This window comes from Clostridium lacusfryxellense (assembly GCF_018861735.1).
In the GTDB taxonomy this organism is placed as follows: domain Bacteria; phylum Bacillota; class Clostridia; order Clostridiales; family Clostridiaceae; genus Clostridium_AD; species Clostridium_AD lacusfryxellense.
On record NZ_JAHLEB010000013.1, the window covers coordinates 1 to 101,045 of the forward strand.

A 101,045-nucleotide genomic window follows, 5' to 3' on the forward strand; every position below is an offset into this window, starting at 1 on the left:
GATTATTATAACCACGTTAAATTCGTAAACTAATGAAACGCCTTATACCGAACGGTACGTAGGGTGTTGTGAAAGGGGCGAAACATTTTAATTGTTAGCCTCTATTCGATTTTTTATTAGTACAATAATATTAAAAGTATGGAAATAATATAAATATAAACTTTAAAGGAGATTAAATGATGAAAGAGAAATTAGCTATTTTTGATATAGATTTCACATTAACAAAACGAGAGACTTTAGTAGAATTCTATTTTTACATGTTAAAAAAGAATCCGAAATTCATAAAATATCTTCCTAAAAGTATATTCTCTACTATATTGTACATTTTGAAGATTAAAGATGCTTCAGAGGCGAAAATAACTTTTATAAGATTTATTGATGGTATTGAGGAAAGTGAAATGAGAAAAATAGTAAAAGAATTCTATGAAAAACGGTTAAGTAAAATATTATATAAAGATGCTATTGATACTGTGCGGAAAATGAAATCACTAGGATATAAAATTTATTTGATATCTGCATCTGCTGAATTTTATTTAAATGAGTTTTATAATATAAAGGAAGTTGATAAAGTAATAGGAACACGATTTATTAAGATGGATGGACTACATAGAAATGAAATTTTGGGTGAGAATTGTAAAGGTGATGAAAAGGTAAGAAGACTAAAAGAGGTCTTAAAGAAAGAAAAGATAGAAGTTGATTTTGAGAACTCGTATATGTATTCAGATTCTCTATCAGACTTGCCACTTTTCAACTTAGTTGGGCACCCTTATTTGATTAATTTTAAGAAAACACATGATAAAATTGAAATTTTAAAATGGAAATAAATTATAAAAAATATTAGGGAGGATTAATATGGACACATGTATAAGTCGTTTTTTTTTATTTGGGAATGAAATGAAGAAAAAAGAAAAATTTGCAAAATACAATAATGTTAATGGTAAATCACTATATGAAGTTATAAGGATAAGTGATGGAATCCCTATTTTTCTTATGGAACACTTAGAACGTCTTGAGAATTCTGCTAAAATTATGAAATACCAAATTAGTATTACTAGAGATGAAATTATAGATGGAATTCTTAAATTAATAAAAGAAAATGAGGCGTTAAACGAGAATTTGAAGCTAGTTATAAATTATATCCCAAGAGAAAATACTGACGATAATACTAAGGTGGAAGAAAAGTTTCTAGCGTATTTTGTACCACATTCATATCCGTTAAAACAGCAGTATGAAGAGGGCGTAAAGACTATTACTTATCATGCAGAACGAAGTAACCCAAATGCTAAAGTTATTAATAATTCGTTTAGAGAAAAAGTAAATGAACAAATAAAAAATAAAGGCGTTTATGAAGCCATTTTAGTGGACGATGAAGGATTTATAACTGAGGGTAGTAAATCAAATATATTTATGGTTAAGGGATCTACTATAATAACATCAAAAGTTATAAATGTATTACCAGGCATAACAAGGCAATTTATAATAAAAACTTGTCGAAAGTTGAATATAGAGGTTAAGGAAGAAGATATACTAGAAAGAGACCTAAAATTGTTAGATGGTTTGTTTATTTCAGGTACGTCGCCTAATGTTTTACCTATCAATAGTGTAAATGAATTATCATTTAGTTCGTCGCAAAATTCAACTATAAAATTAATAATGAAGGGGTTTAATGTTGAACTAAACGAAAATAAACAGAAATTTGTAAAGTATATTGAAAATGATACGATAAATAAATAATACTATAATATATAAAATTTCTAAGTTTAATTGATAAGCATACGAACGTCCTAAATTTATTCTAAAAATAATGTAAAAAATGGGGGAATCATGGTATAATTTTTTACAGAAGGGGGTGGTGTTCGTGACAGGTAAGATGTTCACCAAAAAATTTGAAGGGGCTAATGTTTTAGAATGTATACGAAGTGCAAGTACTAGTCTAGGTATTCCCGCTGAGGATATTAAATATTTAATATTAGAGGAAAAAAAGGGGCTGTTTAAGAAACATGCTGTAATTTCAGTTGATGTTATAGAAGATTTAAATGATAAAAATAGTGATATAGAACTTCAAATGGAAATTTTAAACGAATCAAATGGAACTATAGAGGTAAGAGATGGCAAAATTATAATAGTAGATCCTAAGGAAGGTGGAAAGCCTGCAATAATTTCAACTCCTGGTAATATTACACTAAGTATTGACGGAGAAAAAGTTAGTTCAAGCGCCGCTGTATTTGAGAAAAGTGTTATTGAAATTTCTTTAAGTGAAGATGAAGCTAAGAGGGAAATGGATTTAAGGACGAGCCCTGATAAGATGGAAGCTTATATTAGCATCACATATACACCTAAGGTTATTTATAAGCTTAAAGATACTTTAACTACAAATTCAATTTTATTAGCGGTTGATGAAAAAGAAAAAATTATGCCTCCCAAATTTACGGAATTAGAAATTAAGAACGAGCTACTAAAGCATAATATTAAGTATGGTATTCTGCAAATGAATATTATGAAATGTGCTAAGACTTATGATGTTCCAGAGACACTTATAGCAAAGGGAAAAAGAAATAAAGACTCAATAGATGACATTATGGATATAAAATATGAGACTCAAACTGATAAAAATCATAGTGATTATGAAGATGAACAAGCTATTGACTATAAGGCAATAGGTACCGTTGATGGAGTTGAAGAAGGTCAAGTCTTAGCTATTCTTCATCCTGGGGAAAATGGAGAAGATGGAATAGATATTGCAGGCAGTAAAATAGTGACTAAAGTTGCGAAAAGGATACTTTTATGTGTAGGAGAAGGATGCAGGTTAGAGGATAAATTTAAGGTTATTGCTACTAGTGAAGGTAGACCTTCATCAAAGGGAAGCACTTTTTTCGTCTATAAAACACACAAAATAGAGGGAGATGTGGAACTAAAGACAGGCAATATTCAATTTGTAGGAGATATAGTTGTAAACGGTAGTGTACGTGAAGGTATGAAAGTAGAAGCAGGTAATTCTATTTTAATTTCTAAAAATGTAGCAGAAGCAGAAATAATTGCTAGTGGAGATATTATTATTAAGGGTAATGTAATTAAGTCAAACATTTCAGCAGGAAAAGAAGATGTAGTGACATTAGAATATTTAGAAGATCTAAATAGTCTAAAAAACGATATCTCAAAACTAATAGCATCTATAAGTCAATTAAAGGAATTGAATGTTATAGGTAATTCTACTAGTGATGGAGAACTTGTTAAAATTCTACTTGAAACTAAATATAAGAAAATTCCGATTAGCTCGACTAAAGTTGCTAAAAGAATATTGCTCGAGGGTGATTCTCAGGATGAATTATTATTTATAATTAAAAATAAAATACTTAATGTTGGAACGCTTAATATCGATAGATATGAGGAATTAGATGATGTGACTACACTTATAGATAATAAAATATCAACTCTTGATAGGAATTTAACTCTTCCGGTGGATGTAGTTCTAGATTACTGCCAAGACTCAGTAGTTAAAAGTTCAGGTAATATTATATTTACGGGTAAAGGTGAGTATGTATCGCATTTGGTTGCAAGCGATAGTATAATATTTCAAAAACCGCAAAGTCTAGCACGTGGTGGAATTATAAAAGCTGTTAAAGAAATAAAATGCAAAATAGTAGGCGGACATGGAGGAGTATCAACAAAACTTATTGTAGAAAACGATGGCCAAATATGGGCAGAAGTTGCTTACCAAAATACTAGATTTATAGTAGGTGAGAAAGAATATATCCTAGATGTACCGAGTAAAAATGTTCATGTTTACTTAGATGATGCCAGAGAATTAGTTGTTGAAAAATTACAGTTGTAGGGGGATTCAAATGAAGGATCAAGTAATTAAGATATTGATTTTTAGCATAAACAATGAGTTTTATGCTACAAATATTATTGAAGTAGAAAGAATATTAGAGTATGAAAAGTCAACTAAAATCCCGGATTCTCCAGAATTTGTTGAAGGTGTTATAAATTATGAAGATAAGATATTACCAGTTATAACGCTGTCAAAAAGATTTAATTTACCTTCTACAGATGTGCAAAAAGAATCTAAGATAATAGTTACTAAACAAAATGATAGTAAAATAGGGATAATAGTTGATTTTGTCTCAGAAGTTAAGGATGTTCTAGCCCAGGATATAGAGAATTCTCCGGAAATAGTTGGGGGAATATCTAAAAGATACATAAAAGGACTTATTAAATTTGATGGCAAAATAATTATATACTTAAATATGTCAACAATATTGACGGAAGATGAAAAAATACAAATATTATAAGGTGTAATTATGGAATATAAAGAAATAAAAGTAGGGATTTCAGACTTAAATGTATCATTCTCTCCAGATAAATTAATAACTGTGGGACTTGGATCTTGCGTGGGAATTGCAATTTATGACTTAGCTATTGGAGTTGGAGGACTTGCACATATAATGCTTCCAGATAGTAGTCAATTTACTAAAGTAAATAATGAAATGAAATTTGCAGATTTAGCTATACCTATATTAGTAGCAAATATGATGAAAAAAGGTGCGAGATTAAGAAATATGAAGGCTAAAATAGCAGGTGGAGCTTCCATGTTTAACTTTTCAGATAAAAGTATAGTTATGGATATAGGAAACCGAAATAGCATAGCTGTAAAAAACGCTTTGAAAATCTTAGCAATTCCTATAATATCAGAAGATATTGGTGGTAATAAAGGAAGAACGTTAATATTTGATATTACTAGTGCGATGTTATCCATTAGAACTGTAGGAATGGGAACTGTAGACATATAAATTTTCGAACAGCTAAGGGTGTGATATATATTGATTACAAAAATTAAAGTACTTGTAGTAGATGATTCAGCATTGATGAGAAAGATTATTTCAGACATGATAAATGCCGATGCAGAAATGGAAGTCATAGATACCGCAAGAAACGGTGAAGAGTTATTATTAAAAATAGCACGAATGACACCTGATGTAATAACTTTAGATATTGAAATGCCTAAAATGAATGGGATACAGACGTTAAAGGAATTGAAAAGACTCAAAAGAAATATACCAGTTATTATGCTTAGTAGTGTTTCTAAATTAGGTACTGAATCAACTATGGATTGTCTTGAATGTGGAGCTTTTGATTTTATAGCAAAACCATCTGGGGCAATATCACTTGACATAGACACTGTTAAGGATGAATTGGTTCAAAAAATAAAAATAGCTTTTATGAAAAGCGAAGTCAAAACTACTATAATACCTCAGAAAAGATTTACACCTAGTAGAGAAATAGCGAATAGGTCTACCTCTAGGGTGTTAATAGCATCAGAACACAATGTAGAGGCTGTTGTCATTGGCGCATCTACTGGAGGCCCTAAGGCGTTATATGAGGTGATAACGGCACTTCCTAGCGATATAGGAGTTCCAGTTCTAGTAGTGCAACACATGCCAGTAGGATTTACAAAAGCTTTTGCGGACAGGCTTAATTTAAATAGTAAGATAAAGGTTACAGAAGCTCAAGATGGAGAAAAAATCCAAAAAAATGTGGTTTATATAGCACCTGGTGGATATCATATGGAAGTTGGAAAAGACAAGAGGATAAAACTTAACACCGAGCCTACAATTTGGGGAGTTAGACCCGCAGTGGACAAGCTATTTATATCTGCCACTAAAGTTTATGGATCAAAACTATTAAGTGTTATACTTACAGGTATGGGGCGGGATGGTGCACAAGGTACCTCGGATATTAAAGACAATGGAGGAACCACTATATCAGAACACCAATCTACTTGCATCATATATGGAATGCCAAAGGCTGCTTTTGAAACAGGTAAGGTAGATGAGGTTGTACCACTTGGGAATGTTGCCCAAGAGATTATTAAACTTGTAATGGGGAGATGAGCATAGCTAATGGATTTAATATATTTTGAGCAATGGGTCCTAAAAGAATATAATATAGATTTGTCTGCTTACAAATCTAATCAATTGCATAGACGTATTTTAAGTTTAATGTCGAGAGTCGAGGTTAATTCTGTAGAGGAATATATAAAATTGCTCAAAAAGGATCCTTCTCAAAAACAGAAATTTCTAGATTTTATTACAATAAACGTAACAGAGTTTTTCAGGAATCCAGAAATATTTGATGAACTTACAAAAAAAATTATATCAGAACTTCCCTATAATTCAGGTCTTAAAATTTGGAGCGCAGCATGTTCCATTGGAGCAGAACCTTATTCTTTAGCTATGATTATGGATAATTTAAATTCAAGGGCAAATCATAAAATTGTAGCTACAGATATAGATAGCACAATACTACAAAAAGCAAAAAATGGTGAGTATGTTTATTCGGAAGTTAAAAATGTACCGAAAAATTTTTTGGATAAATATTTTGTGGTTAAGGGCGATAAATACTCTATTAGTCCAGGAATTAAAAAAATGGTTGAGTTCAAGAAACATGATCTTATTTTAGATAATTTTGAGGGAAATTTTGATTTAGTAGTATGTAGAAATGTAGTTATTTATTTCAATGCAGATATTAAGGAGAAGATATATAAAAAAATTGGTGAGTCATTAAAAAAAGGTGGATTATTTTTTGTTGGTGCCACTGAGAGTATATATAATTATAAAGAATATGGATTTGAAAAAGCATCTACGTTTATTTATAAAAAAATATAAGTCAAATAACAACTAATGTGGAGGGGGATAAAATGGATACATCACAGTATATGTCAATGTTTTTGGAAGAATCTATGGAAAATTTGCAGACATTAAACGAGTCTCTTCTTGAGCTTGAACAGAGACCAGAAGATATAGATAAGTTAAATGAAATATTTAGGGTAGCACATACTATAAAAGGAATGGCTGCAACAATGGGATTTAGTCAAATGGCTGAATTAACTCATAAAATGGAAGATGTTTTATCAAAATTTAGAGAGGGCAAACTTAAAGTAACAGAAAAAGTGGTAACCGTATTATTTAGATGTCTAGATACTTTAGAAAAAATGGTGAATAATATTTCAGAAGGTATTTCAGAGGAATTATCAATTGAAGGTATAATAAATGACCTACATTCAATGGCAGACGGAAATGAAACACCTGAAATTACTCCTAAAGAAAATGAAATTATAAACGATAATGATCAGATTACTAATAGTGCAATTGATCTTAATGAATATGATGTTAATGTAGTTAAACAAGCAAAAGAAAAAATGTTTAATGCATTTGAAATAAAAATTCTAATAAGTGAAAATACATTGCTAAAAGCAGCTAGAGCATTCCTTATCTTCAAGAGTTTAGAAGATTATGGGGAAATAATAAAATCTATTCCTTCAGCAGAAGATTTAGAAAATGAGAACTTCGACTTTGAAATAAACTTAATTTACATTACTAGTAAAGATAAAGCAGAAGTAATTGATATCCTATTGAATATATCTGAAGTTGAAAAAGTAATGGTGGAAAATGTTTTGGTTAAAAATAATGAAGAACTTGCAACAGATAAATTAGGTGACTTTAAAGCAATAGAAAATTCGAGAGCGCCACAAATAGAAACAGTGAAAAATGAGACTTCGAATGAGAAAAACGGTCTTGATAAAAAAGAAGTTGCTGTTCATAAAAAAGCTCATCAATCAGTTCGAGTTGAACTTGATAGATTAGATAAATTTATGAATATGGTATCAGAACTTGTAATTCATAGAACTAGGCTTGAACAAATAAGTAGTAATCATAAACTAACTGATTTAAATGAAACATTAGAACAAGTAGCTAGGGCGACTTCGGAGTTACAAGAACTTGTAATGAAAATTAGGATGTTGCCACTAGAAGTTGTATTTAATAGATTCCCAAGGATGATAAGAGATTTATCAAAGGAATTAGACAAAGAAATGGAACTAGTAATCCAAGGACAGGAGACTGAAATTGATAGAACTGTTATTGATGAAATAGGTGAGCCACTACTTCATTTACTTAGAAATGCAGCCGATCATGGCGTAGAGTCAAGAAGTGAGCGGATTTCTAAAGGTAAAAGCCCTGTTGGAATAATTAAACTTGTTGCTTATGCTGAAGGTACTAAAGCAATAATAAAGGTAATAGATGATGGTGCTGGGTTAAATGTTGAAAGAATTAAGGCAAAAGCAAATAAAGTTGGTATAAACACCGAAGGAATGACAGATGCAGATATAAAGAATTTGATATTTGCTCAAGGATTTAGTACAAATGAGAAAGTAACAGATATATCTGGTCGTGGAGTTGGCATGGATGTTGTTAAAACTAAAATTGCTGCCCTTGGTGGAACAGTAGATGCTATAAGTGAAATTGACAAAGGTACTTCATTTATTATAAGATTACCATTGACACTTCAAATTATTCAAGCGTTACTTGTAAAAATAGGTGATGAAACTATGGCTATTTCTCTTGGATATATTGATCGAGTTATAGATTACAAAGAAGAGTTAATTAAAAAAACCAATAATAAAGAAGTTATTGTGTATAATGAGAGTGTTATTCCATTAGTTAGAGTAAATGAAAAAATGGAAATAGAAACTAGTGACAATACTAAAAAATACATTGTCATTGTAAAAGTTGGAGAAAAAACAGTTGGATTGTTAGTGGATACTCTTTTAGGACAACAAGAAATTGTAATAAAACCACTCGGTAAAACATTGCATGGATTAAAGGAATATATTGGAGCAACAATTTTAGGGGATGGCTTAGTTACATTGATATTAGATGTTGCGGCTTTAGTGTAGGGAGGTTATAATATGGATTATTGTGAACTTAGTTCTATTCAGTTAGATGTTCTTCAAGAAGTTGGCAATATAGGTGCTGGAAATGCAGCTACTGCATTATCAGAGCTATTAAATGAAAAAGTAGATATGACTGTGCCAGCTGTAAATATTGTTCCTTTTGATGATATCTTTTCTGAAACGGGAGTTGAGAAAGTAGTAGTTAGTGTTATAGTACGAGTTTTAGGTGATATACCAGGAAATATTTTATTTACTATAGAAAAAAGTGCTGCTTTAAGTATTATTTCAAAGCTTTTAGGAGCGCAGCAACTTGAGATAACAGAGCTTGGAAGCTCGGCAATTTGTGAAATTGGCAATATTATTGCAGGTTCTTTCATGAACGCAATAGCAAAACTTACAAATTTGATAGTTAAGGCTTCAGTGCCAGCTGTGGCTGTAGACATGATGGCAGCTATTCTATCAACAACATATATTGAATCAGGTCAATTTGATGAGTATGTACTTGATTTAGAAACACAATTTTTGCAAAAAAATACAAAGATGAACGGGCATTTCTACTATATACCAATGCCTGGATCACTTGAGAAAATATTTAATTCATTAGGTGTAAATTAATTGGAGGTAATATAAAATGGCTAGAGTATTAATTGTTGATGACGCGGCATTTATGAGAATGATGATAAAAGATATATTAGAGAAAAATGGGTATGATGTTGTAGGTGAAGCAAGCAATGGGCTAAAGGGTGTTGAGTTATATAAATCAGAAAAACCAGACATTGTTACAATGGATATCACCATGCCTGAAATGGACGGTATTGAAGCGGTTAAAGCAATCAAAGCTTTTGATCCTGCTGCAAAAGTAATTATGTGTAGTGCTATGGGACAACAAACAATGGTTATGGATGCAATAAGAGCTGGTGCAAAAGATTTTATTGTTAAACCATTCCAAGCAGATAGAGTACTTGAAGCAATAAAAAAAGTTTTAGGTTAGGGGGAGAATGTTATGCAAGTAGTTGTATTTAAAGTTAATGATGAGCAGTTTGCAGTAGAAGCATCAAAAGTTCAAAGCATTAATGATATGATGGAAATAACAAAGGTACCTAAATCTGCTGTATACATAAAAGGTTTAATTAATCTAAGGGGTAATATAATTTCTCTTTTAGACATAAATCTTCTTTTAGAAATTGAGCAGGGAACTCTAACACAAGAAAATATTATTATATTAAATTTAGCAGAAGAATCTGTGGGAGTAACTGTAGATCAAGTAGATGAAGTATTAGAAATTGAAGAAGATTTAGTTGAAAAGGTTGAAACTGATAAAAAAAGAGGGTATATTAAAGGTGTTATAAATTTTAAAGATAGAATAGTTACGTTAATTGATATTGAAAAACTTATTAAAAAATAAGTTTTTCAATAATGTAAAAATGTAATAAATAATATAAAACTAGTGAAGAATACTGCATACAGAGAGATGAGGTTAGAATATGGCAGAAGTATTATCGCAAAGTGATATAGATTCACTATTATCTGCCCTATCATCTGGGGAAATAGAAGCAGATCAAATCCCAAATGAAGAGGAAAAGCATAGAATTAAATTATATGATTTCAAAAGCCCTCAAAAGTTTTCAAAAGATCATCTGAGAGCACTTGAGCTCATTCATGATAATTATGCAAGGTTAATGGCAAGTTATCTATCAGCTCAGCTAAGAAATAATGTGAAAGTTAAGGTTGAAAGTACTCAGCAAATAACTTATGACGAATTTATTCATTCGATTCCTAATTCAACTGTTTTAACTATATTTAAAATGCCACCTTTAAGTGGATCTATATTGTTTGAGTTAAATCCTCAGTTTGCTTCTCAGATAATTGATATCCTACTAGGTGGAAATGGTGGTAGACCGTATAAGTTCAAAGAATTTTCTGATATAGATAAAAATATATTAAGAAATGTTAATACGGGACTAATAGCTAATCTTAAAACTGCATGGCAAGATGTTTTAAGCGTTGAGCCTGAAATTTTAGCAATAGAGACTAATCCTGCACTAAATCAAACTTTAGCTCCGAATGAGCCAGTTGCGTTAATTACTTTTTCAGTAGAAATGAATAATAGTAGTAGTTTTATAAATGTTTGTATACCTTATTTAAGTATTGAAAAAATAATTGATAAACTTGTTGTTCAATATTGGTTTAGAGAAAATGATGATGAAAATGTAAATGATTCTAGAAGTAAATTAAAAGAACGATTAAATATAGTGAGCGTTCCAATAACAGGAGTTCTAGGGGGTACAAATATCACAGTAGATGAATTTCTACAATTAACCGAGGGTGATGTAATAACACTTGATAATTCAAGTGACAGCCAAGTTAAAGTGTTTGTGGAGAATCGTCTATGTTATACTGGAAAGCCTGGTATTATAGGTAAAAATAGGGGGATTCAGATATTAGATATAATAGATAAGGATGTGGAAAATTATGAGTAACGGCTTTCTTTCACAAGAAGAAATCGACGCTCTCTTAAACGGGGACGCTGTAGACTCTGCTGAAGATCAAAGTCTAAACGATACAAACGTGGCTAATGATGTAATAGCTGCTAAAGATATAAGCTCAGGGACTGTTGGATCATTTGAACTTACTGATAGTGAAAAGGATTTGCTTGGAGAAATAGGAAATATTTCTATGGGTTCTGCATCAACTGCTCTTTCAACTATTGTTGGTCAACCAGTTAATATTGCAACACCAGTAGTTTCAGTGACTACCCTTGGGGAATTAAGAGCTAATTTTCAGGTTCCCAATATTGCTTTAGATGTTAAGTTTACAAGTGGTATTACAGGTGGAAACTTGCTCGTAATAAAAACTACTGATGCCGCAGTTATAGCTAGTTTAATGATGGGTGGGGATGGTAACGTACAAGGTAAACCGGAACTTTCCGAAATTGAAATTAGTGCAGTATCAGAAGCTATGAATCAGATGATTGGATCTGCTGCAACATCTATGGCAACAATGTTTTCAAGAGAAGTGAACATTGCTCCTCCACAATCAATGATATGGGATGAAACAACAAAGCCTCTGAGTGAAAGTATTGACGAGAATGAACAAGTTGTACAGGTAGCTTTTAAATTGACTATAGGAGATTTAATAGATAGTGATATAATGCAGGTACTCCCTATAGAAACTGCGCAAAAAATAGTTTCAATTATGATGGGAACAGAAGAGATAGTTGATACTCCTAAAGTTCCAAGGGATCAAAACAAAACACCTGTTGCAAAACCGGTACTCAAAGAGTCAGAACCTCAATATGAACCAGTAAGCGAAATTGAGCCTGAGCAAGAGGAGTATTACGCAAAACCAATTGAAAGAGAAGAACCACAAGTAGAAGTTCGCAAAGCAGCATTTAAACCTCTAGTAAAAGAACCAGTTTATAGCGCTCCTAGGAATATTGATTTAATATTAGATGTACCACTTGAAATTTCAGTAGTACTTGGAAAAACTAAAAAGAATATTAGGGATATATTAAATTTTGGAACTGGATCTTTAATTGAACTTGATAAGCTAGCAGAAGAGCCAGTAGATATATTAGTAAATGGTAAAAAGGTAGCATATGGAGAAGTTGTAGTTGTAGATGAGAATTTTGGAGTTAGAATAACTAGCATAATTAGTGGAGAAGAAAGAGTTAAAGCAATAGCAAGGTAAAAAGTATATATTACTATTAATGCATTCACTTCGCTAAGAACTACTAATTTTATTTTTAATTAATCTGCTAAAAAATATAAACTCGCTACACTCAAACATATATTTTTCTTAACGCATATCAATTAAAAATAAAACAAGAAGTTCTAAAGCTTGTTTCAATGCATTATACGTAATATATACTTTTGCGCTAGACAATAAATGAGGGAATAAAGAAAATTTATTCCTTTTTTGTATATCCACTAAACTTTCAAGAAATGTATACGATAATAGAAGTAGATGAAATAAAATACAGGCTTAAAAAAAGCTAGGGGTGAATGAAAATGAAAATAGAATCAATAAAACATGATGTTATTAATACTTATAAAAAGACTACACCTAAAACAGAGGTAAAAGCGAGTGTTATAAAAAAAGATACAATTGAGTTATCTGCTGAAGGGAAAAATCTAAGTGCATTATCATTAGAGGGCAAATCAGTAAATTCTAATGAAAAAATAGAAGCTATTAAAAATAGCATAAAAAATGGAACTTACAATGTAGATTCAAAACTAACAGCTAAAAAAATCTTTGATACTATGAAGGGAAGAGATATTTAGTTATGGTGCAGAAACTAAATAAAGTTATGGTGCAGGAAACAGAGGCCGTGAGGAATCTTTTACTAGAACTTGAAGAGCAACATAGATGCATAATTGTAAATGATATTTTTGGAATGGAAGCTTGCGTAAACAAAATTAAAGAAGCTAATAAAAATATAGCTTTTATGGAAGTTGAGAGGCGTGGACTTACTAAAAACAAAGCGATGGGTATTATAATTGAAGAAGCTCACAACTTGGAGCTTGAAAAAAATTATAACATAATTAAGATGTTGTTAGAAGAAGTTATACTCCAAAAGGATACGAATGAGTTACTTATAAGACAAGGACTTAGTTTTACAAATAAAATGCTAAATGTGTTAAATCCATCAAGGGAAACAAAAACTTATAATGCATATGGTAAAGTAAAAAATAGTATGAGGTGATGAAATGTCAGGATTATTTTCAACTTTTAATGTAGCAACAAGAGGAATGACTGCTCAGCAAAAGGCAATAGATGTAACAAGTCATAATATTGCTAATGCTAATACAGAAGGATATACAAGGCAGAGGGCTACAATGGAGACTACAAGGCCAGCTAACGAGACTACGGGGGCAGGTCAATTAGGTACAGGAGTACAGGTTTCTACAGTGTCAAGAATTAGAGATACCTATTTGGATTATAGAGTAAGAGCAGAAAGTGGGACTATGGGACTATACGAGGGACGTGAGAAATTTCTAACAGAACTTGAAGGCATTTTCAATGAACTTGATGGCACTGGCATATCAACATTAACTGATAAGGTATTTAAGTCGTGGGGTGACCTTTCATTAAGTCCAGAGGTGTCAAATACTAGAACTGTAGTGGCTCAACAATCTAAAGCACTTACAGACCAATTAAATAACACCTATAATCAATTAACTAAATTAAAAGAAAATTGTCAAGGATCTATTAAACAAGATATAATAGACATAAACAAAATGCTTGATCAAATAAATGAACTAAATCAAGAGGTTATAAGTGTAAAAGTTGGTGGAAATGAACCCAATGATTTAATGGATAAAAGAGATTTACTTGTTGATTCACTAAGCTCAAAATTTGGCATCACTATAGATAAGAAAACATTAGCGGGAGAAGATCTTAAAGCAACTGATTCTGGAGATGTGGTTAATCCGTACCTTGTAAAGTCAAGCCCTAATGCTGAAGTTAGAAGATTCTCATATGTAAGTAGCATTGATAAGAAAGCAGATGGCACCTATGATGTTAATTATTACAAAAATGGGGATACAACAACAGATGCAAATAAAGTCACTATGAATATGACGCTTACAAGCGAACAATATACAAGTTTAGATGAAGGTAGAGTGCTTTGGGCAGATACTGATGGTTATGCTATAGCTGCTGATGGAACTAGAATAGCTGGGACTGACTCAACTGGATCAATAGGTACTACAGCAGCAACTATGTCAACTATTGAACTTTTTCAGCCGAAAACAGGAGAGCTACAAGGTTTTATGTCTGTACAGGCAGATATAGATGTATATATTGAAAAATTAAATAATGTAGCTAAGGGAATTGCTTTTTCTGTAAATGCAGTACATAGTGGTGAAACTGATCCAAATCTTGATTTACTTAAATTCTTCGTTAACAGTGATGTTAATGGTAAAGAAGAAGAAATAACAGCTGGTAATATTTCTATAAATGAGAAGATTATGGATGATGTTATGCTAATTAACGTTGGGAAAAATAGTACATCAGGTGAAACGGATGGAAGCCGTGCACTAGCTATTTCACAACTTAAAAATGTTAAATTAGAGATTCAAGGAATAGTTGATGGAACCACTAGGTCATCATTTTTGGCAGGGAAATATAACGCTGATACTATGGCAATTAGTTCATCTTCCAATGGAGCGACTATTGGTGGATTTTTTACAGACATAGTAAGTACCTTAGCAATTCAGACACAAGTGGCTAAAAAAAATGTAACAAACTATTCAGCGCTTCTAGCAAACCTAGAGGAGTCAAGAACTTCAGTTTCGGGTGTATCGTTAGATGAAGAAATGGCAAATTTGATCCAGTTTCAACATGCTTATCAAGCTAATGCAAAAATTATTTCAACAGTTGATGAACTTCTAGACTTAGTTATTAATGGCTTAAAGAAATAGAGCTTTTACGAAATAAAGGTTGCAAGGAATAAATAAGGGGTGAAGATATGAGAGTAACCAACAAAATGCTTTCAAATAACTTTTTGAGAGATATGAATACAAATTTAAATAATTTAAGTGCGTTACAAAATCAAATGGCTTCAGCTAAACAAATAAACAAAGCATCGGACGATCCTGTCAAAGCTGCTAAGATAATGCAATTGAACTCAGATATCGGTGCAAATGAGCAATATAACACTAATATTAAAAATACAACAAACTGGCTTGATGTAACAGATTCAACACTCGATAAAGTTGGAGGTGTCATTACAAGAATTAATGAACTTTTAGTAGCTTCAGGTGGTGCAGGTTACGGTGCGGATGAGAAGTCAGCTGTAAAAGATGAAATAAATCAAAGAGTAGAGGAACTAGCAGGATTACTCAATACAAGTTTTGATGGTAAGTATATATTTGGTGGTACGAGTGGTACTAGTAAACCTGTGGGGACTAGTGTGATAGATGGCAATACACAGTTAACTAATAATACAAAAGCAGGAGTGGTTGCTAAAAATATAAGTGGAACAATGACCTATAGTGGTAATACGGTAAAAGCAGGGGATTCGTTAAAGATGTCTCTAAATGGAGTATCGATGACGGTAGTTTTAAGCTCTGACATTACATCAGGATCAACTAGCATGGAAGATGCAAAATCTACGCTTGAAACAGATATTAATGCTGCAATAGCAACTGCTAACACAACAGCTGGCAAAACAACTGGTCAGGTTGGCTTTATTAAGGATGCTACAGTTACTGCAACTGCTGATGGAAGATTTGAAATAAGTAGCCAATCAGGAACTATAACATTTTTTAATGATGATATCAAAACTACGGCTAAGGATTTAGGCATAAGTGCTGGATTAAAAGACAAGCTAATGGTAGAAGTATCTCAGGGTGTAACTATGGATTACAATGTTACAGCATCTCAGGTTATAAACTATGGAGTTGGTGGTAACAATATTATGGATTTAATGGCAAACATAACAAAACATCTTAGTTCAGACAAAGCGGCTGATATTAGTGCTTTGAATGGTGCAGATTTAACAGGTGTTCAGACTGTTATGACAAATCTATTAAAGCTACGTTCAGAAGTTGGGGCTAAGCAAAATAGAATGGAAAGTGCAGAATCCAGAAATACAGATCAAAATTTAAATATGACAGAAATTTTAACTTCTACTCAAGATATAGATATTACAGAAAAATCAATGGAGTATGCTACTATGCAAACAATATATTTAGCGTCACTTCAAACAAGTGCCAAGGTGCTTCAACCTACATTACTTGACTACCTACGCTAGAATGAAAAATTTTGGCTGATAGAAAAAATGTAGAAATCATTTTTAATTAAAGGAGTTGAGTTTTAATATGGAGATAGTTACTAAACACCATGGAGTAAGAGCTTATAGTGATAAAGATGTGATAGAGTTCAAAAAAGGGTTACCAGGTTTTAAAAACTTGAAAAAATTTATACTGTTTCCTTTGGAAAGTAACGAAGTTTTCAGTATATTACATTCAATTGAAGATGTTGAAATTGGTTTAGTTTTGGTATCACCCTACGAGGTAAAACCTGATTATGAATTTAAAATACCAGATGCTAATGTTATGGAACTTGAAATATCTAGCCCAGCAGAAGTATTGGTATTAACTACAGTGACTTTGAGTTCAGATATACAGAATATGACTACTAATTTAAAAGCTCCAATAATTTTTAATATAAATGAAAAATCTGGTGAACAATTAATATTAGATAATGATAAATACAAAATAAAGGAACCTCTATTTAATAGGAGGACGAATTAATGCTAGTAATAAGTAGAAAAAAAGGTGAATCGCTCTTAATTGGTGATGACGTTGAGATAACTATAATTAAGGTCGAAAATGGTTCTGTAAAAATTGCTATAAATGCACCGAAAGAAATTGGAATATTGAGGAAAGAACTTTATGTAGAAGTAACAGATGAAAACCAAAGAGCAGTGATTTTTGATGTATCAGCTTTAGAAAAATTAAAGAAATAAATTGGGGGTGGGAATAATGGAGATTGGCGGTAATAATAGTAAATCTACAGATTTTAATAAGTTCTTTAAAACTCCTGAGAATGTTAAGATTTCTAGGCCTGATGAAAGTAATAATTCACTAAGTGAAAAAGAAAATAATGAAATAGAGATCAAAAATGCAGTCAGTAAAATAAATAAGGTGTTAGAGGGTGAAGGTACTCATTTGCAATATGAAAAACATGCAGTACTTAATCAAATGATTATAACAGTAATTAATAATAATACAAATCAAGTAATAAGAGAGATACCATCAAAAAAAATACTAGATATGGTAGCTAAGATGTGTGAGATGGCTGGTATTTTAGTGAATAAAAAAGCTTAAGTACTTATAGTAAAAGGAGTAACCCTTTAGAATAAGGATAGGAGGGCTATTATGGAATTTAAATTAAATAAAATCGATGTTGAATTAAGACAGCGGGTTAAGGATACAACGAAATCTGGTATAGTTCATAGGAAAGAGTCAATAACTGTAAATAAAGATAGAAATCCTAACGATAACTCAAGTTCTTATGAGGACTATAAGTATAAAATCTCAAAATATAAGAAAAAACACAAGATAGCTGTAGGAGCATATAGAAATACTGAATATGAAGTAGAAGTTTTTAAAGAGGCTTTAGATAAAGAACAAAAAATCATTGGGAATTTTATAGATACTAAGAAGTAGGGGTGAAACAATATGGCAATGAACGCACATGGAAATGCATTCAATACGTATAAAAGCAATAGTATTAATTTCGCATCAAAGGATCAATTGCTTATGATGTTAGTTGAGGGCGCAACAAAATTTTCTAAAATAGGAAGACAGGCCATTATAGATAAAGATGTTCAAAAAGCACATGAAAATCTTGTAAAAACTCAAAATATCTTTTTCGAATTGATGACTACCTTAGATGTATCAAAAGGTGGGGAGTGGGCAGAAAGCTTAATGAAGGTTTATGAGTTTATAACACGTAGATTAATGGATGCTAACATAAAGAAAAGTGAAGAAATAATGAATGAAATAATTCCATTAATTGAAGATATTCGAGATACTTGGAGCGAGGCTTACAAAAGATCTAAAGGAAGCAAGTAGGACTAAAAATTGTTAAGCTTAATTAATTTTCCAAAGAAAATTTAAAGGGGTGATTTTATGACAAGTATTTATCCGAGTAGTGGTACAAGTACTACTGCTTCTTCAAGTGCTAATTTATTAAGAATATCTGGTATGGCATCTGGCATTGATACTGATGCAGTAGTTAAGTCTATGGTTTCAAATTATCAAGCTAAGATAGATAAGGCAAACCAAGCAAAAGAGACAATGCAGTGGAAGCAAGAAGCGTATAGAGATATTATTAAAGGCGTAAAAGGATTACAGGATTATTTTGATCCACTTTCAAGTAAATATATGCTTTCTGGAAGTTCGTTCAATACTAATGCAGTAACTAATTCTAATAGTTCTATCGTTACAGGCACTTCTAATTCAAGTTCAATGCCGGGAACTTATACTGTAAATGTACAAAAGTTAGCAGAACAAGCTAAGATTGAAGGTAAGACACAAAATTCAATGATAAAGGTAACAAATCCAGCAGGCTGGACTGGTAAAACGCTGGAATTTAATCTTGATATTGATGGTTCTGGTACAGGGGTGGCAACATCTGTTCCCATAAGTGGAATTACGGGAAGCACCACAGCTGACTTAGTAGCCAGTATTAATAGTAAAATTTCGGCATCAGCTTTAAGTGGTAAAATGAGTGCTTCCTATGTAAGTGATGGAACTGGTGATTATATTAAGTTTACAAAATCAGATTCTACTGCTGATATTACATTGAAGGAATATGCAGTTGGTGGCACTACAGTTTCAGGAATAACAAGTGATTTATTAATTAATAATGGAATATCATCATCATCCAAGTTATCTGATTTAGGGATTTCAAAGCCAGTTAGCTTTAATTTATCATATGATGCAGACACAAATACTAATCCTATAGTTATAGAGGCAACAAGCGATTCAACTATAAAGGATCTAATGGACAAGGTAAATAGTGCTACTAAAGGGTCGGTTACTATGAGCATAGATGGAACAACTGGAAAAATATCATTTCAATCAAAAAACTATGGTTCTACTTCTAGTATTAATATTACTAATAGAACGGCGACAACAGCTACACCTCCAGTTGATACAGATAACGTAATAACAATATTTGGTCTAGCTCAAAACGGAACAGGTAAAGATGCTCTTGTAGATATAACAGCACCAGGACAAACTACTCAGACCACAACTACTCAAGATTCCAATAAGTTTACAATAAATGGAGTTGCTTACAATCTTGTTAGTAAAGGTAGTTCTAGTTTTACAGTTACCAGTAATTCGGATACTGTTGTTAGTAATGTGAAAAAATTTATTGAGGATTATAATGCTTTAATATCAACAATCAACACAAAATTGACAGAAAAAAAAGATAGTAATTACACACCTTTAACAGATGCTCAGAAAACAAGTATGAGTGAAGATCAAATCAAAACATGGGAGTCTAAAGCAAAAGTTGGACTACTTAAAAAAGATGATTATTTAAGTAGTTTATTAACCCAATTGCGTGGAACACTTTATTCACCTGTATACAGTAGTTACGATAGTGCAAATACTAGTACAGGAAAAGTAGCATTGAATTTTGGTTCTTATGGTACTGGAGCTATAGGGATAGAGACATCAACAGATACTACAGATGGTGGAAAGCTAGTGATTAAGGATGAAGCAAAATTAAAGAGTGCTATTGAAAATAACATGGATGACTTTAAGAAATTACTTATTGGGTCTTCTAGTAGTAGTTTAACTACCAATCAGGCTTATATAGGTTCAAAGAAATATAAGGAAGATGGTATATTTTCAAGAATGGATAGTATCATGAGAAGTTATGTTGCATCGCCTGGACTAGGCAAAGATGGTACATATACATTGAGTGGATATATGAATATATTCGTAAATAAGCAATATGATTTCAGTAGTTCAGGAACTTCTGGTAAAAATACACTACCAGATCAAGTGTATAATAAGACATTAAGTGTCAGCAAATTTCAAACACAACTAAATGCTGCTTCAACTAGGTATTATGCTAAATTTACAGCATTAGAAAAAGCAATGAATGCTTTAAATTCACAACAGAGCACAATTAGTTCTATGCTTGGAACAAGCTCATCATAGATGTAATTGGTGATTTGTAGTATTTTATGCCAATTACCAATTGTAAATTTTTATTTAAAATAAAGTAGGTGATAAAGTGAACTTAGAAGAAAATGTTATAAAATATAAAGATATCACTTTGACTATTATTGAAACAGTGAACATAGAGGAATATGAAAGACTAGATGAAAGCTTTATGAAAAGGCAGTTGGTTTTGGATGATATAAGTAAAATTGGCTATTCAAAAGAAGAATTTAAAAAATTATACATGCAATATGGAATAGAAAATTTACAAAATGAATTAACTTCTAAAATGAAGGATAAAGAACAGAACTTATTGGAGAAGATAAAGGATAATAAAAAAAGACAAGCAGCAGTGGTAGGATATAATAAATTGCCTACTAAAGCAGTCTTTCTAAGTAAAGAAATTTAATATATAATTAAATGTAAAACTTTATACTAAAAAGTATAAAGTTTTTGTTTATTGTGGCGATATATATATTAGAACAAAGATAAAACTAATATACTAAGTTATATAGATTGATAGTGTTATGCCAAGGATAAGTAAAAAATAATCTTTTAAAATATATATTAAAAAGAGTATAAAGTTATTAGGTATAGAAGCGATATATATAGTAGGAACAAAAATAGAAATTAATATTTCTAAGTTATCTAAACGATAGAGTGATAAAAAGTACAAGCAAAAATATTCTTTTAAAATATATTTTGAAAAGGGTATAAAGTTATTGGATATAGTAGCGATATATATATTAGTAACATTAATAAAATAAAATGATTTAGTATTTGAGGTTAGAAGGTTGCCTAACTGCTGAAAATCAACTTGATGTTTACAATGATCTGAAAGCATTGATATCGCAAGATGATGAAAGTAAGCAAGAAACAACATGATGACAAATTAAAAGTAACAGTTCAACAAATTAGTTAGTATAGCTCGCAACGAGCTTAACTATAAATAACCAATAGAGGACAAGGATGTCCTACTAAAATTTCAAGGAGGAATATTATTATGATAATCAATCACAACTTAGGTGGAATGAACGCTACAAGGAACATGGGTATAAACGCAAGTAATGCTTCAAAATCAATGGAAAAACTTTCATCAGGTCTTAGAATTAACAAGGCTGGAGATGATGCAGCAGGTCTTGCTATATCAGAAAAAATGAGAGGACAAATCAGAGGATTAGACCAAGCTTCAGCTAATGCTCAAGATGGTATTTCAATGATTGGAACTGGAGAAGGTGCATTAAATGAAACTACTGCAATTCTTCAAAGAATGAGAGAGCTTGCAGTTCAAGGTTCTAATGACACTAATACAACTGAGGATAGAACACAAATACAAAAGGAAATGAATCAGTTGACTTCAGAAACAAGCAGAATTGGTAACACTACTCAGTTTAATACTCAGAATTTGCTTGATGGTTCAGCAGGAGTTAAAACAGCAGCGGGAACTAATGCAGGTACAGCAGCGGCACAAGTAACTACTGGTGGATTAACTTTTGATTTTAGTGCTTCATCAGCATTAAATGGATATACAATTAAAACTGGTGTTGTAGCAGCATCTACTGTAACATCAGCAACAATAGATACAACTAATAAAGTTATTACTCTTAATGGTGACTTTTCTGGTACACCTAATGTAACTACTGCAAATGCTGCAACTGCTATTAATGGGGCACTAACTGGAGCATCAATTGCAGCAACTGTTACTGTTGGTGGTGCAGCTGTAACTACAGCAACTAATATATCTTCAGCAGTTTTATCAGGTGGAATAAATTCGACACCTCGCGCAGCATCATCAGCATTTACATTCCAAATTGGTGCAAATCAAAGTCAAACATTTACAGCTAGCTTTACAGATATGCGTTCTTCTGCTTTAGGATTGGCAGGAACAGCAGGTGGAGCAGCAACAGGTACAAGCAATGATGTTGTAGGAGCTAAATATGTTGCTACTGGAACAGCTAATGATTTATCAGATGTTTCAACAACTGGTGAACATGCTCTTGATTTATCTTCTTCAGCAAGTTCTTCAGCAGCAATTAAGGTTCTTGATCAAGCAACAGCAACAGTATCAGGAGAAAGGGCAAAACTTGGTGCTTATTCAAACAGATTAGACCACACAATAGCTAACTTAGGAACATCATCCGAAAATTTGACATCAGCTGAATCAAGAATTAGAGACGTAGATATGGCTAAAGAAATGTCTACATTCTCAAAGAACAACATTCTTAATCAGGCTGCACAAGCAATGCTTGTTCAAGCTAATCAACAACCACAACAAGTTCTTGCATTATTAAGATAATTTTTAAAATACTGAAGACTGAGATAGCTGTCAGTCTTCAGATCTTGATTTTAACTAACAGTCAATTATCTTAAAGAGCTTAACTATAGAGGACAAGGATGTCTTACTGAAAATTCAAGGAGGAATTTATTATGATAATTAATCACAACTTAGGTGGAATGAACGCTACAAGGAACATGGGTATAAATGCAAGTAATGCTTCAAAATCAATGGAAAAACTTTCATCAGGTCTTAGAATTAACAAGGCTGGAGACGATGCAGCAGGTCTTGCTATATCAGAGAAGATGAGAGGACAAATAAGAGGATTAGACCAAGCTTCAGCTAATGCTCAAGATGGTATTTCAATGATTGGAACTGGTGAAGGTGCATTAAATGAAACTACTTCAATTTTACAAAGAATGAGAGAACTTGCAGTTCAAGGTGCAAATGATACTAATACAACTGAGGATAGAACACAAATACAAAAGGAAATGAATCAGTTGACTTCAGAAACTAGCAGAATAGGTAATACTACTCAGTTTAATACTCAAAATTTGCTTGATGGTACAGCAGGAGTTAAAACAGGACCAACAGCAGGTTCAGCTGGTGTATATACACTAACAAATGCTGCACTAGCGGCTGGTGATGTTACGATTGATGGTACGACGCTTACACTTGTAGGTGGTACTACAGCGGCTTGCATTACTGATTTATCAACAAAAATTGCAGGAAATGCTGCTTTAAATTCTAAATATAGTGTAAGTGGAGCAACAGGAACTGCACTTACATTAACTCAAAAAACTGGCCAATTTTCAGCAACATTGCCAACTGCTACAGGAATAACTTCTGCTCAAACTACTGCTGGAGTAGACAAAACAGCTGCATCATCAGCATTTACATTCCAAATTGGTGCAAATCAAAGCCAAACATTTACTGCTAGCTTTACTGATATGCGTTCTTCTGCTTTAGGGTTAGCAGGAGCGGCAGGAACAGCTACATCAGTCTATGGAGCTACTTATGTAGCTACTGGAACAGCTAATGATTTATCAGATGTTTCAACAGCTGGTGAACATGCTCTTGATTTATCAACTTCTGCAAGTTCTTCAGCAGCAATTAAGGTACTTGATAATGCAACAGCTACAGTATCAGGAGAAAGAGCAAAACTTGGTGCTTATTCAAACAGATTAGACCATACAATAGCTAACTTAGGAACATCAGCTGAAAATTTAACATCAGCTGAATCAAGAATTAGAGACGTAGATATGGCAAAAGAAATGTCTACATTCTCAAAGAACAACATTCTTAATCAGGCTGCACAAGCAATGCTTGTTCAAGCTAATCAACAACCACAACAAGTTCTTGCATTATTAAGATAATTTTCAAAATACTGAAGACTGAGATATATGTCAGTCTTTAGTTCTTATTTTAACCAACAGTCAATTATCTCAAAGAGATTAACTATAGAGGACAAGGATGTCTTACTAAAAATTCAAGGAGGAATTTATTATGATAATTAATCACAACTTAGGTGGAATGAACGCTACAAGAAACATGGGTATAAACGCAAGTAATGCATCAAAATCAATGGAAAAACTTTCATCAGGTCTTAGAATCAACAAGGCTGGAGACGATGCAGCAGGTCTTGCTATATCAGAGAAGATGAGAGGACAAATTAGAGGATTAGACCAAGCTTCAGCTAATGCTCAAGATGGTATTTCAATGATTGGAACTGGTGAAGGTGCATTGAATGAAACTACTTCAATTTTACAAAGAATGAGAGAACTTGCAGTTCAAGGTGCAAATGATACTAATACAACTGAGGATAGAACACAAATACAAAAAGAAATGAATCAGTTGACTTCAGAAACAAGTAGAATTGGTAATACTACTCAGTTTAATACTCAAAATTTGCTTGATGGTACAGCAGGAGTTAAAACAGGAGCGACAACTGGTTCAGCAGGTACATTTACAGTCTCAGGAATAACTACAGCTGATGTTGTTATTGATGGAAAGACTTTAACTTATGATGCTGCTGGTGATGGCACAAATGGTAAATTTTCAACTGCGGCTACGTTAGCAACGTTAATTACTAATACTGCTGAATTAGCTTCAAAATATACTGCAACTGGTGCTACTACTATATTAACACTAACACAGACTGCAGGACACTTTTCAGCTACTCTACCAACTGCTACAGGTGCAGGTACAGTTGCTGCAACTACAGCTGGAGTAGATAAGACAGCAGCATCATCAGCATTTACATTCCAAATTGGTGCTAATAAAGGTCAACAGTTTACTGCTAGCTTTACCGATATGCGTTCTTCTGCTTTGGGTTTAGCAGGAGCAGCAGGATCAGCTACTTCAGTCTACGGAGCTAAATATGTAGCTACTGGAACAGCTAATGATTTATCAGATGTTTCAACAACTGGTGAACATGCTCTTGATTTATCTACTTCAGCAAGTTCTTCAGCAGCAATAAAGGTTCTTGATAATGCAACAGCTACAGTATCAGGAGAAAGAGCAAAACTTGGTGCTTATTCAAACAGATTAGACCATACAATAGCTAATCTAGGAACATCAAGCGAAAACTTGACATCAGCTGAATCAAGAATTAGAGACGTAGATATGGCTAAAGAAATGTCTACATTCTCAAAGAACAACATTCTTAATCAGGCTGCTCAAGCAATGCTTGTTCAAGCTAATCAACAACCACAACAAGTTCTTGCATTATTAAGATAATTGAAGAATTTGTAATAACATTAAGAAGTCAGGGTGAAAACTCTGGCTTTTTTTATACTAAGATATAATAGGAGGTAAGGATATGGACATAGCACCTTTATCAATTGTAGTGAATCAGTCCAATATTCAACATCATGTGGAGACAGAACTAATAAAGAAAGATATGGATACAGACAAAGAAAATGATAAGAAAACAACAGATAAGATGAATAGATTTGCAATAGACACTAATCTAGGACAGAATTTAGACGTGGTTGCAGGTGTGCAGAAGGATAAGAATGATGCAGCAAATAAACAGCTACAACAGGAACTCAAGTGGGCAAAGGACAAACAGCAGATGCTTAACGTTAAAGAAGTAAAGCTGCTACAAATGAGAGAGATAGCAGAACAAGGTAAACAGCTTAATAGTCTTAATCCAAAAGAACAAAATAGATTGAATGATAGGCTAGACACTTTAGCGAAACAAGTTAGTTCAATAGATAGTGAAAGTAGAAGAACAAAAAGTGGAAGAAAATTGGAGTGAGCATCAGTAGCTATATAATTAGCTGCTGGTGCTCATTTTGATATAGAGGTTATTCCTATTTTGTAGAGTAATTGACTAGGCTATAAGTTACAATTAGAAAAACTAAAGTCCTAAAGACTTCTTAATAGTTTCAGAGGCAACATCTATAAATATATCTCTTAATCCATCAGCGGTATAAGATGCAGTCTTACTTAAAAGCTTTTTAAATCTAACTATTGCTACTTGAGTTTTAGGAGTAGGTGATTCAACAATGAGTTCAGGAAGTGTTTTACAAAATAGTAGTTTTTCGTCTGAATTCAAATTTTCATCTTCATTTATTAATATCTTTGCTGATTCTAGTGCAGTTTCAGTCCAAGGATATGGATTTCCACAATTGTAACAATAAGCAGGTGAAGTAGATTCTGTTGATTGAAGATTCCAAACACCTTCAACCTGATAATTTCCATGAATAGTAGCATTACAATTTGTGCAATTAACTATAGTTTTGGAACCACATTTGTCACAAAAATCTTGGCGACGCGCAACATTCTTATCAAAGCTATTGGTTACAACATGACCGTTTAGACAAATTTGAGCGGTATGATAAAATCCCATATCAAGCATCCCCTTTTAACAAAAGATTACCATAAAATCAAAATGTGTACAAGTAGAGACCAATAAATTCTTTAGGATTAGCAGGCACAGATGCAACTGGTACTAATGGTGATGTTTCTGGAGCTAAATACGTAGCTCTTGGAGCGGGTAATACTTTATCAGATACTACAAATACTACTGAAACTGCTCTTGACTTATCTACTTCAGCAAGTTCTTCAGCAGCAATTAAGGTTCTTGACCAAGCTACAGCTTCAGTTTCAGGAGAAAGAGAAAACTTGGTGCTTATTCAAACAGATTAGACCACACAATAGCTAATTTGGGAACATCAAGCGAAAACTTGACATCAGCTGAATCAAGAATTAGAGACGTAGATATGGCTAAAGAAATGTCTACATTCTCAAAGAACAACATTCTTAATCAGGCTGCTCAAGCAATGCTTGTTCAAGTTAATCAACAACCACAACAAGTTCTTGCATTATTAAGATAATTGAAGAATTTGTAATAGTAACATTAAGGAATCAGGGTGAAAACTCTGGCTTTTTTCTATACTAAGAGATATGGAGGTAATCATATGGATATAGAACCATTATCAATGGTAATTAGTCAACCGCATATTCAAAGGCGTGATGATATATCAGTAACTAAGGCGACATCAACTGATACAGCGAAAGAAAACGATAAGCAAATTGTAGAAAAAATACACAATGTTGCAATAGACACTAATATCGGACAGAATTTAGATGTTGTTGAAGGTGTACAGAAGGATAAGAATGAAACAGCAAATAAATAGTTACAACAGGAACTTAAGTGGGCAAAGAACAAACAAAAGATGCTTAACGTCAAAGAAATAAAGTTATTACAAATGAGAGAGATAGCAGAACAAGGTAAGCAACTTACTAGCCTTGACCAAAAGGAATTAAATAGATTAAATGATAGGCTAGACAAGTTAGCAGCACAGGTTAGCGCAATAGATAGTAATAACAAAAGAACAAAAGAACAAAAGATGAAAAAAAATGGGATGAGCATTAGTGGCTATTGAATTAGCTGCTGGTGCTCATTTTGCTATAGTATAAGTAATGATTAATTAAGTGTTAAGTGGATTTATTGTAGTGTGATGAGTTACGTTTAAAAATATTATGGATTTATCCAAAATAATATACTTTGTAAAGATACATTATAACTTCTCATTTTTTATTAGCAATTTTTTTTGTAAAAGCTAATAAAAATGTTGAATTATGGTATACTTAACAGGGAAATTATTAATTAAATAGAAAGAATTTCATATTAACCATAAATTATAAATTTTGGAGTGATAATGTATGATTATAAACACAAATTTGGCTGCAATGAATGCCAATAGGCATATGAATATAAATAACACAAAAGGTCGAAAATCAATGGAACAATTATCTTCAGGTAAACGAATAAATAAAGCAGCTGATGATTCAGCTGGACTTTCTATTTCTGAAAAGATGAAAGGACAGATTAGGGGGCTTCAACAGGCGTCTTTAAATACTGAACAGGGTATCGATCTCATTAAGACATCTGATGGAGCAATGGGTGAAATCCATTCTACATTACAAAGAATGAGAGAATTAAGTGTACAAGCATCAAGTGAAACAATTACTAATGAAGATAGAAAATCAATACAGGTGGAAATAAGTGAGCTATCTAAACAAGTGGACTCTGTTTCCAAAACCACTGAATTTAATACTATAAGAACTATAGATGGATCTTTACGAAATATACCTCCTACTACTGCCTTAGAGGCAGGGAAGTCAGTATCTTCACCTATCTCAATACATGATGATACTTCAGCAAATGTTATGAGTAGTAGTGTAGTAGATTTTGATAATGGAATAGAAATTCATAGTGGAAAGCAGGCAATAACGGATTTGACATTAAATTCACCCTTTAATATTATTAGTCCAAATAATAAACTAAACCTTACATATGTGGATGAAAATAATATAACATACACTAAAGATTTAAATTTAGACAACACTAGCACTGGTACAATTGAAGAATTAGTGGGTTCAGTTCAGAATGCAATAAATAATGATACTGATTTAAAGGATAAAATAAGTGTTACATTTAGCACAAACCCTGATAAAATTTCATTAATTAGTTCAAGCCTTGAGCCGAATTCAAAAGTTGGAATATTTATAAATAGTTCTTCAGCTGCAAATGAGATAGCTGGAACAACTTCTACTATGAGCGGAATGTTAATGAATCCAATATCAATTAGTGCGGGATCATCATTAAAATTAGTATATACAGATTCAAACGGAATTACAGATTCACAGACTTTATCTTTAGATTTGTACGATTCAGAATCAACAGCTTCACACCCTATAGATTTGGCTATTATGATACAGTGTAAGATAAATTCACCGATTGATACTAAGGTATCTGTTAGTATTGATAGTAATGGAATGCTAAAATTAGAGAGTGAAGATAAGGGGTATTTCTCTCAAGTTAATATAATTCAAGATGCTATTAATCCTTGGGATGTGTACACAACTATATTTAAAAGTAAAAACGTACAAAACGGATCACTTAATATAAATACCAAATTAGGAGTTACAAGGAATGATCAGTTGAAATTTACTTTTAACGATAAGACAGTAGCTGCTTCCACAAAATTTGATGATGACAATGGGTTCACTGTGTCAGATCCTCAATGGAGCCAAAAAACTTTTCTGATAAATATTACAGATCAAATTTATACTACAGCAAGTGATTTCTGTAATCAAATTAATAACGCAATATCTGTGGCAGGATATGCTGATAAGGTAAATGCTAATTATGATCATGGCTATTATCCTTTAAGTAATAATAGACAAATAGGCTTTACAACCGTAAATGAAGGAGAAAATGCTACTTTAAAATTGCAGGATGTTAACAGTGCAAAGGGTAGCAATATGTTTAGTATTGTGAAATTAAATTCTGCTACTTCAAAGGGACAAGATAAGACGGATACTTTTGCAATTGAAGTTAATGCAAGGTATACTGAGAAAGAAGTAGATGATGTGGATTTAAGTGTAGATGACATACAAAAGCTCTTAAATAATAAAACAGTTTATACATCTAATGGGTACATTATTCAAGATCCGTTAAATCCTTATGATTTTATTCAATATACTAAAGTTCAAGGAACAGGTGAGACAAAACAAATAACTTTACAAACAGAAAATTATACGAAAGATGAATTTGTAAAGATACTTCAAGATGCAATAAATGATAGCACTGACCAATTAGGAAATGATGTTATAGTGACGGTTGATGGCAAAACAGGTGGTTTAAATATTGGTACTCCACAGCAAGACGGATCAAAAAGTTCTGTTAGATTTGTAGTTCCAGCTAATGCCAGCAATCCTGGTAATCAATCACCAATTAACACAAGTATGGATGAATTACTTAATAATTTTTTGTCCGCTACAGGATTTGATTATAATAGGCACGTGGGTAAAGATGGTACAGGAAAAATGGATATTCAAGTAGGAGCTAATAGTAATCAAAATATTCTCATTAAAATTGGAAGCATAAGAGCTGGGGCATTAAGAATTAAATATTTAGATGTTACTACATCACAAAAGGCCTCCGATGCTATCACTATTCTTGATGAAGCAATTAATAAAGTATCTAGTGAAAGAACTAGTATTGGTGCATTTCAGAACTCATTTGAACATGTGGTTAGTAATCTACAAAATACTTCTACTAACTTAACGGCCGCTCAATCAAGAATTGAAGATGTAGACATGGCAGAAGCAATGTCCACATTTTCAAAGAACAATATCCTTACGCAAGCAGCTCAAGCTATGCAGGTTCAAGCTAACCAACAGCCACAACAAGTTCTTGCATTATTAAAATAATTTAATAATGCAGAATGGATTAGGAGTCAGGGTGAAAACTTTGATTCCTTTTTTATACAAATAGATAGTTAGGTACATATTTTGACGTAGCCAATATGACTTGTATTTTCTATGGAAATGAGGGAATTATTAGCTTCACCCATATAGTCAAAAATATTTTATAAATTGATATAAAGTTATCAGCTTTTTAAACGAAGTAGTAAGAGAAGACTAAAGTAAATATACCAAATACATAGAAATAAATAACTTTAATGGAGTTGATTTTATGAGAATAAATAAGAACATTGCATCATTAAATATATATAAAGAATATAGTAAAAATCTAAGTAAGCAAAGTGTATCACTTGCAAGAATATCTTCGGGAATTAAAGTAAATAGTTCTAAGGATAATCCTAATCAAATTGCTCAAAGTGAGAGATTTAGGATGCAGGTAAGAGGACTTCAAATGGCTGCGAGAAATACCCAAGATGGGGTTAGTATGCTTCAAACTGCAGAAGGTGGACTTGAAGGAGTTACAAATAGTCTTCAAAGAGTTAGAGAGTTATTAGTGCAAGCGGGAGGAACTACAACTGATTCAGACAAACAAGATATTCAAATAGAAATGAACCAAATGATAGACGGAGCAGATGACATGGCTAAGAATACTGAATTTAATGGAGTTAAGCTTTTAAATGGTGGGAGTCCATCTACTTTAGAAATGGTTTCAGGTGCGAATGTAGGAGAAAAAATAGACATACCTAGATTTGATTTAACAAAAGCAGGATTAGGCTTAGACAAGATAGATGTTAATGATATAGGTAAGTCTCTAGAACTTGTAGACAAGGCACTCGGTGATGTTGTAAGTGCAAGAAGTAAATTTGGAGCATTAGAGAATAGATTTGAAAGTAGCTATAATTCTACAATGGAGATATCAGAAAAAACAGAATCTGCCGAAAGTAGTATTAGAGACACTGATATTGCAGAAGAAATGATGGAGTTCTCCAAGTATAATATTCTTATAGAAGCTGGAAATGCTATGATGGCTCAATCAAATAAATTACCACAAGATGCACTAAGAATATTAGAAAATGTTAGAAGTAGATAAAGAACTCAATATTATGAGTTCTTTTTATTTTTTTGTTTAGTATGAAATATACATAACATATAGTTTACCTTTAATTTCCACCTAATAAAATAATTAAAATATAGACATATTACAACAATAATGTATAATATAATTATAGAATGTAAACAATAAATGAACATTTTATAAACAACTGCGTGCAAACATAATATGTAAAATAAGCACTTTAACAGTCAATTATAGCTCTTTAAATTAAAAAGTTAATTTGGTTAATAAAATTTTTAAAAAAAACAATACTAAAATAAACAAGTAGTATATAATAATATAAGCACGGTGGAATATATTAGCTTGAAAAACAAATTTAGCTATATTAAGGAAAATAATATATATAAAAGAAGGAATTTATCATTTTATGTCTAACTAATAGGTAAGGGGATGAGACCGTGAATATAATTGGAAATTCTACAGAGAACGATACATATAACTTATTAAGAAAGAGTATGGATGCATCCGCACTTAGGGGCAAAGTTATTGCCAATAATGTTGCAAACATTAATACAGAGAATTATAAAAAACTTTATGTTACATTTGAGGAAACATTAAATGGTAGCATGGGATCAAATACGTTGAAGACCGATAATATTAAGCATATCCAAACAGGAAGTGCCAATGGAGATATTGAAGTACAAAGAGACGAGAGCACCAGCATGAGACAAGATGGTAATAACGTGGATATTGACCTAGAAATGACTAATCAAGCAGCGAATACATTAATGTTTAATGCTCTGGTTCAGCAGGCTAGCAGCAAGCTTTCACTTACTAGCTATGTTATAGGAGGAGGGAAATAGTATAAATGAATGATGCATTTATGGGAATGAGAATAAGTTCTAGTGGACTAACAGCAGAAAGACTAAGGATGGATACAATAGCTTCTAATGTAGCAAATGCACAAACTACAAGGGGAGAAGATGGACAACCATACATAAGAAAGATAGCAGTATTTCAAGAAAATCTGCAAAATGAATTAGATAAATCTAGTGGTACGTACAAGACTAGTTTTAAAGGAGTTAAGTCTGTTGGTGTTGTTAATGATGAATCGCCTTTAAGGCGAGTTTATGACCCATCACATGCAGATGCAGATGCAGATGGATACGTAATGATGCCTAACGTAAATATCATGAATGAAATGGCAGATATGATTGCATCTACAAGAGCATATGAGGCAAATGTAAATTCTATAAATGCTCAGAAAAGTATGTTTTCTAAAGCGTTAGAAATAGGTAAATAGGAGGTCGTTTTATGAATATTAATGCTAATATCAGTAGCAATAATGTAAACAGTGCAACAACACTTAATGATATTAAAACAAATGCTACAGCTGGTGAGGACGCTAGTATTAGTTTCTTAGATACACTAAAAGAAAAATTAGATGAAGTTAATGTTAAACAAATAGATGCTGATAATCTTACTCAAAAGTTTATAAAGGGCGATGAAGAAGATGTACATAAGGTTATGCTATCTACATCAGAAGCTAAACTGTCTTTAGAAATGGCAGTGCAAATCAGAAATAAACTTGTAGATGCCTATGATGCATTTAATAGGATGCAGATATAGGAAGGGAGTAAGATATGGGAAAGCTACTTGAAATGAGAAATAAATTCTCGCAAGGATGGAGTAATTTAAGTAAGAACAAAAAAATATCTTATACTATACTTGCGGCTGTAATCATAATAGCTCTGGGCTCTTTCTTAGTAGCGACATCGCAAACTAAATATGATGTTTTATTTTCAAATATGACAGAAGAAGATTCAGGAGCTATTTTAACGAAGCTAGATGAAAAAAAAGTTACATATAAGGTGACAGGTACCTCCATATTAGTACCTAAAGAACAAATTGATAGCCTTAGAATGCAACTTATGTCTGAGGTTACTATGACGAATGGTAGTCAAGGGTTTGAGCTTTTTGATACAGGTAAAATGGCACCTACTGATACAGAAACTAAAATTATGTACCAAAGGGCACTAGCAGGAGAAATTGAAAGAGCTATTAAGTCTTTTCCAGAAATTGAAGGAGCCAAGGTTAACTTGGTTTTACCTGAAAATACTGCATTTGTTCGCGAAATTGATCCGGCCAGTGCTTCAGTTGTTATAAAACTTAAATCAGGTACTAAACTTGATGCTGCACAAGTTAAAGCAATAGTTGCACTTTTGACAGGCGCTGTTGAAAACCTACCAAAGGAAAATGTAAGCATTGTGTCTGATAAATTCGCCCTTTTAACTGAGGGTCTATATGATGAAGAGGACAAAACTGCAACTAAATCTACAGGTGATCAACAAGAGCTAAAAGCGCAAATTGAAAAGGCGTTAGAAGAAAAGATAATGAAAGTCCTTGAACCTATATATAAGGATGGAGTGAAGGTTTCTGTTAATTCAGAGCTTGATTTTGATGCGATTACAAGAAATAGTATCACCTATGATAAAACAAAGGGTGTAATTGTAAGTTCAAATGATAAAGAGTCTTGGAACGGCGGAACCAGTACTGGGTTATCAACTAGCCCTGTAGATGCAGCTTCACAAAATACTTCACCTACAGATACTAAAGATGGGGTTATAGTCAGTAAAGAAGGAACTAAAAATTATGAAAATTCAAAAACAGAGGAAAACTTGGTACAAGCACCTGGAGCAATTAAGAAAATTACAACTTCAGTTGTACTTGATGGTAATTTAGATCAGGCTACAAGGGCTTCTGTAAATAATTTAGTTGCGCAAGCTACAGGATATTCTGGAGACAGAGGAGACACTATAAGTATAGAAGGCTTAAATTTTGATGCAACAAGTAAAAAAGCTGCAGAGCAAGCTTTACTTGATATAGAAAATGCCGATACAGCAGCTGCAAAGAAATTGTTATACACTCGAATTGCATATGGAGTGGGAGCTATTATGTTGTTTATTATAGTAATAGTTGTACTTCGTAGGTCTAGTAAGAAGGCTGATGATGTTCCAATGGGAATTGATAGAGTGATAGGAGATAATATTATTCCAAAGGTTGATGAGCCATATGAGCCTATCGAATTTGGTGGTAAGTCTAAAAAAACTCAAATGGAAGATGACGTTAAAAAATATGCTTCAGAGAAACCGGAACAGGTTGCTGACATAATTAAGTCTTGGCTGACAGAAGATGAGAGGGGATAAATAAGTGGCTAAAGGTGAAAAACTTACAGGGATTCAGAAGGCAGCTATATTATTTATAACTTTAGGGCCGGACGCTTCATCAGGTATAATAAAGAAATTGCCAGAAAAAGATATTCAAAAGGTGATTTATGAGATTGCAAATATAACTTCAGTTAAATCTGATCAAAAACAGTATATTTTAGATGAATTTATGGAGATGAACAAAGCAAAGGATTTTCTTTTGGAAGGTGGATTTGAATATGCTAAGAATCTCCTTTCAAAGGCACTTGGTACGCAAAGGGCAAAGGATATATTGGACAAGGTAATGGAAGAAACTCAGATGTACAGACCTTTTGCTATTATAAGGAAGGCAGACGCAACTCAGCTTTTGAATGTTATTATTAATGAACATCCACAAACAATTGCACTTATTATGTGTTATATGCAACCAGAGAAGGCTGCTCAGATAATGGCAGCATTGCCTCTAGATTTACAAAGTGAGGTATCTTTTAGGATTGCAACTATGAGTAATATTTCGCCTATGGTTATTAAAGAAATTGAAAATGTTTTAAATGGAAAGTTATCTTCCGTTATTAGAACGGATACTACCGTAGTTGGTGGTATTGAGACCTTAGTGGATATTTTAAATCAAGTAGATAGAACTACAGAAAAGAATATTACAGAAGGCCTTGAAAGAGAAGATGGAGAACTTGCTGAAAAAATTAAAAATTGTATGTTTGTATTTGAGGATATTATTACATTGGATGATGTATCAATACAAAGATTGTTAAGAGAATTAGATGCTAAAGATTTATCTCTTGCATTAAAGGGATGTTCAGAAGAAGTTACAAATATTATATTTAAAAATCAATCTAAGAGAGCTGCAGTATCACTAAAAGAAGATATGGAATTCTTAGGACCAGTTAGACTTATGGATGTAGAGAAAGCACAACAAAAAATTGTTGGCATTTTAAGAAGACTAGATGAAGCCGGCGAGATTGTACTCTCGAGGGGTGGTGAGGATTCTATTGTCCTTTAATGTTATAAAAAATTCAAGAGTAACAACTCAAGGTGATAGTGAAATAAACACCCAGTCAAGTGAGACTTTTGTCACTCAAAACAGGGATGATAAACAGAAAAGCGAAATATATGACATGGAAAGTTATCAAAACATTGCTAATAATATATTAGAGAATGCACGGCGAGAAAGTCAAGATATCATTTCCAAAGCTTATGCTGAAGCAGTGGAGACGAAAGCACAAGCATATCAAGAGGGAATGGAGCAAGGTCATGAGAAAGCTTATAACGAAGCTATTAGTGGGGCGATGCAAGAAGCAAACAAAGTGAGAGCGGAGGCTGATTCCATATTAGCTAAAGCAAAAGTCGAATATGATGATTACTTAAAAGAGAAGGAAAAACATATAAAAGAACTAATTGTAAATATAGCACAAAGTATATTAAAGAAAGAAGTAAAACAAGAAGATGCTTTAAATGAAATGATTTTTAATACTCTTAAAATGGAAAGAAATATAAAACTATATATTATAAAAATTAACAGTTCACATTTTGAAATGGTAAAGAGTCAAGTTGAAAATTTTAAAAGTAAACTTGCTTTTCAAGGTGATATTTTTGTAATTCAGGATGAGTTTTTAGATGATGGAACTGCCGTTGTTGAAAAAGAGACAGGTAAAAGTATTATAAGTATAGACTATGGCATAGAAAAAATAATAGAATTTTTATGTGAAGAGCAAATTTAAATATAGAAAGGGTGATAATCATTATGATAGCTCTAAATTTTGAGTATTTAATGAACAAAATCCCTGAAATTAATTACACTTACTCCGAAGGCGTAGTAAAGAATGTTATAGGTCTTACTATTGAAGTTCAAGGGATAACAGCTTTTGTTGGTGAAGTGTGTAATATCTATAATAAATTAAATGAAGAAATTCCTTGTGAAGTTGTTGGATTTCGAGATAAGGATGTAATATTAATGCCCCTTGGTGAACTTGTGGGTATATCAGCTGGATGTAGAGTGGTACCTACTGGTAGCCCACTTAACGTTAAGTGTTCTGATGAATTGTTTGGAAAAGTCTTGGATGGGCTTGGAAATCCATTAAATGGTTCCGAAATTACAAGTTATACAACATATTCATTAAATGCATCACCACCGGATCCTTTAAAGAGACGTAGAATAACTGAGATTTTGCCTACTGGAATTAGGGCAATTGATGGTTTTTTAACTTGTGGAGAAGGACAAAGAGTCGGTATATTTGCAGGTAGTGGCGTAGGTAAGAGTACAACACTAGGGATGCTTGCAAGGGGAGCAAAAGCTGATGTAAATGTTATTGCACTTATTGGAGAAAGAGGACGTGAGGTTAGGGATTTTCTTGAAAAAGATTTAGGTGAAGAGGGTATGAAAAAATCAATTATTGTATGTGCAACTTCAGATAAATCAGCCCTAGTAAGATTAAAAGGGGCATTTACAGCGACTGCCATTGCAGAATATTTTAGGGATCAAGGGAAAAAAGTTATTTTAATGATGGATTCAGTTACAAGGTTTGCAATGGCGCAAAGGGAAATAGGACTTGCAATAGGCGAGCCTCCAGCTAGTAAAGGGTATACTCCGTCGGTGTTTGCAATGTTGCCTAAATTAATGGAAAGAAGTGGAATGTCAGATAAGGGATCTATTACAGCTTTTTATACAGTACTTGTAGATGGTGACGATTTCAATGAACCAATAGCTGATGCTGTAAGGGGAATACTTGATGGTCATATTGTTTTATCTAGAGCCCTAGCTGGTAAAAATCATTTTCCTGCTATTGATGTTTTAAATAGTATTAGTAGGTTAATGTCTGAAATTACTACTGTAGATCATAAAAAAGCTGCTTCTACAGCAAGAGATCTTATGGCAACCTATAAAGACTCTGAAGATTTAATAAATATAGGGGCCTATGTAAAGGGAAGTAATAAAAAAATAGATAATGCAATTAAGTATAATGACAACATAGAGGCTTATTTAAAGCAAGGAATGAACGAGAATACAGATATAAAGGTTAGTTTAGATGTTCTGAAAAATATGTTTGATTAGTTTTTTTTGGAAGGGGGAATTTTATTGGCTGATGTATACAAGTTTAGTTTACAAAAACTTCTTGATATTAGAAAAGATTTTGAGGATAAAAGCAAACTTAAATTTAAAGAAGCGCAAAGAGAGAAAGATATGGTAGAAAAAGAGATAAATGATTTAAAAGAAAAGTATAAAAGTCATAAAAATATAGATTCTTTTGAATCAGTTATTAATCAAAAAATAACACAAAATTATTTAAATGCTTTAAATTTCGCAATTGATAAAAATACAATAGTCTTTGAGGATAAAGAAAAGATATTAGAGAAAAGAAGAGAAGAATTAAAAAAATGCCAGGTTGAAAAAAAGACTGTTGAGATTTTAAAAGAGAATCAGAAAATTGCTTTTTTAAAAGAACAAAATCTAGTAGAACAAAAGAGCAATGATGAGTTTGCGCTTTTTGCTTTTATTAGAAATAATCATCGGCAAAGGAGGTGAAATAAGTGAATGTAAATAGCAATATAATTACAAATCCTAAATCTAATTATAAAAGTCCTGGATTATCAAAAGATTATAGCAAAAAAGAAGAATTTAAAACAACTTTAGATGGTCAACAATATCGATCTACAAACAAAAATGCCAGCTCAAAATACAGTGAAAACCAAAAATCAGATAAAAAAAATAATGAAAACAAGAGCGATAATGTTTCTAATATCAAAGTTAAAGATCTTGCCGCAAAGGAAACAGACAACTCAACCAATAATAAAGAAGTAGGTGGAGTTGAATTAAAACAAAACACTGAAAAATTGTCAAAAGAGTTGGTAGGCGAAGATAAGACCTCAGATGATGCTGAAGAGATACAGCAGATGTTACAATCATTAATTTTTATGCTTCAAAATATTCCTGAAACTACGGATGTTGTTAAAGGTGAAAATGAACTTAATTCTACTAATTTAGAATCTTTAATTAATCTAAAACCATCAATTAAACTAGAACCTTCAATAGACGGGAATAAATTAGTCTCAAAGGAAAATAACACTCTAGAAAACAAGATCAGTGAAATAGTAAATTTGATGAAAACTCTAAAAGAAAGTAATGAATTATCACCTGAGATAAAAGATATGTTGAAAAGCAAGCTTAATCAAGTAATATCACTTGCAGAAAACTCAAAAGCAAGTAACGTTGTTTCGGATCAAATACTTAGTGTCATGAAAAAACTAACTAGTGAAGTTAATGATGGTAATGGAGAGTTAGGTATATTAAAAAATCTTAGGTTTCAAAATATTTCAGTTAATAGTGAGGAAAAATCAATCAAAGATAATCTATTAACAGAGTTAAGTTCTCAGAACACAAAGATAATTTCTGAAATTTCTCCAAATAAGCAAATGCCTAGTTCAGCTGATACTAGTGGAAATAATAAAAATTCAGGTAATAGCTCCTTTGAAGAAAAGTTTCTTAAAAGTTTAATGGGTGAGGATAAGGATGAAACAAAAATATCAAAAGCAGTAAATTTTATGAATCAATTTGAGTCTGTAAAAACTTCAGAAACGCCAAAAATTGTTGCTTCAAACAATTTAGTCATTGATAAAAATAATTTTGAAGTTGATGTGATTAAAAATATAAAATTCATGGAAATTAATAATATTAAAAATCTAACAGTAAAAATGAATCCTAAGGAACTTGGAGAAGTAACAATTAGGCTTACTATGGAAAGCGGAATTATGAAAGCAAGTATATCTGCTCAAAATAAGGAAACCTTTAATTTGTTAAACCTAAACATTCAAGATATTAGTGATAGATTGAAAAACATGGATATTAAAATTCAAAGCTTAGACATAAATATTTATCAGGATTCAACCTTTTTTAGTAAAGACTCTAGTAATAGAAATAACAATGAAAACCAAAACAACACCGCAAGTACAAATGTGGATTTAGATGAAGAAGATATTTCTATAACAAGCGATAACGTTATAGAAGAAAATCAGGTAAATGAATTCGTTTAATTATATTAAAATATAAGAATGCTTAAGGGGTGATTGAAATGACAACTGATGCGACAACAGGACTAACAAATTCTGAAATAGCAAGTTTAGCAAGGGCTACAAGCAGAGGTACTAAAATTGTGAAAAAAGGTCAAGAAATGGATCAAAATTCATTTTTAAAAATACTTTCTGCAGAACTTACCAACCAAGATCCTACTAATGCTAAGGATGGTACAGAATTTGTAGCTCAAATGGCTCAATTTGCGTCTCTAGAGCAAATGACCAATATAAATAGCTCTATATCTTTTTCAACCTCAACTTCGCTGGTTGGTAAAGTGGTAGCTTTTAGCAGTTATGATTCAAATGGAGTGCAATACGGGGGCACTGTTAAGGCAGTTTTCCAGGAATCCGGTGCAACCTATATGGCAGTAAAACTCTCAGATGGTTCAGTAAAAGATTTTCCAGCTGACACTTTAACAGATGTTATAGATGTGCCAGATAACACATTAGAGTATTTAAATGGTAATATGGTGTTTTCTGCGGCTATTAGTTTAATTGGTAAGCAAGTTAAGACTGTAACTTTAGACGATGGTGTAGCATATTCAGGAACGGTTAAAAGTGTATTTAAAGATACTACAGGAATTAAATTAACAATAGCTTATGATAAAGATGGTGTAGAAACAACTAAAGACATAAACTATGAGGATATTTCAAAGGCAGAATAATAAAAGTATTTAATTAAGATAGTAAGGTGAGGTTCAATATGTCGTATAGAGTGATAAATGGTAAACTTTACTCAAATGTAGACTTTACTGAGTATTCAGCAGAGGGACTTAAAAGTAAAAATGTTAAGGCAAATGAAGATAAAAACATCTTTAGTAAAATTTTAGATAAGCAGATAAAAAATGAAGAATCTTTCACTATATCTTCCCATGCAGCTCAAAGACTTAATAGTAGAAATATTGATTTTAATGATGATGATTTGAAGAAGATTAATGAAGGGATAAACATGGCTAACAAAAAAGGTGTAAAACAATCCTTAATAATGTATAAGGATATGGCACTAATTACTAGTATAAAAAACAGGACCGTAATTACGGCTTTAGACAAAAATGAAAGTCAAGGGAAAATAATAACCAATATAGATAGTGTAGTTATGATATAGGCCGGACCTTTTAGGAAGCTTAACTTTGTGGAATGATAGAAGCAAAGGGATAAAATATAATTACAAATAAATTTTGGAATACGATTCTATTAAAATACAAAAACAAAACGGGGGTAATATTATGTTAAGATCATTATACTCAGGAATAAGTGGAATGAAGGTTAATCAGGTTAAATTGGACGTTATTGCAAATAATATAGCAAATGTTGGGACTACAGCTTTCAAAAGCTCAAGAGTTAGATTTCAGGATATGGTAAGTCAAAGTATGTCTCAAGCCTTAGCTCCCGGAACTAATCAGGGTGGAGTTAACCCAAAACAAGTAGGACTTGGAGTACAAGTTGCGGGAATAGATACTATGGTAGGGCAAGGAATGATGCAACCAACTTCTAGAAATCTTGATGTGGCTATGGATGGTGAAGGTTACTTGATGCTTGGTAAAGGGCAAACACCTAAAGGAACTGCAGTTGTAGGAATTATAGATGCAGCGGCACCTACAACCACTACAACTGGTGCAACTGCTTCAGGGGTTGCATTAAATACTGACAGTACAGTTGGTGCAACTAATGGACTAAACTTATCTTATACAAGAGATGGTGCTTTAACATTGGATAATGAAGGTAATTTATTGAATTCTGACGGATTAAGGATATTAGGATATTCAGTTACTGATGGCACAAGTGTAAGTTTAGATTATGATATTAATGGAAAATCAGTTTCAAAATATGTTAACGCAGATGACAAAGGTATCAAGACATCTCCTAATTTACTTCCACTTGTTATTCCAGACACTATTTATGTTCCTGGTACCCCTGCAATAGCAGCTGTTGCTGCAAATGGTACTACACCTGCTGTTGTTGGTGTTGCTGCAACTCTTGGTACTACTGCAAGAATTACAACATTTTCAATAGAAAAAGACGGAACAATAAAAGCTGTTTTAGATAGTGGTAAAGTGGCAGTTCTTGGACAAATTGCTATGGTATCCTTTAAGAATCCTGCAGGGCTTGAGAAAGTAGGGGGAAATGTGGTTACTAATACCTCCAATTCTGGTGAGCCAGTAATAAGATCAGGGGTTGGAACTACAACAAACAATAATAGCGCAGGCTATGGCGACATGCTTCAAGGAATGCTTGAAATGTCAAATGTTGATTTAGCTGAACAGTTTACAGATATGATAGTATCACAAAGGGCTTTCCAAGCATCAGGTAAAGCAATTACTACAGGAGATGAGATATTACAAGAAATAATAGGTCTTAAAAGATAGTATAATTTAGCTAATTAAAATTAATTTGTAGTAAGTCTCAAATGCTTTTAGTATTTGGGACTTACCAAATTTTTTATAACTTATTCTTATTAATATTTAATAATTAATACTACATAAAATATCATAGGAGGTCCCATGATAAAACTTACGGGTTTCAATAAAAAAGAATTTATTTTAAATGCTGAAATTATAGAAAAAATTGAAATAATGCCAGAGACATTAATAACGTTAATAAACGGCAAGAAATACATAGTTATTGAGAGTACAGATGAAGTAATTGAAAAAGTTGTTAAATATAAAAAGAGGATATTCTCTGGGGAGTTTTAGGAGGCAATAGGATGAAAAAACATGATATATCGACCACTATTGGGCTTATAGCGGGGACTGGCTTAACCTTTTGGGGAATGGCTGCTGGTGGAACTAATTTAATAATATTTTTTGACCCGGCGTCAATAGCAATTACAGTTGGGGGATCGTTTGCGGCGTTACTTATAGCATACCCTGTTTCAGCAATGAAGAAAGTAATGACGCTTATTATACAATCTTTTAAAGAAAGTACATCATCAAATACAGAGATTATTGATAGTTTTACAAACTTGTCTAAAAAAGCAAGAAGAGAAGGTCTTTTATCTCTTGAAGATGAAATGTCTACTCTCACTAATGAATTTCTGAAAAAAGGACTACAAATGGTGGTGGATGGGCTAGAACCCGAAACTATAAAAGATATTATGGAACTGGAAATAGGTGAGATGGAAAGAAGGCATACTGATGGAGCTAATATGTTAAAAGCATGGGCAGCTTATGCACCAGCTTTTGGTATGATAGGAACCCTAGTAGGACTTATTCAGATGCTCGCCAATTTAAGTGATTCATCGGCCCTTGCTTCTGGTATGGGAAAAGCTTTAATAACTACATTTTATGGTGCGTTACTTGCAAACATAATTTTAGTTCCTATGGCGCAGAATTTAAATTATAAATCGAGCATTGAAGTAAATAATCGAGAGATGATGCTTGAGGGAATACTTGCAATTCAATCTGGAGTAAATCCGAGAATTGTTGAAGAAAAATTAATGTCTTACCTAGCACCAAACGAGAGAATTAAATTTGTTGCAGATCATGCTAAAGAGGCTGAGGTGACAGAAAATGTCTAGAAAAAAAAGTGGCGGCGAAGAGATGCGAACAGATGGCTGGATGGCTACATTTGCTGATACAATGACACTGCTTCTTACTTTCTTCGTTTTATTGTATTCATTTTCTACAGTTGATGCAGCAAAATTTAAACAAATAGCATCATCACTTCAATCAGTATTGACTGGTGAAAGTGGGAAAAGTGTATTAGATTCTACAGTGAAAAGTGGAGAGGTTCCAGTGGTGGGGGAATCCGTGCCATCTACAACGCCCTCAACAACTAATAGTACTGAAGACATGTATAAAAAAGTTCAAGCCTTCGTAAAGGATAAAAAACTAGATAATACTGTAGTAATAAAATCCGATAAACGAGGAGTTATAATCCAGCTTAGGGAAAATATTATATTTGAAAGTGGGAAAGCAAACATTATAGATAAAAGTAAACCGGTTTTAAATTCAATATATACTTTAATATCTGCATTTCCTAATGATATTGTAATAGAAGGCCATACAGACAATATACCAATTAGCAATTATGAGTACAAAAACAATTGGCAATTATCTTCTGCTAGAGCACTTACAGTACTTGAATATTTTGTAGGAGGAAAGGCTCAAGCTAAGCAGGAACGATTTACATCAGTTGCATATGGTCAATACAAACCAATAGTCGCTAATAATAGCGATGCGAATAGGGCTTTAAATAGAAGAGTAAATATTTTAATTGTCGCAAGCGACGAGGAGGCGAATACAAAGTGAGTGAGAAAGTAAAAAAAGGTGGAAATAGTTTCAAAATAATAATTATAGTATTACTAGTATTGATTATAGTTGGCGGGGGTGCGTTTGCAGGTTTTTATTTCCTTGGCAATAAAAATGAAGTGGCTACTACAACAAAACCAAAAGTTGTGCAAACTAATGAGGTAACTTATTCTTTAGATGAATGTACACTTAATTTAACAAATGAAGATGGATTTTTATATCTTAAGGTTTTAGTTTTCATTGGTTACGAAGATAATGCAGATTTAGCTGCTGAACTCGAAACAAAAAAACCAATAATAAGAGATACCGTTATAGCATCTCTTAGAGCGAAAAAAGATACGGATTTTACTACAAAAGGTGTCGAGCTTATAAAAACTGAGCTTATTGCAAGAATAAATCCACTCTTATCAAAAGGGAAAATTTCTCACGTATATATTAATGATATAGTGATAAGCAGGTGATAAAATGATAGATGGTCAATTTTGGTTATTAATTATAAAGATTATAATATTCTTACCATTCATATTATTTATTTTATATTTATCATTAAAATATGGTGGAAATAAACTTCTAAAATTACAAGATGGAAGATATATGAAAATATTGGACAGAGTAGCACTATCTAAGGAAAATAGCATAATAGTTGTAAAAATTGGTCAAAAGGCATATGCTATGTCATCAAGTTCAAAAGAGGTTAACATTTTGTTTGAAGTGCCAAAGGATGAAATTATTAATATTGAAAGCACTAAAGAGCTACCTCAATATGAAGACATGAAGGAATTATTTAAAAAACATATTTTGAAAAAGAAAACAAATCTTGAAAAAGAAACAAATGAGGAAGTTAAATATGAAATTAAAAAATAAAAATTTGTTTATTTTTGCTCTTGCTCTGGGGATAATCTGTGTAACTACTATAGGCATTGTAAATGCAACTACATTGCCGATACCAAATATAAATATTTCAGTTGATAATGCAAACTCACCTAAAGAGTATGTTGATAATATTAAGTTATTAATGCTGCTTACTGTACTTACACTGTTACCATCAATAATTATAATGTCTACTAGTTTTGTAAGAATAATTATAGTATTATCATTATTCAAAAGTGCAATTGGCGTTCAACAGGCAATACCTAAAGAAGTTATAATTGGATTAGCACTATTTTTAACATTTTTCACTATGGCGCCAACTTTTACAAAAGTAAATACTGAGGCTTTAACTCCCTATTTAAATAATAAAATAACCCAATCTGTTGCCATTGAAAAGGGGTCCAAGCCCATGAGAGATTTCATGTTAAGGCAGACCAGATCAAAAGATTTAAAACTTTTTTTAGAAGTTGGGAAACTAGAAGATAAAGTTACTAATGTGGTTGATGCTAATGGGAAAGAAATTCTTACAAATGGGAAACCGAAACCCACTTACGACAAAGTCCCACTATACGCAGTGGTTCCAGCTTTTATTATAAGTGAACTTAGGAGAGCTTTTGAAATGGGCTTTTTACTGTTTATCCCTTTTATTATAATAGATATTGTTACGGGAAGTATTCTTATGGCTATGGGAATGATGATGTTACCACCAGTTATGATTTCGCTCCCATTTAAATTATTGTTATTCATTATGGTTGATGGTTGGAATTTACTAGTAAAATCATTAATTATGAGTTTTAGTTGAGGTGAATTAAATGACAGAGGATATTGTTTTATCTGTGGTAAAAGATGCTATTGCAACTGCAATATTAGTATCTGCTCCTATTTTAGTTGTGGCTACTTTAGTAGGATTAATAATAAGTATATTTCAAGCTACCACTCAAATCCAAGAGCAAACATTAACATTTGTTCCAAAATTACTTGCTGTTGCACTAATTGGATTATTAATGGGCAGTTGGATGCTTCACTTAATGATTTCTTTTACAACAAGAATTTTTGAACTTATTGCTAATATGGGAGGCTAGGTGGAAACTATTGACGAATACTGCTTATTATTTAGGATTTATACTTGTAATGTTAAGAATATCATCATTTTTTATGAGTATTCCAATTTTCTTTCCTAAGTCTGCACCTGCGCTTGTAAAGGTTGGATTTTGTGCAGTTTTTACATTTTTGATAATGCCAGGAGTTAATTATGAAAATGTAAATCTAATAAGTACTAATGGTACACTCATAATATTTTGTATATCGGAAGTTGTAACAGGGTTACTTCTCGGATACATAACTAAATTTTGCTTTTTCTCAGCACAAATGGCTGGTCAGTTTATGGATTTCCAGGTTGGATTTTCTATGATGAGTATGTTTGACCCTATATCAAATGAGAATGTTACTTTACTTGGAACGTTACTTTATAGGATAAGCATGGTAATGTTTTTTGTTGTAGATGGTCATCATATGTTAATTAGAGCGATAATTGATTCTTTTAATGTTGTTGAAATTGGAAAGTTTATATTAGCGCAGGGAACAGCTATGATGATGGTAAAAATATTTATAGAGTTTTTCACACTGGGACTCAAAATAGCAATACCAATTATTTTAATAATTATTATAACAGATTTAAGTATGGGACTTGTATCAAGAACAGTGCCAGCGCTAAATGTTATGATTTTAGGTATGCCAATTAAAATACTTGTAGGCCTGAGCTGTTTTGCCCTAGTACTACCTGCAATGATTAATTTGATAGTAAATTCATTTTATACCATTCCTGATATAATTAAAGCTTTTTATAGGGTAATACCAATGCTTGTTTTTATTTCAGCGGATAGTGGAGAAAAAACTGAAGAGGCTACTCCAAAAAAGAAAAGTGAATCAAAGAAAAAAGGTCAAGTAGCAAAGTCTAAGGAATTATCTTCAACATTTACGCTTCTAACAGTAACACTTTTAATGATTACTTTAGGTGGTTATACTTTTTCTAACATAAAAGATACATTAAGTCTTTTTTTAAGCAATTATTTATCATTTACTCTTACTGAATTTACTTTTAAAACTGTGTTACTTGTATCACTTATGAAATTCGGACTTATAATTTTACCAATTGTAGTTCCTATTATGATTATGGGAATAGTTGCAAGCTTAATACAATCTGGTTTTATATTAACAGGAGAACCACTTAAACCTGATTTTAAAAAGTTAAATCCAGTAAGTGGTTTTAAGAAGATTTTTTCTATGAGATCAGTTGTGGATCTAATTAAAAATTTAGCCATAGTATCAACTATAGGTTATGTATCTTATACTTTTGTTAAAGATAATTATTTAGATATAATGAGATATGGAAGTCTTAAAATTGAGGCGATTTTAGGGGTATTCGGAAGTTTAGTTGTAGATATATTTTTTAAGATTAGCCTCATTATGCTTATAATATCTATAATTGATTTTACTTATCAGAAATATAAGCATAATAAAGAATTAAAAATGAGTGTTCAAGAAATCAAAGAAGAATATAAGCAACAAGAAGGAGACCCACAAATTAAATCGAAAATAAGGCAAAAGCAAAGAGAGATGGCATCTAATAGAATGATGCAAGATGTTCCTGATGCTACAGTAGTTATTACAAATCCTACTCATTTAGCTATTGCTATAAAATATGAGCAAGGTGGAGAAGGTGCACCTATAGTTGTTGCCATTGGTGCGGATAATGTGGCTATAAAAATAAAAGAGATTGCAAGCGAAAATGATATACCGATTATTGAAAACAAACCTTTAGCTAGGCTCATATACAATGAATTAGAGGTAGGCTCAGAAATCCCAACGGATATGTATCAAGCAGTAGCTGAGATATTGGCATTGGTGTATAAACTCAAGAAAAAAATGTAAAGGATGATATTTGTGGCTGAAAAATCAAGATACAACATTAAAAATAATTTAGATGTGTTAGTAGCATTTGGTGTAATAGCGATAGTTTTAATGATTATTATCCCACTACCACCAGCGCTTCTTGATGTGATAATTGCAATTAATATTACATTAGCAGTAATAATATTACTACTAACAATGTTTACAACAGAAGTTTTGCAGTTTTCAGTTTTCCCAACGCTACTTCTTATTACAACACTTTTAAGACTAGCGTTAAATATTTCATCTACTAGGCTTGTACTTACAGAGGCTTATGCGGGTGAAATAATCGAGGCCTTTGGTTCATTTGTTGTTGGCGGTAATTATGTAGTTGGAGTAATTATCTTCTTAATAATAATCATTATACAATTTGTTGTAATTACAGCTGGAGCAGGTAGAGTTTCTGAAGTTTCGGCTAGGTTTACTCTAGATGCTATGCCTGGTAAACAGATGTCGATCGATGCAGATCTAAACGCAGGTGTAATAACTGAAGAACAGGCAAGAGAGAGAAGGACAAAATTGCAAGATGAAGCTAGTTTTTATGGAGCTATGGATGGAGCTTCTAAATTCGTAAAGGGTGATGCTATTGCCGGGATAATTATTACAATGATAAATATTTTTGGCGGTATAATTATAGGCGTAGTTATGCTTGGAATGCCAATTGCAACGGCTGCAACAACTTATGTAAGGCTTACAGTAGGTGATGGCCTTGTAGGTCAGATACCAGCCCTTTTAATATCAACTGCTTCCGGTATATTGGTTACTAGATCAGGTAGCAATGTAAATTTAGGAAGTCAAATAACTTCTCAGCTTACTGCATTCCCAAAAGTTATTGCATTAGGCTCAGTTACATTATTGGTTTTGGCTGCAATTCCAGGAATGCCTCATGTTGTTTTCATATTGCTCTCAATTGGAATGGCAACAAGTGCGTATTTCTTAAACAAAGATGAAAAAGATCAAAAAATTATAAAAATAGAGAATGATGAACAAGAAAATTATGAAACTGAAAATAGAGAACCGGAAAATGTAATGAGTTTGATATCTGTAGAGCCTATGGAAATAGAAATAGGTTATGGATTAATACCCCTAGCAGATGAGGCCACAGGAGGAGATTTATTACAAAGAATAGCTTCAGTTAGGAGACAATGCGCACTGGAGATGGGGATTGTTGTCCAACCCATTAGAATTAAAGATAATTTGCAACTAAAAACAAACGAATATGTGGTTAAAATTCGTGGCACCGTTATAATTAAAGGAGATTTAATGCCTAGTATGTTACTCTGCATTGACCCAGGGTCTGAAGATATCACAATTCAAGGAATTAACACTATTGAACCAACATTTGGATTGCCAGCAGTATGGATAAATAACGATCAGAGAGAAGATGCTGAAATCAAAGGATTAACAGTTGTAGATCCAACGACAGTAATGGTCACTCATTTAACTGAAACTATCAAAAGTCATGCCTTCGAACTGTTAGGTAGACAAGAAACTAAGTTATTAATAGATTCAGTAAAAGAAAAATATAATACAGTGGTTGAAGAACTAATACCAGACCTTATGACAATTGGAGAGGTGCAAAAAGTACTCCAGAGTCTCCTCAAAGAGAAGGTAGCTATAAAGGACATGGTAACTATTCTAGAGTCCTTAGCAGACAATGCTAGAATAACTAAGGATATAGAAGTACTAACAGAATATGTTCGTTTCTCTCTAGGAAGAAGTATCTGTAATGGTCTAGTTGATGATAATGGAAGCATTACTATTATAACGCTGGCACCTGAAGTTGAGAACATTATCTCAAGTAATATTCAAAAATCTATACAAGGATCTTTCCCAGCAGTAGATCCAGAGACTACAGGGAAAATTCTAAATTCTATTAAGAATAATATCAACACAATTTATTTTCACAATAATCAACCAGTTATACTGGTATCTCCAAAAATAAGACCAGCATTTAGAAGGTTGATTGAAATGGTATTCCCAAATGTTTGTGTGCTTTCACTTAATGAGATACCAAATGAAGTTGATATTAAAACTGAAGGAGTTGTGACGCTACAATGATTATAAAACGATATGTTGTGAGTAGCATGAATGAAGCCATGACAAGAATTAGATATGAATTAGGCACAGATGCTGTAATAATAAGTCAAAGAAAAATCCGTAAGCCTGGAATAAAAGGATTCTTTAGCGCAAAACGTATAGAAGTTACCGCTGCTGTAGAAAATCAAATAAATGAGTTAGATTCAAATGTTGTAAATAATGAAATAGCAAGTAATGTAGAAAGTAGTAAGACATTACTTGCTAAAACATTAAGTAATGAAGGATTTAACAGTAATGTTCTTAGTAGTTTAGAAGCAATTAAAAAAGTTGTGGAACAGGAAAATGCAGGTAAAAACTCTTCAAAAGAGGTTCAAACGCCAATCAAAGTAGTAAATAAGGATATAAAGCTCGTACCTGAAAAAAGCATAGATAAAGATGACGATTACTCAAAGAATTTAATGAGTGAAATGATGAAAATGAAAACTATGATAAGTGAACTCTCCCTTGGGAGGGAGCTCTCCCTTGGGAGAGAACTATCCCTCGGGAGGGAGACCTCACATGTAGGTGAGGTCTCCAAGGGTAGTAAAAGTGAGATAGAAAAAATATTAGAAGAAAATGATGTAGATAAAGAAATAATTCGAAATATAATAGTTAAAATTAAGGAAATTGAATTTCAAGATAGTGAAGCTAAGGATAATGAGGTTAAGGATAATAAAAATCACAGCAGCGATTATGAAAAATTGAAAATTGTCTTAAAGGAAATGATTCATGTTACTAGTCCTAAATTGGAGGGCAAAATAGTGCTAGTGGGGCCAACAGGGGTTGGAAAAACGACGACTATAGCAAAACTTGCAGGCCTTCTAGCTTTAATTCAGAAAAGAAAAGTAGGACTTATAACAGTAGATACATACAGAATTGGTGCAGTAGAGCAGCTTAAAACATATGCAGACATTATGAACATACCTTTTCAAGTAGTATATAATGTTAGCGATATGGACAAGGCTATTGAGAGCATGAGCGAATGTGAAGTTATATTAATTGATACTACTGGACGAAGTAGTAAAAATAGAATGCAAATTTCTGAATTAAGAACTTTTGTAGAAAAGGTTGACACGAAAAATATTAATTTAGTATTAAGTGCTACTACCAAAAACAAAGACATTAAATATATTATTGAAGGATATCAAATTTTAAACTATAATAGTATAATAGTAACTAAATTAGACGAAACTTCCACTTATGGTTCCATACTGAACATATTAGAAACTGCAAAGGTTCCGCTGAGTTTTGTATCAACTGGCCAGAATGTACCTGATGATATTAAGGAGTTATCCACTGACAAAATTGTTAGGCTTATATTAGGAGAGGATACAGTATGCTAGACCAAGCTCAAAGACTTAGACAAATGGCAGGGGAAAATAGTGATAATGATGCACAAAATAAGCCAAGAATTATAACTGTTACTTCGGGTAAAGGTGGAGTAGGTAAAAGCAATATAGTGGTTAATTTATCTATAGCGTTGCAGAAAATGGGTAAGAAAGTTATGATTTTCGATGCGGATATAGGTATGGGAAATGATGATATTTTAATGGGATGTTCATCTAAATATAACGTGTTCGATGTTATATTTAATAATAAGGAAATTGAAGAAGTTGTTTTAACAGGGCCTTTTGGCGTAAAACTCCTTCCAGGAGGGTCTGCACTTACAAAAGTTGAGGATTTGACAGAAGTTCAAAGAAATTTATTTTTGGACAAGCTTACAGCACTAACTGGACTTGATTACATAATAATGGATACCGGGGCTGGCGTTAACAAAAGTGTTTTAGGGTTTATTGCTTGTTGTGATGATTTAGTAATTGTAACAACACCCGAACCTACATCGCTCACGGATGCATATAGTTTACTAAAAGCTGTTAAACATTTTAACATTAAAAATTCTGCTAAAGTTATAGTCAATAGATCCTTAGACAATAATGAAGCTAATATTACATTTAAGAAATTTAATAATGCTGTTGTTAAATTTTTGAATATGGAATTATATTATTTAGGCAAAATAGGTGAAGATAGAAAATTATCTTATGCAGTAAGAGCTCAGCAACCTGTAATTGTTAGTTATCCCGGTTCTGAGGCAGCTCATGATATAAATAAAATAGCAAGTGAAATTAACGGAATAAAAAGTAAACCAAGTGGTATAGGACTCGAGGGATTGTTTAAAAAAATGTTCAGCATTTTTTCATAAGGGGTGTGGGTAATGGCGAAGGTAGATTTTAAAATAAATAAAAAGCTGGAAATATTAGTAGAAGAAAGATATTTTAATAGCAATATTCAAGATATTACAGAGGAATATATAGCAATTAGTATTCCAAGTAGTGCAGGTGAATATGTGCCACTAGCAAAGGGGTCTATGATAGATGTACTCTATTATGAAGAAGAAAATCTTTTTAAGTTTAAAGCCTTTGTTATAGGACGAAAATTTGAAAATATACCAATTTTACTTATATCACACCCAAAGGAAATTCAAAAGATTCAAAGAAGAAAATATGTTAGGGTACCAATAATAAGCACTGCAAAATACATAAATGTTAAAAATCAACCAAGAACTACACCTAGCTCAATTAATCCAAGTGAATACAAAAAAGCTATTCTAATTGATTTGAGTGGCGGTGGAATGAGAATTAAGGTACATGATGACATAAAGCCCAATGACTATCTTCTAGTATCATTAACTATTAATGAGGAAGAAATACCTATAGTTGGTCAAGCAATGCGAATTATAAAAGACGATGATGGCAGATTTATTTGTGGACTTAGTTTAAACTTTTTAGATAACTTGACTCGTGAAAAAATTATTAAATACATATTTCAACTTATGAGAGAACAAATGAAAAAAATTTAGGGAGGCGTTCATATGTCAATGACAACGGCAGCTAATGTACGCGAACAAATCGTAAAAACACATATACCACTAGTTAAATACATTGCATCCAGAGTAATAATAGGGAAAACTAAATACGTAGAATATGAAGATTTAATAAGTTATGGAATGCTTGGACTTATGGATGCGTTAGGTAAATTCGATGATACTAAGGGTATGAAATTTTCAAGTTATGCATCTATAAGAATAAAAGGTGCTATGATTGACGAGCTTAGGCGAAATAGCCCAATTTCTAAAGGCGCTATGGATAAGCTTAATAGATATAATGAAGCTATTGAGAGGTTACAAAAACGACTCTATAGAGAACCAACGAACCATGAAATAGCAAAGGAACTAGAAGTAACAATTAATGATGTAGCTGATATTGAGAGTAACATCAATTATATATCAGTAGTATCACTTGAGGATTTAATTTTTTCAGATGATGATGACATGCCGCTTAGTGGCACAATTAAAGATAACAATAGCTTAAGTCCTGAAAGAGCATTAGAGGAAAAAGAACAAGTTGAATATTTAACGTTGGGCCTGGAAAAACTCAAAGAAAAAGATAAATTAGTTTTAAATTTATATTATTATGAAGGTCTCACATTAAAAGAGATAGGAAATGTTTTGAGTGTATCTGAATCGCGAGTTTGTCAATTACATAGCAGATCCATTATAAATTTAAGAAAAGCATTAGTAAACCTTAAATATGATATAGCGTAGAATCTTTGAATACAGATAATTTAATTTATAAAATTTGGAGTGGATTATATGACAGGAATGTTAATTTTCATTGGATTAATTCTTGTAATACTAAATGTATTATCTATAAAAAAGGGGAATAAGTCCTTTAATGGAGTACTAGGGAATGCTATAGGAAATGTCCAAGATAACGACATTATAGTAGGGGAACTTAGACGGGAATTTTCTGAGAGTATATTGGAGCTTCAAAGTGAAATAATGGATATGAGAGAAATCATGGAGAAAAACAATATATATGTAAAGAATAGTAGTGAAAGACCGATATATAGGGATAATACAAAAACTAATATAGAGGTACCTGAACTAGAAGTTGATGATGAAGATGATAATGTGAAAATTTATGAGAAGATTAAAGACAAAAATAATAATGGTAGTAAGGTTGATGAAATAAAAAGACTATTTGGTGAAGGGTTAGCCTTAGAAGAAGTAGCAGAAATAATGCATCTAGGTAAGGGGGAAGTACTATTAATAAAGGATTTATATATAAGATAAAAAAATTAATAGACTTTTTAAGTGATAGAAAACTTCTAATCGGGATAGGAATAGGACTTATTATGGCTTCAATCTTATTAACTGGCGTTAAGATAAATTATGAAATGAGTAAAGGTAAAATAGAAATTAAAGCTAGAGGATACGGAATGCGATACCCAGATGATATTCCAATAATTACGAATAAGGATGTGAAAAAATGATTAGAGGTCTTTATACAGCAGTTACAGGACTCATAACCGGAGAAGCAAAACAAAGCACAGTAACTAATAATATAGCAAATGCTAATACAATTGGTTTTAAAAGTGATGACCTTGCTATTAAAAAATTTGACGATGTATTAATACAAAATTTTGATAAAATTGTAAACGGTCAAAATACTAAGACTACTATTGGATCGCTTAGTATGGGAAGCAAAATAGATGAACTAAACACAAATTTTGCCCAAGGAGTTTTTCAAGTAACAGATAAACCTACTGATTTTGCAATAGAGGGAAGTGGATTTTTTACAGTACAAAGGGATGATGGGATTACTACTAAGAACTACTATACTAGAAGTGGTGATTTTCATGTTGATGGAAGTGGATATTTAGTTACGGATAATGGAGATAAGGTTTTAGGGAACAATAAAGATACAAATGCTCTAGAACCAATATTAGTAGGTGACGGTAAACTTCAAGTGGCAAGTGACGGAAATATCTCAATTAATGGTGAAAACTTATATAAGTTCAATACTGTAGACTTTGCAGATTATAACACACTTCAAAAAGTTGGAGATAATTTGTTCCAGGGGACAAATCCTATTCAAAATACTAATGTTACTGTTAAACAAAATACTTTAGAAAAATCTAATGTTAATGTTACTAGCGAAATGGTAAATATGATGTCAATTATGAGAAATTTCGAATCGAATCAGAAAATTGTACAATCTATTGATGAAACACTAGGTAAAGCTGTAAATGAAGTAGGAACAGTAAGGTAAATAACTTGAATTAGGAGGTGATATGTGATGTTAAGACTTATATGGAATAGCAAAAGTTCAATGGCAGCTCAACAGGAAAAATTAGATGCTATATCAAATAATATTGCAAATGTTAATACCAACGGATATAAAAAACTTAATGCAAATTTTAAAGATCTAGTTTATGAGTCACTTGATAGAAAAGGATACCCAGTAACAAAAGATCAAAATGGAAAAGCAATACTTCAAAATGGTACTGGAACTCGAATTGGAGAATGGACTCGCGACTCTGCGCAAGGTTCGCTTACTCAGACAACAAACCCAACTGATTTAGCAATAGATGGTAGTGGTTATTTTGAAGTTACGTTGCCAGATAATAGCAAAGCCTATACTAGAGCAGGTAATTTTCTTGCGGACTCAGGTGGAAATATAGTTGATCAAGATGGTAATAGATTAAGTATAATTGATGCTCAGGGTAATGATATTAATGTAGTCAATGGTCCTTATAAATTTACAGTGAGTAACTTCAAGGTCGATGAAGATGGCAAGGTATCTATAAAAGAAGGAAATGTACAAACACAAGTTGGAGAAGTAAAAGTTTCAGATTTTGTTGGAGATGATTCAATGATGTCTGTAGGTGATAGCTTATTTGTCCCAAAACCTGGGCAGAATGTTGTACAAAGCACTGACTACAATGTTATGCAAGGCTACCAAGAACTATCTAATGTCGATATAGCAACAGAAATGACCGATATGCTAATTACTCAAAGGGCATTTCAGCTTAGTTCTACTACTCTAAAGACTGCAGATGAAATGTGGCAAATGGCTAATAACTTACGTAAATAATTTCGTTATTTTTAGAAAATGATGATAGACATGCTTTTTATAGTATGTCTTTTTTGTGGTTTATAAATAATAAATGGAAAACAGTTTTAATTCTAGGACAACCCTCATATATTATTAGTAAAGTATATAATAATATGATTTAGGAGGATAAAAATGGGGATAGGATATTTAGTTGGATGTTTATTTAGTATATTACTGTGGAGGTTTGATAGACAAGGATTCTTTAATTTTATTAATAGGAAATTTATGAAAAAAGTCAATAATATATATTTGCTACAATTTATATATATATGTATATTAACTTTTATATTTATTGGTCTTACATATATAAACAATAACCAAGTGTACAATGGCATTACAGCTTTTCTGGTAATAGACATAAGTAATACAGAGAGAAATAATTTAAATAAGACTGAAAAGAAACATTTTTATGACACAATATCCACCATATCTAGAGCACTCATTTGCGGATTTATAGCGCCTTTATTTTTCATTATAATATTAGGAAACGGCCCAGCTATTATATTTACTATAATTTATAATTTAACGCTTGAGGGTGATTTAAACATTATAGGTAGGATTACATCTATTGCGACCATAATTCCATCATTAATTGCGGAAATGTTCTTATACACAATTTATGTTTTCAGGAACAAAAATTTCAAGATAAATTTTAAAGGGGATTTTGCCCGCAATGTTTGGAAATTACCTCTTTTAAATGTTGATATTTTGGCAGCATATATAGAATCTGTTAATTTCTACTTTCATTATAATGGTAAAAACAAACATTATTTAAAAAGTTATGGTGACTATAGTGGAAAAATCGATGATATATGCATTAGGGACTATTTAAGCATAAGTTATTTTATCTGTTTCATAGTTTTTATTGTATTTGTAACGCTTGAATTTCTATAAAATAAGAATTGTTATATAGTAAATAGATTTCGGAAAACAATGAGGAGAACTTTTTTTATAGTTTAGAGTTGATGTTGATTTTTCGGGGATTATTGAGATTTATCATTTGTTTATATATAATCCATACTAGATACATCTAAGCGTAAATATGATATAGTATGGATTTCTCCGGGAGTGGAACCAAATTAGAAGAGCAGAAACATTGAAATTCCATTTAAAATTCTTCTTTTGCAAATATAAAATTCTCGTGAGCCTGACTGGAAGGAAGGCTAGCGAACCGGCGCATGCCGAATGTGAGTGCTAGAGAATTTTATATTGGCGAAAGATTAGAATTTCTTAATGGAATTTCACGTTTCAAACTCTTCTAATTTGGTTCCACGCAGGAGGAATTTGTAGATCACATCATCTTATTTTTACTTTAATTTACTTAGCGCAGCCGTAATAGGAGGTATAATTTGTTTCTTCCTTGAAACTATACCAGGGACATATACACCGTCATCAGTTAGTGTAACATCAAAGGCTTTTGAAATAACATCTTTATGTTCACCAGCAGCTATTAATACTGAGCCACCATTTAAAATATCAGTCAGCATTAATAAAATTATATCAAAACCGCCTTCTTTGGCCTTTTTCTCCATTAACTCTATCATGTCACCTTTAAGAGGTTCAAAACCTTCGATATACATTGTACCAACTTGTGATACCCCAATCTTAAAAGTATTAAGGGTAAATGGTTTAAAGTCTTGATAGAAAATTTCCTCTGCAGTTTTACCATCGAGGGATGTACCAGCTTTAAACATTTCTTTAGCAAACTCTTCTATATTTAAATTAGCAATTTGAGATAACTTATTTAATGTAAGCTCATCTACTAGTGTAGAAGTAGGTGATTTTAGTAGCAATGTATCGGAAATAATTGCCGCACATAAAAGACCAGCTGCACCTTTTGAAGGTCTAATTCCATTTTCAAAGAATATGTTAGCTACAATTGTTGAAGTGCTACCTACAGGTTCATTTCTAAAATATATAGGAGAACCAGTCTGAACATCAGCAATTCTATGATGGTCGATTATTTCTATTATCTCAGCGTCTTCTAAACCCAAAACAGACTGTGTTTTTTCATTATGATCCACGAGTATTACTTTTTTTCTGTTCTCTGATATTAAATGATACCGTGATATACTTCCAACAACTTTATTATTTTCATCAATAACTGGATAACTTCTATACCTTGTCTCAATCATAATAGATTTTATTTCATCAATAAAATCATCTGAGTTAAAACTTATGATGTTTTTTTTGCTCATAACATGATTTATAGGAATACTTTGAGTTATTAATCTAGAAGCTGTAAAAGTATCATATGGTGTTTCTATTATTGTACATCCATTAGTTTTTGCAAGCTCAATAACTCCATCAGTTGGAGAATGGTTTCCTGTAATTATTAAAAGGGATGCTTTACTATCAATTATTAAAAGTTGTGAGTCTTCTCTATCTCCGCAAATTGCAACGTCGCCAACCTCAATTATAGATTTTGTGCTTTCAGGATGCATAGCAGATACAATAATCTTTCCAGTTATTTTAAATGTGCCATTTGGTTTGTATACACACTTAGCTGAAAGAGTATCTAAAATATTCTCAAGAGTGGTATTGCTTTTTGCAAGAATAGAATTGTCCCAAACATCTAAATAACTTGAGGCTAGATTTGAAACTGACGCAACACCCGCAAGTCTATCATTATCGTCAATAACAGGTAGAGTTTTAGTATCATTTTTTCTCATAATGGACCATGCCATTTTCAAAGAAATATCTGGTGAAATAGGTGCTACAATATCAATGTCTAAATCGGAAATCTGTGTTTTAACAGTATTTACAAGCTCAGGTTTTTCTACATTAAAGTAATTAAGAATAAACTGAGTTTCACGATTAACTTCACCGAGTCTTATTGGAATAGCAGGAATTTTTCCTGTTTTATTTTTAAACTCTGCATAGGCAATAGCCGCGCAAATAGAATCTGTATCGGGATTTCTATGCCCAGTAATATATATAATATTTTTCACGTGTGGTCCTCCTAGTTTCTGTATGGAATATGTAAAATTATCGAATGTTACCTTGTTTGTGATTATTCACTCTAGTATTACTAGTATTATTTTATATTCAAACTTACATATTGTAAAGAAAAAACCAAATATTCTTTTCATATGTGGGCACTCGAACACATATATTAAAAGAGAATAAATAAATAGTAACTTAGGCATCTGAGGTAATAGAAAGAAAATATTATCTATCTTAGAGTGATAAGGGGGGGTATAAGTGTTAAATGAACAAACATCAAAACGTAATACCAAGGACATGAATAGGCCAGAGGGCTCGGGTTACGAAAGGTTGAACCTAACAAGAGGACTAAATAGCTCTGAGGCTGAGAATAGACTTAAAAAATATGGATTTAATAAATTAGAAAATAAAAAAAAGATATCAGCTCTCCAGATATTCTTTTCGCAATTTAATGATTTTATTACTTGGATACTAATTGCAGCAACAGTGCTTTCGGGCCTTATGGGAGAAAAAGCTGATGCAATAACTATTTTTATTATAGTTATAATGAATGGTATACTTGGTTTCATTCAAGAATTTAGAACTGAAAAATCTTTAGAAGCATTAAGTAAGCTAGCAGCTCCAACGGCTAAGGTGCTTCGCGATGGAGGAATACTTGTAATAAACGCTATATACTTAGTTCCAGGAGATTTAATAATACTCGAAGGTGGAGATAGAGTTCCGGCAGATTGCATTATAGTGGAAGGTAATAATGCAATGCTTGATGAATCACTACTTACTGGTGAATCTGCAGGAGTATCTAAAAGTACTAATTCTAATGAAAATAGCATTTATATGGGAACAATAATTCTTACAGGAAAAGCTAAAGGAAAAGTCACGGAGACAGGCATGAATACGGAAATGGGGAAAATAGCAAACATGCTTCATAGTATTGAAGATGAGAAATCTCCTCTTAAAGAGAGGTTAGCACATCTTGGGAAAATACTAGTTATGCTTTGTATAATTATATGCCTGGTTGTTACTTTTATGGGTATTTGGCGTGGGCAAGATAAGTATGCAATGTTTTTATTAGGGGTAAGCCTTGCAGTAGCTGCAATACCAGAGGGGTTAACCGCTATAGTAACGGTGGCTTTAGCACTTGGTGTATCAAGAATGCTTAAGAGAAATGCTTTAATTAGAAAATTACCAGCAGTTGAAACGTTAGGGTGTACCTCCGTAATATGTACAGATAAAACAGGTACTCTAACTGAAAACAATATGACAGTAAAAGCATTCTATTTTGATGGGCATAGTTATGATGTTGACAGAGATAAAATTCCATCAAATTTAGTGATGAAAAAAGCGTATACATATTGCAACGATTGTAATTACGATTTTAGCGTTAAAAATATGGAAAAATGCTTATTTGGGGATCCTACAGAAACAGCATTAATTAAAGGTTTATTCAAAAATCCAAAAGATTTACAAGAATTTTTAAATAAATCCAGACGTGTATATGAAATACCCTTTAACTCAACAAGAAAAATTATGTCTGTAATTGTTAAAGAAAATGATAAGGAAATTTGTTATGTAAAAGGAGCTCCAGAACGAGTTATAGAAAGTTGTAATTATATATTGATTGACGGCTCTGTGCAACTTATGCTTCCTAGTTATAAAAGGGGTCTAATAAGGGCTGTAGAGGTCATGTCATATAAAGCTTTAAGATGTATTGCTTGTGCATATAAAGTGTCTAGTATAAAGCATAACGATAGTCTGGAAACTAATCTGATTTTTGTGGCAATAGCAGGCATAATTGATCCTCCAAGGCGCGAAGTAAAAGATGCAGTTATAAAATGCAAGATTGCTGGTATAAAACCTGTAATGATAACAGGTGACCACAAAAATACAGCTTATGCTATTGGAAAAGATCTAGATATATGTAAGTCGCCAGAGGAAGTTATAACCGGCGATGAACTTGATAAATTAAATGATAAGGAATTAGATAAAAACATTGATAATTATAAAATATTTGCAAGGGTAAGTCCAAAACACAAATTAAGGATAGTGAAAGCTTTTAAACACAAAAATCATATTGTTGCCATGACTGGTGACGGTGTTAATGATGCCCCAGCAATAAAAGAAGCAGATATCGGTATAGCTATGGGGATATCAGGTACGGATGTAACTAAAGAGGCGGCTTCTATGATTCTTTTAGATGACAACTTTGCAACTATTGTTGCAGCAGTTGAAGAGGGGCGTGTTATATATAATAATATAAGAAAATTTATTAGGTATTTATTGTCTTGTAACTTAGGAGAAGTACTTACTATGTTTTTAGCTTCATTATTTTATTTGGAAAATCCTCTTCTTCCAATACAAATTTTATTTGTAAACTTAGTTACAGATGGCCTACCTGCTATTGCTTTGGGGGTAGATCCAGCTGATCCTGATATTATGTTTGAAAAACCTAGAGGAAAAAATGAAAGTGTATTTTCGAGAGGACTTACAGAAAAGATATTAATTCGTGGATGCCTAATTGGTGTTTGTACAATTTTATCTTTTATTGGAGGCAAATATTATGGCATGAGTATTGAAGCATGTAGAACATTAGCACTTGGTACTTTAGTTTTATCTCAACTCATACATGTATTTGAATGTAGATCGGAGAAACATTCTTTGTTTGAAATTAATCCATTTACAAATATGTACCTAATTGGAGCGGTAGGGATATCAGTAACTATGCTAATTAGCATAGTGTATATTCCATTTTTGCAGAATGTATTTCATACAATACCACTTGATATAGGTCAATGGCTCATAATTTTATTTTTCTCAGGTATTATTTCCTTTATAAATAGTTTGTACTTGTACTTAATGCACAAGCACTAAATATCAAATTGCGGTTATATAAGCAGCACTTATTGTGCTGCAAATGCTATTATATATAAGTATTAAGGTAAAATGAAAAAGATATATGACAAAAGTCATATATCTTTTTTATTTAAAACGTTTATCAGCTCTAACTCGTTGTACTTTTTGTTGTGGAGCATTTCCTTGAGCTGGTACTAAGTCTTTCTTTGTAGTCATATTTCTAATATTTACAATTTGAATTTGTTCTCTGTGTTCTTTACCCTTTTTGCCCTTCATACCTTGAATTATAACTGAATGTCCTTGTAGTACAGATATAAATTTAACTTTTTTAAACCAACGTCTTTTATTAAACACACATTTAGCAATAGATTTACTTCCGTCAGCCTTCACTAAAATAGTTACAGCAAGTTTATAAAATATCCTAAGGTAATTTTTTTCCTCGATTTTAATTGATAGAACTCTACCTTGAGCCTGAGTAAGTCTATCACCATATCTTTTTAAATAAGCTTGTGTATAGCTATTTGTAATTTTATCTTTTAATCCCATAAGTATTACTCCTTTACCATAGATATTTAATTTTAAAACAATATTACTTTTTTAAATCGATGTTATTTTTGAACATCAAAAACATAAAAAATATAAAAAATTCAATAAACTTATTATATCTTATGTTGTAATTTAACTCAAGTATAAAAAAGGTCTATTTTCAAAAAAAATCTATTTCCTATAAAAGTATATTTTACATATTCATATAATATATGTACCCAATGTTTAATTTGAGAATATTAATATAATAAAGAATTGAAAGGAGGAGGAATATGAATAGGGAATTAACTCCAAAGGATATTATATACGAATTTGATATTGAAGATATGAAAACAAGAGAATCAATAGATTTGATTGAAAAAAAATCATTAGATTCTATGCCACAATATATAGATGTAATAGAAAATATTAAAACTGCAATGAGTATAGATAAAGAGGGTTTTAATGTTTTTTTAATAGACGATTTTTCAAAAGAAACACTTAAAGATATTATGAAATATGTAAGTAAGACATTTGAGAATAAAAGCAAAGCAAAAGACATTTGTTATGTATTGTATGAAGACGAAAAATCTCCTAGACCTATTTTTGTAAGTAATGGGGGAGGTAATAGACTTAAAGAATTGCTTGAAGATATGCAAAATGAATATTTAGAGTCCACATTCCAGTTTTACAACAATTCTATAGATATGGAAAAGGAAGAGATCCAGGAAAGTATTATAAAGAAAAGAAATGAACTGATTGGATCCCTAATAAGTGCAGCAAAAGTGGAGGGATTTGATATAAAGTCTACGAATAGTGGGTTTACATTCATTCCTTTAAGTCATGGAAAAGAAATGTCTGAGAATGAATATGACATTTTAGATAAAGAAACAAAAGAGGTTATTTTAAATACAGCAAGTATGTTAAAAGAAAAAGCTAAAGAAATATTAGAGCAGCTAAAAGATGTTGAACTAAGGGATTTATATAAAATAAAAAAAATAATGCAAGAATATTATAAGACTGAAATAGCTGATTTAAAAGAGGAATATAAAAGTATGTTTATGGATGATGAAGTTGTACGAGATTATTTTGATATAGTTTCTCAGGACATTGAAGAAAAACTTGTAGAAAATTATTCTTTAAATTATGATGATGATTATGAAAAAATAAATGAGATTATATTCAAATATATCGTGAATGTAATAGTGGATAATAGTAAAAATCAAATTCCACCAGTTATTTTTGAACAAGATCCTAATTTAACAAACTTAATTGGTAATATAGAATATGAGAATCATAAAGGGGTTTATTCCACTGACGTAGGATTTATAAAAGGTGGTAGTATGTTAAAAGCAAATGAAGGTTGTTTGATAATTAGGATAAATAGTTTGCTTACTAACCCTTTGGCGTATTACAATTTAAAAAAATCGCTATTAATGGAAGAGGTAGATGTGGCATGTAACAATAACCATTATGAGCTGCTTTCTCTAAATACCTTAAAACCTGTTCCAGTGCCTATTAAAACAAAAGTAATTCTTATAGGTGATTATGAGTCATATGACTTGCTCTATAATTATGATGAGGATTTTAAAAGAATTTTTACTATTAAAGCTGAATGCAATCAAGTTCAGAGCATAGATGATAGTTTAAAAAATTCCTTGGTACATGAGATAAATAAAATTTGTAATGAAAATAATTTTAAATCTCCTACAAGTGGTGCTGTAAGAGAAATAGCAAAGATTCTATCTAAAAAAGCTCAGAGTAGGAATAAAATATACTACGATATTCACGAAATAAATAAGCTGTTAATATTGGCTAACAACAAGGTTAATAAAGAAAATAAAGAAGATATTGGATTCGAGGATATAATTAAGGTAGCTTACAAAAAAGATATCATGGAAAAGGAAATCCTAAATCACTATATTGAAAAGAAAATGCTTATTGACGTTACAAGCAATAAAGTTGGACAGGTAAATGGACTATCAGTAATTGATACAGGATATTTTAGTTTTGGAAAGCCGATAAAAATTACTTGCTGTTGTTATAAGGGTGCAGGAAATATTATAGATGTGCAGCAAGAGAGTAATTTGAGTGGTAGTATTCATAGTAAATCTATTAATATTTTAAAAGGGTATATGAGTAGTATTAATGGAGGATTTAGCCGACTACCTGTAGATTTTCATTTAAGTTTTGAACAGATTTATGGAAAAATAGATGGGGATAGTGCATCGGTTGCAGAAATAATATGTATGCTCTCCGCATTAAGTAAAATACCTATAAAGCAAAGCATTGCAATGACTGGGTCAGTTAACCAATTTGGCGATGTTCAACCTATAGGAGGAGTAAATGATAAAATAGAAGGTTTCTTTGCAGCCTGCAAAGTCATAGACACTGTAGAGGGCAAAGGAGTACTAATACCTTTATCCAATGCAGATGATTTGGTTTTAAATGATGAGATTGAGCTTGAAATTAAAAATGGAAACTTTCATATATATACTATGACCTCTATTGATGATGCAATTACAGTTCTAATGGGAAACAATGATGAAACTTTTGAAACAGTAATGGTTGCTATTAATAAAGAGTTAAAAAAGTATAGTAGTAGAAAATAAGTATAAATGTAATAGCAAATTTAATAAATAAGAATAATTTGATAATTAACCTATCTAAATTATTAGCCAGAAAGAGTAGAGCTTTTTATGGATACGGAAATTTATTTACTGTTTATTATTATTATTATTATTATTATTATTATTATTATTATGTTTCTTATAGTCTGTTAACTAAAGTATATATTGCGTAAAATGCATTTGAGCAAACCTTAGAAATTCTTAATTTATTATATTTATGGATGCGTGAAGAAACCCACATGTTTGAGCAAAGCGAGTTTGTGGGTTTTAGCATCCATAAATATAATAAATTTTAGAATTTCAAGGCGCAGCGAAACGCATTGGAGCAATATATACTTTCTGTTATAACAGACTATGAGAAACTATTTGATGAGACGTAAGAAAAAACACAGATACTATTTTTTAGTATCTGTGCTTTTTTTTTATACGTTAAATCTAAAATTAACTACATCGCCATCTTGCATGATATATTCTTTTCCTTCAAGTCTATACTGTCCCTTTTCCTTAGCAGCAGCTTCGCTTCCACATTCAACTAATTTATCAAAGGCAACTATTTCTGCTCTTATAAATCCTCTCTCAATATCAGAATGGATTTTACCAGCAGCAGCAGGAGCTTTGGTTCCAATATGTATAGTCCATGCTCTTATTTCTTGAGGGCCTGCAGTTAGGTAACTCATAAGGCCTAATAACTTATAACTTGCGTGAATAAGTTTATCAAGACCTGTTTCACTAAGACCATATTCTTCAAGAAGCTCCATTTTTTCCTCATCCTCTAGAGAAGATAGTTCTTCTTCAAGTCTTGCACAAACTACAATTACTTCTGAATTTTCGCCAGCAGCAAAGTCCATAACTTTTTTAACCATATCATTTTCTGTGTTACCAGACATTAAATCATCTTCACTAATGTTTGCAGCATACAAAACTGGTTTTGAAGTAATAAGAAAAAGAATATTTACAAAAGTCAATTCCTCTTCGTTAAACTCCATTGTTCTTACTGGGAGGTTAGATTCAAGATGTTCCTTTATTTTTTCCATAAGAGCAAATTCCATTTTGGCTGTTTTATCACCAGATCGAACAAGTTTTACGGATCTCTCCATTCTTCGTTCTAATACATCAAGATCGGAAAATATGAGTTCTAAATTAATAGTATCTATGTCGCGGAGAGGATCAACATTGCCGTCTACATGTACTACATTTTCATCATCAAAACATCGTACAACATGAACAATAGACTCTACTTCCCTGATGTGAGCTAGGAATTTATTACCTAAACCTTCTCCTTTGCTCGCTCCTTTTACAAGACCAGCTATATCATAAAATTCAATTGCAGTATGAATTATCTTTTTACTACTATAAATAGCTTGTAGTACATCTAATCTTTTGTCAGGTACACTAACAACACCTATATTTGGTTCTATAGTACAAAATGGATAATTGGCAGATTCTGCGCCTGCTTTTGTTATTGCGTTAAACAATGTGCTTTTTCCTACATTTGGTAAACCTACAATTCCTAATTTCATATATATGTACATTCCTTTCGTACTCTTAAGATTATTAATTACCTGTAAATTATACTCTACATCTTAATGCATTTCAAGAAAGTAAATTAAAGTAATGGAATAAACATAAGACTTGCTTATGATAATAATGTATTTATAGTTAATATATCCAAAAAGAACAATGAGAAAGTTTAATTAATTTTAAAATATAATAATAATTCTTTAAAATTAAGGAGGAATTTTAATTTTTCTATAGAATATTACTTAATAATGGTTTAGAATGGATTAAAGTGGATTAAAGTGGAGTGGATTTATAAAATTGGGAGGAATAAAATGTTTATTGGTGAATATCAACATGCCATTGATAGTAAAAACAGAATGATTATTCCCACCAAGTTTAGAGATGGACTCGGAAGTGAATTAATAATAACTAAGGGCCTTGATGGATGCTTATATATATACACAATAGCAGAGTGGAAAATAATGGAGGAAAAATTAAAAAAACTCCCATTAACTAGTAAAGATGCGAGAGCATTTGTACGATTTTTCTTCTCAGGTGCTAATGAAGTAACAATTGATAAGCAAGGTAGAGCTTTAATACCACAAAATTTATGTGAATATGCTTGCATGCAAAAGGAAATAGTAAGTATAGGAGTATCAACAAGAATAGAAATATGGGCTAAGGATAAATGGGATAAATATAATGAATCGGATATTAATTTTGATGAGATAGCAGAAAAAATGAGTGAACTCGGGATATAAAAGGAGATATGAAATGGAATTTAAACATATATCAGTAATGTTAGAAGAGTGCATTGATGCACTAGATATAAAGGAAGATGGAATTTACGTTGATTGTACACTAGGAGGAGCAGGGCATTCTTTAGAAATTTTAAAAAGACTATCCCCAAAGGGAAGGTTAATTGGAATTGACCAAGACGTGGATGCATTAAATGCAGCAAAGGAAAAAATTAAAGATTATAACAATGTTACATTTGTTCATGATAATTTTTATAACATAGAAGCAATTTTAAAAAAACTTAATATAGAAAAAGTGGATGGTATTTTTATGGATTTAGGCGTTTCATCATATCAGTTAGATAATGCGGAACGTGGATTTAGTTATATGAGGGACGCACCTCTTGATATGAGAATGGATAGAAGTAAAGGAATAACAGCATTTGATGTAGTGAATAACTACGAGGAAGAACAGATAGCACAGGTATTAAGGAATTATGGAGAAGAAAAATTCTCAAAAAGGATAGCAAATTTTATAATAGATAGAAGACCAATTAATACTACTTTAGAATTAGTTAATGTCATAGATGCAGCAATACCGGCAAAGTTTAAGCGTGATGGAGGTCATCCAGCTAAAAGAACATTTCAGGGAATAAGGATTGAAGTTAATGGTGAACTAAAAATCTTAGATAAAGCAATTGAAGATGGTATAGGAAGACTTAATAGTGGTGGAAGAATGGGTATAATTACATTCCAGTCACTTGAAGATAGAATTGTTAAAGTTAAATTTAAAAGCTTAGAAGATCCATGTAAATGCCCAAAAGAATTACCTATGTGCGTGTGTAATAAAAAACCAATTGTGAAACTTATAAGCAGAAAACCTATAAGGGCAACAGAGGAAGAGTTAGAGATTAACTCAAGAAGTAGAAGTGCAAAACTAAGGGTAGCACAAAAAATATAGTTCTAATTTGAGAATGGAGTGAATAAAGTGATAGTAGAAAAAAACAACTTTGAGATGTATGGTAATACAATTTTAGCACCAGATGAATCATTTAGAAGACGAAAAAATGAGGAAGATTTAGAGAAATCTAGAAAACAGGCTAGGAGTACTAAAAGGCTTAATGAGATTAAAAGGAAAAAAAGTGTTATTACACATATCGTTGTATGTTTTGTTGTTGGAATGATAATTGTTGCTAGATATTGTTTGATTTACAATTATCAAGAGGCAAATACTAAAGCTTTAACTCAAATTGAGACATTAAGTAAAGAAAATGACGCATATGATGTAGATCTTATGAAATTTAGGAATATTAGCTATATCGAAAAAGCTGCTACTACAAGACTTGACATGGTTAAACCAAGGATTAGTGACATAGAGTACTTAAATTTAAGTAAAAACAATTTGGGAACTAATGAAAGTTCAAGTGTGAGAATAAGTAGTGATGTAATGAGTAAAATAAAAAACATTATATTTTAGATGAATATTACAAGAAATTTTTTAATATCTATCTAAGGGGACCATCAAGGGGGGAACAAGTTGGCAAGAGGAGAGTATAGAGACAAGGTATTAGTTAAACGTAGAATGTTAATTGTCTTTTTCATACTTTTTATTTTGTTTTTTCTATTAGTTACAAGGCTAAGCTATGTAATGATAGTTAAAGGGGTAGATTATAAAGAAAAAGCAATTTTGCAATGGACAAGTGATGTTCGTATTGCAGCAAAACGAGGAAGGATTCTAGATAGGAATGGTGAAGAGCTCGCTATAAGTGCAAATGTTTTTAGAGTAGATTTGGATCTTAATTCCCTGCGAGAAACTACAACTAAAAACAAGTTAACTATGGAAGGCATTGCACCAGAACTCGCCCAAATACTTGGAATGGAATCTAAAGACGTTTTAACTATTTTAACTAAGAGGAGTTCAAAGGGGAAACTCATTGGATCGGCCATCTTAAAGCGAAGAATTGAGAAGGCTACCTCAGATAAAATTACTGATTTTTCTAAAAAAAATAATCTTCGTGGCATTGTTGTTACAGGAGATACAAAAAGATATTATCCAAACGATAATTTTCTTGCAAGTGTGTTAGGACATACTAATTCTGATGGTAACGGATTAACTGGTGTTGAGTTATATTACAATAAATTTCTATCAGGCATACCAGGGATGAAAATTTCGGAAACTGATAGAAAGAGTGAGGCGTTGCCATACACAATATCGGATTATACAAAACCAATAGATGGAAAAGATATTGTACTTACTATCGATGAGATGATACAGTTTTTTTGTGAAAAAGCAGCAGCGCAGGCTATGATTGATAATAAAGCAGCTGCAGTTAGCATAGTTGCAATGAATCCTAAAAATGGTGAGATATTAGGAATGGTTAATAAACCAGATTATAATCCTAATGATCCGTGGGACCTTAGTAAAACTTATGATGAAAATCAAAAGGTATGGAGAAATAGAGCAGTAAGTGATACTTTTGAGCCAGGATCTATTTTTAAGGTATTTACAGCTACAGCTGCAATGGAAGAAGGTTTAGTTAAGGAAGATGATAAATTTTTCTGCAAAGGAAGCACAGTAGTTGGGGGTAGAACAATTAAGTGCTGGAAAACCACAGGACATGGAGCTGAAAATTTTGTAGATATATTAAAAAATTCATGTAATGTTGGATTTATGGAACTCGGGAGAAGACTCGGAGCAGAAAAGCTAAATAAGTATATTTATCTATTTGGATTCGGTAAAGAAACTGGAATCGATTTGAATGGCGAAGCATCGGGAATAATTAGAAAAACTAAAGATGTAACTCCTGTTGATGTAGCAACAACATCATTTGGTCAAAGCAATACTTTATCCGTTGTACAGTACTTAACAGCGTTTAACGCTATTGCAAATGGAGGAAAACTTATAACACCTCATGTTATGAAAGAGATAGTTGATTACGATGATACAAATACTAAAAAGGTTCTACAAGCATATTCAAATTACAATGAAAGAAGGATAGTAGTTGAGGGAGTTGCAAAACAACTTCGAGGGTATCTTGAACAAGTTGTAGAAAGTGGCGGTGGTAAAAAGGCATTTATTGCAGGATACCACATTGCTGGAAAGACAGGTACTGCTCAAAAAGTTATTAATGGTGTATATGCACCGCAGAAATACGTTTCATCATTTGCAGGAATGGCACCTGCTAATGATCCTCAAATAACAATACTAATTAATATAGACGAACCAGACCCATCTAATTACTATGGAGGTCAAATTGCCACAGTAGTTGGTAAACAAGTTTTTAATGATATCTTTAATTATTTATCATTAAAATCTGATGCTACGAATGAAGAAATTGGTAAGAGTTTACTTAAGGATGTTATTGTGCCTGAAGTAAGAGGTCTTAAAAAAGCTGATGCAGAAAAACTTTTAAAAGAAAACAATTTAAAGATGAAGTTAAGTACTGATGGTGATGTCATAACAGATATGACTCCAAAACCTGGATATACAGTTAAAGAGGGAACGGAAGTTATTTTGCACACTAATACAAAAATAGAAGATAATAATATTGTCATGGTTCCAAATGTAATAGGGAGTAGCCCAGAGGCAGCTACATCACTTCTAAGTGGTCTTGGATTAAAGGTCAAGTTTGTTGGCAATGGTATAGCATCAGAACAAAGTTTAGAAGGCACAGAAGTTAAAAAGGGAACAACAATTACAGTAAATCTAGATATTACCGCAGATTAGGTGTATATAGTTTATACATTAAATATAGTGTATAATTAAATATATGGAACATGTAAATTAAAACCGACAGGACTCAGCATTTCTGAACTGTCGGATTTATAATGTAAAAGGTATTTTTTATTCAAGCATTTTTACGTGTAACCATACTTTAAAGATTTAAGGGAGTGTTAATATGAAATTAGGAAAGATAATGGATAATATTAATTTTGATTTGTTAAAAGGTGATATTGATGTTGATATAACGTCAATTCAATATGATTCAAGAAAAGTTAAAAAAGGAGATGTCTTTTTCTGCATTGAAGGATATAATGTTGATGGTCATAAATATATACAAAGTGCAATTAATAGTGGGGCAATCGCTATTGTATGTCAACAAAATGTAAACATTGATTTAAACGTAACTTTTATTAAAGTATCTGATAGCAGAAAGGCACTAGCTGTAGGTGCATCTAATTATTATAACAACCCAAGTAGCAATATGAAAATGATTGGGATTACAGGAACTAATGGTAAAACAACCTCAGCATTTATGCTTAAAGCTATTTTGGAGCAAATGGGATATAAAGTTGGACTTATCGGGACTATAGCAAATTATATTTGTGATAAAAAAATTCATACTGAAAGAACTACGCCAGAGTCACTAGAGCTACATGAACTTTTCAAGCAGATGGTAGATTCTAAGGTGGATTATTGTGTTATGGAAGTATCTTCACACTCTTTAAGTTTGGACAGGGTTTATGGAATAGAGTTTTGTGAGAGCATTTTTACAAACTTGACTCAAGATCATTTAGATTTTCATAAAACATTTGAAAATTATTTCAATGCTAAATTAAAGCTATTTAAGTCTAGCACGAGCTCTGTAATTAACATCGACGATGTCTATGGGGCTAAGGCATATGACTCCATTTTAAATAGCAAGTTAAGCTATGGGTTAAATGAAAATGTAGACATTATGGCCATTGACATAAAAATGAATTCTAGGGGTAGTAAATTTACTGTTAAGTATAAAAATGACTCTTTTGAAATAGAATTAAGTATACCGGGAAAGTATAATATATATAATGCTCTTGGATCAATAGCGGTTTGCTTAAATCAGGGGGTAGAGGTAGAGGAAATTAAAAAAGCATTAAAAAAACTACAAGTGCCTGGTAGGTGTGAGCTTGTTGAAAATACCCATAATTTAAAATTTGAAATAATACTAGATTATGCACATACACCAGATGCGTTAGAAAATATACTTAAAACTGTAAGAGAATTTACAAAAGGTAGACTTATATCTGTTTTTGGTTGTGGTGGAGATCGAGATAAAACCAAAAGAGCTATAATGGGCAAAATTGGAACTGAGCTAAGTGATATATCTGTAGTTACATCAGATAATCCAAGAACTGAAGAGCCAATGCAAATAATTAAAGATGTAACATCGGGAATTGAAAAACATAATTATGAAGTTGTTGAGAATAGACGGGATGCAATTAAGAGGGCAATTGAGATTGCAAGCGCTGGAGATGTAATTGTTATAGCAGGAAAAGGTCATGAAGACTATCAAGTACTTAAAGAAAAAACTATACATTTTGATGAAAGAGAAGTTATTTCAGATATATTAAAGGAGCAATTTTAGATGGAGTATATTAGTCTTCAAGAAATAATAGATGTTACGCAGGGAGAAATTTTAGTTAACGGAGAAATTATAGCTAATAGTGAACTAGCGGTATTTAATAACATCTCGATAGATACAAGGGTTATAAAAGAAAATGATATTTTCATAGCAATAAAGGGTGAAAATTTTAATGGTAATGATTTTGCTCTGCAGGCTAGCACTAAGGGTGCTGCAATTTGTATAGTCGATGAAATTAAATTCAATGAGTCTAAATTTATGTTAAATAAGAAAACAACAATAATTCAGGTAGCTGATACTAAGAAAGCACTACTTAAACTTGCGGGATTTTATTTAAAGAAGCTAAACATAAAGGTAGTAGGGATTACTGGTTCTACAGGCAAAACATCAACAAAAGATTTGGTCGCAGCGGTCCTAGGCGCAAAATACAAGGTTTTTAAAACCATTGGCAATTTTAATAATGAGATAGGAATGCCTTTAATGATATTTAAATTAGACAAAAGTTATGATATTGCAGTTTTAGAAATGGGAATGAGTAATTTTTTAGAAATTCATAACTTGTGTGAAGTAGCAAATCCTAACATTGCTATTATTACTAATATTGGTATGTCTCATATTGAAAACCTTAAAACTAGAGAAAATATCTTAAAGGCTAAAATGGAGATTACTGATTATTTTAGTGGAGATAATGTGTTAATTATAAATTCAGATAATGATTTATTAGAAAATATAGTTACGCCTAAATTCAAACTTATAAAAACAGGAATTGATTCTAATGCCGATTTTAAGGCTTGTAATTTAAAAATAGACGAGAATAAAATAATATTTAATTTAAGTGAAAATGGAAAGCCTGTGGAAAATATTATTGAGGTTAATATACCAGGTCGTCATAATATACTTAATTCCATGTTAGCTGTAGCGTGTGCTAGAGAATTGGGTATGAATTATGATGAAATTGTTTTGGGTTTTAAAAAATTAGAAGTTACATCTATGAGGTTAGACATAATAAAAGGTGAAAAGTTTACTATAATTAATGACGCTTATAATGCTAGTCCGGATTCAATGATTGCTGCAATTGATGTGCTTTGTAATACTCACGGAAACTCGAAGATTGCAATTCTTGGTACTATGAAAGAACTCGGTGATAGCGCATATAATGCACATAAACAAGTCGCGTTGTATGCAAAACATAAAAAAATTGATTTATTAATTACTCTAGGGGAATTTAATGAGGCATATAAAGAAGGCTTTAACGATATAAATAAGTATAGAAGTTTTCAAACATATGCAGAAGTAATTACCTTTATAGGTAATATGATTCAGCCAAAAGATGTTGTTTTAGTTAAAGCTTCAAGATATATGAAAATGGAGAGTATAGTTTCCGAGCTAGATAATCTGAATTCGCTGGTAAATATGAATGCTAAAGAGGTGATAGAAAAATGAGTTTAATTATTTATTCGGTGTTAATTGCATTTTTTTTATCAATAATACAAGGACCAATATTAATTCCTATTTTACATAAGCTTAAATTTGGCCAAAATATAAGAGCAGAAGGACCTAAAAGTCATCTTAAAAAAGCAGGGACACCTACAATGGGTGGTATAATATTCATGATTTCAACAGTAATAACAATGCTTATAATTGTTAGGCATACAAGTGATGAAGCTATGATTGCACTATATTGTTTTATAGCTTTCGGAATAATAGGGCTTATTGATGATATTTTAAAAATAACACATAAGAAAAATGAAGGTCTATCATCTAAGCAAAAGATGTTATTAATAGTAATAGTTGCAGGATTAATAGGTTATTATGCTTCTATAAAGATAGGTACTGACATAACGCTACCATTTTTAAATAGAAATTTAGATCTAGGTCTCTGGTATGTTCCTTGCATTATTTTATATTTTGCAGCAACCACAAATTCAGTTAATCTAACAGATGGGTTAGATGGTCTAGCTACTTGCGTAACAATAGTAGTTATGACATTTTTCGCTTTAGTTAGTAATATGATGTTTCATACTACTCTAGCAATCTTTTGCGCTGCTCTTGCAGGTGCATTATTAGGCTTTTTAAAATTTAATGCTTATAAAGCACAAATTTTTATGGGAGACATGGGATCTCTTGCACTGGGTGGGGCAGTTGCTGCAGTTGGTATGATACTAAAATCTCCAATATTAGTTGCAATTGTAGGTGGAATATATGTTCTAGAGGCTCTATCCGTTATTATTCAAGTTTTAGTATTCAAATCCACAGGTAAACGAGTATTTAAGATGTCTCCGATTCATCACCATTTTGAATTAAGTGGATGGCATGAAAATAAGGTTGTTGCGATATTCTCTATAGTAACAGTACTTTTCTGTTTAATTGGATTTTTATCATTTCCCTATTAGTGATGTAAGGAGGATATAATATGAAAAGAAACAAGGTTAAAATGGGGCAAATTGATTTTGTATTATTTGCAACCATAATGCTCCTTGTGGCCATTGGGGTAGTAATGGTTTATAGTGCAGGCTCATATTATTCGGCTTTCAAATACAATGACCCAGAATACTATTTGAAAAAACAGGCTATGTGGGCATTTGTTGGCGGTATTTTTATGGTTGCAGCAATTAAAACTGATTATCATATAATAAAAAAATTTACTGGCATTTTTATGTTAGGTACTGTTGTACTTTTAGTTGTTGTGCTTTTCTGCCCACCTATAAATGGCTCAAAGAGGTGGATTCCCCTGGGGTTTGCTAATTTTCAACCATCGGAGATAGCAAAATATATTATAGTTCTCTATATGGCTAAAAGTTTAACCCAAAAGGGAGAGAAAGTTAAAGAGTTTATGAAAGGGGTATTACCCTATCTAATGGTTTCGGGACTATATGCAGGTTTGATTTTACTAGAACCTAACTTAAGTATTGCGGCTGTAATAATGATAGTTACTGTAGTTATTCTATTTGCAGTAGGGGCAAGATTTCTACATCTTTTTCTTATAGGTTCAACGCTGGTTGCAGCTGTTGGGGTTTTAACAATTCTTGCGCCTTATAGATTGACTAGACTTATGAATTTTAGAGATCCATTTGCTGATAGTCAAGGTGCTGGATACCAATTGGTTCAATCATTACTTGCACTTGGCTCAGGAGGAGTTACTGGTGCGGGGATCGGACAATCAAGGCAAAAATGCTTATATATACCAGAACCTCATACGGATTTTATTTTTGCTATAATCGGGGAAGAATTAGGTTTAATAGGTGGAACTTTTATAATTTTATTATTCATAATATTCATTTGGCGTGGTATTAAAACAGCAGTGTCCGCTAAGGATATGTATGGCACCATTTTAGCGATTGGAATTACATCAGTTGTAGGTGTTCAAGCAATTATTAACATAGCAGTAGTTACGGGGTCAATGCCAGTAACTGGTGTACCACTTCCGTTTATAAGTTATGGAGGTTCAGCTCTTGTATTTAATATGCTTGCAGTGGGTATACTTCTAAATGTGTCAAGGCAGAGCGCTAATAAAAATTAGGATTAAAGGCATGCAATATGCATGGCTTTTTCTATGTCCAAATTTAATTAAATGTGTCCAATAGATAGTAATACAATATAACTTATTTACTATTTAAGTGAATTCGATTACATAATATTAATTTTAAAAATACATTAAAATTGAGATGAAAAAAATTAAGTTAAGTGTTATTATATATAGGAAGCTATTTTTAAATTGAACTCTATAATTTTTAATTAGATATACTTTATATTAACAAAAATAATTTATAAGGTTTAGAAAGAAAATATGAAAAAAAACATGTATTAATGAATGTGAGGGAGTGAATGACTAAAATAAATAATGATCTTAAAAAAATCAATTATATTATAGAAAACAAAGAAAAGCTATTACATAGAAGAAAAAATAGGAAAAAAATAAGATATTTGATATTGCTCGGCATTATTATGATATCTACTTTGATTACATTATGCATTAAATTGCCGTATTTCAATATAACAAAAGTTGACATATCGGGGAATTCGAATGCTTCTAAATCCGAGATTAACGAGATAGTCAAGGGACATTTAGGAAATAATGTTATTAGTGCAAATTTTAATGAAAGCAAAAATCAATTAATGAAAAATCCGTATATATTAGATGTGACATTTAAGAAAGTTTTGCCTAGAAAAATTATAATAAAAATAGAGGAAAAGGTAGCGGTGTTTTATGGAAAAGTTAATAATAATTATTATATTCTAGATAATAAGGGTGCTATTCTTGAAAAGAGTTCTAATATTAAGGGTATGAAATTAGTTAAACTAACTGGGTTTAGTTATGAAAAATATGAAGTTGGCAATTTGGTTGCACCTGAGAATGATCGTAGAATTGGAATATTAAAAGAATTAACAACTATTATAGATAATTATAGAAAATCGAACACAAATAGTAATATAACAATGGTGGATGTAAGTAACGTTCTAGACGTCAAGGTTTACTCAGGAGAAATGTGTATTAAATTTGGTACAATATTAGATTTGAAAAACAAGTTTAATAAAGCAATAAATATTATCACTCAACTTAAGTATGAGGGTAAAAAGGGATATGTAGATGTTAGTTCTAGTGAGAATCCAGTAGTTTTTATAGAAAAAAAGTAGAAAATATGATGGAAATTATCTTCCAAGATAGTAGTAAGGAGGAAGTCTATGAAAAAGTTTAAATCCCAAATATCTATTGGTGTAATATGCATATTGTTAGGATTTATGATAACTTATCAATTTAAAATGATAAATAAACAAAATTCAACAGTAGTAGTGCAGCCAGACACAAATACGCCTGAGATTATAACTGAAAACGAGCAACTAAAAAAGAGTAAAGTAGATATGCAGAAAAAAATTGATGCATTAGATGCTAAAACAAAGGAATATGAAAATACTGCAGGTGGAAGAGATGAAGCAAGTAAAATATTAAACAAAGCATTAGAGGAGACAAGGACTTTAACTGGGGAAACTGAAGTAGAAGGTGAAGGTCTTATAATTTATATAGATCCTAAAAGTGATATTTTTGGTAGTATATCTGATGATCGGCAGTCTATACAAGATTCTGATTTAGTTCATATAGTTAATGAATTATATTCAGGAGGTGCAGAAGCCATTTGTATTAATGATATTAGGTTAACTGTTCGTAGTGGGATAAGAACTGCAGGTAATGCGATTCTCATTAATGATGAAAAAATTATACCTAATAAAAGGGTAACTATTAAAGCAATAGGTAAGAGTAGCATACTATACGGTACAATAAAATTTCCAGGTGCTATTCCGCCAGACCTTATTACAGCCTGTGATGTAACATATGAAGAGTTGAAAAAGGTAACAATTCCTAAGTATAATAAAACATATGATTTCGAGTATGCAAAACCAATAGTAAAGAAGAAATAGGGGTGATTAAATGGTTGCTTTTGTAGGGTTATTAATAGGTGTTATATTAGGGATTGTATGGAATATAGATATTCCAGTTGAATTTTCACCTTATATTTCTGTAGCAATTTTTGCATGTTTAGATTCTGTTTTTGGTGCAATAAGGGGCTCTATTTCACAGAATTTCAGAGCGGACATTTTTATATCTGGATTTTTTGGGAACGCTGCGCTTGCAGTAGCAATGGTATATTTAGGCGATAAACTAGGGATTCCAATTTATTTAGCTGCCGTTATAGTATTCGGAGGAAGAATATTTAATAACTTTGCTATAATTAGACGACTATTACTTGATAAAACTAAATCACATTAATGAGGTGATTAAATGAAAAATAATGAAGCTACTATATTTGTTTTTATAGCCTCAATAATTATAGGATTACTTATATCTATGAATATTGGGTTTGAAGGGAAAAATAATCTTTTAGATGTAAAGCAGTATAATGAAGCCTATAATGAGAGAACAAAATTATATTCAGAGATAAGCAATCTAAAAGCTGAATATTATAAGGTTAACGAGAAACTTAAAAAATATGACAGTGGATATAATGAAACAGATGAAGTGAAAAAGCAAATAAATGCTGAAGTAGATAATAATAATATAATTTTAGGGAAAAGTGATGTCGAAGGCCCAGGTGTTAAAATTACACTAGATGATGCTGAAGTTTATGATCCTGAGGGCGGTAGTGGGCAACTCATCCATGACGTTGATGTAGTTCAAGTGTTAAATGACCTTAAAAACGCAGGGGCAGAAGCTATTACGGTCAATGGAGAAAGGATTGTTTATAACAATTATGGGTTCTGCGGTGGCCCTTATATTGAGTTAAATGGTATTAAGATAGTTGCACCCTTTTATATATCTGCAATTGGAAATGAAGAAGTGTTATATAATTATTTAACATTAGAAGAAACTTATACAACTGGATTAAAGGCTAGGGATGTTAGAGTTAGTGTTGCAAAAATGGATAATATAACGATGCTTGAATATAATGGTATTATTAAATATAACTACATGGGTCTAGCAAAAAAATAATTTTTCAAGAAATTTTACTTTTATTAAAGATATTTTACTTTTATTAAAGATATTTTACTTTAATTGAAGGTATTTCACATTTAATGAAGAATTAAAGACTAAGAAGTATAAAAGAATGAATAGAACTGTTAAATATTAAATATAAGCAAAAGAAAACAAGGAGGGATAGCTAGCTTGTGATTAATGAGAATTATTATAAAATAAAAAATGAAATATCACAATACGTAACACTAATTTGCGTTTCTAAGACTAGACAAATTCAGGAAATAGAAGAGGTCTATAAATTAGGGGCAAGAGAATTTGGAGAGAATAAGGTGCAAGAATTCATAGAAAAGTATGAGAGTTTGCCTAAAGATATTAAATGGCATTTTATAGGTCATTTACAGACCAATAAAGTGAAGTATTTAGTTGGAAAAGTTCATCTTATTCATTCTTTAGATAGTATACATTTACTTCGCGAAATTGAAAAACGTTATGCCCAAAAAGATGAGGTGGCGAATCTTTTAATTCAAATTAATATAGGAAAGGAAGAAGCTAAAACAGGCATAGCTATTGAAGAATTGGAAGATTTAATAAAAGCTTGCGAAGTATGTAATAATATAAAGATTAAAGGAATTATGGCTACAATTCCAATTGGTAATGAAGAAAGTTGTAGAAAATATTTTTCAAAGATGAAACTAATATTTGATAATCTAAAGACTTCGGAACATAAAAATGTTTCCATGGAATTTTTATCATTAGGTATGAGTAAAGATTTTAAAATTGCTTTGGAAAATGGATCTAATATGATAAGACTGGGCGCAAGTATTTTTGGAGAAAGAAATTATAAAAAAACGGAGGGTTAATGATGGGAAGCAAAGTAATGAATAAAGTTATGGGGTTTTTAGGAATGGCTGAAGATAGTGAAGATGAAATTCAAGAGATGGAAAATGAAGATGATAACATGGATATTGAATCATTAATGAATGTTAATAAGAAACAAAGTAAAGTAGTAAATATTCATACATCAACATCTACAAAAGTGGTTATCATAAAACCTGATGATTTTGATGAAGCAACAGTGATTAGTGATAACTTAAAATCTAGAAAAATTATAGTAGTTAACACCACAGCACTAGATCCTAAAACAGGACAAAGATTATTAGATTTTGTTGGGGGAGTATGTTATGCACTAGGTGGCGATCTTCAGCAAGTAGAAAAGGGAGTATATATAATATCTCCATCTAATATAGAAGTTAATAATGAACTCAAGAACGAGCTAAGTTCAAAAGGTATTTTTAACTGGAATAAATAAAGTTAATATATAATTTCAAATTGGACATAGTTTAAATAGAACAATAAAAATTCTTAGTTATATTATAAGAATATAGGAGGGTATGAAATTTGTATTTATATAATCTTTTGAACACGATTTTTAATGTGCTAGAATTTGCAATACTAATTGAAGTTGTTTTATCTTGGGTTTATGCAAATAGGTCAAATCAATATACAGAAATATTACATAAAATTACGAATCCTTTATTGCAACCTGGTAGGAAAATTCAAGAAAAATATTTTGGAAATACAATGATAGATTTTTCACCCATAATAGCACTTGTAATTTTGATGGTACTTCGAAGGATAGTGTCTATTATATTATAAATACTCTGATAAGGTAGGATTTAAATGGACAAAAATTATTTTATAAATAGTATAGGTTGTGAAGATAAAAATTTAATTTCAAATATTTTTGATAAAATGCAAATAGCTGAAAAGTCAAATAAAATAATATTTACAAATAGTTTTTTACCACCAGACGTATGGAATCAAATTTCAGTTATATGTGAAAGTAGTCTAATAAAATTATATACAAATGGTTTGTTTAAACATGCTGATAGGAGAATGTTGTCATTTTCAACTTATGATGAACCTGATTTATATCCTATAGATTTATTGAAAATTAGTAATAAGTCTAAATTTAGCAAAGTTGACCATAAGGATTATTTAGGATCAATAATGTCACTGGGAATTAAAAGAGAAAAGTTAGGTGACTTAATTATTAAAGATGAGATATGTTATGCACCTGTTTGTAGCGACATAAGTAGTTACATAATAAATAATTTAAGTAAGATAAGAAATTGCCCATGTGAAGTGAGTTTTCATGATTATACATTACAAGAACTTCCTGAAAGGCAGTTTCAAGAGAAAATTATTATATCTACATCATTTCGACTTGATGGTATGGTGTCAGCTATATGTAATGTTTCAAGAAGTAATTCAACTCAGCTAATATCATCAGGTAAGATATTAGTAAATTATTTTCAATGTTTAAAAAAAGATAAAGTTATACAAAATGATGATATTTTAACAATTAGAGGGTACGGGAAATTTATGGTTGCAGACATTATAGGAAGCACTCAAAAGGGGCGTTTTAAAGTTGTAATAAAGCAATACATTTAGGTAGGGGTGGGAATAATATGAGAATAACAGCTATGGATATTAATAATAAAGAGTTTAAAAAAGGTTTAAGAGGATACAATGCTGATGAGGTTGATGAGTTTTTAGATAGAGTATCTGAAGAATACGAAATTGTATACAAAGAAAATTCAAATCTAAAAGAAAAAATAGGGTTTTTAGAAGAAAAACTTGAACATCATGTTACTATAGAATCTACAATTCAAAATACGCTAGTACTAGCACAAAATGCTGCTGAACAAGCAAAAATTTGTGCTCAAAAGGAATCAGAACTTATTATAAAAAATGCAAATGAATCATCTCAAAGATTGCTTGACAAATCTCATAGTGATGTACTTAAGATAAATGATCAATATGATATTACAAAGCAAGAATTTGCTAAATTTAGAACTAAATTTAGAAGTTTTATGAATTGTCAACTAGAGATGTTTGAAGGACTTGAAAATGATTATCTTAAAAATTATAATGTAGGTAATGAAAGTTCTGATAAGCAAATCGAGGGAGAAGCTGCTATCGATTTAGAATATTCTAATTTAACACTCAAAAATATTGATGAAAAAGATCTTCAGGGTAATGAACTAGATGAAATAAAAAGTTTTTTCGCAAAAGGTTAGAATTAAAAAATCTCACTCATCGGGTGAGATTTTTTATGTAGCAAACCACTTTTTACAATAAGCTACTATTAATTAGGAGGAATATAAAAATGACAATAGGTATTATTGGCGCAATGGAAGAGGAAGTAAAATTTTTAATTAGAGATATGACTTTTAAAAGAAAAGAAGTTAAGGCTAAAATGGAGTTTAGTCTTGGAAGCATTTACAATAAAGATGTTGTTATAGTTACCAGTGGTATTGGCAAAGTTAATGCTGCAGTTTGTGCTCAAATATTAATTGATGATTTTAAAGTTGATTATATTATAAATGTTGGTATAGCTGGTGGAACAAAAGAAGATATATACCCAGGTGATATCGTTATAGCTACAAATTTAGTGCAACATGATGTTGATACAACTGCATTTGGTGATAAAATTGGACAGATTCCAAGACTAGATACTTTTGAATTTAAATGCGATAGTAAATTAATTGAATATGCCGAGGAAGCTTGCCTTTCTATAAAAGGTCATAATCACTTTACAGGAAGAATTGTGTCTGGTGACCAATTTATTGCAAGTCTCGATAAAATAAATTGGTTGAATTCTGAGTTTAATTGTTTCGCATGTGAGATGGAAGGTGCAAGTATTGCTCAAGTGTGTTACTTAAATGAAATTCCATTCATTGTTGTTAGGTCAATATCAGACAATGCGAATAATGGGGCGCAGATGGATTATGAACAATTTAAGGATATTGCTGTAACAAATTCTACAAGTATTTTAAATAATATGTTAAAATTAATTTAGGGACTAATAATTTATATATTTAAAATATATTTAATTAATTATTAAATAAGTGTAATAAAATTCTTTCCATGAGAAAACATAATCATATAGAAGTTTAGAAGTTTTAATATTAAAATTACTTCTATATTAAAACTAGAGGAGTTGTTATCATGGAAAAGAAAAGATTAAATCATTTTAAAGAAAAATTGATTAGTGAGCAGTTACGAGTCCTCAATCTTATTGACCAAATGAAACAAAATGGAGTTATAAATTCGAATAGTGAAATGGCATCAGAATTATCTTTTTATGATAATCATCCATCTGATTTGGCAACTGAATTATTTGATAAGGAAAAGGGACTCGCATTAAAAGGAAATGAAATATCGATTTTAAATAAAATTGGGGATTCCTTAAAAAGTATAGAAAATGGGTCCTATGGCAAGTGTGCAAGTTGTGGCAATGACATAACACTTCAAAGGTTGGAATTTATCCCATATGCTGAAAACTGTTTGGAATGCCAAAAATCTATAGCTAATCATAAACCAGCTGAGCAAAACAATAGATGTGTTGAAGAGGATTTACTTGGTTCGTTTTTTAAATACAGCAATAGTGGTGAAGTAGGTGTTGATGCTGAAGATACTTATCAAGCAGTTGAACATTTCAATGATAAACTAGATGAGATAGTTGAGGATGATGATGAGGACAACTATGGATATGTTGATCCCATTGAGAAAATAAGCAATCAGCAATATAAAAATCAGTTACCAGATTAACAGAACAGGTAGTTATATAATGATTATTTAATGGTTATTTAATTTAGGCAAATTTAAGAGGTATATATTGCTTTTGATTTTGAGTGATAAGATAAATTTAGAGCAGTATATACTTTTTTATTTTATTTTGCAGTAAACAGGGGGAAGAGTATGGAAATATTAATTATTTTTTTGGGATTGCTTTTGGACAGATTAACTAAAATCTGGGCGCTAAGTTCTTTAAAAGAAAATGATGGAGTTATATTAATTAAAGACATTTTTAAGTTAGAATATTTAGAGAATAGAGGAGCGGCTTTTGGCATTTTACAAAATAAATTAGTATTGCTTGCTTTAGTTACGTTAATAGTTGTCGCAGGTATGATATATTATATTATTAAGTATAAACCAAAATCAAAGTTCCTAAGAATAAGTTTTGCTATGATTATTAGTGGAGCACTTGGAAATTTATATGATAGATTATTTTATAGATATGTAGTAGACTTTATTTTAGTTCATTATAAAAGTGTATATTATTTTCCCACATTTAACATAGCCGATAGCTTAGTAGTGGTAGGTACATTGATTTTGGCAATTTCTATAGTAAAGGATGAGATATAAATGGAAAGTTTTGATTTTAAAGTTGATGAAAGTTCAGTAGGTACAAGATTAGATGTTTTTATAGCTAAGGAGTTAGAGGATAAATCTAGGTCATATATTCAAGGGATAATTGAGGGCGGAAATGCTATAGTAAATGGTAAATGTAGAAAAAGTAATTTTAAATTAAAATTAGATGATGCAATTAATCTTACTGTTCCAGAACCTGTAGAGTTAAATGTAAAAGCTGAGGATATACCTCTGGACATAATATATGAAGATAGTGACGTAATTGTTATTAATAAACCTCAGGATATGGTGGTTCACCCAGCGCCAGGAAATTATAGTGGTACATTAGTTAATGCACTCTTAAATCATTGCACAGATCTTTCAGGAATTAATGGTGTTCTAAGACCAGGAATAGTACATAGAATCGATAAGGACACATCTGGGGCTTTAGTGGTGGCTAAAAATGATAATGCTCACAATTCTCTTGCGGCGCAACTTAAAGATCATTCAATGACAAGAAGTTATGTGGCACTTGTAGAAGGTATAATTAAAGACAATGAAGGTACAATTGATGAACCTATGGGTAGACATCCTAAGGATAGAATTAAAATGGCAATAGTTGAAAGTGGAAAGAAAGCTGTTACGCATTTTAAAGTATTAGAAAGATTTGAAAGTAATACATTAGTGGAATGTAACTTAGAAACAGGCCGAACTCATCAAATAAGAGTACATATGGCAAAGATAGGGCATCCTTTAGTTGGTGACTTGATATATGGGTTTAAAAAGCAGAGATTTAATCTAAAAGGTCAGGCGCTTCATGCTAAAAAGCTTGGATTTATTCATCCAAGTACTAATGACTACATGGAGTTTACTACACCGCTTCCAAATTATCTTGAAAAACTTATAGTTAAGTTAAAAAATAGTTGAAATAGTTTTTTACATGTGATAATATATTAGCAATACATATCGTAATTTAATATGTATTGTAATTTAATAAAGAAATTAGCCTTTAAATGTTCCAGAGAGATCATAAGGATAAAGATTGTATTACTATTGTACAAGTATAGTATGCCTTTACCTTTTGGTGAAGGCTTTTTATTATTATGACATTTTAAATAAACAATACTAGTAGGTAGGGGGTGAAATAATGGAATTTAAATCGGTGTTACTAGATGAAAAGGCAATAGAAAGAACGCTTACAAGAGTAGCACATGAAATAATAGAAAAAAACAAGGGTACTGAGGATATTATACTTGTAGGAATAAAAAGACGAGGGGTGCCAATTGCAGAAAGAATTGCTCTTCTAATAGAACAATTTGAGGGAATTAGAGTTCCAGTAAGTAGTGTTGATATTACTTTATACAGGGATGACCTTACATCAATAAACGATCAACCTGTTTTAAATAATGTTGATTTAGGAATAGATGTAAAAGGTAAAAAAATAATCTTAGTAGATGATGTATTATATACTGGAAGAACCGCTAGGGCAGCAATTGATGCCATAATAGATAAAGGTAGACCTAAGATGATACAGTTAGCTGTCTTAGTAGATAGAGGGCACAGAGAGCTACCGATAAGAGCGGATTATGTAGGTAAAAATATACCTACCTCAAGTAAAGAGATGATATCTGTCAAATTATTTGAAACTGATGAAAAAGACTGCGTAAGTATATTTGAGATTTAAAGATAAATAGCTTCGAAGAAGATAAGTAATCTTTTAATATAGTCCAGCGAGACTAAAAGGAGGAACTAATGAAAGATTTTATAGATGTTGATGAAAAATTACCAGTATTAAAAACTATCCCGTTAAGTCTCCAGCACTTATTTGCTATGGTGGGGGCAACTATACTTGTACCAATGATTACAGGTCTAAGCCCATCTATTGCACTATTTTGTAGTGGTGTTGGAACATTACTTTATATATTATGTACAAAAGCTAGGCTTCCAGCATATGTTGGGTCATCCTTTGCATTTATTGGACCTATGGGGGTTGCTACAAAGGCATATGGACAAAGTTCAATGCTTTCAGGAATTATTGCCGCAGGACTTGTATATGTAATTGTTGCTTTAATTATTAAACTTGTAGGAATTAAATGGATAAATAGACTATTGCCTCCAGTTGTTGTAGGCTCTGTTGTAATTGTAATAGGATTAAGCCTCGCTAGTGTTGCAATACAATGGTCAGGACTGAATTCTACATTTACATCACCTGCACTTGAGGGTATATCTAGAGGCACGTGGATATTTATATCAATGACTACCTTGGCTGTAGCAATAGCGGGCACCATGTATTTTAAAGGATTTTTCGGAGTAGTACCTATTCTAATTGCAATGGTAGTTGGATACATACTATCTATAATATTCGGAGCAATCCCTAGTGAAACTCTAAATCAAATTGGATCTGCTAAGCTTATTAGATTACCAAGCTTTGTTTTGCCGACTTTTAATATAAATGCTATTATGCTCATGGCTCCAATAGCTTTTGTAACTCTTGCTGAACATATTGGACATGTATATGTTACTAGCAATGTTTGTGGAAGAGATTTTGCAAAAGATCCAGGTCTTCATAGATCAATACTTGGAGACGGAGTTGCTACAATGTTTGCAGGATTCGTTGGCGGGCCTCCAAATACAACATACGGTGAAAACATAGGGGTTATGGCAATCACTAAGGTTTACAGCGTTTGGGTAATAGGAGGAGCAGCAATTATCGCGATAATACTATCATTTATTGGACCAGTATCAGAAGTTATTGGTAACATACCACTACCTGTAATTGGGGGAGTAAGTGTAATGTTATTTGGAATAATTGCATCTTCTGGTTTCAGAATATTTGTTGAAGACAAAGTTGATTTTAGTAAAAAGAGAAATCTTATAATTGCTTCAGTAATAATAGTTTTAGGAATAGGTGGAGGAGGTATTAACTTCAAATTTGCAGGAGCAGATGTAGAAATTGCAGGACTCGCTTTAGCAACTTTGGTGGGTATAGTACTTAACTTAGTTTTACCTCAAACTAGTAGGTCAGGGGATAATTAATCAGCCTTTTAAAAGAATAAATATATAATTAAGTGTCAGACGAGTTCTGGCACTTTTAGCTATTTTATGACTCAAATATAAAATTTCTAGACAATAATAGCAAATAGCGATATTATAATATGAGAGATATGATGATAAGCATATGAAGAAATAGGAGAGATAATATATGATGTATACTTTAATTGCCACAACTACTTTTGGAATAGAAGCAGTTACTGCTAAGGAACTAAAAGTATTAGGGTACGAAAATTTAATTGTTGAAAATGGAAGAGTAACTTTTCAAGGCGATGAAATGGATATTGCAATATGTAATACTTGGCTAAGAACAGCAGAGAGACTTTATATAAAAATGGCTGAATTTAAGGCATTGTCCTTCGAAGATTTATTTCAAGGAACACTTGCAGTAGACTGGGGTAATTTAATACCTGAAGACGGCAAGATGCATATTATAGGTAAATCTGTAAAGTCACAGCTGCACAGTGTACCAGATTGTCAAGGAATAGTAAAAAAGGCAGTAGTTGAATCAATGAAGAAAAAATATGTTAAAGAGTGGTTTTCAGAAGATGGCCCTGTGTATAAGATAGAGGTTGCAATTCTAAGAGATATAGTGACTTTATCAGTAGATACTTCAGGTGTTGGGCTACATAAGCGAGGATATAGAGAATATGCTGGTGAAGCACCACTTAAGGAAACTTTAGCTGCAGCCCTTGTTCTAATAAGTAAATGGGATAGCACAAGAGTTCTAGCAGACCCACTTTGTGGTTCAGGAACTATTCCAATCGAAGCAGCACTTATAGCTAAAAACATGGCCCCAGGGTTAAATAGAGAATTTGTAAGCGAGACATGGCCTAATATAGAAAAGGATGTCTGGGAGCAGGTACGAGAAGGCGCAAGAAAAACTATAAACCCAAATGAAGTTGAAATACTAGCATCAGATATTGATGCGTCTCTACTTAGGACAGCAGGTCAAAATGCTGAAAAAGCAGGAGTTAAGGATTTCATAAAATTTCAAAAGATACCAATGCAAACTTTTACGTCTAGGCAGAAGTATGGTGTTATAATTACTAACCCACCATATGGAGAAAGACTTGGAGAACGAGAAGAGGTAAAAAGAATACATGAAGGTCTTGGAGAAATGTATAGGAGCTTAAACGAATGGTCTTGTTTTGCTATAACATCCAATGTTGAGTTCCAAAAGCAATTTGGACAAAAGGCAGATAAAAACAGAAAATTATATAATGGAAGATTGTTGTGTTATTATTACCAATATATAAAAGAGGTACCAAGGAAAAAGAAGGAAGACTAAGTATGAATTCTCTAACGTGACTTGCAATATGAGCTCAGAACGTGAAACTCAATTAACAAATTCTAATCTTTTGCTAATATAAAATTCTCTGTCGTTCACACTCGACGTCCTGTCTCGGGTTCACTAACCTGACTTCCTGTCAGGTTCACGAGAATTTTATATTATCAAAAGAAGAATTTGTTAATTGAATTTCAATGTTCTTTCGCTTCTTATTGCTAGTCACTTCAGAGAAAGCTCATACTATAGTGTATATAATAAGTTGTATCTAATTGGGAAGGCAAAGTGTAAAATATACTTTGCCTTTTCGTGCGTCCAGCATATGCACTTAGCCGGTAGGCTGAATGAAGTCTGTATTATCAAGCTTAATAGGTAAGTTCATGAATGCTGGAACTATCAAAAATGGGATTTTTGATGAAGTTGATATAGTTTGTCCGCAGGGCGGTGGTATTTCACTATTGTTAATGTATATACATATAGACCATTGTGATAATACAATGATGGAAATAGGTAAATGTATAACATCACAGCCGTGTTAAGGCAATTGTATATTATTTAAAGGAATACATATGCTCTCATTATCCTTTTGTTGATCACTAGTTTTATACAACAACACATAATTGTCATACATAGCATATATTCTATTTATGATTAATGGATTTTCATCTACTTTGGTTAAATTAATAAATTTATTGGTATTGTAATTATATATGCAGGTACTATTAAACACATTGTTATTCCAAGTTAGATATTTGCCGTTTAATGTGGGATCGCACCTATATAATTCATTTTCTATTTTATCATAACAAAGTGAATTTTCATCGACTATAGTTTGGACTTGATTATTAGTTAAATTAATTAATACCACCTCAGAATTACAGGCGTTCTGGTTTGCTTTTTTTAAAGGGATTTTTACAGCGGCTATTTTGTCTTTGAAAATGCTAGGGTTATGAAAAAAATCATTAAATGTAAGTTGCTTCTGTATTTTGGTATTTAAGTCATAAATAAATAAATCACTAAACCTATACTGTGTTAACCTGACTTCATAGTTATTGTTAATCTCTTTATATTTACTCCATACTATTGTATTATCATACAAACTACAATCAGCAATCATCTCATTCATAACATCATTTGTAGAGGTTATAATATTTTTCTTATTACTATCAATTTCGTATTTTATTAATTCTGTTTTTACTTTTAAACTATTTGGTTCTGTTTTACAATACACTAATGTATTATTATATATTGATAATTTGTCAGGTGTATAGTTAATGAACATAGGTACTTTATATTTATTAGAAATAAATGAGCTTTTATCAATGATATGTTTTTTACCACTTGATATATTCTGCGCTATCATTTGCCATTTAAAAGGCTTATTACTAGTGTCATCTATTAAGACTTCATTTTCTACCCATACTATCCATTCTGAATTACATGTAATAGTTTTTATAAAATCTTTACTATTAGATACACTGGCAATTATATTTATAGAACCATTTTTTACATTGTAAGAATAAATATTTTTGCAATCATTTTTTGTTGCTATCAAAACATCTCTACTCAAAATGTAGCCTTGAAAAAATAAATCCAAAGGCAATTTTTTTTTCGTAATATCAGTAAAATTTATAACTGATATTGGGTTTCGTATACTTGTTATTGCAACTGTAGGTCTGGAAGTAGTATTAGCTCTTTTAGAATGTTGTATAAAAATTAAAACACATAGAATTGTTAAAGCAATTATTGATAAAAATGGTATTAGGCGTTTTTTCATCATAAAACAAGCCCCTCATTTTAAATTTAAATATAAATTGTTATTAATTCTAATTATAGAATTATATTACATTATATAGAATATATATTCAACATATAAATTTGGAGGACCTACTATTAACATTAGGGTGGGTAAATTATTTCAGAATTGCAAATTATAAAGGACTTATTGAGAAGGTATTTAGTGTATGCAAGGTTAATTTATAAAGCCAAGACACTTTAATAGATTGTGTAGATACATCATAGTGTCTATATTGGTAAGACTTTTTCCGTAAGTGACTTGAAATAAGAAGAGCAGAAACATTGAAATTCCATTTAGTAATTCTTGTTTTGTAAATGGGAAAATTCTCGTGAGCCTTCCAGGAAGGAAGGCTAGCGAACCTGATGCAGGACGCCGAATGTGAGCGATAGAGAATTTTACATGAACAAAATTTTAGAATTACTTAATGGAATTTCACGTTTCAAACTATTATTTCAAGACACACAGGGGAAAGTCTTACTAGGCTATTCAACTCTTTGTAAAGTACTCTCAATTGGAGTTACATATATAGTTTTGTTTGTAGAGTATATAACCATTCCAGGTTTTGCACCAGATGGTTTCTTAACATTTCTGACCTGTGTATAATCAACAGGTACGCTTGATGAATTTTGTGATTTACTAAAATATGCAGATAAATTACCAGCCTCGAGTAGTGTAGTTTCTGGTATATCACCAATATGTTTTATAATAACATGGGAACCTGGTATATCCTTTGTGTGTAGCCACATGTCATTTTTGTTAGCGAGTTTTAGTGTCAAAAGATCATTTTGAATATTATTCCTACCAACATAGATGTCAATGCCTTCACTTGATATAAAGTGCATAGGTTTAGTTGGTTTGGCTTTTTTAGATTTACCGTGTTTTTTAATTGTAATATATTCAGTTTCTATTAATTCATTTTTAATATCTTCAATTCCATTATAGTTTTCTACATTTATTATATTAGTGAGAACAGAATGAAGATATTGTAATTCATTATTAGTGAGATTCATTTGAACTAATGCCATTTCTTCTGCTATCTTAAATTTATTATATTTTTTGTAATAATATTGGACATTCTGTGATGGAGTTTTATGCTCATCAAGTTTTATTTCAATATTTTCACCATTTTCGCTATAATAATTTACAAGACTTGCAATCTTGTCACCTTTTTTAAGTGAGTATATATTGGCTGTTAGGAGTTCGCCATGTAGTTTATAGGTACCTTTATTTTCGCAATCATTTAAAGTTTGTGTAAGTATCCTTACTTTCTTATCGCAACGACTTATATTATTGTTTACTATTTTTTGAAGGTTTGAGCTTTTTGCATTTAACCTATCATGTTTATCTTTGCGAAAGTAAAAATCTTCTATTAGCTTAGATGGTGAATCGTATTTTTCTATTTCACAATCTTTAAGTGAAGTAAGCTCAACAGAATGAAAATCTTTTAGTTTGCCATTCATGGCGTATGTAGCTAAAAAAACATTTTTAGACATGTTATTAAATACTCCAACTGTAAAATCATAAATATTTTGAGAATGATCTAAATCAAAATCAGTATATTTAGCACGATACCTATAAACAAGTTCTGATGATAGGTTAGAACTTACTCCTGTGAAGGTGCCAGTGAAAAACTTTTCACCAAGCTCTATATCTTTATCAGTTATGTATTTATAAAATTCATCATAACTAAAGTTAAAAGCATCTAGTTTTGTGGAAGCAGGGGGGTAGATATATTCTACTCCTGTGTATAGTACACGATAACTATTGACGTCTGAGCTAACATGCTTAATGCTATCCATGATTATGTTATCGCGTGTACGAACTAAACTAATATTACTGTGTCTACCCATTATTTCAATAATTAAGGAATACACACTATCAAATCCTAGTTCATCACTGGATTTAAAGTCGATAATTAGCAATCTATCTGAATTTAGTTGTCTTACATCTAAGACAGTAGCAGTATTTAAATATTTTCTTAAAACCATACAAAATTTAGGGGCTTGTATTGGGTTCTGTTTATTAAATTCTGTAAAATGAATTCTAGGATAATTTGCACTTGAACATATTAATAATTTATATATTTTTCTATTTTTTTTAAAACTTAATATAACTTCATCCTTTTCGGGTTGAGTTACTTTATCAACTCTACAATCTATGATTATATCTTTTATTTCCTCAACGAGGCTAGATAAATAAATTCCATCTAATGCCATATATATCATCCTTTCCTTCTAAAATGTCGTAAAAATTTATAAATTTGAATTTATGCCTTGCAAATAATACTATATATAATATACTACTATTAACATAAACTATTATTAATAGTATACCATTAAAGAAAATTATTGAAAAGTAAGTCATGTTGGTAGCGAGGGGGAACAATTGTATGGAATTTATAAATTTCACAAAAATGCAAGGAACAGGAAATGATTTTATAGTTATTGAGGATTTAGAAGGTAAATATAATGATCTATCGGAAATTTCGAGCAAACTTTGTGATAGACATTTTGGAATAGGTGCTGATGGAATTTTAGTAGTTAGAAAAAGTAATATAGCTGATATACAAATGATAATTATTAATTCTGATGGTTCTTATGCATCAATGTGTGGTAATGGCATAAGATGTTTCGCTAAATATATTTGGGAAAAAAAATATGTGGCGAGTAATACAATAAAAATTGAAACTGGCGATGGTGTAAAGATTGCAAGTATAAATGTTAAAGAGGGATCTGCGAAGAGCGTAACTATTAATATGGGGAAATATAATTTTGAACCTAAAAGTATTCCAGCCTTAGCGCCCAATGAAATAATAAATCAAAAATTAGAGGTTGATAATAAAGAATATTATATTACTTCAATGCTTATGGGTGTGCCACATACTATTGTATTTGGTAGTCATAATGATTTTGAAACCCAGGAAGGTAAGTCTATTGAAAATAACCGTTTATTCCCAAAAGGCACAAACGTAAATTTTTGTGAAGTGTTAGATAGACATACAATAAAAGTTAAAACATGGGAAAGGGGCGCAGGACCAACTTTAGCTTGTGGTACTGGTAGTTGTGCGTCAGTAGTTGCAGCTAACAGATTAGGCTATGTTGAAGGTAAAGTAACGGTATATGTTCCTGGAGGAGCACTAAATATAGAAATTGTTAAAGATGAGGTTCTTATGGAAGGGCCTGCGGAATTGACTTTCGATGGAAAATTTTTTCTAAGTTAAAATTAATGCAACTGTCTATTTTAATAGGCGGTTGTTTTTTTATTTAATTTATTCCATAAAAGTGAATAGAATTACTAAAAGTGACCATGCTTACAAATAGGATGGCTGTTTAAAAGTTTGCGAATAAGGAAAGGTAAAATGTATGAAAAAAAATTTACTCAAATTATTATTAGAAAGAGACTTAATAACCTCACAAGTCTACAAAGATGTTCAAGAATCTTCAATTAAACAAAATTGTAGTGAAGAACAAATAATTCTACGAAATGATAAAATAGATCTAAATCAGCTTATAACTATAATTGAAAATGAGTTTAATATACATTATATTGATTTAGAATCTAAATATGAAAAAAATGGAGCATTTAATTTAATATCAAAAGAAGTTGCAAAAAGACATAATTTGATACCGTTTTATGACAATGACAATCAGGTCTATGTGGCTTTCTCAAACCCTTTTGATATTAAGGTAATTGATGAGCTGAAATTTATTACAAATAAAAGAATTAAAGTATTTTTTGCTTTAGGAACTGATATCACGTGCTCTATAGAAAATTGTTATGGAAAACAAATTGTTGATGTAGCAGTTGAAGAAATGAAAAAAGAATACATATTAGAGGAAGAGTTGAAAAATGAAGAGCTGAAGGAGGCACTATCTACTGAGAATGCTCCTGTTATAAGGATAACAAACTCTTTACTAAAGAGGGCTGTAAATGCAGAAGCTAGCGATATTCATCTAGAACCTTTTAAACTTTCAGCGATTATACGAATGAGAGTTGATGGCATACTAAAAGAAATAAACCAAATTCCAAGTAATGTGTATAAATCATTGTGTACAAGAGTGAAAATTATGGCGAATATGGATATTGCAACAAAACTTATTCCTCTAGATGGAAAGATTACAGAAAATATAGATGGAGTAGATTACGATTTTAGGGTATCCTCCTTGCCAACTATGTATGGTGAAAAATTAGTTATTAGGGTTTTGTACAAAGCGGAGAGATTTATTAATTTAGATTCATTGGGATTTAGTGAAGACAAAGTTATTCTTCTAAGGGATACATTAAAACTTTCTCATGGAATGATAATAGTCTCAGGGCCTACAGGAAGTGGAAAGTCTACAACCTTATATGCATTACTAAATGAAATCAATAGTAAAAGCAAAAATATTATTACTATAGAAGACCCAATAGAATATAATATGCCTAGAATTAATCAAGTAAATGTTAATAATAAAGCTGGACTTACTTTTTCAACAGGCCTTAGAAGCATTTTGCGGCAAGATCCTGATATAATCATGATCGGTGAGATTCGTGATGAGGAAACTGCACGAATTGCTGTTAGGGCATCAATAACAGGTCATTTGGTGTTGTCAACTTTGCACACAAACGATTCGGCTGCTTCTATATCAAGACTAATAGATATGGGGATTCCGTCGTATTTAGTTGCAGATTCATTGGTTGTAGTTTTGGCGCAGAGACTAGTTAGAAAATTATGCTCATTTTGTAAACTGCAATATGAGATTATAGGGAAGGAATTTGAGCGATTAGGATTTAATAGTGGAGAAAAAACATATAAAGCTGTTGGATGTAGTAAGTGTAATGAAACTGGATATAAAGGGAGAACTGTTATATATGAATTATTAAGAATAGACAGTAATCATAGAACTATTATAGCAAGAAGTGGGATAAGTGATGAGCTTTGGGCATACTGCAATGAAAAAAAATTTGGATCATTTATGGATAGTTGTAGGTCTTGTGTAATTAACGGAATAACCTCAATAGAAGAATTCGAGGAGGCTACTTATAGTTATAATTACAAATAAGAAACATAGAAAATCGCCAGGGATAGGTGAGATAGAATATGAGGTATAAATACATAGCAAAAACAATAAATGGAACTTTATTAAAAGATAGTTTTGATTGTGAAAGCATAGAAGAATTAGCGCTCTATTTACGTGAAAAAGAATTATATTTAGTAAAATCCACCATAATTAAAAAAATAAATACAAATTCTAGAAGACCTAATCAAAAAACCATATCTATATTTTGCAAGCAATTCTCAGTATGTTTAAGATCGGGCATACCCATATGTGATATCCTAAATTTACTCTATGAGCAAATGCTTCATAAGGCCATAAAAAAGAGTCTTATTAGTATTAGAGAAAATGTTCAAAAGGGTAATTCACTCTGTGCAAGTATGAAGAAAACTACAAATGTGTACCCTGATTTTATGATTAATATGATTTACTTGGGAGAAGAAAGTGGAAAACTTGATATAATTCTAGAAGAATTATCAAAGTATTATGAGAAAGAACATAAGTTATTAAAAAAATTTACTAACTCTATGATTTATCCTTGCACGGTATTTATAACATTAATGATAGTATCATTGTTTTTACTTATAAAGGTGATACCTATATTTATTGTAAACTTGAATTCATTTGGTGCGGAAATTCCATTAATAACAAGATTAGTTATAGGATCTAGCAACTTCGCACGTAGCAATTTGTTGTGGATTTTAATAGTAATCTTAATTTTGATTTCAGTTTTTATGAAATATATTAAAACTCAAAGTGGGAGGTTTATTTTCGATAAGTTTAAATTCATTTGCCCAATATTCGGTCCAGTGTATAAACGTCTTATATATACGAGATTTTCAAGAGGACTTAATATATTACTAAGTAGCGGAGTTGGATTACTAAGGACTTTTGAAATTATTAATGATGTTATTGAAAACAAATATTTTAAGCTAAGGCTTAAAAGTGTTTCTAACGATATAAAAAAAGGGAAAGATTTAGCTAGTTCACTAAATGCGATGAATCTATTTCCACAATTTTTTGTAGCCATGATAAAAATAGGGGAAGAGACTGGTAATTTAGATGGAATGTTTTTAACTGCAGCTGATATATTCTATGAAGACGCGCAGGAGAATGTAGAGAAAGCAACAGTACTGTTAGAACCAATTATGATAATTTTTTTAGGAATTATGATTGGAACAATTGTATTAGCAGTTATGTTGCCAATGCTCAGTGTTATGGACTCGGCAGGTAAATTCTAATGGTATTTAAGATGGAAAGGAAATTTATTCGTAAAGGATTTACATTAATTGAGTTAACGGTAGCTATAGCTATTATAGGCATTATAACATCGTGTAGTGCACTTACATATAAATATTATAAAGAATTACAAAACAAAATGGATGCGAATTATTACTGTAATGCAGTAGTTAGTTTTATTAATAACTCAAAAATGTACTGTAGGGAAAAATCTTGTAGTGCTGTCATAACTTTTGATATACCAGGGAATATTATAAAATTAGATGTAGGAACTAAAACAGTAAGTAAAATAATACTCTTAAATAAAATAACCCTAGATAATGTTACTGGGACTCAGGTTGATAATGACATTCTAATTGACAAGATGGGATATACAAGTGATTCTGGAACAATAACATTGAGAGATAACAACCTAGTATATTATAAAATTACAATGGGAGTTGGTACTGCATATGTTGAAAACAAATAAAAGGGCGTTTACATTAGTGGAAGTATTATGTAGCCTTGCAGTATTTTCTATCATTTTCGTTTGCATGATGTCATATGAGGCGACGTCGCTCAATATGAAAAAGGATATCAAAACTGTAAATAATGATGTTCTCTTAATGGAAAACTTAAAAAATAACATTATATACTCTATGACATATGAAGATTTAAATCAATTAATAACTAATAAAAATTTTTTCGTAAGCAAAAATAATATTACGATGGATGCAAATAAAATGATAGTTAAAAATATTTTCATAAATCAAAAACCAACATTAAATTCATACATAAAATTAACATCTACAGGAATAGATTCAAATGTTTATAAGCTGAATATTTCTTTATATTCTATCAATCCAACAGATAAATTAGAATTACAGTGTAACTTTTATAAAGGTAAACATAGATGAAGAAAAGAGGATTTACACTTATAGAGTTAGTAGTTGTTATGTCTTTGGCATTTTTAATGTTAGGGGTAGTGGGAAACATACTTACATCATATGTGAAAGGCTATAAAAATAGTTTATTGCAAAGCAATGGATTTAATTATTTAAACAGTGCAATAGTAATGATAGACTCTGAAGTGAATCAATATGCAAGTGATGTGAAAACTGATGGGAATATTATTAATATAGTTTGCTACAAAGGAAATAGTCCTAAAAATATAAAATCAGTAAATGGGAACATTATTGTTTCTACAAACGTTGGTAATAATTATTATACAAATATAATAATGAAAGAGGTTAAAGATTTTACAGCTATAAAAACAGGGAAAATTCTTTATATTAAAATTATATGGCACAATGGTCAAAGTATTGAGAGGTGTTTAGCAATAAAAAATGCAAACTAAAAAGGGATTTATATTAATTTATACGCTTTTAGTGGGAATTATTTGTTTGATTATCACGATGTACATATTTGATATTCAGATGTCAGAAATAAAGTATTCTACAAGCAATAAAAGATATGTATTAATGGATGATAACTATCAAAGGGACAAAGAATATTTAATGACTTTGTTTTCTACATATATTGATACAAATAAAGTAGAAATAAAAAGGCTTACAATAACTACCTTTTTTCATGATATAACAGGTTCTGTTGTAAGTTATCAAGGAGCTAAAGTTACTTATAATAATACAACAAATGAATTTGTTTTTGCAACACCTTACGATATTAATGCATATAGAAATGATTATTATAAGTTAGAAACACTTAATGAAGATTTTAAAATGGTATTTAAAAAAACATTATATAGTAATAGGTAAGGAGGGGAAAATGAAATTTAGAAAAAATATGTTTCTAGAGGTTTCGACTCAAAGAATTTCGGGTGTAGAATTTTCTAAACGCACATTACTAAATAGAGTGGTTAATATCGCTAAAGGAAATTCGTATTGTAGGGATTCACCCGATATAAAAGATTTTAAGATAGATATAAAAAACAAAAACTTGTATGTTCTTGTTGAGGGAGAAGCAGTATATATAAAAAAAGTAATACTACCAGTAGTTAAAAGACATTTAATTTATGACATGATTAAAAGTGAATTAAGATATTATTACAAGGACATTAATAATATTGCATTTACGTATAAGTTAATAAAAAAAGACAAATTCAATATGGAGATATTAGTTTTTTGCATAAAGGGAAATAGCTTAGAAATTTTAGAAAATAGTATTAAGAATAATATTATTTTGAAAAAAGTAAATTTAATTCAATTTTGCTTTAAGTACTATTATTCCAGTAAAATTAATGTTAAAAGCTATATATTGGTATTTTACTATAATTGTAATTTGTATTTTTTAATATGTTGTGATAATGAAATTGTAGCTAATAATATTATATATATTAAAGGATTATATGAATTTAAGTTTTCAAATGTTATGAATGAATTTTTAGAGTTATATAATGATTATGCTAAATCATGCGAAAAGATCTATTATTCAAATATAAAAGAGTTAGACATAAAAGAATTTGAATATATAGAGTTACCTCACCAAATATTAGATGACATAGACAGAGAAGAATTGTTAAAATATATAATAGTAAAAGGGTAGATAGATATGAGGAAAAAAACATTCATTCCCAATTGGTATGTCGATGAAAAAAATCGAATAGAGAATAAAAAAATCAAAATAGGTATGGTGATAACATCATTTTTAATTATATTTTTAATAAGTCTAATATTTAATACCTATAATAAAATAAATCATATAAATGGTGAGATTTTAAATAAAAAAAATGATGTCATTACGGAAGATAAAAACATAACTAAAGAAAAAATTAAAAATGAAGAAAAAATAAAAAATGAAGAAAAAATAAAAAATGAAGAAAATGATAAACATAATATTATTACAATTGAAAAGTATAATAACTTTAGTAATTTTCTTGATAAAAATAATTTGAGCTACATAAGTATTATCATTACTGAGTTTAATTTAGAAATAGACATTGCAGCTAAGAGTTATGAAGAATATATAATGATTGTAAGATGTATTGAGAATAATTATTCAATAAAAAAATTAAGTCCAAACATTAAAAACGAAGGGAATTTTAACTTTACAGTTATATTAGAGGTATAAGAATGTATAAAAACCAAAAAAATAAGTGGGTGCTCTTAGTTTTAGTGGTCCTAATGGTGATTTTATGTACTAGATTAATTTTTGTTAAAAACAAGGTAATTTCATATAAAAACCAAAACACATTTAAAAGCAAAAGCGTATCTAAAACTTTAAGGAACGAAAGTGTTAAAAGTGTAAAAGAATATGGATATAGTGACATATTAGAATGTGTACAAAAAAATAGAGATTTTGAAATTAAGTCTATTAATTTAATGGAAAATGAGATTTGTAGTGTCGAAGTTAATTATAATGGAGATATAAAATTATTATATAGTGCATTATGTTATTTAAATGAGAGTGAAAATTTCTTAAGCGTTAATAAGATTAGCATAAATACGGATGCTAAAAGTACAAGTTTAAGCATTAACTTTAAAAAGAATAAGTAATTTTGAAATATATTTGCAAATGTCATTCAGTTTTGATAAAATAACATTGTTCCACTGTAATGTTTATATTTACCGTTATAACTGTGGAATGTGCTATAATAATTAATGAATTGAGTCATGCTTAGTATAGAAATATCGATAAGTATTATATACATAACTTATGAAATCATGCGATAACAGTAATGGAATCGATATCCGACCTAAAGCGCATATGTGATTAAGTGTATAAATCAAGTATTGTTAGTCTATACTAAATATGATAATATATATAAAGGTTTAGAAATGAGCCATATGCTAAACAAGCAAGGTTATAATATATTAAAGTTGTAATATGTTAAAATAAGGGAATTATTAATGAATTTTGGAGGGATACTTTATGATATCAGCAGGAGACATAAGAAAAGGAACTACATTTGATGAAGGTGGACAAGTTTACACTGTAATAGATTTTTTACATGTAAAGCCAGGTAAGGGAGCTGCATTTGTTAGAACTAAACTAAGAAACGTTATAAACTCTGGGGTTACAGAGAAAACATTTAATCCTACTACAAAGTTACAAGAGGCAGTTATAGAAAGAAAAGAAATGCAATATTTATATGCAGCTGACGGACTATACTACTTTATGGATCAAGAGACTTTTGAACAAATACCACTTAACTACGAAAAAGTTGAAGATGCAATAAAATACTTAAAAGAAAATATGTTTGCTATAATAAAATTTTATAAAGATGAGGCTTTCTCAGTAGAGGCTCCAAATTTTGTAGAACTAGTAATAACTGCAACTGAGCCTGGTGTTAAAGGCAATACATCTTCAAGTGTAACAAAACCTGCTACAGTAGAAACAGGAGCAATAATCCAAGTGCCAATGTTTGTTAATGAAGGTGAAACTATTAGAATAGATACAAGAAATGGCGATTATATGCTAAGAGTTTAAGTTTTTAAAAAAGAAGGACCTATTATAAACTGGTACCTATGTCAAGGACAATATAAAAAAGAGTACTAAGATGCTAAAAGGTGATTTCTGTATTGCACAGGAGTCATCTTTTTCAGGTTCCACTGGTATCTATAAT

Annotated in this window: 107 protein-coding genes; 101 read left to right on the forward strand and 6 right to left on the reverse strand. The window is 31.3% G+C overall.

Annotated elements, in window-relative coordinates; all coding sequences use genetic code 11:
• Positions 1-179 precede the first annotated feature (179 nt).
• The 28 genes from KPL55_RS09415 (at position 180) to KPL55_RS09550 (ending at position 25,964) form a co-directional block, all read left to right on the forward strand.
• Positions 180-824, forward strand: coding sequence for an HAD-IB family hydrolase (locus KPL55_RS09415; RefSeq protein ID WP_216306458.1), 645 nt, complete (start codon positions 180-182; stop codon positions 822-824).
• Positions 825-852: 28 nt separating this feature from the next.
• Positions 853-1,734, forward strand: coding sequence for an aminotransferase class IV (locus KPL55_RS09420; protein WP_216306459.1), 882 nt, complete (start codon positions 853-855; stop codon positions 1,732-1,734).
• A 124-nt stretch (positions 1,735-1,858) separates the two neighbouring features.
• Positions 1,859-3,832: a flagellar assembly protein A gene (locus tag KPL55_RS09425; protein WP_216306460.1), complete on the forward strand. Its 1,974-nt coding sequence runs from the start codon at positions 1,859-1,861 to the stop codon at positions 3,830-3,832.
• 10 nt (positions 3,833-3,842) lie between these two features.
• Entirely contained in the window at positions 3,843-4,292 is a 450-nt protein-coding gene (locus tag KPL55_RS09430) for a chemotaxis protein CheW (protein ID WP_216306461.1), read from the forward strand.
• A gap of 9 nt (positions 4,293-4,301) precedes the next feature.
• Positions 4,302-4,790 carry a chemotaxis protein CheD gene (locus tag KPL55_RS09435; RefSeq protein WP_216306462.1) on the forward strand — a complete coding sequence of 163 codons (489 nt, stop codon included), beginning with the start codon at positions 4,302-4,304 and terminating at the stop codon, positions 4,788-4,790.
• Positions 4,791-4,823: 33 nt separating this feature from the next.
• A complete protein-coding gene (locus KPL55_RS09440) occupies positions 4,824-5,891 on the forward strand; it encodes a protein-glutamate methylesterase/protein-glutamine glutaminase (RefSeq protein WP_216306558.1) in 1,068 nt (355 codons plus the stop codon).
• A 9-nt stretch (positions 5,892-5,900) separates the two neighbouring features.
• A complete protein-coding gene (locus KPL55_RS09445) occupies positions 5,901-6,665 on the forward strand; it encodes a CheR family methyltransferase (RefSeq protein WP_216306463.1) in 765 nt (254 codons plus the stop codon).
• Between the two features lie 32 nt (positions 6,666-6,697).
• Complete coding sequence (locus KPL55_RS09450) at positions 6,698-8,734, forward strand: chemotaxis protein CheA (protein WP_216306464.1); 2,037 nt, start codon at positions 6,698-6,700, stop codon at positions 8,732-8,734.
• A 12-nt stretch (positions 8,735-8,746) separates the two neighbouring features.
• Complete coding sequence (locus KPL55_RS09455; protein WP_216306465.1) at positions 8,747-9,346, forward strand: chemotaxis protein CheC; 600 nt, start codon at positions 8,747-8,749, stop codon at positions 9,344-9,346.
• Between the two features lie 16 nt (positions 9,347-9,362).
• On the forward strand, positions 9,363-9,722 hold the full coding sequence (locus KPL55_RS09460) for a response regulator (RefSeq protein ID WP_216306466.1): 360 nt from the start codon (positions 9,363-9,365) through the stop codon (positions 9,720-9,722).
• Between the two features lie 12 nt (positions 9,723-9,734).
• Positions 9,735-10,136, forward strand: coding sequence for a chemotaxis protein CheW (locus KPL55_RS09465; protein ID WP_216306467.1), 402 nt, complete (start codon positions 9,735-9,737; stop codon positions 10,134-10,136).
• A gap of 79 nt (positions 10,137-10,215) precedes the next feature.
• Positions 10,216-11,211 (forward strand): flagellar motor switch protein FliM, encoded by a 996-nt coding sequence (gene fliM / locus KPL55_RS09470; protein WP_216306468.1) that lies wholly within the window; start codon positions 10,216-10,218, stop codon positions 11,209-11,211.
• A complete protein-coding gene (fliY, locus tag KPL55_RS09475) occupies positions 11,204-12,421 on the forward strand; it encodes a flagellar motor switch phosphatase FliY (RefSeq protein WP_216306469.1) in 1,218 nt (405 codons plus the stop codon). The genes fliM and fliY overlap by 8 nt, the downstream gene beginning before the upstream one ends.
• 320 nt (positions 12,422-12,741) lie before the next feature.
• Complete coding sequence (gene flgM / locus KPL55_RS09480; protein WP_216306470.1) at positions 12,742-13,014, forward strand: flagellar biosynthesis anti-sigma factor FlgM; 273 nt, start codon at positions 12,742-12,744, stop codon at positions 13,012-13,014.
• 2 nt (positions 13,015-13,016) lie between these two features.
• On the forward strand, positions 13,017-13,436 hold the full coding sequence (locus KPL55_RS09485) for a flagellar protein FlgN (RefSeq protein ID WP_216306471.1): 420 nt from the start codon (positions 13,017-13,019) through the stop codon (positions 13,434-13,436).
• A gap of 4 nt (positions 13,437-13,440) precedes the next feature.
• Complete coding sequence (gene flgK, locus KPL55_RS09490; RefSeq protein WP_216306472.1) at positions 13,441-15,156, forward strand: flagellar hook-associated protein FlgK; 1,716 nt, start codon at positions 13,441-13,443, stop codon at positions 15,154-15,156.
• A 47-nt stretch (positions 15,157-15,203) separates the two neighbouring features.
• Positions 15,204-16,490, forward strand: a complete 1,287-nt coding sequence (gene flgL, locus KPL55_RS09495) for a flagellar hook-associated protein FlgL (protein ID WP_216306473.1) — start codon at positions 15,204-15,206, stop codon at positions 16,488-16,490.
• Between the two features lie 67 nt (positions 16,491-16,557).
• Entirely contained in the window at positions 16,558-16,992 is a 435-nt protein-coding gene (gene fliW / locus KPL55_RS09500; RefSeq protein ID WP_216306474.1) for a flagellar assembly protein FliW, read from the forward strand.
• Entirely contained in the window at positions 16,992-17,207 is a 216-nt protein-coding gene (gene csrA / locus KPL55_RS09505) for a carbon storage regulator CsrA (RefSeq protein ID WP_216306475.1), read from the forward strand. Before fliW ends, csrA begins: the two co-directional genes overlap by 1 nt.
• Positions 17,208-17,223: 16 nt before the next feature.
• Entirely contained in the window at positions 17,224-17,568 is a 345-nt protein-coding gene (locus KPL55_RS09510) for a flagellar protein FlaG (protein ID WP_216306476.1), read from the forward strand.
• Positions 17,569-17,619: 51 nt separating this feature from the next.
• A complete protein-coding gene (locus KPL55_RS09515; protein WP_216306477.1) occupies positions 17,620-17,910 on the forward strand; it encodes a hypothetical protein in 291 nt (96 codons plus the stop codon).
• A 12-nt stretch (positions 17,911-17,922) separates the two neighbouring features.
• Positions 17,923-18,318 (forward strand): flagellar export chaperone FliS, encoded by a 396-nt coding sequence (fliS, locus tag KPL55_RS09520; protein ID WP_376770434.1) that lies wholly within the window; start codon positions 17,923-17,925, stop codon positions 18,316-18,318.
• A gap of 57 nt (positions 18,319-18,375) precedes the next feature.
• Positions 18,376-20,424, forward strand: coding sequence for a flagellar filament capping protein FliD (gene fliD / locus KPL55_RS09525; RefSeq protein WP_216306478.1), 2,049 nt, complete (start codon positions 18,376-18,378; stop codon positions 20,422-20,424).
• 76 nt (positions 20,425-20,500) lie between these two features.
• Complete coding sequence (locus KPL55_RS09530; RefSeq protein WP_216306479.1) at positions 20,501-20,836, forward strand: hypothetical protein; 336 nt, start codon at positions 20,501-20,503, stop codon at positions 20,834-20,836.
• Positions 20,837-21,430: 594 nt separating this feature from the next.
• Entirely contained in the window at positions 21,431-22,723 is a 1,293-nt protein-coding gene (locus tag KPL55_RS09535) for a flagellin N-terminal helical domain-containing protein (RefSeq protein ID WP_216306480.1), read from the forward strand.
• Positions 22,724-22,854: 131 nt separating this feature from the next.
• Positions 22,855-24,078, forward strand: a complete 1,224-nt coding sequence (locus KPL55_RS09540; RefSeq protein WP_216306481.1) for a flagellin N-terminal helical domain-containing protein — start codon at positions 22,855-22,857, stop codon at positions 24,076-24,078.
• A gap of 130 nt (positions 24,079-24,208) precedes the next feature.
• Positions 24,209-25,441 (forward strand): flagellin N-terminal helical domain-containing protein, encoded by a 1,233-nt coding sequence (locus KPL55_RS09545; protein ID WP_216306482.1) that lies wholly within the window; start codon positions 24,209-24,211, stop codon positions 25,439-25,441.
• Positions 25,442-25,523: 82 nt separating this feature from the next.
• Entirely contained in the window at positions 25,524-25,964 is a 441-nt protein-coding gene (locus KPL55_RS09550) for a YjfB family protein (protein WP_216306483.1), read from the forward strand.
• Between the two features lie 102 nt (positions 25,965-26,066).
• On the opposite strand, the gene KPL55_RS09555 is transcribed toward KPL55_RS09550, so the two are convergent.
• The gene (locus KPL55_RS09555) at positions 26,067-26,558 is read right to left on the reverse strand and encodes a DUF2321 domain-containing protein (protein WP_216306484.1); all 492 of its coding nucleotides are present in this window, start codon (positions 26,556-26,558) and stop codon (positions 26,067-26,069) included.
• A gap of 316 nt (positions 26,559-26,874) precedes the next feature.
• Between KPL55_RS09555 and KPL55_RS26730 the strand changes: the two genes are divergently transcribed.
• The 35 genes from KPL55_RS26730 to KPL55_RS09735 all read left to right on the forward strand — a co-directional run bounded on the left by KPL55_RS26730 (position 26,875) and on the right by KPL55_RS09735 (position 56,768).
• Positions 26,875-27,045: a flagellin gene (locus KPL55_RS26730; RefSeq protein ID WP_376770435.1), complete on the forward strand. Its 171-nt coding sequence runs from the start codon at positions 26,875-26,877 to the stop codon at positions 27,043-27,045.
• 84 nt (positions 27,046-27,129) lie between these two features.
• Positions 27,130-27,348, forward strand: a complete 219-nt coding sequence (locus KPL55_RS09565; RefSeq protein ID WP_216306485.1) for a putative motility protein — start codon at positions 27,130-27,132, stop codon at positions 27,346-27,348.
• A gap of 72 nt (positions 27,349-27,420) precedes the next feature.
• Positions 27,421-27,597, forward strand: a complete 177-nt coding sequence (locus tag KPL55_RS09570; protein WP_216306486.1) for a hypothetical protein — start codon at positions 27,421-27,423, stop codon at positions 27,595-27,597.
• Positions 27,598-27,877: 280 nt separating this feature from the next.
• Positions 27,878-30,433: a flagellin N-terminal helical domain-containing protein gene (locus KPL55_RS25940; RefSeq protein ID WP_246599373.1), complete on the forward strand. Its 2,556-nt coding sequence runs from the start codon at positions 27,878-27,880 to the stop codon at positions 30,431-30,433.
• Positions 30,434-30,698: 265 nt separating this feature from the next.
• Positions 30,699-31,517 (forward strand): flagellin N-terminal helical domain-containing protein, encoded by an 819-nt coding sequence (locus tag KPL55_RS09585; RefSeq protein ID WP_216306487.1) that lies wholly within the window; start codon positions 30,699-30,701, stop codon positions 31,515-31,517.
• A gap of 479 nt (positions 31,518-31,996) precedes the next feature.
• On the forward strand, positions 31,997-32,344 hold the full coding sequence (flgB, locus tag KPL55_RS09590) for a flagellar basal body rod protein FlgB (protein ID WP_246599378.1): 348 nt from the start codon (positions 31,997-31,999) through the stop codon (positions 32,342-32,344).
• A gap of 5 nt (positions 32,345-32,349) precedes the next feature.
• Positions 32,350-32,784, forward strand: a complete 435-nt coding sequence (gene flgC, locus KPL55_RS09595) for a flagellar basal body rod protein FlgC (RefSeq protein ID WP_216306489.1) — start codon at positions 32,350-32,352, stop codon at positions 32,782-32,784.
• 11 nt (positions 32,785-32,795) lie between these two features.
• A complete protein-coding gene (gene fliE, locus KPL55_RS09600) occupies positions 32,796-33,110 on the forward strand; it encodes a flagellar hook-basal body complex protein FliE (RefSeq protein ID WP_216306490.1) in 315 nt (104 codons plus the stop codon).
• Between the two features lie 14 nt (positions 33,111-33,124).
• Positions 33,125-34,687 (forward strand): flagellar basal-body MS-ring/collar protein FliF, encoded by a 1,563-nt coding sequence (gene fliF / locus KPL55_RS09605; RefSeq protein WP_216306491.1) that lies wholly within the window; start codon positions 33,125-33,127, stop codon positions 34,685-34,687.
• A 4-nt stretch (positions 34,688-34,691) separates the two neighbouring features.
• Complete coding sequence (fliG, locus tag KPL55_RS09610) at positions 34,692-35,705, forward strand: flagellar motor switch protein FliG (protein WP_216306492.1); 1,014 nt, start codon at positions 34,692-34,694, stop codon at positions 35,703-35,705.
• Positions 35,695-36,423 carry a FliH/SctL family protein gene (locus KPL55_RS09615; RefSeq protein WP_216306493.1) on the forward strand — a complete coding sequence of 243 codons (729 nt, stop codon included), beginning with the start codon at positions 35,695-35,697 and terminating at the stop codon, positions 36,421-36,423. Before fliG ends, KPL55_RS09615 begins: the two co-directional genes overlap by 11 nt.
• Positions 36,424-36,446: 23 nt before the next feature.
• Positions 36,447-37,754, forward strand: a complete 1,308-nt coding sequence (gene fliI / locus KPL55_RS09620; protein ID WP_216306494.1) for a flagellar protein export ATPase FliI — start codon at positions 36,447-36,449, stop codon at positions 37,752-37,754.
• A 24-nt stretch (positions 37,755-37,778) separates the two neighbouring features.
• On the forward strand, positions 37,779-38,225 hold the full coding sequence (fliJ, locus tag KPL55_RS09625; protein WP_216306495.1) for a flagellar export protein FliJ: 447 nt from the start codon (positions 37,779-37,781) through the stop codon (positions 38,223-38,225).
• A gap of 5 nt (positions 38,226-38,230) precedes the next feature.
• A complete protein-coding gene (locus tag KPL55_RS26530) occupies positions 38,231-39,730 on the forward strand; it encodes a flagellar hook-length control protein FliK (protein ID WP_216306496.1) in 1,500 nt (499 codons plus the stop codon).
• 38 nt (positions 39,731-39,768) lie between these two features.
• Positions 39,769-40,434, forward strand: a complete 666-nt coding sequence (locus KPL55_RS09635; RefSeq protein ID WP_216306497.1) for a flagellar hook capping FlgD N-terminal domain-containing protein — start codon at positions 39,769-39,771, stop codon at positions 40,432-40,434.
• A gap of 38 nt (positions 40,435-40,472) precedes the next feature.
• Positions 40,473-40,874 (forward strand): TIGR02530 family flagellar biosynthesis protein, encoded by a 402-nt coding sequence (locus KPL55_RS09640; RefSeq protein WP_216306498.1) that lies wholly within the window; start codon positions 40,473-40,475, stop codon positions 40,872-40,874.
• A 121-nt stretch (positions 40,875-40,995) separates the two neighbouring features.
• Positions 40,996-42,135 carry a flagellar hook-basal body complex protein gene (locus KPL55_RS09645; protein WP_216306499.1) on the forward strand — a complete coding sequence of 380 codons (1,140 nt, stop codon included), beginning with the start codon at positions 40,996-40,998 and terminating at the stop codon, positions 42,133-42,135.
• A gap of 135 nt (positions 42,136-42,270) precedes the next feature.
• Positions 42,271-42,462: a flagellar FlbD family protein gene (locus KPL55_RS09650; RefSeq protein ID WP_216306500.1), complete on the forward strand. Its 192-nt coding sequence runs from the start codon at positions 42,271-42,273 to the stop codon at positions 42,460-42,462.
• Between the two features lie 11 nt (positions 42,463-42,473).
• Positions 42,474-43,286 carry a motility protein A gene (locus KPL55_RS09655; RefSeq protein WP_216306501.1) on the forward strand — a complete coding sequence of 271 codons (813 nt, stop codon included), beginning with the start codon at positions 42,474-42,476 and terminating at the stop codon, positions 43,284-43,286.
• A complete protein-coding gene (locus KPL55_RS09660; RefSeq protein WP_216306502.1) occupies positions 43,279-44,019 on the forward strand; it encodes a flagellar motor protein MotB in 741 nt (246 codons plus the stop codon). The genes KPL55_RS09655 and KPL55_RS09660 overlap by 8 nt, the downstream gene beginning before the upstream one ends.
• Entirely contained in the window at positions 44,016-44,480 is a 465-nt protein-coding gene (locus KPL55_RS09665; protein ID WP_216306503.1) for a flagellar basal body-associated FliL family protein, read from the forward strand. The genes KPL55_RS09660 and KPL55_RS09665 overlap by 4 nt, the downstream gene beginning before the upstream one ends.
• A gap of 4 nt (positions 44,481-44,484) precedes the next feature.
• Positions 44,485-44,883, forward strand: a complete 399-nt coding sequence (gene fliO, locus KPL55_RS09670; protein WP_246599374.1) for a flagellar biosynthetic protein FliO — start codon at positions 44,485-44,487, stop codon at positions 44,881-44,883.
• The gene (fliP, locus tag KPL55_RS09675) at positions 44,867-45,691 is read left to right on the forward strand and encodes a flagellar type III secretion system pore protein FliP (RefSeq protein ID WP_376770436.1); all 825 of its coding nucleotides are present in this window, start codon (positions 44,867-44,869) and stop codon (positions 45,689-45,691) included. The genes fliO and fliP overlap by 17 nt, the downstream gene beginning before the upstream one ends.
• A gap of 10 nt (positions 45,692-45,701) precedes the next feature.
• The gene (gene fliQ, locus KPL55_RS09680; protein ID WP_216306505.1) at positions 45,702-45,971 is read left to right on the forward strand and encodes a flagellar biosynthesis protein FliQ; all 270 of its coding nucleotides are present in this window, start codon (positions 45,702-45,704) and stop codon (positions 45,969-45,971) included.
• Between the two features lie 10 nt (positions 45,972-45,981).
• The gene (locus KPL55_RS09685) at positions 45,982-47,820 is read left to right on the forward strand and encodes a fused FliR family export protein/FlhB family type III secretion system protein (RefSeq protein ID WP_216306506.1); all 1,839 of its coding nucleotides are present in this window, start codon (positions 45,982-45,984) and stop codon (positions 47,818-47,820) included.
• Positions 47,821-47,823: 3 nt separating this feature from the next.
• Complete coding sequence (gene flhA, locus KPL55_RS09690; protein WP_216306507.1) at positions 47,824-49,899, forward strand: flagellar biosynthesis protein FlhA; 2,076 nt, start codon at positions 47,824-47,826, stop codon at positions 49,897-49,899.
• Positions 49,896-51,260, forward strand: a complete 1,365-nt coding sequence (gene flhF, locus KPL55_RS09695) for a flagellar biosynthesis GTPase FlhF (protein WP_216306508.1) — start codon at positions 49,896-49,898, stop codon at positions 51,258-51,260. The genes flhA and flhF overlap by 4 nt, the downstream gene beginning before the upstream one ends.
• Positions 51,254-52,117, forward strand: coding sequence for a MinD/ParA family protein (locus tag KPL55_RS09700; protein ID WP_216306509.1), 864 nt, complete (start codon positions 51,254-51,256; stop codon positions 52,115-52,117). Before flhF ends, KPL55_RS09700 begins: the two co-directional genes overlap by 7 nt.
• 12 nt (positions 52,118-52,129) lie before the next feature.
• Entirely contained in the window at positions 52,130-52,774 is a 645-nt protein-coding gene (locus KPL55_RS09705) for a flagellar brake protein (protein WP_216306510.1), read from the forward strand.
• Positions 52,775-52,786: 12 nt separating this feature from the next.
• Complete coding sequence (locus KPL55_RS09710; protein WP_216306511.1) at positions 52,787-53,518, forward strand: FliA/WhiG family RNA polymerase sigma factor; 732 nt, start codon at positions 52,787-52,789, stop codon at positions 53,516-53,518.
• A gap of 48 nt (positions 53,519-53,566) precedes the next feature.
• A complete protein-coding gene (locus tag KPL55_RS09715) occupies positions 53,567-54,049 on the forward strand; it encodes a hypothetical protein (RefSeq protein ID WP_216306512.1) in 483 nt (160 codons plus the stop codon).
• 62 nt (positions 54,050-54,111) lie between these two features.
• The gene (locus tag KPL55_RS09720; protein WP_216306513.1) at positions 54,112-54,249 is read left to right on the forward strand and encodes a hypothetical protein; all 138 of its coding nucleotides are present in this window, start codon (positions 54,112-54,114) and stop codon (positions 54,247-54,249) included.
• A complete protein-coding gene (locus KPL55_RS09725; protein WP_216306514.1) occupies positions 54,246-55,028 on the forward strand; it encodes a flagellar hook-basal body complex protein in 783 nt (260 codons plus the stop codon). Before KPL55_RS09720 ends, KPL55_RS09725 begins: the two co-directional genes overlap by 4 nt.
• Before the next feature lie 27 nt (positions 55,029-55,055).
• Entirely contained in the window at positions 55,056-55,853 is a 798-nt protein-coding gene (locus KPL55_RS09730) for a flagellar hook-basal body complex protein (protein WP_216306515.1), read from the forward strand.
• 153 nt (positions 55,854-56,006) lie between these two features.
• The gene (locus tag KPL55_RS09735; protein WP_216306516.1) at positions 56,007-56,768 is read left to right on the forward strand and encodes a hypothetical protein; all 762 of its coding nucleotides are present in this window, start codon (positions 56,007-56,009) and stop codon (positions 56,766-56,768) included.
• A gap of 413 nt (positions 56,769-57,181) precedes the next feature.
• Here the strand turns inward: KPL55_RS09735 and KPL55_RS09740 are convergent, their stop codons facing one another.
• Entirely contained in the window at positions 57,182-58,825 is a 1,644-nt protein-coding gene (locus KPL55_RS09740) for a putative manganese-dependent inorganic diphosphatase (RefSeq protein WP_216306517.1), read from the reverse strand.
• A 292-nt stretch (positions 58,826-59,117) separates the two neighbouring features.
• On the opposite strand from KPL55_RS09740, the gene KPL55_RS09745 reads away from it, so the two are divergent.
• Entirely contained in the window at positions 59,118-61,688 is a 2,571-nt protein-coding gene (locus KPL55_RS09745) for a calcium-translocating P-type ATPase, PMCA-type (RefSeq protein WP_216306562.1), read from the forward strand.
• A gap of 108 nt (positions 61,689-61,796) precedes the next feature.
• Here the strand turns inward: KPL55_RS09745 and KPL55_RS09750 are convergent, their stop codons facing one another.
• Entirely contained in the window at positions 61,797-62,216 is a 420-nt protein-coding gene (locus KPL55_RS09750; RefSeq protein ID WP_216306518.1) for a hypothetical protein, read from the reverse strand.
• A gap of 272 nt (positions 62,217-62,488) precedes the next feature.
• On the opposite strand from KPL55_RS09750, the gene KPL55_RS09755 reads away from it, so the two are divergent.
• Positions 62,489-64,807: an AAA family ATPase gene (locus KPL55_RS09755; protein WP_216306519.1), complete on the forward strand. Its 2,319-nt coding sequence runs from the start codon at positions 62,489-62,491 to the stop codon at positions 64,805-64,807.
• A gap of 440 nt (positions 64,808-65,247) precedes the next feature.
• Here KPL55_RS09755 and ychF read toward each other — a convergent pair whose 3' ends face one another.
• The gene (gene ychF, locus KPL55_RS09760; RefSeq protein ID WP_216306520.1) at positions 65,248-66,345 is read right to left on the reverse strand and encodes a redox-regulated ATPase YchF; all 1,098 of its coding nucleotides are present in this window, start codon (positions 66,343-66,345) and stop codon (positions 65,248-65,250) included.
• Positions 66,346-66,657: 312 nt separating this feature from the next.
• On the opposite strand from ychF, the gene mraZ reads away from it, so the two are divergent.
• The 25 genes from mraZ (at position 66,658) to KPL55_RS09885 (ending at position 88,950) form a co-directional block, all read left to right on the forward strand.
• Entirely contained in the window at positions 66,658-67,086 is a 429-nt protein-coding gene (gene mraZ / locus KPL55_RS09765; protein ID WP_216306521.1) for a division/cell wall cluster transcriptional repressor MraZ, read from the forward strand.
• Between the two features lie 13 nt (positions 67,087-67,099).
• Positions 67,100-68,023, forward strand: a complete 924-nt coding sequence (gene rsmH, locus KPL55_RS09770) for a 16S rRNA (cytosine(1402)-N(4))-methyltransferase RsmH (RefSeq protein ID WP_216306522.1) — start codon at positions 67,100-67,102, stop codon at positions 68,021-68,023.
• Positions 68,024-68,050: 27 nt separating this feature from the next.
• Complete coding sequence (locus tag KPL55_RS09775) at positions 68,051-68,539, forward strand: hypothetical protein (RefSeq protein ID WP_216306523.1); 489 nt, start codon at positions 68,051-68,053, stop codon at positions 68,537-68,539.
• Between the two features lie 60 nt (positions 68,540-68,599).
• On the forward strand, positions 68,600-70,789 hold the full coding sequence (locus KPL55_RS09780) for a stage V sporulation protein D (RefSeq protein ID WP_216306524.1): 2,190 nt from the start codon (positions 68,600-68,602) through the stop codon (positions 70,787-70,789).
• Between the two features lie 172 nt (positions 70,790-70,961).
• On the forward strand, positions 70,962-72,407 hold the full coding sequence (locus KPL55_RS09785; protein WP_216306525.1) for a UDP-N-acetylmuramoyl-L-alanyl-D-glutamate--2,6-diaminopimelate ligase: 1,446 nt from the start codon (positions 70,962-70,964) through the stop codon (positions 72,405-72,407).
• Positions 72,408-73,847 (forward strand): UDP-N-acetylmuramoyl-tripeptide--D-alanyl-D-alanine ligase, encoded by a 1,440-nt coding sequence (locus tag KPL55_RS09790; protein WP_216306526.1) that lies wholly within the window; start codon positions 72,408-72,410, stop codon positions 73,845-73,847. It begins immediately after the preceding gene.
• Complete coding sequence (mraY, locus tag KPL55_RS09795) at positions 73,844-74,797, forward strand: phospho-N-acetylmuramoyl-pentapeptide-transferase (RefSeq protein ID WP_216306527.1); 954 nt, start codon at positions 73,844-73,846, stop codon at positions 74,795-74,797. The genes KPL55_RS09790 and mraY overlap by 4 nt, the downstream gene beginning before the upstream one ends.
• Before the next feature lie 20 nt (positions 74,798-74,817).
• On the forward strand, positions 74,818-75,924 hold the full coding sequence (gene spoVE, locus KPL55_RS09800) for a stage V sporulation protein E (protein ID WP_216306528.1): 1,107 nt from the start codon (positions 74,818-74,820) through the stop codon (positions 75,922-75,924).
• Between the two features lie 305 nt (positions 75,925-76,229).
• Positions 76,230-77,039: a cell division protein FtsQ/DivIB gene (locus tag KPL55_RS09805; RefSeq protein WP_216306529.1), complete on the forward strand. Its 810-nt coding sequence runs from the start codon at positions 76,230-76,232 to the stop codon at positions 77,037-77,039.
• Between the two features lie 48 nt (positions 77,040-77,087).
• Positions 77,088-77,819, forward strand: a complete 732-nt coding sequence (locus KPL55_RS09810) for a DUF881 domain-containing protein (protein WP_216306530.1) — start codon at positions 77,088-77,090, stop codon at positions 77,817-77,819.
• Between the two features lie 10 nt (positions 77,820-77,829).
• Complete coding sequence (locus KPL55_RS09815; protein WP_216306531.1) at positions 77,830-78,168, forward strand: small basic family protein; 339 nt, start codon at positions 77,830-77,832, stop codon at positions 78,166-78,168.
• 12 nt (positions 78,169-78,180) lie between these two features.
• Positions 78,181-78,888, forward strand: a complete 708-nt coding sequence (locus KPL55_RS09820; RefSeq protein ID WP_216306532.1) for a DUF881 domain-containing protein — start codon at positions 78,181-78,183, stop codon at positions 78,886-78,888.
• Between the two features lie 176 nt (positions 78,889-79,064).
• Complete coding sequence (locus tag KPL55_RS09825) at positions 79,065-79,733, forward strand: YggS family pyridoxal phosphate-dependent enzyme (protein WP_216306533.1); 669 nt, start codon at positions 79,065-79,067, stop codon at positions 79,731-79,733.
• 2 nt (positions 79,734-79,735) lie between these two features.
• Complete coding sequence (locus KPL55_RS09830) at positions 79,736-80,182, forward strand: cell division protein SepF (RefSeq protein WP_216306534.1); 447 nt, start codon at positions 79,736-79,738, stop codon at positions 80,180-80,182.
• 89 nt (positions 80,183-80,271) lie between these two features.
• Positions 80,272-80,529 carry a YggT family protein gene (locus KPL55_RS09835; protein ID WP_216306535.1) on the forward strand — a complete coding sequence of 86 codons (258 nt, stop codon included), beginning with the start codon at positions 80,272-80,274 and terminating at the stop codon, positions 80,527-80,529.
• Between the two features lie 24 nt (positions 80,530-80,553).
• On the forward strand, positions 80,554-81,327 hold the full coding sequence (locus tag KPL55_RS09840; protein ID WP_216306536.1) for a YlmH family RNA-binding protein: 774 nt from the start codon (positions 80,554-80,556) through the stop codon (positions 81,325-81,327).
• 17 nt (positions 81,328-81,344) lie between these two features.
• Positions 81,345-81,956, forward strand: a complete 612-nt coding sequence (locus KPL55_RS09845) for a DivIVA domain-containing protein (protein ID WP_216306537.1) — start codon at positions 81,345-81,347, stop codon at positions 81,954-81,956.
• 89 nt (positions 81,957-82,045) lie between these two features.
• Positions 82,046-82,738: a 5'-methylthioadenosine/adenosylhomocysteine nucleosidase gene (locus KPL55_RS09850; protein WP_216306538.1), complete on the forward strand. Its 693-nt coding sequence runs from the start codon at positions 82,046-82,048 to the stop codon at positions 82,736-82,738.
• Positions 82,739-82,887: 149 nt separating this feature from the next.
• Positions 82,888-83,490 carry a TraR/DksA C4-type zinc finger protein gene (locus KPL55_RS09855; protein ID WP_216306539.1) on the forward strand — a complete coding sequence of 201 codons (603 nt, stop codon included), beginning with the start codon at positions 82,888-82,890 and terminating at the stop codon, positions 83,488-83,490.
• A gap of 150 nt (positions 83,491-83,640) precedes the next feature.
• Positions 83,641-84,087, forward strand: coding sequence for a signal peptidase II (gene lspA / locus KPL55_RS09860; RefSeq protein ID WP_216306540.1), 447 nt, complete (start codon positions 83,641-83,643; stop codon positions 84,085-84,087).
• Complete coding sequence (locus KPL55_RS09865; protein WP_216306541.1) at positions 84,088-84,999, forward strand: RluA family pseudouridine synthase; 912 nt, start codon at positions 84,088-84,090, stop codon at positions 84,997-84,999. It begins immediately after the preceding gene.
• Between the two features lie 220 nt (positions 85,000-85,219).
• Complete coding sequence (pyrR, locus tag KPL55_RS09870) at positions 85,220-85,756, forward strand: bifunctional pyr operon transcriptional regulator/uracil phosphoribosyltransferase PyrR (protein WP_216306542.1); 537 nt, start codon at positions 85,220-85,222, stop codon at positions 85,754-85,756.
• A gap of 68 nt (positions 85,757-85,824) precedes the next feature.
• Entirely contained in the window at positions 85,825-87,108 is a 1,284-nt protein-coding gene (gene uraA, locus KPL55_RS09875) for a uracil permease (protein WP_216306543.1), read from the forward strand.
• 166 nt (positions 87,109-87,274) lie between these two features.
• Entirely contained in the window at positions 87,275-88,414 is a 1,140-nt protein-coding gene (locus KPL55_RS09880; RefSeq protein WP_216306544.1) for a THUMP domain-containing class I SAM-dependent RNA methyltransferase, read from the forward strand.
• 341 nt (positions 88,415-88,755) lie between these two features.
• Positions 88,756-88,950 carry a hypothetical protein gene (locus KPL55_RS09885; RefSeq protein WP_216306545.1) on the forward strand — a complete coding sequence of 65 codons (195 nt, stop codon included), beginning with the start codon at positions 88,756-88,758 and terminating at the stop codon, positions 88,948-88,950.
• On the opposite strand, the gene KPL55_RS09890 is transcribed toward KPL55_RS09885, so the two are convergent.
• Positions 88,947-90,191 carry a hypothetical protein gene (locus KPL55_RS09890; RefSeq protein WP_216306546.1) on the reverse strand — a complete coding sequence of 415 codons (1,245 nt, stop codon included), beginning with the start codon at positions 90,189-90,191 and terminating at the stop codon, positions 88,947-88,949. The two genes, KPL55_RS09885 and KPL55_RS09890, sit on opposite strands and share 4 nt — an antisense overlap.
• 500 nt (positions 90,192-90,691) lie before the next feature.
• Entirely contained in the window at positions 90,692-92,425 is a 1,734-nt protein-coding gene (locus KPL55_RS09895; protein WP_216306547.1) for an Rqc2 family fibronectin-binding protein, read from the reverse strand.
• 182 nt (positions 92,426-92,607) lie between these two features.
• Here KPL55_RS09895 and dapF point away from each other — a divergent pair, with 182 nt between their 5' ends.
• From dapF to efp, 11 genes are all read left to right on the forward strand, one after another.
• Complete coding sequence (gene dapF / locus KPL55_RS09900) at positions 92,608-93,429, forward strand: diaminopimelate epimerase (protein ID WP_216306563.1); 822 nt, start codon at positions 92,608-92,610, stop codon at positions 93,427-93,429.
• Between the two features lie 142 nt (positions 93,430-93,571).
• On the forward strand, positions 93,572-95,251 hold the full coding sequence (locus KPL55_RS09905) for a GspE/PulE family protein (protein WP_216306548.1): 1,680 nt from the start codon (positions 93,572-93,574) through the stop codon (positions 95,249-95,251).
• A gap of 38 nt (positions 95,252-95,289) precedes the next feature.
• Entirely contained in the window at positions 95,290-96,486 is a 1,197-nt protein-coding gene (locus KPL55_RS09910) for a type II secretion system F family protein (protein ID WP_216306549.1), read from the forward strand.
• Positions 96,486-96,953 (forward strand): type II secretion system protein, encoded by a 468-nt coding sequence (locus tag KPL55_RS09915; protein WP_216306550.1) that lies wholly within the window; start codon positions 96,486-96,488, stop codon positions 96,951-96,953. Before KPL55_RS09910 ends, KPL55_RS09915 begins: the two co-directional genes overlap by 1 nt.
• Positions 96,937-97,380, forward strand: a complete 444-nt coding sequence (locus tag KPL55_RS09920; protein ID WP_216306551.1) for a prepilin-type N-terminal cleavage/methylation domain-containing protein — start codon at positions 96,937-96,939, stop codon at positions 97,378-97,380. The genes KPL55_RS09915 and KPL55_RS09920 overlap by 17 nt, the downstream gene beginning before the upstream one ends.
• Positions 97,377-97,820, forward strand: coding sequence for a type II secretion system protein (locus KPL55_RS09925; protein ID WP_216306552.1), 444 nt, complete (start codon positions 97,377-97,379; stop codon positions 97,818-97,820). The genes KPL55_RS09920 and KPL55_RS09925 overlap by 4 nt, the downstream gene beginning before the upstream one ends.
• Positions 97,810-98,238 carry a hypothetical protein gene (locus KPL55_RS09930; RefSeq protein ID WP_216306553.1) on the forward strand — a complete coding sequence of 143 codons (429 nt, stop codon included), beginning with the start codon at positions 97,810-97,812 and terminating at the stop codon, positions 98,236-98,238. The genes KPL55_RS09925 and KPL55_RS09930 overlap by 11 nt, the downstream gene beginning before the upstream one ends.
• A 10-nt stretch (positions 98,239-98,248) precedes the next feature.
• Positions 98,249-99,025 carry a type IV pilus biogenesis protein PilM gene (locus KPL55_RS09935; RefSeq protein WP_216306554.1) on the forward strand — a complete coding sequence of 259 codons (777 nt, stop codon included), beginning with the start codon at positions 98,249-98,251 and terminating at the stop codon, positions 99,023-99,025.
• Positions 99,026-99,031: 6 nt separating this feature from the next.
• Complete coding sequence (locus tag KPL55_RS09940) at positions 99,032-99,550, forward strand: hypothetical protein (protein ID WP_216306555.1); 519 nt, start codon at positions 99,032-99,034, stop codon at positions 99,548-99,550.
• 2 nt (positions 99,551-99,552) lie between these two features.
• Complete coding sequence (locus KPL55_RS09945) at positions 99,553-99,975, forward strand: hypothetical protein (RefSeq protein ID WP_216306556.1); 423 nt, start codon at positions 99,553-99,555, stop codon at positions 99,973-99,975.
• Between the two features lie 376 nt (positions 99,976-100,351).
• Positions 100,352-100,909: an elongation factor P gene (gene efp, locus KPL55_RS09950; protein ID WP_216306557.1), complete on the forward strand. Its 558-nt coding sequence runs from the start codon at positions 100,352-100,354 to the stop codon at positions 100,907-100,909.
• The last annotated feature ends 136 nt before the right edge of the window (positions 100,910-101,045 follow it).

Bases quoted from the DNA above. Each gene is read 5' to 3' on its own strand.
- KPL55_RS09815 (WP_216306531.1), top strand. From the start codon at position 77,830: ATGGTTGCTTTTGTAGGGTTATTAATAGGTGTTATATTAGGGATTGTA.
- KPL55_RS25940 (WP_246599373.1), top strand. From the start codon at position 27,878: ATGATTATAAACACAAATTTGGCTGCAATGAATGCCAATAGGCATATG.
- efp (WP_216306557.1), top strand. From the start codon at position 100,352: ATGATATCAGCAGGAGACATAAGAAAAGGAACTACATTTGATGAAGGT.
- flgC (WP_216306489.1), top strand. From the start codon at position 32,350: ATGAATGATGCATTTATGGGAATGAGAATAAGTTCTAGTGGACTAACA.
- mraY (WP_216306527.1), top strand. From the start codon at position 73,844: ATGAGTTTAATTATTTATTCGGTGTTAATTGCATTTTTTTTATCAATA.
- KPL55_RS09465 (WP_216306467.1), top strand. From the start codon at position 9,735: ATGCAAGTAGTTGTATTTAAAGTTAATGATGAGCAGTTTGCAGTAGAA.
- KPL55_RS09890 (WP_216306546.1), bottom strand. From the start codon at position 90,191: ATGATGAAAAAACGCCTAATACCATTTTTATCAATAATTGCTTTAACA.
- KPL55_RS09705 (WP_216306510.1), top strand. From the start codon at position 52,130: ATGGCGAAGGTAGATTTTAAAATAAATAAAAAGCTGGAAATATTAGTA.
- fliD (WP_216306478.1), top strand. From the start codon at position 18,376: ATGACAAGTATTTATCCGAGTAGTGGTACAAGTACTACTGCTTCTTCA.
- KPL55_RS09720 (WP_216306513.1), top strand. From the start codon at position 54,112: ATGGCTTCAATCTTATTAACTGGCGTTAAGATAAATTATGAAATGAGT.
- KPL55_RS09910 (WP_216306549.1), top strand. From the start codon at position 95,290: ATGAGGTATAAATACATAGCAAAAACAATAAATGGAACTTTATTAAAA.
- KPL55_RS09840 (WP_216306536.1), top strand. From the start codon at position 80,554: ATGGACAAAAATTATTTTATAAATAGTATAGGTTGTGAAGATAAAAAT.
- KPL55_RS09640 (WP_216306498.1), top strand. From the start codon at position 40,473: ATGTCGTATAGAGTGATAAATGGTAAACTTTACTCAAATGTAGACTTT.
- flgK (WP_216306472.1), top strand. From the start codon at position 13,441: ATGTCAGGATTATTTTCAACTTTTAATGTAGCAACAAGAGGAATGACT.
- KPL55_RS09855 (WP_216306539.1), top strand. From the start codon at position 82,888: ATGGAAAAGAAAAGATTAAATCATTTTAAAGAAAAATTGATTAGTGAG.
- fliF (WP_216306491.1), top strand. From the start codon at position 33,125: ATGGGAAAGCTACTTGAAATGAGAAATAAATTCTCGCAAGGATGGAGT.
- KPL55_RS09745 (WP_216306562.1), top strand. From the start codon at position 59,118: ATGAATAGGCCAGAGGGCTCGGGTTACGAAAGGTTGAACCTAACAAGA.
- fliM (WP_216306468.1), top strand. From the start codon at position 10,216: ATGGCAGAAGTATTATCGCAAAGTGATATAGATTCACTATTATCTGCC.
- KPL55_RS09645 (WP_216306499.1), top strand. From the start codon at position 40,996: ATGTTAAGATCATTATACTCAGGAATAAGTGGAATGAAGGTTAATCAG.
- ychF (WP_216306520.1), bottom strand. From the start codon at position 66,345: ATGAAATTAGGAATTGTAGGTTTACCAAATGTAGGAAAAAGCACATTG.
- spoVE (WP_216306528.1), top strand. From the start codon at position 74,818: ATGAAAAGAAACAAGGTTAAAATGGGGCAAATTGATTTTGTATTATTT.
- KPL55_RS09715 (WP_216306512.1), top strand. From the start codon at position 53,567: ATGACAGGAATGTTAATTTTCATTGGATTAATTCTTGTAATACTAAAT.
- KPL55_RS09725 (WP_216306514.1), top strand. From the start codon at position 54,246: ATGATTAGAGGTCTTTATACAGCAGTTACAGGACTCATAACCGGAGAA.
- flgL (WP_216306473.1), top strand. From the start codon at position 15,204: ATGAGAGTAACCAACAAAATGCTTTCAAATAACTTTTTGAGAGATATG.
- KPL55_RS09545 (WP_216306482.1), top strand. From the start codon at position 24,209: ATGATAATTAATCACAACTTAGGTGGAATGAACGCTACAAGAAACATG.
- KPL55_RS09540 (WP_216306481.1), top strand. From the start codon at position 22,855: ATGATAATTAATCACAACTTAGGTGGAATGAACGCTACAAGGAACATG.
- KPL55_RS09925 (WP_216306552.1), top strand. From the start codon at position 97,377: ATGAAGAAAAGAGGATTTACACTTATAGAGTTAGTAGTTGTTATGTCT.
- KPL55_RS09790 (WP_216306526.1), top strand. From the start codon at position 72,408: ATGGAGTATATTAGTCTTCAAGAAATAATAGATGTTACGCAGGGAGAA.
- KPL55_RS09930 (WP_216306553.1), top strand. From the start codon at position 97,810: ATGCAAACTAAAAAGGGATTTATATTAATTTATACGCTTTTAGTGGGA.
- KPL55_RS09865 (WP_216306541.1), top strand. From the start codon at position 84,088: ATGGAAAGTTTTGATTTTAAAGTTGATGAAAGTTCAGTAGGTACAAGA.
- KPL55_RS09880 (WP_216306544.1), top strand. From the start codon at position 87,275: ATGATGTATACTTTAATTGCCACAACTACTTTTGGAATAGAAGCAGTT.
- KPL55_RS09660 (WP_216306502.1), top strand. From the start codon at position 43,279: ATGTCTAGAAAAAAAAGTGGCGGCGAAGAGATGCGAACAGATGGCTGG.
- uraA (WP_216306543.1), top strand. From the start codon at position 85,825: ATGAAAGATTTTATAGATGTTGATGAAAAATTACCAGTATTAAAAACT.
- KPL55_RS09550 (WP_216306483.1), top strand. From the start codon at position 25,524: ATGGACATAGCACCTTTATCAATTGTAGTGAATCAGTCCAATATTCAA.
- KPL55_RS09430 (WP_216306461.1), top strand. From the start codon at position 3,843: ATGAAGGATCAAGTAATTAAGATATTGATTTTTAGCATAAACAATGAG.
- KPL55_RS09415 (WP_216306458.1), top strand. From the start codon at position 180: ATGAAAGAGAAATTAGCTATTTTTGATATAGATTTCACATTAACAAAA.
- KPL55_RS09445 (WP_216306463.1), top strand. From the start codon at position 5,901: ATGGATTTAATATATTTTGAGCAATGGGTCCTAAAAGAATATAATATA.
- KPL55_RS09555 (WP_216306484.1), bottom strand. From the start codon at position 26,558: ATGGGATTTTATCATACCGCTCAAATTTGTCTAAACGGTCATGTTGTA.
- KPL55_RS09885 (WP_216306545.1), top strand. From the start codon at position 88,756: ATGAAGTCTGTATTATCAAGCTTAATAGGTAAGTTCATGAATGCTGGA.
- KPL55_RS09850 (WP_216306538.1), top strand. From the start codon at position 82,046: ATGACAATAGGTATTATTGGCGCAATGGAAGAGGAAGTAAAATTTTTA.
- KPL55_RS09915 (WP_216306550.1), top strand. From the start codon at position 96,486: ATGGTATTTAAGATGGAAAGGAAATTTATTCGTAAAGGATTTACATTA.
- fliP (WP_376770436.1), top strand. From the start codon at position 44,867: ATGAAATTAAAAAATAAAAATTTGTTTATTTTTGCTCTTGCTCTGGGG.
- KPL55_RS09650 (WP_216306500.1), top strand. From the start codon at position 42,271: ATGATAAAACTTACGGGTTTCAATAAAAAAGAATTTATTTTAAATGCT.
- KPL55_RS09700 (WP_216306509.1), top strand. From the start codon at position 51,254: ATGCTAGACCAAGCTCAAAGACTTAGACAAATGGCAGGGGAAAATAGT.
- KPL55_RS09755 (WP_216306519.1), top strand. From the start codon at position 62,489: ATGAATAGGGAATTAACTCCAAAGGATATTATATACGAATTTGATATT.
- KPL55_RS09510 (WP_216306476.1), top strand. From the start codon at position 17,224: ATGGAGATTGGCGGTAATAATAGTAAATCTACAGATTTTAATAAGTTC.
- fliQ (WP_216306505.1), top strand. From the start codon at position 45,702: ATGACAGAGGATATTGTTTTATCTGTGGTAAAAGATGCTATTGCAACT.
- flgB (WP_246599378.1), top strand. From the start codon at position 31,997: ATGGATGCATCCGCACTTAGGGGCAAAGTTATTGCCAATAATGTTGCA.
- KPL55_RS09940 (WP_216306555.1), top strand. From the start codon at position 99,032: ATGAGGAAAAAAACATTCATTCCCAATTGGTATGTCGATGAAAAAAAT.
- KPL55_RS09570 (WP_216306486.1), top strand. From the start codon at position 27,421: ATGAGAGAGATAGCAGAACAAGGTAAGCAACTTACTAGCCTTGACCAA.
- KPL55_RS09735 (WP_216306516.1), top strand. From the start codon at position 56,007: ATGGGGATAGGATATTTAGTTGGATGTTTATTTAGTATATTACTGTGG.
- rsmH (WP_216306522.1), top strand. From the start codon at position 67,100: ATGGAATTTAAACATATATCAGTAATGTTAGAAGAGTGCATTGATGCA.
- KPL55_RS09435 (WP_216306462.1), top strand. From the start codon at position 4,302: ATGGAATATAAAGAAATAAAAGTAGGGATTTCAGACTTAAATGTATCA.
- KPL55_RS09945 (WP_216306556.1), top strand. From the start codon at position 99,553: ATGTATAAAAACCAAAAAAATAAGTGGGTGCTCTTAGTTTTAGTGGTC.
- fliO (WP_246599374.1), top strand. From the start codon at position 44,485: ATGATAGATGGTCAATTTTGGTTATTAATTATAAAGATTATAATATTC.
- KPL55_RS09420 (WP_216306459.1), top strand. From the start codon at position 853: ATGGACACATGTATAAGTCGTTTTTTTTTATTTGGGAATGAAATGAAG.
- KPL55_RS09810 (WP_216306530.1), top strand. From the start codon at position 77,088: ATGAAAAAGTTTAAATCCCAAATATCTATTGGTGTAATATGCATATTG.
- KPL55_RS09895 (WP_216306547.1), bottom strand. From the start codon at position 92,425: ATGGCATTAGATGGAATTTATTTATCTAGCCTCGTTGAGGAAATAAAA.
- KPL55_RS09820 (WP_216306532.1), top strand. From the start codon at position 78,181: ATGAAAAATAATGAAGCTACTATATTTGTTTTTATAGCCTCAATAATT.
- fliS (WP_376770434.1), top strand. From the start codon at position 17,923: ATGGCAATGAACGCACATGGAAATGCATTCAATACGTATAAAAGCAAT.
- KPL55_RS09565 (WP_216306485.1), top strand. From the start codon at position 27,130: ATGGATATAGAACCATTATCAATGGTAATTAGTCAACCGCATATTCAA.
- KPL55_RS09730 (WP_216306515.1), top strand. From the start codon at position 55,056: ATGTTAAGACTTATATGGAATAGCAAAAGTTCAATGGCAGCTCAACAG.
- mraZ (WP_216306521.1), top strand. From the start codon at position 66,658: ATGTTTATTGGTGAATATCAACATGCCATTGATAGTAAAAACAGAATG.
- KPL55_RS09455 (WP_216306465.1), top strand. From the start codon at position 8,747: ATGGATTATTGTGAACTTAGTTCTATTCAGTTAGATGTTCTTCAAGAA.
- KPL55_RS09750 (WP_216306518.1), bottom strand. From the start codon at position 62,216: ATGGGATTAAAAGATAAAATTACAAATAGCTATACACAAGCTTATTTA.
- KPL55_RS09585 (WP_216306487.1), top strand. From the start codon at position 30,699: ATGAGAATAAATAAGAACATTGCATCATTAAATATATATAAAGAATAT.
- KPL55_RS09515 (WP_216306477.1), top strand. From the start codon at position 17,620: ATGGAATTTAAATTAAATAAAATCGATGTTGAATTAAGACAGCGGGTT.
- KPL55_RS09655 (WP_216306501.1), top strand. From the start codon at position 42,474: ATGAAAAAACATGATATATCGACCACTATTGGGCTTATAGCGGGGACT.
- KPL55_RS09785 (WP_216306525.1), top strand. From the start codon at position 70,962: ATGAAATTAGGAAAGATAATGGATAATATTAATTTTGATTTGTTAAAA.
- fliW (WP_216306474.1), top strand. From the start codon at position 16,558: ATGGAGATAGTTACTAAACACCATGGAGTAAGAGCTTATAGTGATAAA.
- flgM (WP_216306470.1), top strand. From the start codon at position 12,742: ATGAAAATAGAATCAATAAAACATGATGTTATTAATACTTATAAAAAG.
- KPL55_RS09535 (WP_216306480.1), top strand. From the start codon at position 21,431: ATGATAATCAATCACAACTTAGGTGGAATGAACGCTACAAGGAACATG.
- fliE (WP_216306490.1), top strand. From the start codon at position 32,796: ATGAATATTAATGCTAATATCAGTAGCAATAATGTAAACAGTGCAACA.
- fliI (WP_216306494.1), top strand. From the start codon at position 36,447: ATGATAGCTCTAAATTTTGAGTATTTAATGAACAAAATCCCTGAAATT.
- KPL55_RS09935 (WP_216306554.1), top strand. From the start codon at position 98,249: ATGAAATTTAGAAAAAATATGTTTCTAGAGGTTTCGACTCAAAGAATT.
- KPL55_RS09905 (WP_216306548.1), top strand. From the start codon at position 93,572: ATGAAAAAAAATTTACTCAAATTATTATTAGAAAGAGACTTAATAACC.
- flhA (WP_216306507.1), top strand. From the start codon at position 47,824: ATGATATTTGTGGCTGAAAAATCAAGATACAACATTAAAAATAATTTA.
- KPL55_RS09710 (WP_216306511.1), top strand. From the start codon at position 52,787: ATGTCAATGACAACGGCAGCTAATGTACGCGAACAAATCGTAAAAACA.
- KPL55_RS09485 (WP_216306471.1), top strand. From the start codon at position 13,017: ATGGTGCAGAAACTAAATAAAGTTATGGTGCAGGAAACAGAGGCCGTG.
- flhF (WP_216306508.1), top strand. From the start codon at position 49,896: ATGATTATAAAACGATATGTTGTGAGTAGCATGAATGAAGCCATGACA.
- KPL55_RS09920 (WP_216306551.1), top strand. From the start codon at position 96,937: ATGTTGAAAACAAATAAAAGGGCGTTTACATTAGTGGAAGTATTATGT.
- lspA (WP_216306540.1), top strand. From the start codon at position 83,641: ATGGAAATATTAATTATTTTTTTGGGATTGCTTTTGGACAGATTAACT.
- csrA (WP_216306475.1), top strand. From the start codon at position 16,992: ATGCTAGTAATAAGTAGAAAAAAAGGTGAATCGCTCTTAATTGGTGAT.
- KPL55_RS09460 (WP_216306466.1), top strand. From the start codon at position 9,363: ATGGCTAGAGTATTAATTGTTGATGACGCGGCATTTATGAGAATGATG.
- KPL55_RS09830 (WP_216306534.1), top strand. From the start codon at position 79,736: ATGGGAAGCAAAGTAATGAATAAAGTTATGGGGTTTTTAGGAATGGCT.
- fliY (WP_216306469.1), top strand. From the start codon at position 11,204: ATGAGTAACGGCTTTCTTTCACAAGAAGAAATCGACGCTCTCTTAAAC.
- KPL55_RS09805 (WP_216306529.1), top strand. From the start codon at position 76,230: ATGACTAAAATAAATAATGATCTTAAAAAAATCAATTATATTATAGAA.
- pyrR (WP_216306542.1), top strand. From the start codon at position 85,220: ATGGAATTTAAATCGGTGTTACTAGATGAAAAGGCAATAGAAAGAACG.
- KPL55_RS09635 (WP_216306497.1), top strand. From the start codon at position 39,769: ATGACAACTGATGCGACAACAGGACTAACAAATTCTGAAATAGCAAGT.
- KPL55_RS09450 (WP_216306464.1), top strand. From the start codon at position 6,698: ATGGATACATCACAGTATATGTCAATGTTTTTGGAAGAATCTATGGAA.
- KPL55_RS09845 (WP_216306537.1), top strand. From the start codon at position 81,345: ATGAGAATAACAGCTATGGATATTAATAATAAAGAGTTTAAAAAAGGT.